This is a genomic window from Bacillus sp. ISL-4, assembly GCF_018613275.1.
Lineage (GTDB): Bacteria > Bacillota > Bacilli > Bacillales > DSM-1321 > Peribacillus > Peribacillus simplex_E.
Window position 1 is genome coordinate 1 of record NZ_JAGGQN010000014.1, and the last position, 115,343, is coordinate 115,343.

The window sequence follows — 115,343 nt, forward strand, 5'->3', positions numbered from 1 at the left end:
CTCAGGGAGCAAGCTCCCGTCGATTCGCTCGACTTGCATGTATTAGGCACGCCGCCAGCGTTCGTCCTGAGCCAGGATCAAACTCTCCGAAGAAATGTTTGACTTGCTCATTTGCTTTTTTGATAGTGTGTGCTCACTTAAAATTTAACGTTGGCGCTTTGTTTTGTTCAGTTTTCAAAGAGCAATTTGTTGTCGTTTCTCTCAGAAGCGACCTCTATAATGTAACACATTCTGTCACGTTTCGTCAACAACTTTTTTTAAAATGTTTTTTCCAACTTGTTAGTTGTTTAAGTTGCTGTCTTAGCGACAAGAAATAATATACCATGTACTAAAAATGTTTGCAATACGTTTTTTAAAACTTTTTCAAAAAAAAACATTTCAACCTATTCTCTTCTATATATTCTTTACATCACCATCACACCCTTTCCCTGTTTCCGGGCCAAGCTCATGTATTATCAATAAACGAAGCATATTTCCACTGAAACACAAATAGACATATATAGATATCTTTTTTCCATGAGGTGAAGCAATGAATCTCGCATTAATCGGATTACTCATTTCTTACTGTATGGCCCTTTACTTATTCAGCACCGCTTTTTATGAAGCCATCAAGTTCAGCAGAGAAAAAGGCAAGGTAAATGGTACGACGTTTTTATTCAGCTTTACTTTTGCTTTGATTTTCACACGGATCACCTATTTGTTTCACCCCTATTAAATAAAAGCAGTAAGTCGGGAGACTTACTGCTTTTATACGGAAACTTGGGCTTCTTTATTTACCTTGCTTTTCTTTTCATCCTTTAAGAACATCATCAAACCACCCAATATGATGGTACCTCCAAGGACCTGCGTCCAGAGTATCGGTTCATCTAATATGAAGTAAGCCAGAATTGTCGCTCCCACCGGTTCAAGTAAAATTCCCATCGAAAGCGTCGAAGTGCTTAACCACTTTAGCGACCAATTGAATAAAGAATGCCCTAATAAAGTCGGGAAAATGGCAAGCAAAACGAAATTGATCCAATCGGAAGCAGGATAAGGCGCCAATGCCTCTCCTTTGAAGATCACATAGAAGAACAATGCGATAGTGCTGATTGCATACACGACAAAAGTATATGTTATAGAGGAGATGCGTTTTCGAACATTTTGACCAAACAGTAAATATCCGGTTACCAGCGCACATGCGATAAGCGAAAGAATATCTCCCCAAAGCGCCATACCGCTGATTCTCAAATCACCCCAGCTAATGACAAGGCTGCCTGCTATCGCAATGACGCCGCTCAATATCGCCTTCATTGAAAACCTTTCTTTAAAAAACAGGTAGGCTCCGGCAAAAGCGAATAAAGGCTGGAGGGTGACAAGCACAGTTGAACTCGCGACCGATGTGTAATTAAGCGATTCAAACCATAAAATAAAATGGAAAGCCAAAAACACTCCTGCCGCAATCGAATACAGCCAATCCTTTTTTTTAATGAATTTAAGTTCATGACGGTATTTCACCAAGAACACCGGCAACATAAGAAGGACAGTAAATAATAAACGGTAAAAGGCGATAACACCCGATGGAGCGGTCGCCAATTTAACAAGGATGGCCGAAAACGATACGGATGCCACTCCAATCGCTAACGCTACATAAGGATTCAATTTTGGCATTTGACTTAAATTCCTCCTTTCAACGGAATTACGTTTCATTGAACTCTATTCTACTATGTTAAAATTATTAGGGTAGTTTTTTTTAGAAAACGGGTATATGGCAACAGACGATCTTATTATTCGATAATAATTCGGAAGTGGTGAAACAAAATGGAATGGACATTCGACCCTCAATCAGAACTGCAAATCCTTATCAAATTGGGGATTTCAGCTCTCCTTGGACTAATTATCGGACTAGAGCGAGAAATGAAACGAAAACCCGTTGGATTAAAAACAAGTCTGGTCATTTCAATCGTCAGCTGTTTATTAACGATCGTTTCCATGGAATCCGCTTATAAGTTCCCGGGGAGCAACGACGTAAATATCACAATGGACCCCTTGCGTCTAGCGGCTCAGATCGTTTCCGGCGTCGGCTTTATCGGTGCAGGCGTCATCCTCCGGAGGGACAACAACAGCATATCCGGATTAACGACAGCCGCCATCATCTGGGGAGCGGCAGGAATCGGAATCGCCGTTGGAGCAGGTTTTTTTCTCGAAGCAATAGCCGGCGTCATCCTATTGATCATAAGTGTCGAATTGGTGCCCGCAATCGTCACCTGGCTCGGACCGATGAAGTTACGGCAAAAAGAAATCTTTCTGCAGCTGGTCGTACAAAATAAAGATGACATTGCCATCGTACTGAAAAAAATCAAAGACGAAAAAATATTCATCAAAAACCTTAGAATCAAAGATGTGGCAAATGACAACCACCTTTTGACACTTAAAGTTCTGGTCGATCAAAAAGTCAGAACATCGGAAGTGTATTACACCGTCTCCAATCTCAAGGAGATTAAAAGGGTAGAGATCGAAAATACATGATAAAAAAACCATTTGACTACCTTCAAACAGTTCACTAGATAAAAGGGGTTCGGAATTAAACATTCCGAACCCCTTTTAATTTCCCACAATATTAAGAGATCGAACCTCTACGAGTCAACTATGTTAGACCACTTTTTAACCTTGGCAAAGTCCAATTGAGCATCCTCTAAGATTATTGGCTAAGTCTTGCCTGCATAAACCAATCGAAACTTCCGCAATCCTCAGGCTTTATCTCTAGCATCAAAATCCAACACCATGCATATATGGACAGGTCAGTGAGAAAGTCTAGTGTTACGTGACTTCACTGTGGCCTGATCCATTATTTATTTTACGGATCCACTACATACATATATTTTTTCGCAAAATATTCAAACCGATATCCTTCTCTATACGTTTATATATAGTGAAAGGACGAACTCCGGCTTGATTAAACATTCCAAAGGAAGGCGGGCAGGACAACCAGCAAGATATTGACAGGAATTAAACAATTATCAAGAAATAATTTTCCGAGGTGAGTAATGTTTAAAAAAATGAAGTTAATAAGTATATGGATTATCCCCTTACTATTTGTGGTTTTTATACCGAATGTAATTGGTGCTTCTTCTACTAAAGGTGAAAGCCCGGTATTAGGGACAGGCTTCGACACCCACATCACCAACAATTCCCTTGCCGTAAGTCCTGATGAGCAAATAGCGATTGTCTCAGATAGCCGTGAACACTCCATCCTGGTCTATGATCTCGCCAAAGGCAAGTTGCGCAAAAAGATTGACGGCTTCGGATCACCGAGAAACATCGTATTTATTGATGGCGGTTCAGAGTTTGTCGTCTCAGATAGTACGCTCGGTACACTTCGATTTTACAGCATTAAAAATTTCACCTTGAAAGATGAAGTTGTCGTTGGTCCAGGTGCATTCGGGACTGCTGTCAGTCCGGATGGAAAGACAATGTATGTGAACAATCAAGCACACAATTCCGTCACGGTCGTCGATTTGGTAAAACGAAAACCCATTGACGTCATTACAGGTTTCGCCCAACCAAGGCAAGGCATTAAAGTCTCTTCAGACGGAAAATATATCTTTGTCACGAACTTTCAAGGAGATAAAGTGTCCATCGTTGATGCCACCACAAAAAAAATCATTCGTGAAATATTAGGGTTTTCCAGTATTCGCGGAATCTCGATTACCGCTGATGGAGGAACATTATATGCCGCAAACAGCGGACGCAACAGCATTTCCGCAGTTGATACGCTAGACGGTAATATAAAGGTTGAAATAAAAGTGGGACGTGAGCCATATGGCGCGGCTCTATCGCCTGATGATAAACTCCTCTTCGCAAGCAACAAAGCTGATAATACGATTGACGTGATCAATGTCGCTGATCACCGCGTAGTTAAAACAATTGGGGGTTTCAAAGAACCAAGGCAAGCAATTGTCTTTAGCCATGACGGAGATCAGGCTTATGTATTGAATCGGGATCTCTCCATTGCACTTGTTGATGCTAAAACATACGCCATCACGGATATAATTCAGGATAAGCCAAAAAAATATAAGCTTAAAACACTAGAATCTGACGAAGTAGGAAAGTATGTGGCAGATCAAAACGGAATGACACTTTATCACTTCACAAAAGATGATTCTAATGTCAGTAATTGCAAAGGCCAATGTCTTGAAATTTGGCCGCCATTCCTTGCCGATAACATCATCTCGAATAAAGGATTCGACAAAAAAGACTTTAAAACAATCATAAGAGATGACGGACAAAAACAAACAACATATAAAGGGCATCCACTTTATTACTATGTGAAAGATAAACAGGCAGGTGATATAAATGGACAAGGCGTCAATAATGTCTGGTATGTATTGAAAAAAAAGATTTTTGAGGAATAAGGGCAAGAACAAGGAGTCAGGAACACATAAACGCCCTTGATATTTTTGAACAGATGAAAAATAAACCCAGGGATGGATTAACAAGATCAAATTCAATTATTATTTAGTATTAATGATTTTTTGCCTTTAATGATAGCTGGCTGCCTCTCTAATGTTGAAAAGGCCAATGAAAAGAACCATCCCTCCTTCTTTCGATTTTATTGGTGTAATGATTACATTTTGTGGCAGGTCTCAATCGTATAAACAAAAAACTGTAGGTCACTCGATTCATCAAGTCTATAGTCTGATCCGTTTGACTGCCCTCAAACGGTTTTTTTATCATTTTTGCAAAAATCTCATATTTAATATTGACTTTTCACCAAAATCCGATAAAATAATTATTGTACCTCAATTCGGGGCATTAGCTCAGCTGGGAGAGCGCTACGCTGGCAGCGTAGAGGTCAGCGGTTCGATCCCGCTATGCTCCATACTTTATACGAAATCAACGTCACGACAACGTTCGTGACGTTTTTCGTTTTCGTTGACTTGTTTGTTTCGTTGACTTGAACGAATAACAGCTATACCACCAACCCGATAACACGTCTTTTCTTTACGATAAATAATCGTAATAGAAGAAATTAATCAATCAAAGGAGAATCGGATAATCAAGGAGTATTTGTCTGACCGACTACTTGTTCAAGAAATCGAAGCACATATTCGACTAATGAATGAAGGGGAAGCCCCCAACCTTGAACCGTTTGGTTTCTACGCGGGTAGGCCGATTGACCGAATTCATTAATACAATGCTTTAATGGTATTGTCGAAGTTAGATTTCCCACTGGAAGAATCGCTTGATCTGAAAAGCCAAGCAACGAAGTATCTGGACGAATTAGCAAAGAATGAATCCAACGTCGAAACCATTATCGAAAAGTTAGTCGTAAGGATAAAGAATCAATTCATGACGGTTTTGCGCGTTTTTTATTTTTTGAATATTCCTTAAAGTATGAATCTATTTATATTACGGTTAAAAAGGGATATTACATAGGGGCGATTTGCATGAAAGGGAAAAAAATTCTCGGTTGGATATTGGGGATTGCAATTGTTGTCGGATTGGGTACTTGGGGAACTTTCGCAGTATTAGAAAACGTCCATGATTATAAAGCGATCGAAAAGAAACATGAAACAGCGGCGGCGGACGAAGGGGACATCCCCCAAGACGTTGACCAAGAAGTCGTGAACACACCGATTGCAATGGACGTTGTAACATTGGCGGACGGCGGGGACGGTCACACGTTCATTGCGAATACTCATTCATTCTTGAACGATACGCTTGGATATGGTGGCGTTAATTCGGCGGATTATAGGTCACAACGAGCGAATGCCGAAGACGTGCTTCAAGCGTTGAAGGGTGCAAAAGTGAAGAACAAAGAAATAACGGCTGACTTCAAGAAAATCGAGGAATATGCGAACGTCGTATTCAAAGAAGATAATCGTGACGCAATGGTTCAACTTCACCGATTGTTTCACGATTTGGATATCTACTTAAACGGATATGATTATGACCAAACTTGGGGTGTAACTGATTTCGAGGGCGAATAATTGGGTCATTGGTCATTTCTTTGCAAATAAATCGGAGATATAAGCACCATACTATTGCGGCTAACAGCCTAACGATATAAATAGACGTGTGACTTGTCGTTGACTTTCGTTGATACTATTGACTTTCAAAAGACTTGACGCTTAATTTCGTAATAGATGATAACTGGCAGCGAAGAGGTCAGCGGTTCGATCCCGCTATGCTCCATATCCGAAAACCCTTGCGTAGCAAGGGTTTTTTCTTTGGCATAAAAGAAAATAAACGAGCGGATAAAGCCACTTCTTCTTGCATGTTTGGAAATACATCGCGAAGGAGTTAATGAATCCTTTTATTAACAAAATGCACCTACCTCCTTTACGGAAGCAGGCGCATTCAAATTCAATAAAAAAAAGCTTCGAAATAGCTTGGAGTGTTAACCATTGCAATGATTAACTATCTTACAATCCTTCAGGGCAATCTATGAAAAAAAGATGCGATAAGCTGTCCTAATCTTCGAATTCCCTCATTTATTTCTTTCTCATTGGCATAGCTGAACGAGAGCCGGAGAAACTCGGTTCCATCGTTTTGATCCAAGAAAAAGTATTTCCCTGGAATATATGAAACACCCTCAGCTAGTGCCTGTGATAATAGATGCGACGTATCAACACCTGGAACTCTCATCCATACAAAGTAACCACCATCTGGTACATACCAGGAAACGGATTCTGGAAGAAATTGTTCCATCGCACGGATTAACGCAGTACATTTTGAACGATACACATCTTTTAGAAAGACGAGCCGCTTGTCAAAATCGGTATTTTCTAAGTATACAGCCATTGTACTTTGAGCAAATGGATGGTCTAAATCTTTTTTAAACCACTCTAAAGCCTTAATGAATTCACTTTCTCCCGCTATCCATCCAATCCGCATTCCTGGAGCAACAACCTTGGATAATGACCCAACTTGGAGGACTCGTCCGCATTTATCCAAAGATTTTATTGGCACCGGATTTTTATCGAAGGATAATTCTCCGTATGCATCATCCTCTATTATGAGGAAATCAAACTCGATGGAAAGCTCCAATAAGTGCTTCCGGCGCTCAATTGTCATAGTCGTCCCAGTTGGATTTTGAAAGGTTGGGATTGTATATAGAAAACGCGGGAGGGTTAGACCTGTACGTTTCCTTTCATCCAGCATTTCTTTTAATCGGTACGTTTGGAGTCCCTGTTCATCTATAGGTATACTAATAATCTGCTTCGTATAGTTTTGGAAAATCTCTAAAGCCTCCATATAGGTGGGAGACTCTACCGCTACGACCGCTTTATCATCAAGAAGGACGCGGGCAATAAGATCAATCCCCTGGCAAGCTCCTGATGTAATCAAAAGCTGATCTTCCAAAATGCAAATTCCACGCTCTCCCAATCTATTCTGGATTTGATGCTTTAGTCTTGCAATTCTTGGACTTCCGATATAATGGAGCGGCAAATCCTGCTCCTCATCAAGAAGTCTGGCTACAGCTGCCTTGAGCTCCTCAGCAGGAACAAGAGCAGGATCAGGATAGCCTGAACTCAAGCGAATGCAACCATCTGGCAGTTCTGGCATCCATGCACCGGGCGGATCATTCTTAAGTGCCGCTTTAATGTTCTCAGAAAAAAAAGATTCAACATTCACTTCAACCATACACCACCTTTCCGTCAATCAAACCTGATTGATACTCGCGATTTTTGAAGATAGCTGCTTATTTCATGATACAAGCAGATAGTCATCAATCTTTTGTAAAAAAACTGAAATTAATTTTAAACTTTCTTCTGATGAGAGACAACAATGCCTCTTTATATTTTGGAAATTCCGGAGTCTCTTTTACACAGACTCTCTTGGCCTGTCCAATAGAATAGGAGCTTTTTTCTTTAAACTTTATGCGTATAGATAAGGACATTTTTGTCTATCAGTACCTGTAAAGCTGATAAAAGAACCTAAAAAATAAAGAAAGGCAGATCGTCCGCCTTTCTTCACTTTTTATGCAACTCATTCCATTTCTTAACCAAACGCTTCGGTGCCGCACGTAAATAGGCTTCTTTAATTAGATAGGTCAATTCATCCCAGTCTTCGCTATCCGGATTTTGAATAGAAACCCAACCGTGATGTCCTATATATGGGGTTTTGAAAAAATTCTCTTTCTGTAGCAATAATTCTTGAGTTTCCCGGTCTGACTTGAACGACAAGCTAAATCCCTTCTCGCTTTCACCTGAAATCACGAAGGATTTTCCATTAATTTTAAAAGTATTATGACCGAAACCGTCAATATGTTCAACAGCTTCGGGTAATGCAAGACAGATATTGCGTACAATTTCAAGCATGGCTTCCGTATCTTGTAATTTCATGTTTTAATTCACCTATAATCAACTCTATTTTGCGTTCACATCGGGTTGATGAATTCCGAATATATTGCCTTCGGTATCAATATAGTATCCTTGCCAAGCCATACCAGGCAGGGCATATTTGGGCATTGCGACCTTGCCGCCATTCTCAATAATTTTAGCTTCAGTTAAATCGTAATTTTCCACTCCCATTGTACAAGCAAATGCATTTAATGCTTGGTTTATATCCGGCGGAGCACTTTGACGCTGCATCAAAGCACCATTGATCCCAAGTTCTTTCTCATCGCCAGTTACCGCTCCAAAGTAAGGCATTCCTGCATACTCACTCCAATCTTGAAATGACCATCCAAATACCTCTCCATAAAACTTCTTTGCCCGTTCCATGTCATTCACATGAATTTCGAAATGAACTAATCTTCCCATGATTCCCTCCTAAGTAACATATGAATTCACCATTTACTTACCTTATCCAGTCTGTTAGCTTACAAATACTATTATAATGGAAATGGAAATAAATTCAAAGAGCTTAGAGCTTCATCATACAATCTGTCATAACTTTTCAAATATGGGTTTGTTCCGACCAACCGTTTGTATACCAAATATTTGCGAAACTATGTGTATATTTTTGTGAAAGTTGGACTAGACTGCTAGTAAATGATTCTAGGAGGTTATCAAAATGTTTAGATTCGGGAAGAGAAAGCTGCGGAGCAAGGTCGGTAAATTAATCGATAAGCACGGATATACTCAAGAGGAATTTGTAAGTGAGTCAGGAATCTCTCGTAATACGATAAGCAGAGTTTGCAGCGATCCTAAGTATGTACCGTCAGCCGGGGTTTTAAAGAAAATCATGAAGGCAGTTCGAAGCATAGATGCTGGCGCAAAGGCAGATGACTACTTTGATTTGTAAACAAAAAGGGCCCTAGCGTAACGGCCGGGGCTAAATGCATTTGTTCAATTCTTGTTCATGCTCTCCTTATCCATGCCCCCATAACCCAAGCGCCCCCCCACTTTGAAGTCACCTAAAAAGAAATCATTGCCTGATACTGCTTGTCCATCTTCCCCCAACTTTTCAAAGTTCACTTATGTCCGTAGAGTTTCCGTGGAAGAAATTATTAGGTAAAAAAGATTTAAATGAGATTCAACAACATCCACCGAATTTAAAAATTAAAAACCCCCACTTCCATTAGGAGCAGACGTTTTCAGTTTTTCAATAAATAGGGTTCGGAATGGTCCAGAATCCTTTGCACGCTTTTGCCAAGGAATCAATACCATGATTTCTTCGGTTATATTTTTTATTTTTTTATACGGCTGAAACCTACTAGATTAAAGAAATTTGCGACACTCCTGCCGAATAACTGGCCAGCCGAGACCCCACAGACGCTTGCTTTGATGAGGCTGGGCAAACAGTCGGCGGAAAGGGAGCGGATTTTCGAAACCAACTGTAATTTTTAAATAAAAAAAGACAAACTCTCTTTTCTTCAGAATTTGTCTACAGTCTGAAATCCCCCACTTCCATTAGGAGCGGGGGTTTTCAGATGATATATATATCTTGCGGTTCCTTTGTCCCTTTTAGACAAACCCTGCAGGGATTTCTTTAAACAACGGCTTGTTATCGATTAGGGACAAAAGGTTATGTATTCCGCTTAAGTTATTTACGACTAACCATTTTCTTTATGAACTGAACCACAGGTGACACAATTGATTCATGTACATTCGTAAGGGCATAACCGATCAGACCCATTATTACCAGGGCCAAGATTAATCCTATTATCAATCCTGATGTTTCTCTAAGTTCTTCAAGTACAGCATGCATCATTCCTTATCCTCCCCGGCTTGCCGATGCGACTTAACTTTATGGTTTTACATCCATTTTACATCTTTCATTTATCGTTTTTTTTTTGGCCTTTGCCCCATTCTGTTAAATAAGGTTCATTATAACGCATTGGATGATTATGGTCGAGTCGCCACTTTTGAACGTATTTATTGATGTCATTCACATCATTGCTTACTAATAAAGGCTTTACCTCTAGCGTTTCTCTTTAAGTTAAAATATAAACCTTCGTTTCATCCGAACATACAAGAAACAATGTAAACCTTTTCATTTGTCCAAAACCGACAAACAAATGACAGAATTATTGTTTTTTTAGAACATTGAGAATATTGTCGAAAAACCGTAAGCTTAATTTATTGAAATACATCTTCTTAGGGGGTGCGCTTTATATGGAAGCCATTACAAGGGACTTTTTCTTATTTTTATCTAAAAATAATCTGCTTAATAATATTGCTAAAAAAAGCGGAGGAAATTTTGCTGCTGGAAAGATCATTGGGGGAACTGATTTCCAAAGTTCCATTAAATTCATTAAACAACTTAACAATAGCGGCCTGTCGGTTACAGTAGACCATCTTGGGGAATTCGTTGATTCTAAGGAAGTGACTCAGGAACGGACGGCAGAATGCATCGAAACCATCGAAATGATCAGCAGGGAAAAACTTGATTCACAGGTTTCTCTGAAGATGACTTCTTTGGGACTTGATATCGATCATAAACTCGTGATTGAGAATATGACGAAAATTCTTGATACAGCCGAAAAACATAAAGTCATGGTCACGATCGATATGGAAGATGAAGTTCGCTGTCAGGCAACTATCGATATCTTTAGACAGTTCAAAGAAAAATACAGCTGCATAAGTACTGTTCTACAAGCATATTTATTCCGCACAGAGAAGGATTTGGAGGACCTTGGCCAATATAAGCCATTCCTGCGTCTCGTAAAGGGTGCCTACAAGGAATCTGCCGAGGTGGCTTTTCCCGAAAAGGATGATGTAGACGAAAACTATAAAAAGTTGATTAAGCAAAGTCTTCTTAACGGAAATTATACGGCCATTGCCTCACATGATGACAATATCATCGAATATACAAAAGAGCTGGCTAAGAAGTTCGACATCCCAAATACACAATTCGAATTTCAAATGCTTTATGGCATGAGAAATAAAACTCAATACGAATTGGTCAAGCAAGGTTACAAAATGCGCGTTTATGTACCATATGGTCTGGATTGGTATGGATACTTCATGAGAAGGCTTGCAGAAAGGCCATCCAATATTGCCTTTGCCTTCAAAGGGATGGTCAGAAGCTAAATATACATTCAACATTACTAATGCTACAAAAATTCTATTAAAAGGTGTGATTATCAATGATTTCATATAAACACGAACCATTTGTTGATTTTACAAACGAGGAAAACAAAAAAGCATATCAGGAAGCACTTCAAACTGTTGAAGGTTACTTAGGGCAAGACTACCCTCTTTATATCGGGGCAGAGAAAGTAACGACTGATGAGAAAATCGTTTCATATAACCCTGCAGATAAGCAAGAGGTCATCGGCCGAGTATCGAAAGCGAACAGGGATCTTGCTGAAAAAGCCATGCAGGAAGCTGTTACCGCTTTTGAAAGCTGGAAAAAAGTGAAGCCGGAAATCCGTGCTGACGTTTTGTTCAAAGCGGCTGCCATCATTCGCAGACGCAAGCATGAGTTCTCTGCGTTATTGACGAAAGAAGCGGGAAAACCTTGGAATGAGGCTGATGCGGATACAGCGGAAGCGATCGATTTCCTTGAATTCTATGCTCGTCAAATGCTGACGCTTAAAGATGGTGTGCCTGTTCAAAGCCGTCCGGGTGAATTCAACCGCTATGATTACATTCCATTAGGGGTAGGCATCATCATTTCTCCTTGGAACTTCCCATTTGCGATCATGGCAGGTACAGCTGTTGCCGCTATCGTTACTGGTAACACAATCCTTTTGAAACCAGCTTCGACTACTCCTATCGTTGCTGCGAAATTCGTTGAAGTGATGCTTGAAGCCGGCCTTCCAGCAGGTGTATTGAATTTCGTTCCAGGAAGCGGAGCCGAGGTGGGCGACTACCTGGTTGATCATCCTAAAACACGTTTCATTTCCTTCACAGGTTCACGTGATGTAGGTCTGCGCATTTACAAACGTGCTTCAGAAGTGAACGAAGGCCAAATTTGGCTGAAGCGTGTCATTGCTGAAATGGGCGGAAAAGATACGATGGTCGTCGACAAAGAGGCAGATCTTGAATTGGCCGCTCAATCGATCGTAAAATCTGCATTTGGCTTCTCAGGACAAAAATGTTCTGCATGCTCCCGTGCTGTCATCGTAGAAGACGTATACGATCAAGTATTAGATCGCGCTGTTGAATTAACAAAACAACTAACAGTTGGTAATCCTGTAGAAAATCATTTCATGGGTCCAGTTATCGATCAAGCTGCTTTTGACAAAATCATGAGCTATATTGAAATCGGGAACCAAGAAGGACGCATTCTGACTGGAGGAGAAGGAGATAGCTCTAAAGGCTACTTCGTTCAGCCGACAATCGTTGCTGATGTTGATCCGCAAGCCCGCTTGATGCAAGAAGAAATCTTCGGACCAGTCGTTGCCTTCACAAAAGCGAAGGACTTTAACGAAGCTCTTGAGATCGCCAATAACACTGAATATGGTTTGACTGGGGCTGTCATTACGACAAATCGCCTTAACATGGAAAAAGCACGCGAAGAATTCCATGTGGGGAACTTGTATTTCAACCGCGGCTGTACTGGTGCAATCGTAGGTTATCAGCCATTCGGCGGGTTCAACATGTCAGGAACCGATTCCAAGGCAGGCGGACCGGACTACTTGCAGCTTCATATGCAAGCCAAAACAACGTCCGAAACATTCTGATAATGTTCGATAAAGCAATTTGAAGATGATTTGAAACACACTATGGTTATGTATCTCCCATTATGGATACGGAAACCAAAATGAGGTTAAATGGAGGAAGTGACAAATAGGTTGCTTCCTCTTTTAAAACAAAAAATTAATTTATTTCAACTTGAAGGGAGTCTTTTATGGATTACGCATTAATAATTTCGATCAGCATATACATGGCTGGCATGCTTTTCATCGGTTACTTCGCTTACAAAAGGACTTCCAATTTAAATGATTATATGCTGGGCGACCGGGGTCTTGGTCCTGCTGTCACTGCATTAAGCGCCGGTGCTGCGGATATGAGCGGCTGGCTTTTAATGGGTATGCCTGGTGCCATGTTCGCAACAGGACTAAGTTCCATCTGGATTGTAATCGGTCTCACGTTAGGAGCCTATGCGAACTGGCTGTATGTTGCACCAAGATTGAGAACTTATACGGAAGTCGCCAATAACTCCATTACGATCCCCGCTTTCCTGGAAAATCGCTTTGGCGAGGGCTCACGGATCTTAAGGCTCATTTCGGCATTGGTTATCCTGATATTCTTCACCTTTTACGTTTCTTCCGGAATGGTATCCGGCGGAGTTTTATTCCAAAGTACTTTTGGCCTTGATTACCATACAGGTTTATGGATTTTGACAGGTGTCGTCGTCGCCTATACTTTATTCGGCGGATTCCTGGCAGTAAGCTGGACAGACTTTGTTCAAGGAATCATCATGGTCGTTGCCCTGGTTCTTGTACCGATCGTCACTCTTTTCCATGTTGGCGGTTTCGGTCCTTCGATCGACACGCCACGTTCCATTGATCCAGCTCTATTGAACATTTTCACAGGGACGAGCTTTTTAGGCATCATCTCATTGTTTGCCTGGGGACTGGGTTACTTCGGACAGCCTCATATCATTGTCCGCTTTATGGCAATCAGTTCTGTTAAGGAAATAAAGAAAGCACGTAATATCGGGATGAGCTGGATGATTTTCTCCAGTGTCGGTGCGATGTTGACTGGATTCATCGGAATCACGTATTATTCCCAGAACAACCTGAAGTTAGCTGATCCTGAAACGATTTTCATAGAGTTAGGGGAAATACTATTCCACCCATTCATTACTGGTTTCTTGATTTCAGCAATACTGGCAGCCGTCATGAGCACGATTTCTTCGCAGCTTTTGGTTACAGCCAGCTCTTTAACCGAGGATATATACAAAACCTTCTTCCGTCGTTCCGCTTCAGATAAAGAACTTGTTTTCCTCGGCAGACTTTCTGTACTGATCATTTCAATCATCGCGCTTATTCTCTCTTGGGAGAAAAATGACACGATCCTTGGACTTGTCGGGTATGCTTGGGCTGGATTCGGTTCTTCATTCGGTCCATTGGTCTTACTAAGCCTCTGCTGGAAACGCATGACAAGATGGGGAGCTTTAGCAGGGATGGTCGTTGGTGCCGCTACTGTAATCTTCTGGTCCATGGCCGGATTATCCGATACGCTTTATGAAATGATTCCTGGTTTTGGCGCAAGCTTGATTGCCATCGTCCTGGTCAGTCTTCTTACAGCGAAACCATCAAAAGAAGTGGAAGATCAATTCGAAGAATTCGAAAGAACATTAAAACAATAATAAATCCCCTTAAAAGGAACGGTATTTTTACATATACCGTTCCTTCTTTGTTCTTGCCCCTATACACATCATAACTTTAAAAGTATTATTATACTAAGTTGTCATACACTTCAAAAAACTACAGGGGGCCATATATGTCATTAGAAAAAATCCTGACTCTCACAAACATCAACGATATAACGGATATGGTCAGCACTTATTTAAAAAAACCAGTCGTCATCGAAAATGATCAATTTTTATTGCTGGCATATAGTTCATATTATATCGAACACTTCGACCAAGCCAATCGGCAAACGATCTTCACAAAGCATTGGCCGATTCCAATTCTGGAAAAATTCATGGATGAGGGCATTGTCGAACAGCTTAAAACCGTTGAGCATCCATTCAGGGTGAAACAAATCGAGGAAATCGGATTAAATCAAAGAGTCGTTGTGAGCGCCGTTCACAAAGGACAGGTCTTCGGTTTCATTTGGGTCCAAGAAACGGAAATGATGACTGATTCCGATTTGGAATTTTTACATGAAGTTTCCCATCATATCGGCAAGCTCCTTTATCAGAAAAAACAGATAAACATGAAAAAAGATGAGGAAAAAAATGAGTTTTATCAAAAGGTCATTGACGAAGTCTATCAAACGGAAAATCAAATAAAATGGGAAGCCGCCAATATGAATCTTCTCATTCCGGAAACTTTCCTTGTCAATGTCTTTACCATCGCTCAATCCGATGCTGAACATTTCGATGAATTAGCGGATACAGTCAGTCTATTCGCCAATGCATTGAATCATTTTACACATGTATTCACAAACCAATTGAAGATCATCGTCTTGATTGGCAGCAACGGAAAAGGGAAAGACCTGCTTACCGATAGCGCCAATGATTTAACGAACACCGTTCTTTCCCAATTCAATGACAAAAAGGTATTCCCAGGAATCGGAAATGAGTACTCTTCCATTCTTCAATTAAGAAAATCCTATCTCGAGGCCCTGGTAGTGATCAACGCAGCCAAGTTCATCGGTGAACCTGAACAGCTTCCCTTCCAATATAGCAAGCTTGGGATTTTCCGTTACCTCGAAATGATCTCCAACCATCATACTAAAACGAATTATATCAATACGGATTTAGAGATACTTCAAAAGAAGGACCAGGAAAGTCAAACCAAACTCCTTCAAACACTGGAAATATATCTGTTTAACAATTGCCGGATCAAACCGACAGCTGAACAGCTATACATTCATACCAACACATTGAAATATAGATTGAATCAAATAACCGATCTCACCTCAATCGATTTTGATGACTTTCATTCAAGAATGCAACTATACATCGATTTACAGCTTATAAAGCAGAGATCTTAAAGAGCGTCCCCGGTTTTTGAGTTCGGGAGATTCAACAAGCTAAGGAGAGAAGAAACGCGGCTAGGTCTGCCGTTTTCCTCTCTCCTTCTACATGTTTCTTCTATTTTTTTATAGGGTAACCGTTTCTTTCCTTTGTTACGATTTTACTGGACTCACTTTATGCGTCCCAGTAAGAACGAAATCTATGATTTCCTCTTTTGATAGTTTGCCACTTTGCGGAGTGCCGCCAGGATGATGAGCGAAAGAAGAAAAGGGCCATGAAAAAAACACCAGCGATTCCGCCGGCGTCATGTTTTTGCATATAGGTCAAGATACTCTAATCGCACCCGATATTTCCCGTTCCAATTGATTGGTCCTCTCCATTTTTGTTGATTCCGTCCATCCAAAATATCTAGCCATATAATCGATCACTCCATGTTTATGCGTTTGGACTAAATCGATATCGAATAATAGCGTCCCCGTCCTGCGGAAGAAGAAATCCACTGGAGTTGCGGCCATTTCATGATTTAGTGCGTATTTTAGCTGTACGAACAATTTCTTTGGAAGGCCACTGCTTGCTCCTCCGTCTCCTTCGCTTTTAGCGATATCGAATATCACAGGTGCGTTGGACCCGTACATGGCCAATATTTCTTCGGAGTCCTTAACTGCAAGCCCTGAGTCAACTCCCATTTGAATATGTTGCTTGATATAATCGGAGAAGTTGCTTGATCCCCCGACATCCCCACCGGAAATCGGCATGCCTTTAGTACTGCTGGCTGAGTAAGTTTTATTGGATTGCTGGGCAAGCTTCCCTGCCAAAAGGTCGACCGTCGTTTTTGCCATTTTGCGATAACCGGTCAATTTCCCTCCCGCAATCGTGATAAGGCCCGAATCGGACTCCCAAATTTCATCTTTCCTTGATATTTCAGAAGGATCTTTCCCTTCTTCAAGAATCAACGGCCTCACTCCAGCCCAGCTTGATTCGATATCATCACCCGTTATGTTCACTTCTGGAAACATATAATGTATCGACTTTAATAAATAGGCACGGTCTTCGGAAGTAACGGTCGGCACTGCAGGATCACCATCATAAAAAGTGTCCGTAGTCCCTACATAAGCTTTACCGGCTCTCGGGATGGCAAAAATCATCCGGCCATCAGGCGTATCAAAATAAAGCGCCTGCTTCAACGGGAATTTCGATTGGTCGATGACCACATGAACACCCTTGGATAACTTCAGCGTTTTCCCTTTTTTCGATTGGTCCTTTTCACGAATGGAATCGACCCATGGACCTGCTGCATTAATAACTTTGTCTGCGTATATTTCATAAGAATCACCTGAAAGTAAATCTGCAACTTGGACGCCGTTCACCTTGCCATTGTCATATAACAATTTTTCCACTTTTGTATAATTTATCGGTGTTGCCCCTTTATCGACAGCCGCCTTCATCACTTCAATCGTCAGACGTGCATCATCTGTCCGGTATTCAACATAGTAGCCTCCGCCCTTCAGTCCCTCTTTCTTAACGAGCGGCTCCCGTTTTAGTGTTTCCTCCGCCGAAAGCATTTTCCTGCGTTCAGCTTTTTTTACCCCCGCAAGGAAATCATATACCCGAAGGCCAATGGAAGTACTGAATTTCCCGAAGGTGCCACCTTTGTGCATCGGTAACAGCATCCATTCCGGCGTGGTAACATGCGGTCCATTTTCATAAACGATTTCCCGCTCTTTACCAACCTCGGCAACCATTTTTATTTCAAATTGCTTCAAATACCGCAATCCGCCATGAACAAGTTTTGTCGAGCGGCTTGAAGTACCTGCTGCAAAGTCCTGCATTTCAACCAAGGCCACTTTCATTCCACGGGTCGTTGCATCCAGGGCGATCCCTGCACCGGTAATTCCCCCGCCAATGACAACCACATCATATTTCTCTTTTTTAAGAAGTTCGATCGTTTCTTCCCGATATATATTTGAAAACCTCATGCCTGACTCCTCCTTTAAGTATTGCATTCTTTTTCTTTTTTTGAATTCTGCACGTTTACTCGTGAATTCACGCGCTTTACTCGTGAATTTGCTCTGTTTACTCGTGAATTCACGCTTTACTCGTGAATTTGCTCGGTTTACTCGTGAATTCTGCACGTTTACTCGTGAATTCACACGCTTTACTCGTGAGTTTGGTCATTATATTCAATTGGTTCATTTGTTCGCATAGTTTATATAGATATTAATATCCCTAATCTGCCATTAAAAACAAAAAAAGAGACCATAAATGACATTATCGAATTAACGATAACGCATTCATGGTCTCTCCTGTTCTCCGGCCGAGTTATTAACTTGATTTAATTATAGCATACTCCAGCTCGTTTGAGAAAGAATACATCTTGTTTTTTATTTAAATGCCATAGCGGCATGTACAGCTTTTTTCCAGCCTTCATATAATTTTTCACTATTTTGTTCTTCCATGGAGTGTTTAAAGGTTTTGTCTACCGCCCATTGCTGGGAGATTTCTTCTTGATCCTTCCAATACCCGACAGCAAGGCCTGCTAAGTATGCAGCACCTAATGCTGTAGTTTCGTTTATGGTCGGCCTCTCGACGGGCACCCGTAATAAGTCGCTTTGGAATTGCATCAGGAAGTCATTCTTGACTGCCCCGCCATCCACTCTTAATGTCTGGAGCTCGATTCCTGAATCCGCCTCCATTGCATCAAGGACATCCTTCGTTTGATATGCCAGTGATTCAAGTGTGGCACGAATGAAATGTTCTTTGGATGTACCGCGCGTCAAACCAAAAACGGCTCCCCGCACTTCGCTGTCCCAATATGGAGTTCCAAGTCCTACAAAAGCCGGTACCACATATACTCCATCGGTACTTTCCACCCGTTTTGCATAGGCTTCGCTGTCCTTGGCATCATGAAGCATCCGCAGGCCATCGCGCAGCCATTGGATTGCGGAGCCCGCTACGAATATACTGCCTTCCAGTGCATATTCGACCTTCCCATTCAGTCCCCAGGCAAGGGTCGTCAATAGTCCGTGTTCGGAACTGACAGCCTTGGCTCCTGTATTCATGAGCATGAAACAGCCTGTTCCATACGTATTTTTAGCCATTCCTTCATTAAAACAGGCTTGGCCGAATAATGCTGCCTGCTGATCACCGGCTGCCCCGGCGATCGGAATCGATTGGCCGAAGAAATGATATTCGATTGTACGTGCATACTCCTCAGAGGAAGGCCTCACTTCCGGCAGCATTGATTTTGGTACAGTCAATATCTCGAGTAGTTCTTCATCCCATTTCAGTTCATGGATATTGTACATCAATGTCCGGGATGCATTGGAATAGTCCGTTACATGAGCCTTGCCTCCTGATAGCTTCCAGATCAGCCAAGTATCAATGGTACCGAATAACAGCTTGCCTTCATCCGCCTTTTGTCGTGCCCCTTCCACATTATCGAGGATCCATTTCACTTTCGTTCCGGAAAAATAAGCATCTATCAACAATCCCGTTTTATCCCGGAATAGATCATTAAGTCCCTTTTCCTTCAAATCATCACAGATTTCACTTGTTTGCCTGGACTGCCATACAATCGCATTATAGACAGGGGTACCTGTTTCCTTATCCCAAACGACTGCCGTTTCACGCTGATTGGTTATTCCGATCCCGGCAATTTGCTCTGGCTTTACACCGGATTCAGATAGTACACCGGCAATGACCGCCAGGATCGATCCCCAAATCTCATTGGCGTTATGCTCGACCCAGCCTGGTTTAGGGAAATGCTGCGTGAATTCCTTTTGGGAGGAATGAACGATTTCCCCCTTTTCGTTAAATAAAATCGCCCGCGAACTCGTTGTTCCTTGATCTAATGATAAAATGTATTTTTCCATTGTGTATGCCCCTCCTTTTAATTAACTGGCAATATTTCTGCTTTCCAATTCATGTGACTGTTTTTTACCAAATGCATAGGCTAATATCAATAGTACCAGGCTTGCACCCAAAACAGACCAAAATCCTGCTGTTATTTCTCCCATAAAGAATGCTTTATAACAAACGGCACCAAGTGAACCCCCAATAATCGGGCCAACAACCGGAATCCATGAATAGCCCCAATTGGAATTGCCTTTACCCGGTATCGGCAGCAAAAAGTGAGCGATGCGCGGCCCCAGATCGCGGGCCGGATTAATCGCGTATCCTGTCGTTCCCCCAAGAGACATCCCAATCACGACAATCAATAACCCGACTGCGAATGGGTTTAGACCCTCTGTAAAATTATTGGCACCTATAAATAATAAACCAAGAATAAGGATGAAAGTTCCAATCATCTCACTTAATAGATTTGAAAATGTATGCGGGATCGCAGGTGAAGTCGCGAACACACCAAGCTTCGTTCCTGGATCATCCGTAGCTTTCCAGTGTGGCAAATAATGCAGGAATACTAGAGTTGCTCCAAGGATTGCGCCAATCATTTGGGCAACGATGTAACCGGGCACATCACTCCAAGGAAATTCCCCAATAATCGCAAACCCTACTGTGACTGCCGGGTTTAAATGCGCGCCGCTTATGGACCCCACTGCAAAAACACCCATGGTAACAGCCAATCCCCATGCAATCGTGATAACGATCCAACCGGCATCTTTTGCATAAGAACCCTTTAAGGATGAACCAGCCCCAATACCTGCTCCGAATAAAACTAAAATCATCGTGCCTACCACTTCTCCCCAAAATGGAGTCATGAATAAAACCCCTCCCCTGATAAATTTTTAAACCATGCCACAAATAAAAGGAGATCCACAGCAGAACTATCTTCATAAAATAAATTATGAATAGATCTGTTGTGAATCTCCTAGTCTCCGTCACATATATTAACTTGTACAGTAAAATATACTAGGTAATGAAAACGCTGTCAATATTTTGTAAAAAATTAATCTATTTTTCTGTGATTTTTTTCAATTTTCCCCTATTAAACGATATCCCATAATTCAGTTTTGGAAGTGGTGATTGACGACGCTCCAGCATCAAGGGCGTTCAGGACTTCATCCGAAGTACGTATGAGGCCGCCTGCAAAAATCGGTGTCTGCAATCGTTCCTTCACTTCTTTTATCATCCATGGCATGGCGCCCGGCAATACTTCGATATAATCCGGCTTGGTTTTCTGCACCAGCTTATAACTTTTCTCAAGCGCATGTGAATCTATTAGAAAGATTCGCTGGATGGCAATGACCCCCTTTTGCTTCGCCTTCAATATAACGTTTGATTTAGTTGAAATCAGCCCATATGGATTATATTCCTGACAAATGAATTCTGTCGCGTACTCATCACTTCTTATGCCATGGATCAAATCGACATGATAAATCATTTTCTTATTATGCTGCTTTGCCATCATACTTACGTTTTTCAATTGTGATATATGCAAATCAAGAAACACACCAATTTCATAGGAACTTTCTAAAAATCTTTCGAAATCCTTCATGCTTGCTGAAGCAGGCAAAATCTTCTGATCCATCATTATCCTCCTCATTCCCAGAAAAACTCAAAACTTCAAGTCATTTAGTATATTTTAAAGAGCTTGATTTATCAAACACATTTTTTTCATGACCAATGTCACCATAACACTATCATACCTGGCACTCCCTTTATAGTTTTCGGCTAAGGATGTATGTAAACTCCATCATAAGGTAAGTTTCATTTTCAATGCACCTTTTACGAGTTCATACGATTTAATTGTGCCAACGGGAATTTTTCTCACGATGTTCCATGCATTAACATTCATTTTGATCGTTCTTTTTTCAAATTCAAAAAACGGCGGTCTGTTAAATATCCTTTGGTTGATAAAATTCCTGTCAATTGGTTCCATTTCCACTAATTCAAATAAAATCGTTCTTTTTTCCACATGAACCGGTTTTAATGTAATCCGAAAAGCTACGTTTTTCTTAAACATCATTTTTTTCACTTCCATCGTTCCGGAAAGCACTATATGCTTTGGCGTAATCTCGACTTTAATATCCTGACCATATGATTTCATTCTTATGATTTTCTCTATCATGGCTTCAGTTACCGTTATCGGTATGCCATTTTTGAATGGACTGAATGTACTCACCCTTGCATTCCCCTCCTGCCGCTCATACGGAACGGTTATAGCATATGCCGGGTTCCCTGATGTAGGTAACATTTCAACCCATATTAATAATCGGTATATTCGAAATCTTCCACCTTCAATACTTGACCTTTATAAAAACTACCTGTATAGTCTTAATTAATTTAATAGACAACTCTTATCCAGAGAGGTGGAGGGACTGGCCCTTTGATGCCTCAGCAACAGACTGATCATGTACTGTGCTAATTCCAGAAGTGTAAAAACTTGAAGATAAGAAGAGTATATAGCTTTGCTGCCAACACCTCTTCTTATTTTTAAGAAGAGGTTTTTTATTTTTAAAAGGAAAGAAGGAATGCAACATGTCAATCACATTAACGAAGGCACCATTCAGGGCCGATCACGTCGGAAGTTTATTAAGACCAGAACGTTTACATCTTGCCAGAAAGCAATTTAAGGAAGGTACCATTTCAGCAGAGCGGCTTCGTGAAGTTGAAACCGAAGAAATCAATCGGATTGTCGAAAAACAAATTGAAGTTGGATTGGAGGCCGTGACGGATGGTGAGTTCAGACGAACATGGTGGCACTTTGACTTCCTCGAACATTTAAATGGCATCGAGGGATATGTGACTGAAAAAGGTCTCACGTTCGATGGTGTGGAAACAGAGAGATATAACGTCCGCAATACCGGGAAGGTTTCATTCAATCCTGAACATCCCTTCATTCGTGATTTCATTGAATTGAACAAAATCGTGAACGGACGCGCCGTTGCCAAGCAAACCATTCCCAGTCCGAATCAACTATTTGCTGTAGGCATTCATAATGAAGACATCTACCCTGATATTGAAGACTATGCTAATGATATCATCAAAGCGTATCAGCATGCTTTGAAGGCCTTTTATGAAGCAGGTGTGCGTTATCTTCAATTGGATGATGTATATATTGCCAGACTTTCAGCTCCGGATTTCCAGTTCAAAGATGGAAAATATACGAGAGAACAGTTAATCGATCTTGCACTTCGCGTAATTAATGGCGCATTGGAAGGCAAACCAGAAGACCTTGTCGTCACTACACACCTATGTCGCGGGAACTACCAATCGACTTGGGCGTTTGAAGGAAGCTATGCCCGTATCGCCCCAACTTTATTGGCAAAAGAAAAAGTGGATGGATTTTTCCTGGAATATGATGATCAACGCTCAGGAGATTTCAAACCATTGGAATACATTCCAAATGGCGGTGCACGGGTCGTACTGGGTGTCGTCACTTCAAAAAATGGAGAAATCGAAGACAAGGAAGCTGTTCAGGTACGCATTGAAGAAGCCTCGCACTTCGTTCCTCTCGAACAAATATGCTTAAGCCCTCAATGCGGCTTCGCCTCCACCCATCACGGCAACAAGCTGACCGAAGAACAGCAATGGGAAAAGCTGAAACTCGTCGTTGATGTAGCAAAAGAAGTATGGAAATGATTTTTTTGCGGAGCCTTTAATCCATTCGAACAACCTAATCGGCATCAATATAAGCGTGTCGATTAGGTTTATAATAAAAGGCGTAAAAGGCATTTCTCCTAAAGCTGAAAGCAAACAAAAAAAGAACGGTCATCAGCACGTCCCCTTTTTACTTGCAGCTATCATCATCATCCATTTTCTTCACAAATATATCATCCGTCACCCTATCTTCCAGCTTGTTCCTCAAGGCCAATTCCGCAGCCTTCCCATCACTAGGCGACCCGTCCGCGAAATACATCGGAAACAAGGAGAAAAACATAATATAGAAAGAAAAATAGATGAATTGATACCAGATCACCGAGCTGTCCAGGATATTCTGATACACTAAGCTATATATGATCAGCATGCTGATTAAATTAAAGATAGCCCCCCCTAAATATATCAGCGTATTCGTCAACCGATTATCATGTTTCAATCCCTTGAACTCGCAAGTCCCATTCCAAAAATAATATTTCCTCACCTCTATGTTCCGGAAAGCAAAAAGTTTATTACCACAACCGATCAAGATTTTCTTTTCTGATCCACCAAAGATCGTAACAAAGAAAATATGCCCGCTCAAATGTATCAGCGTAACGATTGGCATGATCAAAAAAAAGGAAAATAGAAATTTAATGATATCAGAGAGACCAAACATGTTTAAACAACCCTCCTTACCAGGATGCTACTCTGATACCCTGCCCACAATGGTTATAACTAGTAAATTTTCACAGTAGCCATATGTTGCATTCCACAAGTGCTATTATTCTCCTTCTGTTTAATTTGGGCTGTTTCCAGCTTAATATGCCTTCCTCCGCTTATTTCGACCTATCTCCAGCTTAATTCGACCTTCAAAAAGAAGGCTATCCCCTTCCAAAAAAGCTCGGAAAAGTGATAGCCTTTACATCTTTATTTAGCGATTGGGGGTGTGAAGAATTTCTGCGTTGTTTTGTCCTGGCCTCAAGCCTGCATGTTTATATTCAGGGGTGAAAACCGATGTTTTGATCGGGCAGGCGATTTGCTTCTGGGCATTTCCTTTTCCGTCCGGTACCTCGACGATCATTCCCCTGTCCCTCAATTGGGGGTGTTCGGCCGCTTCAGTGAAGGTCAGCACTGGTTCTGCGCAGGCCTCGAAATCAGCGAATATTTCCTGCCATTCATGAAAATCCCTTTCAAGGAAAGCCACTCGGATGGCCGTTTTAAACCTGATTCCGCTTTCTTCATCGCTTTTCATGCTCAGTTCATACAATTCGGGTGCACCGATCGCTTCACATAAGGCTTTTCGAAAAGGGGGCTCAAGGCTTCCTACCGAAAAATATCGTCCATCTTTCGTTTCGTAAAAGTCATAAAAGGATCCTCCGTTCAACATCAGTTTTTCTGGTTCAAGCTCGAGTCCCCCTTGTAAATTCAGGGGTGCGGATATGGCATTCAAGGCAAAACTGCAGTCGGTCATGCTGATGTCGATGGCTTGGCCGAAGCCCGTTCTTTCCCTATGAATGACTGCAGATAATATACCGATAACAGCATGCAGTGATCCTCCGGCAAGATCTGCTATTTGGGTTCCGTTTTTTGCTGGTCCGCCCTTTTTCGTACCGGAATAGCCTGATAAGCCTGCAATCGAAATATAATTGATATCATGTCCCGGTCGGTCTTTATAGGGACCTGTCTGGCCGAAGCCCGTGATGGAACAGTAAATCAGCTTCGGATTGATCCATTTTAATGCCTCATAGCCCAGTCCTAGGCGTTCCATGACACCTGGACGGAACTGTTCAATGACGATATCGTATTCCTTCACTAGATTTTTTACGGATTCGATGGACTCGGATCGTTTTAAATCAAGTGTGATCGACTTTTTCGATCTGTTAAGATACTGGTTCACACCCCATGAATCCGTTGCTCCCGGCCTCTCTACCTTCAAAACGTCCGCACCTAAATCCGCTAGCATCAAAGTGGCAAATGGGCCTGGCAGTAACGTTGAAAAGTCCAATACTTTTAAATGAGTCAATAAGGTCATCAGCCGTGCACCTTCCCTTTCCATTTGAAATAGTAAAAGCTTTCCCCGTCGTTCTGTACATAGAATTTAGCAGAGTTTACGATTATCATATAACACTGCCTGAGACTTTTGTATAAATTTCCATTTAATAAAAATAAAAAGCCAGGAATCAGCTTCCTGGCTTTTTATAATGAGCCTATAGAAAACAAGTAAAAGCCGGACAATTTAAAACTACATTGTCCGGCTGATTTTACATTAAGCTTGTTCATTCATATTTTTTGTCAAAGTCAAATTCTACTTCATCAAGTTTAACGAATTTAGTTTTTCTTACCAGTTTATAGCCAAGCCAAAGGCCAAGGAAAAGCGGGATTCCCAGGTATGCAGCTATAACACTGCCCCAATCGATCTGGTCTGAGAAAAATGCTTGGATATTTTGGGACAGGATGACGATCATGCCAATTAAAATGGCAAAGATCGGTCCAATCGGAAACCATAATGCCTTATATGGCAGCTTCTCCAATGAATGGCCTTGAGCGATGAATGCTTTCCGGAAACGGTAATGACTGATGGAAATGCCGAGCCAAAAGATAAACCCTGTAATTCCAATGGCATTCATTAACCAAATATACACTTTACCATCACCGAATACGGAGGCTAAAAAGGCCAGCATGCCGATGGAACATGTCAAAACCATGCCTGCAACCGGTACTCCGCGTTTATTAAGTTTTGCAAAAATACGCGGTGCTTGTCCTTCTTTTGCCATTGAGTATAACATACGCGTTGATGCATATAGACTTGAGTTACCTGCAGATAATACTGCTGTTAAAATGACGGCATTCATAAGCGAAGCGGCAAAGGCCACTCCAGCTTTTTCAAAAATGAGCGTGAATGGGCTTACCATGACGTTATCACCTTGTAAACTTGAGTTCGTATAAGGGATAAGCAGCCCTATTACAAAGATTGCCAATACGTAAAAGAGCAAGATTCTCCAGAAGACACTTTTAATGGCCTTCGGTATATTCCGTGCAGGATCTTCACTTTCCCCGGCAGCCACACCAACAATTTCGGTACCTTGAAAAGAAAAGCCAGCTGCTATGAACACGATGAAGACACCCATGAACCCACCCGGGAAAGGAGCGTCATCGACGGTGAAGTTTTTAAAACCAACTGCTTCGCCACCCATAATGCCGAAGATCATTAGCAGCCCGACGATTATAAAAATAACGATGGCTGTTACTTTTATGAAGGAAAACCAGTATTCCCCTTCACCATATCCTTTAACGGATAAATAGTTCAATAGGAAAATGAGCACCAAGAATGATGAACTCCATAACAATGATGGACTATTCGGAAACCAGAATTTCATGATCATTGTCGAGGCTGCCAACTCTGCCGCTATCGTCATCGACCAATTGAACCAATACGTCCATCCCAAGGCAAAACCAAATGCCGGATCGACGAATTTCGTTCCATAGGTACTGAATGAGCCGCTTGTCGGCATAAAGGCCGCCAGTTCCCCTAAGCTCGTCATCACAAAGTAAACCATTGCCCCAACTAAGGCATATGCAAGCAATGCGCCGCCTGGCCCAGCTGTATGAATGGCTGCCCCGCTGCTAAGAAACAGCCCGGTGCCAATAGCCCCGCCAATGGAAATCATCGTTAAATGGCGGGATTTTAAACCGCGCTTTAGTTCTTGTCCTTCTTGCTGTGGAGGATGTTGAACGATGTCATGTTCTTGTTTTGGTATCATAATTTTTCATCCCTTTCTATATAAGCGCTTTCATATATGGGAAATCCATTTAATAAATTTTCCTATTTCATAGACTTCAAATAGATCTAATTTACAATTCGAATTCCTTTTCTGAAATATATGCAATTTTCATGCCAAATTTATAAAACGCAATATTTCAACAAATTATCAAAAAAACACCCTTAATAGACAAAATATTTTGCACTTTACGCCACATTTTTTTGCACATTATGCCATGTTTTTTTGCACTTTTATTCATTTGGTTCAATTTAAATACATTCCAAATATTACTAAAAGAATATATTCAGAGAATATTTCTATCAAAATACATTTTTCTCCATTTTATTCCTTTAAATGTCATATTTTTTGCGAGTTTTCTCCATTTGTAAATAATATGAAACGATGTAAAAATGAGGTTATTCTCATGAAGGAGTTGAGTGTTATGAAAGGTAAGGTATTTTTAGGAACTGCACTATCTCTCGGTCTATTATTTTCTGCCATTCCCCATCAAGAAGCTTTAGCGGCAAAAAATGTGTTGAGTGTTGAAAAGTACAATAAGCATAAGGATTCGCTAGAATTCAAGTCTGGGAAACTTACGGACCCATCAAAGCAAACTGCAGAAGATATCATTCTTACCTTTTTTGATGAAAACAAAAAGTCTTACAAGCTAGAAAAACAAAAGGCGAAAGACTCCTTCACGATCCAGAAAGAAAGCAAGGATGAACTAGGCAATACCGTCCTTAAATTGCAACAAACCTATAAAGGCGTACCTGTATGGAATTCCACACAAGCAGTATTGATTGACAATAAAGGTGTATTGACGGTCGTATCCGGTACGGTTGAAGCCAATCTAAACACGAAATTAGGGAAAAAGGCTAAAAAAGGCATCAGTAAATCCGAAGCTATCAAAATAGCTGAAGCGGATCTTGGGTTCACTCCTGCCTACGAACAATCACCTGAATCTGACCTATATGTATACGCAAATGAAGGCAAGGCCGATTATGTATATAAAGTCAATTTGAAATTCTTAAGTCCTGAACCAGGAAATCATAATTATTTCATATCAGTCAAAACAGGTGAAATCCTGAATAAATTTAATACACTAGATGAAGTGACGGGGACCAATTCCGTCGGAACGGGCACCGGGGTCTTAAACAATACCGTGTCATTGAACACTACCTTATCCAGCGGCCGATACTATTTACAGGACAATACACGCGGTAAAGGCATCTACACTTATAATGCCAATAACCGTTCAAAATTGCCTGGTACACTCTTTTCCAACACGACAAATGCTTTCACTACTTCTACCGATAAAGCTGCGGTTGATGCCCATTATTATGCAGGTAAAACCTATGATTATTATAAATCCACATTTGGACGGAACTCTTATGATGGAAATGGAACCATCCTGAAATCAACCGTTCATTATGGCTCAAGATACAATAATGCATTCTGGGATGGCACCCAAATGGTTTACGGTGATGGAGATGGCACGACGTTCATCCCATTGTCCGGCGGTCTGGATGTCGTTGCACATGAACTGACGCATGCCGTGACTTCCTCGGAATCGAACCTTACCTATCAGAATGAATCCGGTGCTTTAAATGAAGCGATTTCTGATATATTTGGCACCGTCGTCGAATTCAAGAACCAAAGTGCCAAAGCCGATTATTTGGTCGGAGAAGATATTTACACACCTAACATTTCCGGTGATGCACTCCGTTCAATGGCTAATCCTACATTGAATGGTGACCCTGACCATTATTCGAACCGCTATACGGGAACGGGTGATAACGGCGGAGTCCACACGAACAGCGGAATCATCAATAAGGCGGCCTATTTGATTTCTGCAGGCGGAACTCACCATGGCGTGAGCGTATCCGGGATTGGCATCGATAAACTGGGAACCATCTTTTACCGGGCAAACACGATTTATTTAACTTCCTCGTCGACATTTTCACAAGCCAGGGCAGCAGTCGTACAAGCAGCCTCTGATTTATACGGTTCTAGCAGTGCAGAAGTCACAGCTGTCAAAAATGCCTTTTCAGCTGTCGGTGTGAATTAAGGGATTTACCTATATGACCGGCACCTCCCTAGCTTCACTTCTAGCGGAGGTGTTTTTTTTATTGTAATGGATAAACGGGGCCATCCCGATTATTTCAGCCGTTCGCTACCTTTTTTCGTCCTTCATGTGAAGAATTCCGTCCTACGGTACCGGTAGAGCCGCAATAAAAAACAATCGTGCCGTTTGCTAAAATTGATTAATTCCGTAAAATAGTTGCTTTTCTTCTTATTAACTGTCAAGCTTAGATGATCTGGACTATATTGAATAGAACAAGTAGGTGACGAACATGATTGAAGTTAAAACTTCCACACTCAGTGATGGTGAGTTCAATAGAGGCGTATTCGCAACACGAGACATTAAAAAAGGTGAGCTTTTGCATGAGGCACCTGTCATTGCTTATCCGAACGAGGAGCATGTTTTCATAGAGAAGACATTGCTGGCTGATTATGCGTTTGAATATGGAATTAACCATACTGCCATGCTTTTAGGCTATGGCATGCTGTTTAATCATTCTTATACACCCAACGCAACGTATGACATAAACTTCAAGAATCATACGTTTGATTTCTTTGCTTACACCGACATAAAAGCAGGAGAAGAAATCCTGATTAATTATAATGGTGAAGTCGATAATGAGGACCCGCTTTGGTTCAATAAAGAAGATGACGGTGAAGATGAAGCTGAATGATCATTGACCATTCATGAAAGCACTTGTACTTTTGAAAAACCCTTCCAAGGTTTTCGAAAGAAACGGGTGCTTTTCCTTTTTCCTTTTACCGGCTTGATGAATTCACTGCTGGGTTTTAATCGTTCACCAAAAGGATGTTAAGCAATTAAAAAAGCCCCATTAAGAACTACTTAATGGGGACAGCTTGACGACAAAAGAAAGTTCGAGACGCTCTCACCCCGAACCATGATTTTCTTATACGAATGAACCCTCTAAGATTGAAGAAATGTGCGACACAGACGCTTGCTTTGATGATGCTTGGCAGACAGTCGGCGGAACGGGAGCGGATTTCTTCAATCAACTGGATCTTTTTTAAGAAAAAAATGACTGTAAACTAGTTCTTCACTAATTTACAGTCAGGCCCCATTAAAACGTTTAATGGGGTTATTCCACCTTAACGTACGGATGGGTTACTTGATTTAGTTTTGGTTATTGATTGGAATTGGCTCTTAACCTTATCAATGGTTTCCGGTGTGGCTAGGGACCTTATTTGACTCATGGTTTTTTCACGGGTTTTCTTATTGCGCATTAAAAATGCGGCTGCTCCTATCAGGACGGTTCCAAGCATTTTGTTTGATGGCATGTTAGTTTCCTCCTTCAAGTTAGTCATATATAGTATTCCCTCTATTAGCTGATTTAAACAAAAGCATCCTTTTGAGAGAGTGGTTTCGCTTTTATTCATCATCGCCCAGGCTTTCGATATACTTTATGCTTTCGGGATTTCTCACCACTTTTTCAGCTTGATCCGGGTCAGCTTTCGTTTGCTTCATATTGAAAAGTTTATATGTCAGCACTCTTTTCACTGACTCGTTAATTCTATCGATTGGAACTTCCCCTGCTTTCACTGCTTGGAGTAATCCGTTATATACTTCAAGCTCATGGGAATATTCATGACAGACAAGTAATAAATCAGCTCCTGCAAGGATTGCCTGCTTCCCCATCTCTTCATAGGAGTAATACTTGTTCACAGCACCCATTTCCAAATCGTCGGTAACGACAAGTCCTTCATATTTGAGTTTCCCACGAAGCAGGTCTTCTATGATGATTTTAGAAAGGCTTGCTGGTTTTTCTTTATCATAGGCTGGATATTTAATATGGGTCACCATCACGAAAAACTTTTGGTTATCCATTTCACTTATGATTTTCTTGAAAGGATAAATATCTGAATTTTCCAGATCAAGTTTGTTTGCCTCCACGGAGGATGTTTCGACATGCGGATCGATTTCGCTGCGTCCGTTTCCAGGAAAGTGCTTCAATGCACTCGTTATCGATACATCGTTCAAGCCTTGAATGGCTTTCTTTCCGTATTGATAGACCTTTTCGGGATCTTTCCCAAATGAACGTTTATCCGTTTGCGATAGATCTAGTACAGGGGCGAAATTAATGTTAATACCCATGGATCCAAGTTCTGTTCCATTCAATTTGGCCACCTTGTATACTTCTTCAATAGAGGCATTTTTCCCAAGATCCTGTTGAGCAGGGAGTGGCGAAACCCTTTCCTTCATCCTGATGATGTCCCCGCCTTCCTGATCGATGGCCACCATCAACGGAAGCGAATGTGTACTTTGATTGGCCGTTTGCTGAAGCGAATTGGATAACCTGGCCACTTGTTTAGGTGATTTCATATTCCGGACAAAATAAATGACGCCTCCTATATGTTTTTGTTCGATAAGCTCCGTAATTTCATTGCCCTTTTCAGTTCCCTTGAAACCGACCATCATAAGCTGCCCGATTTTTTCTTCAAGCGTCATTTTTTTCAGCAATTGTTCTATTTTCTCATGACTATCCGCTTCGGCGTCTTTCCCTTTTTCCGCTCTGGAATTCCCATTGATATTCAACTGAATGAACAATATTGAAAAAGCGAGGATTGCGATGAAAAGCAGGCCTATATAAATTTTTTTATTCTTCATGCTTTAACCTTCATTGACATTTTCTCTGTCCTTCCTTGATTGCCCATTTTGATTTCGTTGCACACTTCTTAATCATGTTCATAAAGTGACAATTCTATATCATCAATGCGTATTTTTTTGCATAAAGCATTTGCCACGCACCATACTACAAACATAGTCTAATCAAAAGGAGATGCCCCCCATGAACGGAATGTTGAAGAATCTTGCCGTCACCTTCAGTCATGCAGTCGATTATGCAAAAGAAAAAATAACAGCCTTTACAGGAACAACCCCTGTTACGATAGCGGAATTGAGTGAGCACATCATCAATCAGCCTGAAACAAAACTAATCAGGAAAAACCTTTTAGGGATACCTTTTTCTTTTTATCATTTACAAAAAGAAGACGTTACGTACTATTTGGAAATGAAAAGCGCACAGGTTCTCCAGTTGGATGTTCAAGCGCATAATCATCCGATTGTGTCTTACAGGTCTTATCGAGATAAATCCAGCTTGCCCACAGCCATCAGATTTCCTAAAACCCTTTTATCCGAATGATTCTGGTACAAAAATAAAAAAGCTGATATCCCCTTCAAGGGGGTTATCAGCTTTTTTTAATCTATAGGGAGAAAAACCGGTCTCTTTCACTTGAAATCCATTTCTCGGTATCTTCTTCATCCTTTTTAACCAAGCGGTTAACGAGGATATCATGCCAAATGTAATTTTCGAGAAAATTGATATGAATGGGATCATCTGTGTAAAACGCCGTTTCTCTCATTTCCGGAGAAGGGCCGTAAATCGTCTCCTTGCCATCGATGGATAAGATGAACCATTTGTTTTCTCCGATATTTTCCACATAGCTTGTTTTGCGATGTATATCTATACCTGATAATGGATTTTCAACCTGAAATGCAATCCCCTTGAGAATGCAATGCGCAGCAATCCCTTTTAGCTCTTGTTCAAGTTTTCCATACATCTCGTCCCATAAGGAAACCACCACCCTTTTCTCGGCTTTTTGAATCAAAGTACGGCAAAAGGAAAGGATGTGCCCTTCACCCTTAAGCGTCATTACACGATTGTCGGACATCGGTTCGATTTTCTCGAATTGTTTCAGTGTATGGCTGATGGATTGATAGGTATCGTTCCATTTTGATTGGACAGATTCCAGAAACACATCGACTGGTAGCGGTGAATATTGTATCGATTCATTGATTTCCTCTTTTAAGACGATTCCTTCTTCTTGCAGTCCATTTAATATTTCATAGATGCGGGCCCTCGGAATTCCTGATTCCTTGCTTACTTGATAGGCACTGGTTGGACCTTGGCGAACCAAAGAAACATAAGCCTTTGCTTCATATTGACTAAACCCGAGAGACTGTAGTTTTTGAATGATATCTTGCATAGTACCTCCTAGTGCTTTTAGTAAGTTATATGCCTATCATACCAAATCTCTTATCGAAATCTATTCGATTTCAAATGGTATGACTCATAATGTTCTTATTTACAGAACGGCTTTTATTAGTTACTATCTAAATAGTGACTAAGTGAAAAACTTGGGTTATGGCTTTGGCAAAACAAGCATTTCAGCCATAATGCCATTGATACGGAGGCTTCTTGGATGGAAGATATACAAATTTCAACACTCTTGCTGCTGCTGTTTTTCGGATTTTTGGCAGCATTCATTGATTCTGTGGTAGGCGGCGGGGGCCTGATTTCCATACCCGCTTTATTATTTTCAGGACTTCCCCCTTCTCAAGCTATCGCAACGAATAAGCTAGCAAGTTCCATGGGGTCTTTAACAAGTACCATTGCCTTCATTCGCTCAGGCAAGGTTGATTTTCGATTGGTTTCCAAACTTTTCCCACTGATTTTCATAGGTTCCCTGCTAGGCGCTTGGGTTGTTAATTTCGTCTCGCCTGAATTATTAAAGCCAATGATCTTGGTTCTATTAATAGCTATTGCCATTTATACCTTTTTTAAAAAGGACTGGGGACAGAAATCAACTTACCATAAACTCACATGGCAAAAGGCTGCACTATTTACGTTCGCTATATTTGCCATTGGTTTTTATGATGGGTTTTTGGGCGCTGGAACGGGATCTTTCATTCTGTTTGCCTTTTTAATGATTGGCTTTGATTTTTTGCACTCTGCAGGAAATGCAAAATTTTTGAACTTCGGAAGCAATCTGGCAGCACTGATCATGTTCATATTCCTTGATACCGTCAACTTTTCCTATGGAATACCGATGGGGATCTCCATGATAGCAGGTGCATTGGCCGGATCTAAATTCGCCATTAAGAAGGGAGTGGCATATGTAAGGGTATTATTTATCATAGTAACCGTCATTCTGATCTTGAAAAATATAATCGATTATTTAATGCGCGGCTAATTTTTTTTAAAAAAATAGAATACAGCACTATGTTCCCGCCACAGAATGTGACATATGGGAATTATTTGGGTATATGATAGGTATAGACTGTGTCGGAAGGTGTGATTGGATGATTGAAAAGTGGAATGGCGAAGAAATGGCAGATGTATCGGGGCAAACCATTGTGATTACTGGTGCAAATAGTGGAATTGGCTTCGAAACGGCTTTTGCACTGGCCGGTAAGGGGGCAGAGATCATCCTTGCAGTCCGGAATGCTTCAAAGGGGGAAAAGGCAGTCGATAGAATCTTATCGGTCCATCCTAAGGCAAATGTACACGTGATGCAGCTGGATTTAAGTGATTTAAGCAGTATTCAGCTTTTTGCTGATTCCTTTCAGGAAAACTATGACTCTCTATCCGTCCTCATCAATAACGCAGGTGTGATGATTCCGCCATACAGTAAGACGAAAGATGGTTTCGAGCTGCAATTCGGCAGCAATCATCTCGGTCATTTTGCTTTGACAGGACTCCTTCTTCCGCGTATCCTTTCCACGCCAAAATCTCGTGTGGTCACATTGAGCAGCTTGGCCGCCATCAATGGATTTATAGACTTCCAAAACCTAAATGGTGAAAACGGTTATAAACCAATGAAATACTATGGGCAAAGCAAGCTGGCCAATCTGCTCTTCGCCCGCGAATTACAGAATAAATTCAACCAGCATGATGCAAACCCGATTAGCATTGCCTGTCATCCGGGCCTTTCCCATACTAATCTCATGTCTCGCGGATCTGGCAAACCCATAAATAGATTCGTGCATTTTCTTTCGAAAACCATCACCCAGCCGGCGAGTATGGGAGCATTGCCTACCCTTTATGCCGCAACGGAACCTACATTAACAGGCGGGGAGTATATCGGACCCGATGGAAAGAAGAGCAGAAAAGGCTTTCCGAGAAAAGACGATATCATCGATTCCTTATATAATGAAGAAATTTCGAAAAGATTATGGGGTATTTCAGAAACCTTGACAGAGGTCAAATATCGTTTCACTGAAAGCATGACGCCAAAATGACTCAATCATTCCCCTGTTTTCGCTCATGAACAGTGCAAAAAGAAAGAGGGAGCATAATGCCCCCTCTTTTCGCTTTCATCATTCAGCGTCAAAAACTTCGACTTTCTCCATTTTGTCGCCATTTTTCATAGCTTTAGCTGTTTCAAGACCAGATGTCACTTTACCGAATACCGTGTGGACACCGTTAAGATGTGGTTGCGGTGCATGAACGATAAAGAATTGGCTTGAGCCAGTATCTTTTCCAGCATGTGCCATCGATAGGCTGCCTGCTTCATGCTTATGAGGATTCCCTACTGTTTCACACTTGATTTGTGTGCCGCTTCCGCCTGCACCTGTACCTGTTGGATCTCCGCCTTGGCTTACGAAACCAGGGATGACACGGTGAAAGACTACACCATTATAAAAACCTGTGTTTGCTAAGTTTTCGAAGTTAGCCACTGTGTTCGGTGCTTCGTTCGGGAAAAGGTCGAATTCGATCTTTTCTCCATTTGCCATAAGTATGTATCCTTTTTTAGCCATGTAAAACATCTCCTTTAATATGAACTGAATCAAATCTAATAGTACCATTTTTAGAAGCAGAAAGAAAAGCAAGCACTACTTATTTCGAATTGTATCATTATACATTCCTATATTTTTTCTTTTATAATGGGATAGATTCATTATTATAAGGGGGAACGAACCATGATACAGCAATTTGATGCATTAGTCGTGAACAAGCAAGATGATCAATTCACCGTTAACATTCAGCAACTATCACTTGATGATCTGCCTCAAGGGGAAGTGCTCATCCGTGTTCATTATTCCGGTGTGAACTATAAAGATAGCCTTGCAGCAATTCCAAATGGAAACATTGTCAGCAGCTATCCGATTGTTCCGGGAATTGACATGGCCGGTGTTGTCGTTTCATCTGAGGATTCCCGCTTTAAAGAAGGAGACGAAGTCATTGCGACCTCCTACGGGATTGGCGTTTCCCAATCAGGGGGCTATAGTCAATTCGCCCGCGTTCCTGCAGAGTGGATCGTCCCGCTTCCTGATGGCCTTACAATGAAAGAGGCGATGATCATCGGAACAGCCGGTTTCACTGCAGCCTTATCGGTTCTGAGACTGGAAGAAAATAACCTCACCCCTGAGCAAGGGAGCGTTCTCGTCACTGGTGCAACTGGCGGGGTCGGCAGTTTCGCAGTCTCGATCCTTTCCAAACTTGGCTATTCCGTTGAGGCGAGTACAGGAAAAGATTCGGAACATGGATACTTGAAGGAAATCGGCGCGGCGACCATTGTATCGCGTGAAGATGTATATGATGGCAAGCTGCGGGCACTGGGCAAACAGAAGTGGAGCGGGGCGGTAGATCCCGTCGGCGGTGAACCGTTAGCTTCAGTCCTTAGCCAAATCAAGTATGGCGGAGCTGTGGCGGTCAGTGGATTGACAGCTGGTACAAGCCTTCCAGCCACCGTCTTTCCATTCATCCTAAGAGGGGTTAATCTACTTGGGATCGATTCGGTCAATTGCCCGATGGATACAAGATTGAAAGTTTGGCATCGCCTTGCCACCGACTTTAAACTCGAGCAATTAGAACAGCTCATTCAACAGGAAATTACACTTGAGGAATTGCCTAACGTCCTTCCTACCCTATTAAAAGGGGAAGCAAGAGGCAGGACGATCGTTAAGCTATAAACAAAAAAAGTGACGAGAGCATGGCTTCTCGTCACTTTCATTGTGAACTTTCATTGATGGGAAGACTGATATCTACAATCGTCCCTTCTCCCACTTCGCTGCTGAAATGAATTTCCCCATTATGCTCATGGATGATCTTAGTACTGACCATGAGCCCAAACCCCGTTCCTTTTTCAGAGGTGCTATAAAAAGGCTGCCCTAGGTGCTCCATGCGCTCATTTGAGATTCCGCAGCCTGAATCAATGAATCGGATCATCGCAGAGTCTCCTCCATGGTGTAACTGTATATGAAGTTTGCCGCCATTCGGCATGGCTTCTATCGCATTATTGACGACATTCGTGAATACTTGTTTTAACTGATTCGGTTCTCCAAAGACAGATGCCGAATCCGTATTATATTCCTTGGTGATTTCAACATCATTCAATATCGCTTGTAACTCGGCTAACGTAATCACACTATCCAATATATCGTTAAGCTGGATGTATTCACAAGCCTTCGCTTCAGGCTCTGCTAAACTTAAAAATTCATTGGCCAGGGTTTCGATTTTTTCCACTTCACTGACCGTCATTTCAAGATAGTCCTTTTGCTCAGGATTTTCCCTTAATAATTGTAAAAATCCTTTGACCGTAGTTAATGGATTTCTTAATTCATGCGCGATACCCGCAGCCATCTGTCCTACCGCTGATAACATATTGGATTTACAGAGCAGCTCATCTGTCTTTTTACGCTCCGTAATATCCCTGCAGAATACCTGTATGGCCGGTTGACCTTTATAAATAATCGGAAGACCGAGTGTTTCTCCATAAAATACTTGTCCGTCAAGTCGAATGAACTTTTGTTCCAGTAAACCAACCGCCTGATGATCATCTCTCATGATATCGATTCTTCTTTGTACACTTTCCCGGGACTCCAGGTGAACGAACTGAAAAACCGATTTACCGATAATATCTTCCACACTATCCATCCCAAGCATTTTTGCCCCCATGGGATTCATATACTCGATGATCCCATTGCGATGTACAAAAATCGCTTCAGGTGAAACCTCCACTAAACTGCGATACCTTTGCTCACTTTCCTTCAAGGCAGCTTCAGCAAGTTTTTGATTCGTGATATCCCGATAAACGAAAACCAGGGCGCACGGCTCATTTTCATCATCCCGAATATTGAAAAGGGAGATGCTTACATCGATTAACTGGCCATCCTTCCTTAACCTGACCGTTTCAAAGCCTTTCTTTTGTACCCCTGCCTTAATCTGGTCATGCAATTCATTGACTGATTCCTTCAAGAAATCAGGAATAATAGGAAACGGCATGCCAATGAGCTCATCATTCGTCCAACCGAAAAACTCTTCAAAAGCTGCATTCACTTGAAGGGTCTTTCCTTCCAGATCAACAATGGAAATGGCGTCCGGGTTATTCTCCATGAAAGATTTAAATTTCTCGGTATTATCCTCCGGCTGTATTCCCATTTGCCCTTGTCCATAATTAATAAGCCTTTTACTCATCAATTTTTTATTCCTTTCTTATCCGGAAATTTACAGTCTCAATTTTACAGTATCAGTAAATCATTTGCCAGTTTTATCATATGATTTTTCCTAGTTAAAGACAGATGCACAAAGAGGCCAAACCTCCATAAGGTTCAGCCTCCTCCTTAAAATGTATTATAAATGTTCGGACATTCTGTACCTGTTGGTTCATAAAAGCAATGAAGCTTGAAACGCCCAACCAGGGGCTGATTATACCAGGTTTCCGGACAATCTCCCGGTGGCCTGAAGTACCATAGGCTAAATTTAGAGGGCCATAGCCTTTCACCACTTACACTCCGGCGCGCAAGCCTTTTTTCCCTATCTCTAGCCCGCTGATAAAAATACCCCTTCTGTACAGCTTCAAAGGCATGCTCCTGATAAATCATATCTGGAATCGTCCTCAACCCTTTGAAATCGGAACAATTCGACCTGATCCGATTGACCCCTACATTACCGATCATCAACATGCCTTGATCACCTTCACCCTCGCCTTCCGCCCTAAGCAATCTTGCCAATAAGGCAATATCGGCATCAGTGTGCTTAACAACGGCCATCCCATCACCTCCACTTTTTTATCCTATGCCTAGGTGATGGAAAAATACTCCGTTTATTAACAAAATCTTCATATATAGTACACGTCCTATCAATAATACAACCCTATACTTAAGTAAGGCTGGATAGCACGCGTGGCTATCATGGTATTTGGCGAAGGCGGGGCCGATACTTTCTTTATACATAAAAAAAGGCGACACACAATGTGCCGTCTTTTATCTTGTCATTCTTTTGCTTCAAATGCCGCTTCAAACGCCAATGATACCTTTTCGAACTCTTCATCCGATTCGATATCGAGCAGTTCACCTTCGCCTTCGACCCTGAAAAAGAAAATATCGATATCTTCATCTGTATCCTCTTCAATATCTTCAAGCAAACCTACTGCTACATATTCCGTTCCTTCTACATCCAATGATCCTAAAACCTCAACTTCATGGCCCTCATCACTGTCATCAGTAAGGGTGAAAACTTCACCTTCACGAATTTTTCCCATACTACCTCTCCTTTCATATCCATTAATAATGGAGTTGTTTCAATAAGTATATCGACTATTCCATTTAGAAACAAATTTTTGCCCTGGAAAATGCTGAATTTCATTCTTTCCAAGAATAGAATCTATCAAGAAAAATTATGGAAGAAAAATTTTATAACATAAACCATTTATCATTTTTTCATTATTTGTTAATATTTCCCCTATATTAACATCATTTAAAAAATTATCTAAAAACGGCTATAAAAGTGTAATTTAATTCCGAATAATCTTATATATACTAATATTAGCATTTTGCATCTGGATATAATGAAGGAGGAAAATTTCTTGGCTATGAAAAGGGTCGATCACATTGGCGTCGTTGTAAAAGATCTTGAAAAATCCATCGCCTTTTATCAAGATGTGCTGGATTTAAAATTAAAAGCACGCATGACTCATACTAATGGGGTAATCGAACTGGCATTCCTAGGTTACGAAGAGTCGGAAGAAACAGAAATAGAATTGATTCAGGGATATAGCGACACACTGCCATCCGAAGCAACGATCCACCATTTTGCCATTACCGTGGATGATATCGAAGAAGAATATGCCCGGATCAAAAGCTTGGATAACACTGAGCTGATTGATGAAGAGATAGTCACCCTTCCAAATGGCTATCGCTATTTCTACGTATATGGCCCGGAAAAAGAGTGGATTGAATTTTTCCAAAGGTAAAAAGCAGAGTCTTAGAGACTTCTGCTTTTTTAACGTTCACTCTACAAGCCGCTTCGTCAATGTTCAACAAAATCTACAGGTAAAAACCCTTTATTTACCAGTAACCTTGTTTAACTTAGGCTCCTTTTCTGATGAATGATTTCCATAAAAAGTGAATGAAAGAAAGACTATTAAATCACCTTTCACCTCCCCGCTTCACCAGCTTGACTTTTTGACACCCGGCAGCTGCCCTTTATGGGCAAGCTCCCTAAAAACGATACGTGACATGTTGAATTTGCGCATATATCCACGGGGCCTCCCCGTTACTCCACAACGATTGTGGACCCTTGTCGGCGAGGAATCACGCGGGAGTTTGGCCAATGCGGCATAATCCTCTTTCTCCTTCAATTCCTTTCTAAGTTGTGCATACTTTTCGACCATTGCAAGCTGTTTTTCCGCTTTTATCACCTTGGATTTTTTCGCCATTTATATTCTCCTTTTTAAAGATCTTTTTTTTATAGATTCTATAAACTATTCACAATTCGTTCCGCTGTCTGTCTTGCTCCCGATATATTCCTCGATATCGGGAGCATGTTCACCAATTGTATGGATGGAGAACGTAAATATGGCATGAAATGAATTCCGTACAATGCAGCCATCGTCATACTTGAATGTCTCCGCCAATAATGATCCATTCCAACATGAACTTCCCGCCTTTTACATCCATCTCTTTAATAAAACATAATCATTACGATTTAAACCTCAAAATTACTTCGTTTCACGGTGTAGCGTGTGTTTCTTTAATCGCGGGCAGTACTTTTTCAATTCGATCCTGTCCGGGTTATTCCGCTTGTTTTTCGTCGTGATATAATTTCGGTCCCCTGTTTCTGTGCATGCTAAAGTAATGTTTACTCTCATTTTTGTTTCCTCCTAAAGTTTTTTAATGAACGATTTCCGTAAATGCAGGCAATCGATCTTCATACAGAGACCAATCCTGCTGCAACTCGATTTCCGTCAATAAGCATTGATCTAATTCAGTTTCGATTTCCTGTTGATTCATTTGAATGCCAATCATCACCAGCTCCGTCATCCTGTCACCGTATACTGCATTCCACCGTTCCAATAATTCAGGCGCTTCCTTTAAAATTCGGCGCTGTTCTTCCTCAGGGTATGCTGCAATCCATTTACCGGCTGCTTGTAAAGTTAATGACGGTCCTGCCTGCGATAGCAAGCCTGCCGTGTCATTTCTCGATGCCAGCCAAAGGAAGCCCTTTGCCCTCACCACTTGTACGGGCCAGTTTTCTAACCACTCCATTAGCCTCTCGGGATGAAAGGGTATTTTCCTTCTATAAACGAAGGAAGAAATCCCGTACTCCAGGGTCTCCGGAATATGCTCTTCATTCAATTCCTTTATCCAGCCAGCTCCTTGGCTCGCCTCTTCAAAATCAAATAAAAGGGTATTCAATACATCCTTTAGCGGCACTTTGGAATGGTTTGTTTCGATGATCCTCGCATCCGCATTCATTTTTTGAAGAACCGCTTTCAATTCCTCAACGGCTTCAGCATCAATTAAATCGATTTTATTCAACAGGATGACATTGGCGAACTCTATCTGATCTATTAATAGATCGACCACTTCCCTGCCATCCGCAGCATCAGTTGCCTGCATCCTGTCAATAAGTGTTTCTCCGGAAGTGAAGTCTTGCCAAAAGTTATACCCATCAACAACGGTGACCATCGTATCAAGCCGGCAATATTCCGCTAAATCAATTCCCATGCTTTCATCAACATAGGAGAAGGTTTGGGCTACAGGTACCGGTTCGCTTATCCCAGTCGATTCAATCACGATGTAATCAATGTCCCCTTGCTTCGCCAATTTCTCCACTTCAATCATTAAATCCTCACGAAGCGTACAGCAAATGCAGCCATTCTGCATTTCCACCAGTTTTTCATCCGTCCGGGTAAACCCTCCCTGTTTAACCAGAGAAGCATCAATATTGATTTCACTCATATCATTAACGATGACGGCAACCTTCAGATCATTCCGATTTTCAAGAATATGATTCAAAAGCGTCGTCTTTCCCGCACCAAGGTATCCACTCAATACCGTAACCGGAATTTTCTTCTTCTCCATCGCTTCCCACTCCTTTACCTGATACCTTCGCATAAATCAAAATCATTACGATTTAAATACCAAAGCTATCACTCATGTAAAAACACCCTTTAATAATAAAACGTAATCATTACTATTTGCAAGTTTTTTTCGAAATTACCCCCGAATACTTTTCCTGACAAATTTAATCACGATTGCTTCAATACTGCCTGCAGGGGAATCACGGATAAATGAAAGGTGCTGACATTCTTCATGAAATTAAAACAAAAATTAAATGGAAGCCCAATCACACATAACATCATGTGTAATGAACCTCCATTGAGTTTTATCAATTAATGTACTTTTGACAAGCTGCTGATCATCAACAGCGTTTCATTTTCCAATACATTTTTCTTTTTCTTTGTTGCAAATCGAGAAAAAAATTATTGGTCACTATGCTTATTCCGCCATTTCCCACCCTGAAGATTTTACTGTCTTTTGTTCAAAAGTTTCAATTTCTCTCTGTTTCGCCAGTTTAGAAGCTTGTGACACGGACCACGTTAAATTCCCAAAAGCAATCACTGTCCCAATCGAGATAACTAACACCTTTTTACAAAGTATTTTCTTCAATAGCTTCCTCCTGAGAATGTATTGGAATACTCTAAATATAAACCAACATTGTTAACCTGGCATGTAGCAGCTGTAAATGTACGGAATTATTTTTGGACATATGTAAACTGAAGTTTGCACATAAAAAAGCTGAGTGCATATGCAGTCAGCTTTTCATAGGTACTTCTTATTTATAAAACACTTTGTCGACATTGTATTTAGCATGAAGCTTATTGATCATGTACGTTTCATAGATTTCACGTTCCATAGCGTCTTCGACTAAAAGAATGTCAATTTTCTTGACTTCATTACGATGCTCTTTAATCGGAGAAACATTATCCTCGAAATGCTTCTTGACCCTTGGTCTTAATTTACGGGCTTTACCGACAAAAATCAGTTCATCGTTCTCATTGTAAAACAAGATGATGCCGCCTTTATCACGGGGAATCAAATGAAAATCGATAAACCCGTAAATTTCAGGAATGACAGCTTCGTCCCCTTCTATAACTTGCTTTCTTTGTTTGATGCTTATATCCGCTGCAGGGATTTCAATTTTAATCATTACAATTCACGTCCTCTATTTGTATAAAGTGAAACTTTCAATTGGAATCGAAACTCCAGTTTCACGCCAAGCTCATCACTTCAATCTTAAAGGTAAATGGTATCATAATTATGAGTGAAAAGCCATGTATGCCTTGATCGGTTTAGATGATTTTGGATTAAATATAAAGAAGAAGACTCGCTGGGAGCCTCCTTCTTTGTCGGAAATATCCTTTACCACCTGTGAGCCTTTGCATTGCTTCTTAGTATAATGTTTGTTTGTGATTCTTGCGTGTGGCCATTAACTTGAGATTTTGAACGCTTAGGTCTTGTCCAATTATGGTGAAACTTTTGAGAATGTGGATCTAATTGATCTTTATAGCTCATTCTGTGTCACCTCATCATTAGGATTTGGATATTCCGTTCAGTGATAGTAATCTCCATCACTTGTTCTAGTATTTTATTTTTCCAAGCCATTTATACATATTCTTTAAAAAGCGAATTCAGCTGACTTGCCTTTTGCAAGGACTTCCCCTTCTTCATCCACCGCATCACTTGTCATGACGGATATGCCCTTTATGTTTCCATCATTTAGAATGAAACCAATGTTTCCGCTTTTTGAACCGTTTCCTTCTATTTCACCAGCAAGTTCTTCTAAGTAGATATCATCTTCCCATGTCAGATGTTCTCCACTGTCCGTTTCAAGGAAAGCAACTGGGGAAAACTTGATTTTTTTATCCGTATTGTTTTTGATTTCCACGTTCATTTTTACAATATCGAAATCTTCATCATGCGTATAGCCGTGGAAGAAATCAATCATGCTGTAATCCGGAGTGGCATGCATCACTTTCATTTCTTTGACCTTAACCTCGATCGGGCCAACATTCACTGTTTCATTCACTTTTTTATAGGCCTTCAAAGTTAATTCGCCTTTTGCATCGGAAACGTTCTGACCGATCTGGTTCAATTTTATATCATCAGGAAGCTGTGGATTCGGAACATAGACATCCTTTTTTACCAGTGGCCGTGCAATTTCCTCTGTTTTTTCTTTAGCTGTCGTTTCTTCTTTGTAAGCTGGTTGGGTATTAAGAGCACCAAATGCCGTTAATAACAGGGCACCAATCATCAGTCTGTTCATTGAATCCCTCCCTGAAGTCTTTTTACTTCTTTAATAGATCAAAGATGATTTTGGCATGATCCGTGTTATCGACCTGTCCTGCAAACCGTTCTTTATATGGTCCATATGCGTAGACCGGAACATCTTCACCTGTATGTCCCCCGGTAGTCCATGCAGTATTGGTCCGATTATCGAATATGGCTTCGATGGCATTATCGACGTTCGTCACATTTTTTGATTTGGCAGCTTCTGTTACCGTTTTGATTTCACCGTCAGTTAGCTTCACTTCATTTTGATTAATATATTGCTTTAACGTCTTTTCAACATCGGCCCCTTTGACGATGGCATCCGCCATGAAGTCAGGGGTGCGTTTGGCTGCCTTGATCGGTTCACCATACCAGTTATATATTCCTTTTGCCCCGATCGAGAATCCTCCTGTAGAGTGATCCGCAGTAGCCACCACTAAGGTATGTTTGTCTTTCTTCGCAAATTCAATGGCCGCTTTGTATGCTTTTTCAAAGTCTTCCATTTCACTCATTGCACCTACGATATCATTATCATGTCCGGCCCAATCGACCTGGCTTCCCTCGACCATAAGGAAGAATCCATCTTTGTCTTTATTCAAGCGCTGGATCGCCGAACTTGTCATGTCTGACAAAGAAGGCGTTTCACTTGGGCGGTCAATCATTTTCGGTAGTCCTTCAGAAGCGAATAAACCAAGGACCTGTTCATTTTTGTCCTTAAGCATTTGATTTTTATCAGTCACATAACTGTAACCGTCTTTTTCAAAGGCTTTCGCCAAATTGACATCAGGCCGGACAAAATTGGACTTCCCACCGCCCAATAGGACGTCAATTTTATGTTTGCCCTTGATTAAGTCATTATAATAATCGTCTGCGATTGAATTCATGTTTTTCCGATTTTCATCATGGGCGCCAAAAGATGCAGGTGTAGCATGAGTGATTTCTGAAGTGGCAACCAATCCCGTCGCTTTTCCTTTTTCCTTTGCTGCTTCCAATACGGTTTTGACTTCAGATTTATCGTTATCCACTGCAATCGCAGCGTTATAAGTCTTCACTCCGGAAGACATTGCCGTTGCGGCTGAAGCTGAATCCGTTATATTTTGTGCAGAGTCTTCTGGGTAGGTCATCTGCTGGCCAACCAAGTATTTATCAAACTCTGTCCGTTCTGCCACCTTCGTACCAGGATTATCTTTTAAATACCGGTAAGCGGAGGTATAGGAAACACCCATGCCATCACCGATCAGGAAAATTACGTTCTTGATTTCCGGTTCTTTTTTTGTCTTATCCTTTGCCGAAACACGATCCGCAGCGGACCATGATAAACCTCCAAATGCTAATGCAGAAGCCAGTGTGATGGGCAATACCTTTTTACTCCATGTGCGATTCAAATGAATAGCCTCCCTTTAATGTTTTCTATTTAATTTAACTATAGGTGAAGAAGATGAACTCAATGTCAAGGCAATGTAAAAATGCAGCAGGATAATTGTTAAGACAAGGTAAAGGAGACCTGTTACGGAATGGCATGCCACTTTTATGAGGGATGTTGGTTGTTGGAGGAAAATCACCAGTAGTGGGGCATGTTACAAGGTTTAGCGGAGTTAACACCAGCGTGGGTAAGTGATCTTTCATTCAACTTCTTCAAATCAGGGCGATTTGTCAGGAATTTGAAATTGTTAAAAAATTAATCGAGAAAAGAAAATAAAGCACCCTATCAGGATGCTTCAGAGTCAGACTGCAGACAAATCTATCCCTACAGTTTTTCCAGAAATCCTCTCCCTTTCCGCCGGCTGTCTGCCAAGCCTCATCAAAGCAAGCGCGTTTGGAGTCTCGGCTAGCTAGCTATTCGCCAGAAGTGTCACAAATTTCTTCAATTTAATAGGAGTTTTATAAAACAATAAAAAACCATGGTATCCTTAAACAGTTCGGGATGAGACCAGCCTACAGTTTTTCTTTAGGGCCGAAAGCGAGTGCCTGGAGTGGAAATCAACGTTTCAGTTGACATTAAAGAAATCCGATCCCTTTCCGCCCCCCTTTGTCGACAAACTGAAGCTCTCCATTCAAAGGGCTTTTTGCACGATCACTTCTCTACAACTAAACATTCCAAAGCACGGGCCGCATTCACTCTCGCCAACTCGATTGAATCGGCAGTCGACAGGGCGACTGCAACCCTTCTACCTGCCTTTGTAACAGGTTTTCCGAAAAGACGCACTTGTGTATTAGGTAAAGCCAAAGCCTGTTCAACACCGACTATAGAATATTCCGATAACTCATCCTGCGCTTTTAATGGACGGCTGGCACCTGGGCTGATCAGTTTGATTTCCGGGATGGGAAATCCTAGAATCGCCCGAATATGCAGGGCAAACTCCGACAAATTCTGAGTCACTAAAGTCACTAGCCCCGTATCATGCGGACGTGGGGAAACTTCACTGAAATAGACTTTATCCCCTGAAAGGAAAAGCTCAACCCCGAATAATCCGTACCCTCCAAGTTCATCCGTAATGGCATGGGCAATTCTTTTCGCTTCCGTGATTTGCGCTTCTGTCATATTATGCGGCTGCCAGGATTCAATATAATCCCCGCCCTGCTGAATGTGACCGATTGGGGCACAAAACATGGTACCATTTATGGCCCGGACAGTAAGCAGCGTGATTTCCGAATCAAAACGGATAAATTCTTCAATGATCACCCGTCCATTTTGAACCCGGCCGCCTTCCATCGCGATCCTCCAGCAATCCTCCAGGTCACCTTCCGTGCGGCACACACTTTGCCCTTTACCTGAGGAACTCATCAACGGTTTTACGACATTGGGAAATCCAACTTCCTTGGCAGCTTGAACAAATTCTTCATATGTATCGGCGAATTTGTAGGCTGCTGTCGGAATCTCCAGGGTTTCAGAAGCCAACCTCCTGATTCCTTCACGATCCATAGTCAATTTAGCCGCTCTTGCCGTCGGAATGACATGAAAGCCTTCCTCTTCCAATTTTATTAATTCAGATGTAGCGATGGCTTCGATTTCTGGTACAATCAAATCGGGTTGTTCTTTTTCCACAATTCCCCTTAGTTGTTCCGCATCCAGCATATCGATCACATAACTGCGATGAGCGACTTGCATGGCAGGGGCATGTTCATAGCGATCTACAGCAACGGTCTCCACACCAAGTCTCTGTGCTTCAATTATGACCTCTTTCCCCAATTCACCCGAGCCCAATAATAAAATCTTTTTCGATTTATACATTCAGTCTCTCCTCCTCCATATCCTCAAAATCATTATATACGAACTATAAATGAATAAACATAAATATTTATTCGTATTTTCATTTGAATTGCACCAAAAACATTAAACAAACGTATTTCATTTAAGCTTTCTAAATACACACTTGACAAGTAGGAATAATAAGATTTATGCTAGATGAAAATATATAAGCTGACCAGTTCACTGGAGGCTCCCTATTCAACATGAGTAGGGAGCCTTTTCGTTTTTATCAATAAGGGAGGAAATACACTATGCAAAAGGAATTCGTAAGGCCCATTTTCCCTATTTTGAATGAGAAGAAAAATGGCCGCCTTGAGGATATGAAGTACATCAATCTGCCTGACAGATTATTCTTCGAATGGTGCCGGCAGCAATTTGCCCTGAATAGAGGGGTTTACAATGCAATCGATAACTGGTTCTATCAATATGGCATTGACCATATACTTTACCGAAGGATCAACCTTTTAGCCTTTTTGGAGTTTGCTGCTCCCCCGGCACAAGAAGCCGGAAAGACAAAGTTCATTAAATTTGGCAGTGGCGGACTAACAAAAAAGCTGCAGGAGTTCATTGCAGATTAACCTGAATCTTATAGTACCCTTATCAGTAATACGCCCATTCTCATCCTACTGGTAAGGGACACTTATGCGAATGTCGAAATTTGCATTACGATTACTTTTGAAAATGTAAGCGCTTTCTATTATAATGAAATTAGGTTGGATGGCATGCGTGGCCGTCACAGTATTTGGCGTAGGTGGGGCCAATACTAGCGTTAAGGAAGTCAAACTTCTTACCGTAAAACTATTAGAATTCCTTTTGGTAAGGGCTGCATATTACTGGGACATGGAGAATGTCCGTTAATTACAGGCTAAAAAGCGTGTCAATCATGCAATCGATAAGTAAAGCATGACTTTACTTATTTTTTGCAGCAGCCCTGAACGTTTCAAGTCTAATAGTTTATAAGACTAAAAAGCTCTTCCCCATGGTAACGGAGTTGAGCTTTTTCATTTGGTCAAAATTCACATATATAACCCTGCCAAGAAAATCCCAAGCGACTTCTGATAAATCTCATCGAACTGTGATATAGGGAGGGGATTCGTTCCTTTGCCCAGCTCCACGGTAAACCCCGGCCTGCGTCAATCCTGAATGAACCAATCCTTATACCCTGCATAACTATTGGCGGATTTGACAGGCTCATATCCACTGACCCTCGCAAACTCATTGACTATCGTTTCCGACTCGGGCGGTTCCAAACCTTCAAACCCCCAATAAATGACCTCTCCTTGGGTATGGAACGCAAGGACTTTGCCAAAATCACGTTTTCTTGTCAACTCTGACATTGCAATGGCCTCTGGCTGTGTAAGCGGCCCTTCCCCGGAATAATTTGCCGGACCTGGCTCCGTTACATTATTGCGTTCTTTTTCCAGTTCCCATTTGGCGGGAAATTGATCATTCAGATCCACCCCGTTAATATTTGCCTTCCAGCCAGAGAAGTCTTCGCTTCCATTATTCCATTCCACGAGCCGTCGTCTCAATGACTCATCTGCAGGCGGGCCTTTAAGTACCAAATCCACTCCGTCCGGATTCACCATTGGGACGATCGACAGCATCGTTTGTTGATAAAAGGGAAACAGAGATAGACCGCGGATGTCAGCTTGATTCGTGATTGCGAGTAAATAATCATTTAAAAAGGTCATGATCACAGGCGTCGTTATCCATTCATTCGCATGAAAGGATCCATTATAGTGAACTCGTTTGTTACCATTTCCAATCAGCACTTCAGGGATATCCCTTTCAAGCACTGAGTCTCCGATCGGGGAGGTTTTAATAAATGGATAGATGGTTTTCAAACGTCTTACATCGGTCATCATCGTCTCATAATCATATTCCCGGTTTCCTTGAATTAGCCTCCACGTAATCCTTAATGGCACAGAAATTGTCTGACCAACTTGCAGGGCATTCGGATTGAGATTGGGATTAACCAAAAATAGGGCATCCAATGAAAGATGACGTGACCTGGCAATTGCCCATAACGAATCACCTTGTTTAATATTATTACCGGTCGTCGTAAAGCCGGGAATTTTGATTTGTTGGCCAATCATAAGTGCAAGTGGATCAATCCCACTATTGGAATCAATGATAAGTTGGTAATTCACCTTGAATAATTGGCTATAATACCACAAGGAATCATTTTGCCGCACAAAAACGTCCATACTGCACCTCCTCTTAACCAAATGTATGCTGATTCGATTTAATTATTGCCAACGCAACGCCCCCTCCCCCATAGGAAAGTCACTCCTCAAAACGGACCAAATTGGGGGCATCATCCAGAATGCTTACATATTGCTCAGTACTTCCATACTTACCCTCAGGGTCTAATTCCTGATATCTTTTGAATTTCGCCATCCGATCTTCTTCTTTGGCCCAGCCCAGATGCTTTAAGCGAATGTCGGATAACTTGTGAGGCAATTCGAAGACATTCTCTGCAAATCTCCCACAATGCTGCGGCCTATCGTTCCATTTGCATTCAACCCCCTCCCGATACCTGACCAGGAACGGCCGGTAATACCTGTGTGCGCACCAGCGTTCATCCTCCCTGTAATGGGTTTCATTCCAAAAGTCATATAACCGGAAGCAATATAGATCCACTTCTTGATCACTTATCAGCTGCCTGACTACCTCTTTGAATTTTTTTTCAAACATTTCATCAGCGTCAAGATTTAAAATCCACTCGGGATTTGACTTCACCGTCTCCGACCATTGCTGTTTACGAAGTTCTATTTCATTGGAGAACTTGGAGACATCATTCCTGATGATACGCACCGGCATCCCCTTCAATACCTCTAAACAAACCTCTGCGGAATCGTCCATGCTGCCATCATCAATAATCACGGCTTCATCAATATAATCACGAATTTCCTCTAAAACCTTCCTTAGATAACGGTCACTTTCATTTTTGATGACCATGCTCAGCGTTAATTTGGGACGGGATGCCCCTGTAGCTTCCCGCTTATCCGTCCGATCAAGGAATTCCATCGCACCGTCCAAGTCGGAATCCCTGTATATATGATAAGCGGGCAAGTGGGTATCAACGTACATGGAAAACCCTAAAGCTGCGGCACGGATGCAAAAATGCCGGTCTTCACCCCAAAATGATAGATTCTCGATCATTTTAAAATTCACACCTGCTTTCAACGCTTTTTGGCTGATGAGTGTACAGGCACCCAGGCCCCCAACTTTATGAACACCAGGTGTTCTCATCTGTCGGATGTACGACTGATAACGTGTGGTGATTTCCGAATCCGCCAACTCCTGACCTCGTGTTATCTCCCATTGGGTGTATTCATCGTATAACCATACTTGAGGCCGTTCTTCGGCATCAGGCTGCCATTTTGTCCAGAAAATATTAGAGATTATATCCTTTTTGGCAGAAATAAGCTGCTTGATGGTCAGAGGGTATAGCAGGAGGTCCGAGTCGATTAGAAATAAATAATCATAGTCTTCCTTAATCGCGTGTTCGATCATCATATTTTTGAAATCAGCGACCTTCCATACCAGATTTTCATTCCAGTAGTGAGTAATGCCATTACACACATATACATCGCTTTGATTGGATGCCAGTATTTTGACATTGTTCCGCTCCTGACTGAAATCCTCGAGCATTTTGCTTGATCGCTCATCTTCATTGTCATCAATGAAGAAAAAGTCAAGCTCCAGTCCCTCCACATCCAACTTTTTAAGTGAGAGCAGAAACTTTTGTAAAATATCCGGTTTCTGGTAAATTGGACTGCCTACTAACACCCGATTCTTTTTACTAGTCATTAATTCCACCCTTTACCGATAATTTAAGTAAATTGCCCCCAATTAATCTGACAAGCATGAATTCCTTACAAACATATATTCTTACCGAACTTGTCGGGTGTCATTTATATAACGGAGTCCCCCATAAACAAACAAAACAGGCACCCATTCATGAATGGATGCCTGTTTTCATTTAATAGATTGGGAGTCCCATATTTTACGCTTCTTGCGGTACGGGCAAACCTAAACCTTCGGCTATGCGCGTTCCGTATTCTGGATCTGCTTTGTAAAAATGACCGATTTGACGAAGCTTGATTTCTTCCAATTCCACAGGTTTCATTGCGCCCACGATCGTGTCAACAAGGCGAATTTTCTCTTCGGCACTCAATAGACGGTATAAGTCACCTGCTTGAGTGTAGTGATCATCACTATTATGACCGACTTGTGCAGCTTGCCCAGTCACCTCGAAAGGAGTGACCTTATCTTCCGTTGATTCGGCAGGGCCGCCAAAACTATTCGGCTCATAATAAACAGATCCCTTGCCATTGTCATCTGCACGCATGAAGCCATCACGCTGATAGTTGTTCGCTTCCACTTTCGGACGGTTCACCGGAAGCTGGTTATGATTCGAGCCCACACGGTAACGGTGTGCATCTCCATACGCGAATAGGCGCCCTTGAAGCATCTTGTCTGGGGAAGCTTCAATTCCCGGTACGAATGTTCCTGGTGAGAACGTGGCTTGCTCTACTTCAGCAAAGTAGTTTTCAGGATTTCTGTTCAATACCATACGACCAAGCTCAATCAGCGGATAATCTTTTTGAGACCATACCTTCGTCACATCGAATGGATCGAAACGGTATGTATCCGCATCTTCCAAAGGCATGATCTGAACATATAATTTCCATGCAGGGAAGTCCCCTTTTTCAATGGCATTGAAAAGATCTTCCGTATGGTAATCAGGGTTTTCACCTGCTAATTTTGCAGCTAGATCGACATCAAGGTTTTTGATGCCCTGTTCTGTTTTGAAGTGGTATTTCACCCAAACGCCTTTTCCTTCAGCATTCACCCATTTAAATGTGTGGCTTCCGAAACCATGTGTATGACGAAGTGTAGCAGGAATGCCCCGATCGGACATCAGGATCGTCACTTGGTGCAGAGATTCCGGTGAATGTGACCAGAAATCCCAAACAGCCGTAGGGTTTTTTAAATGCGTTCTAGGATCTCTTTTTTGTGTATGGATGAAGTCGGGGAATTTAATCGCATCGCGAATAAAGAATACAGGCGTATTATTACCGACGATATCGTAGTTTCCTTCTTCCGTGTAGAATTTAACAGCAAATCCACGCGGGTCACGGACTGTATCAGCAGAACCCAATTCACCTGCAACTGTGGAGAAACGGATAAAAAGATCTGTCTTCTTGCCCACACCATTGAAAAGTTTAGCTTTCGTGTACTGAGAAAGGTCGTTCGTTACTTCGAAAGTTCCGAATGCACCGGCACCCTTCGCATGAACTACACGTTCAGGCACACGTTCACGGTTGAAGTGGGCTAGTTTCTCCAATAAGTGTACATCTTGAATGAGTACCGGGCCGCGTTCGCCGGCAGTAATCGAGTTTTGATTATCTCCTACTGGTGCTCCCCAGCTTGTAGTAAGGTTTTTCTTATTCGACATAATTGAACCACCTTTTCATTAATATTTATGTATATAATGATAAAGCTTCTCAGAAAAAAATCAATACTTATTTATAATAATTTTAATATAATAATCAATTCATTTATTTTTTTTCGTTGATGATATGACTTCACCCCCAACCATAATAATGGAGAATCCAAAATGTATAAACGTTGACGGAACAACTTATAGTCATTATACAATTCCTAATAATGGTATACGACCCTTATAACCAATAATCCTTCATGACAAGTGATTTTATCATTTCCCCTACCAATGGCGTAGTAATCGAGAATGATAACGAATATTCATGGATACTTTGCGCTACTTTACCTATTTCCTTCTATTTATCTTATAACAAACCGAAGTGATCTCCTGTGACTTTGTTCACTTCATCAGGCTTTATTTACATGACGAATAGAAGGAGGCGTGGAAACTGAATTTTTCATTGCTTTTGTGAACCTTATCTTCAGCAGAACTATTCATAAACGGACTGAAACAAAAGGCCTTCACCCTTATTTTGCTGGAGAAATTGTAAACATACTGGTTTGTGTTCGTATAGAAAATAAGATACTATTACGTTAAAATGACCGTCCAATAAGAGTAAGGGTGATATATATGAATGAGCGCAAACAACTGGTAGTTAAATATGCACACCAATTATTTATTGAAAAGGGTTATCAAGCCACTTCCATTCAGGATATTTTAGATTATAGCGGCATTTCAAAAGGAACATTTTATAACTATTTTTCTTCTAAAAGCGAATTGCTTAAGGCAGTTTTCCTGACTTCCCAAGAAAAATTCGAAAAAGAGCGGAATGAATTGCTGATTGGGCAAAACCTTGCAGATATTGAAATATTCATCAAACAATCCGAATTACAAATGCACTCCAACAAAAACAATAAAATCTTTTCCTTATATGAAGAAGTAATGATTTCGAATGATACCGAACTTAAGAACTTCATAACACATGCTAAATTCCAGCATATCCATTGGCTATCAAAACGGTTTCTGGACATTTTCGGTGCTGCTAAAAAACCTTATATTTTGGACTGTGCCATTCTCTACTCGGGGATGATGCATCAAACGATTCATTTTAATGCCTTGGCTAAAGAGCCCGATTTCAACCCTACTGAAATTATCCGTTATTGTGTCGATAGGATTAAATCGATTTTCGAAGATGTCAGCACCTCAAAAGCACAACTTTTGGAACCCGATCTCATCAAGCAATGGCTGCCTGAGTGCTTCCATACACAGCAGGATTTTCATACAGCACTCCTGCACTCTGCAAATGGCCTAAAAAAGATGATCTTGAGGCTATGCCAAGATGATGAAGCGGAACGAGTCAAAAACTTAAAATTGATTCACTTTATCCAAGAAGAATTATTACAAAACGCTGAACCGCGAATCTTTCTCATCGAAAGTGCCTTGCTTTCCTTAAACACCAACCCAAAATTGAAAAACTCATTGGAATTAAGTGAATTCGAAAGAATCATTGCCAACAACTAAATAGAACCTAATGGGTCCGTTTTGTAGACAAATGGGGGTTCTTTCGGCGGAAAGGGAGCGGATTTCTGAAATCAACTGGACCTTTTTAAATGTAAAGACTGTAGCCGAACCGTGTTTTTAAAACAAGACTGGTTCATCCTTCATGGTTTATATCGGAAGAAACCATATTGGATTGAAGAAATTTGCGACACTCCTGCCGAATAACTGGCTAGCCGAGACCCCACAGGCGCTTGCGCCGAGGAGGCTTGGCAGACAGTCGGCGGAAAGGGAGCGGATTTCTGAAATCAACTGGACTTTTTTTAAAGTAAAAAGGTCCTTTCGATTCTAGGGAATACATATCGTATTCCTCTTTTTTTTGTGACAATTCTGCAAACATATAACTGAAATTCATGAAATTTTAGTATAATGACTTGTAGTAAAGTGTCTTCAGGAGGAGTTATTCATGAACATAATAATGCGTTTTCTTATCAACGGGCTGGTATTGCTCGTTATTGACTGGCTTCTCGACTCCATCACGATTAAATCTTACGGAACAGCCTTGCTGGCGGTTTTTATATTATCGATCATGAACTTGCTGGTTAGACCCATTCTCCTACTTATCACATTGCCGATCACCATCCTGACGTTCGGGTTGTTTTCTTTCATTATCAATGCCTTCACATTCCAAATCACTTCCTATGCAGTCAGTGGCTTTGTAATAAATTCTTTTTGGGGAGCTTTAATTGGATCATTGTTATTGAGTTTCATTCAAAGTCTTCTTATAAAACAGAGTAAAAAAAACCGTCAGTAGCATGCTGTTGGTTAAAACTGTAGACAAACTCGATGAAGATCGAGTTTGTCTACAGTTTTTTTTAGGATCTACATACTGAAACAGTAAGTCGAATACTGACGGTTTTTCGTATCATTTTCATTTCCATAACAGCCTTCGATATTTCCCGGGCTATTCCCCTAAATTCCGCTATTTTGTAATAGCTGTAATCGCTCATTTTTGACAATTAACAAGGAAAAAGAGACTTTTATCCATAAGTATAACCGTACATACCGATTTCTATGGAAATGGAATGAATCGATTTATGGAGGAATGACATGTTCACAATACATAAACCAAGATTTATGCTGTCCTTCATGCTCAGATTCCCCCCATCCCTTCGCTCTGAATTTGGGTTTAATCCTTCACTAAAAGAAAAAAAGTCACCATAACCGGAACTCTGTTCGCATACTTCTCCTATTCCGGCTTAAAAGATGCATCAGTCATGGATTCAGTGGGTGATTCTCCAGAACCGAGGGTTGACTCCTACTATGACTCTGTCGGCGGAAAATCAGGGTCTCCGCAAAAGAACACCCTGCACGAAATCATCGATGATCATACAGGAATATCGAAGGGACGGTAAATTTTACATTTACAAATCTATAAAAATAGATATAATGATTTATATGGAACCTACATTAATCTATAAAGCTTTGTCAAACGATACACGTCGTCAAATTTTGCTATGGCTAAAAAATCCAGAGAAGTTCTTTAATGAAAAGCCTTATTTTCAACAAGGTCTAAATTTTCAAGTTGGTGTATGTGTGGGAGATATTCAGGCTAAATCGGGGCTTGCACAATCTGTCATCTCTAGTTATTTGTTAACCATGCAAAAAGCTGGTCTATTGGAATCTGAGCGAATCGGAAAGTGGACTTATTATCGTCGGAATGAAAAAACAATACATGAATTTTCCGAGTACATTCAAAAAGAACTATAAAATAAACGTAAGGAGGTCATTCTTTTTTTGTTTTTACATATCTAGATATACAGATATGTATTTTTATAAATGATTTTAATCTGTATATAAATTAAGAAATATACAATAGGAATGGAGATTTAAATTAATGAAAAAAGTTAACCCTTTGCTTATTATTATGTTGGCTTTAGGCGTATTCGGCATTATTACAACTGAAATGGGTATTGTGGGGGTCCTACCCCAGATAACTCAAAAATTTAATATAACAGCTTCACAAGCAGGTTTACTTGTAAGTATATTTGCTTTAATTGTTGCCATTTCAGGTCCATTCTTGACCTTACTTGCTTCTGGAATTAATCGTAAAGTAATTCTACTAACCTCAGTATTTATGTTCACGATTTCAAATATTATTTATGCATGTACAACGAAATTTGATATCATGCTAGCTTTCCGTATTCTACCCGCTATTTTTCATCCGGTTTTTTTTTCGATAGCCCTTGTGACTGCAGCCAAACTTGTTCCTCCGGAAAAAAGTAAACAAGCAGTTACAAAGGTTTTTGCGGGAATTACTTTCGGGTTTGCATTTGGTGTACCTTTAACTTCTTATTTCGCGGAAAAGTTTTCGTTAGAAACTGCTTTCCTATTTGGGGCTGTTGTAAATGCGATTGCTTTTGTAGGAATATTATTATGGCTTCCTTCCATGCCTAATGAGGAAAAAATGTCTTATGGAAAGCAGCTTGGTATATTACGTAAACCGGGATTATGGTTAAACATCGCAGCCGTTATGTTTATCTTTGCAGCAATGTTCTCTGTATACAGCTACTTTGCCGAATATCTTGGACAATTAACACATATGAATGGTTCTTTGATTAGTGTAATGTTGATGGCCTTTGGTCTAATCATGATTTTTGGGAATTTTTTGTTTGGTGGATTTTTGCAAAAAAGCATAACTAGGACCGTTATAATGTTTCCCCTTCTATATATAGTAATTTATTTATTCGCTTATTATTTGGGCTCTTATTTAATTCCGATGATTCTAATAGTTTTCATTTGGGGAATAGTGCATTCTGGTGGTCTAATTGTCAGTCAAACATGGTTGACAACTGAAGCGAACGAAGCACCTGAATTCGGCAACAGCTTGTTTGTCTCATTTTCAAATCTTGGAATTACTTTAGGGGCGTCTATTGGTGGTTGGTTTATTTCTCACTTGGGAATACATCAACTCATCTGGAGCGGAATTGCGTTTGCATGGCTAGCTTTCATTTTGATCATGATAAAAATGAAAATTTTCAGTTCGAACGTAGAGCGAGTTAACGTAGCGTAGGTTCGTGAATTGAATGAACAGTGAAATTGTCCGAATGCTGTTTTATATGGCCGTTCGTTACGGTGAAAGTGGTGAAATTGATTTAGAACTAATAATCAAGTGAACAGCTGCACCAATCCTTATCATGGAAAGGTAGCGGGCCTGCTGGAATGGAACGAACAGGACCCAGTAGATACTTTTGAACGTAATCGAAATGAAATCATTTATAATAAATATAAGCATAATCGCAACCCTTTCATTGATCATCTGGAATGGGCCCTCAGCCATCTGGAAGTAAGAGGAAAGAGCTGTCCTGTTTTTTAGGGCTGCTCTTTCCTCTTATAAAGTCTAAATTTTTAGAAAAATCACATAATTACATTTTATTTGAATAGCATTCTAATAGTTTTTGAAAGATTATATATACGAGGAAAACAGATTGAATCACTTTGTAGTAAGCGTTTTCATTTTTTACTTTACATTCTTCCTATTAAAATATATTATTTAGTTGTAATATTATGTGAAAAATCAATAAATTATATGTATTCTCCTCTACTAGTGATAAAATGCTAGATAGAGAAAATTAAACTCCAACATAGAAAAGGGGAAAATTATGCAAAACTCCAAAGAATCTCAACTGCATAGAGGTTTGGAAGAAAGACATATCGCATTAATGTCTCTTGGCGCAGCCATTGGAGTCGGTTTATTTCTCGGCTCGGCATCTGCGATTAAATTAGCCGGCCCAGCCATCATCATTTCCTACGCCATTGGCGGGCTTATGATCTATCTTATCATGCGTGCACTAGGGGAAATGGCGATTAAAAATCCTGTCGCAGGCTCTTTCAGTCGCTATGCAAGCGAATTTGTCGGTCCTCTTGCCGGATACATAACTGGATGGAATTACTGGTTCGTTTGGATTGCCACCTGTATGGCTGAAATTACGGCAGTCGGAATCTATATGCAATTTTGGTTCCCTGACACCCCGCAATGGGCTTGGGCGTTAGCCGCACTTGCCATCATGACGACGGTTAACTTTCTTGCCGTAAAAGCATATGGTGAATTGGAGTTTTGGTTCGCCTTAGTGAAAATCATTACGATCATCCTTATGATTGTCCTTGGCTTCGGAATGATCATTTTCGGACTTGGGAACGGCGGAATCGCGGTCGGATTCGGTAACCTTGTTGAACATGGAGGGTTTTTACCTAATGGGATTTCCGGTTTCATCCTCTCTTTCCAAATGGTCATGTTCGCCTATTTGGGAATTGAAATGCTTGGAGTAACCGCAGGTGAAGTTAAAAATCCTGAAAAATCTTTAAAAAGAGCCATCGATACCGTTTTTTATCGGATTTTACTTTTTTACGTTTTAGCTCTGACAGTCATTTTATCGATCACCCCATGGGATGAAATGAATGGAGAAAACAGCCCATTCGTTATGATGTTTGATAAAATCGGTATACCAGGCGCAGCAGGAATCATTCAGTTTGTCGTACTGACAGCAGCCCTTTCATCTTGCAACAGCGGGATCTTCAGTACAGGAAGAATGTTATTCAACCTAGCGCAGCAAGGTGAATCACCAAAAAGTTTCGAACGTACTACAAAGTCAGGCGTTCCTGGCGTTGCCATCATCGTTTCGGCTGTCGTGCTTCTTTTCGGTGTTTACCTTAACTACATGGAAGCCGATAAAGTTTTCACGTACGTCACAAGTGTCGCTACATTCGGTGCCCTCTGGACATGGGGAACCATACTTGTCACACAGATCATGTCTAGACGGAAAATGAGTCAGGGAGAAAAGCAAGGCTTGTCATACAAAATGCCGCTTTTCCCATTCACTTCTTATTTCACTTTAGCCTTTTTAGTATTCGTAATGGTAGTACTCGGTTTTTCAGCAGATACAAGAATCGCTCTAATCGTTGGTCCGATTTGGATCTTACTGTTGGTAGCCCTGTATTATGTGACTGGCTTGCATAAACGGAATAGATAAATGTCAGAGGGTGCCCAATCTAATTGGCACCCTCTATTTCTGCCTTTCACCTTTTACCCCTTCTTTTGATCACCCAATAAGCCACCGCACCAGCCCCGCCTAAAATAATGAGAATAGGCAAGTTTCCTATTATGAAAACAATGATTCCTGAACCCGCTTTAAGTAATAGATTCGCACTCGTTGCAAGTTGTTTCTTCGTTCTCTCCCATGTATTCAATTCCTTATTATCAATGCCCGGCACAACTATCCGGTCCTGTGATAACGTGATGGTAACCGTCGAATATGAGGTTTGGTTTTCAAGATACTTCATTTGCCCGGTCAGCTGTTCTATTTCTTCTTGCACCACGGCAAGATCGGATGATATTTTCAGTAAATCTTCCGTCTTCTCAGCATCCTTCATGAATGCAAGTAATCTTTCCTCTACTGCCCTCTTTGATTTCAATCTTGCTTTTAGATCTACATATTGCTCCGTTACATCCTGTCCTGTCACATTCCTTCCGACCACTTCTGAAGCCTGGCCCTCGCTATCGGCCAGAAAATCCTGAAAATGGGCTTCAGGGACCCGAACAGTGATCATTCCTTCCACCAGTTCTTCATCTTCCCTGTATACATTGGACTCGACCACATATCCGCCATATTCAGCCACCTTATACTCAATCTTCATTTGTGCTTTTTCAAGGTTCTTCACCTTCAACTCAAGCTGTGCTTGATGGATGACCTTTCTTTCATCCGTCATCCCTTCCTTTTCCGCTGCTTCTTCCTGCACCTTATCCCCGGAAATTGAAGCGTCCGTTTTACTGTCCGCCGTTTCATCCTGTGCTTTAGATGCTGAATCATCTTTTTCATTACTGCTACATCCAGCAAGTAAAAGTAACAAACAGAACATAAGCATCATTGTTTTACGGTTCATCGGTATTCCCCCTTTTCTTAATAGTACCGACGTATAATCTGGAGGAAAGTTACACTTGGTCATTAAAGGGCATGTTTTATTTTCATATGAATAGGTAAAGGTATAAGAACATCCAAGTTATGAAGAAAGAAGTGAATTCATTATGAACTACGGAAAATTCGCTAAAAGTTTATTGGTACCTGTGGTCGGAGGTTCACTTGTGGGTATATTCGCCACAAGGAATTCAAAAGAAATTTATGATGAACTCAAGAAGCCTGCATTTGCGCCTCCTTCCTGGACTTTCCCCGTTGCTTGGACAAGCCTTTATACGATTATGGGAATAGCGAAATATCGCATTGCATCCAAAGAAAAAAAATCGAAGTCCGCTGAACGGCTCTATGATACTCAACTAGGGTTGAATTTCTTATGGTCTTTTTTATTCTTCAAATGGGGATTGCGCGGAACAGCCTTTATTGAAATGGCTGCACTGCTGACCCTGATTACTTTAACGGCATTCGAGTTTTATAGAATAGACCGTGCATCCGGTTTAGCGATGATTCCCTATATAGCATGGGTCACCTTCGCATTAGGATTGAACTTTTCCATTTTCAGAAACAATTAATCACATAAAGAAGCGCCCCTTGTATTAAGGGGCGCTCTCTTTAGAGTTTCACGAGTAAATGTTCAATTTACGAGTAAACCCGCTAAACTCACGAGTAAATGCTCAATTCTCACGAGTAAACCCGCTAAACTCACGAGTAAATGCTCAACTTTCACGAGTAAACCCGCTAAATTCACGGGTAACCTCAATTAATTTATTGATATTCGTAATTCTGCCTTCAATTTCTGCCGTGATCTTCCCGCCTTTAAAGGTTTCTTTCACATAGTTAACGAATGCTTCCAGGTCAGCATGTCCAAACACACGCGCTTTTCCTTTCAGGACGGTATAGTTATCACCGCCGCTAGCCATGAAATCATTGACGGCCACCGTGTATGTTTCGGTATCCTTGATCGGTGTTCCGTCCGCTTTCTTCAATGAGGTGACACGTTCCGTGACAGGTTTACTGAAATCAGCTGTATAGCTCAGTCCAGAAATTTGCAAAGTTTTCGGAGATCCTTCGACGCCCCATTGCTGTTGAAGCAGCGTTTTCACTTCAGCTCCAGTCAGTTCCAGCTTAACCAATACGTTTCCGAATGGTTGGATTTTCGCTAAATCGGAAAAAGTGACTTCCCCCTTTGGAATATCTGCACGAATTCCACCTGGGTTCATGAAGGCAAAATCGGAATTCAAATCTGCCTTCATCGAATCGGCAATTAAATTCCCAAGGCCCGTTTCCTGTGTATAGGCATTGGCTCTTAAAATTTTCTCATCCGTTGTCCCAAGCGGGGCCTTCAACTCGGGGAACATGTCTAGGTAGTCGTTAATGAATTTCGTCGTTCCGGCATCAGGCGTGATGCCATCTTGTGTAACCGTAACAATCTCAGCTGACCTTTTGACAATATCCTTTGTGTTTGGGTCGATTTCCAAATCCACATCTTCAAAAGCCGTTCCATAAGAGTAAGCTTGTACAATCAATTTATCATCTACATAGTTGTTGACTTTTGCATGATTATCTCCGGCTAAGATCACATCTACTTCATCATCCACGGCATTAGCAAGATCAGCCACTTCGCCTGTGATGACCCCTTCCTTTTCCGTGCCTGGGTCATGTGAGATGATCACAATCGATTTGACGCCTTTTTCTTTCAACTCTTTAACCGCCTTATTTACGGCAGATGCCTGTTCTATGAATTCCACATTCTTAATGCCATCCGGACTTACTTTTTGAGGTGTGGCATTCGTGACTACGCCTATGAACCCAATATCAACCCCGCCGACCTTTTTAATGACGTAAGGGTCCAAAATCGTTTTTTTCGTGTCTTTATATACGACATTGGCTACTACATATGGAAAGTTCAATTTATCGAATACCACATCGGATGTTGGCGACTTTCCGCCATTGATTTGAGCCATCAGGGTTTCTACCCCCTTGTCAAACTCATGGTTCCCGACAGTTCCGACATCGAATTTCATATTATTCAAAAACTGGAGCGTTGGTTTGTCCTGGATCAATGATGAAACGGGAGCACTTGCCCCAACAGCATCCCCTGCCGAAAGTAAAAGTGTATTTTCAGGGTTTTCAGCTTTACGCTGCTTCAAGTGCGCAGCTAAATAATCAGCACGCCCTTGTTTGATACCGCCAAAATCGGAGGTGGTATCAAGCTGGCCGTGAAGATCATTGATCCCGAGCAGTTGCACCTTGACGTTCTCTTTCCCCAAATTGAATTTGTAAATGCCAAAGCCTTTATCATCCTTTTTGCCTGTATAGGAAATCGCGCTGTTTTCATTTAAATATTCCGCACCTTTTGGTGATGAGGTGAAGGTAACGTTCACCTTGCCTGAAATCGGGGCGATGGACCAGTTATTATCAGCGGTTGGATTGATCTCACCCTCTTGTGTGATGTAATCCATCAAGATTTGGCGATTTTCATCCGCAGAGTCAACTACATATTCGCTGCCCTTGACTCCCGGGAAGTTCCCCCCGCCTGAAGCACGGTAATTATTCGTCACGACGATGAAGTCTTGATTCGGGTCCACTGGTTCACCATTATATTTCAAATCTGCAATCCTGCTGGAATCCGACACTTTTATCCCTTTTTCATCATAGCGCGGAGCCTTGGTGACATCGATTTGGTACGTGACGCCGTCAATCACATCAAAATTATAGACGGCAAACTTTCCATTAAGCAGCTCCTGTTCCTCAGACTTGGCCGGATCGATTGTATTATATTTCCCTGCAGACATCTCAAGCCACTCTTTAACCACGGACCCTTTGATCTTGATGGCCTTCAAGGTATTATCGTATAAATATAAATCACCGGCGCTGCGAATGGTCAGTCCGCCTTCCTTGATTTCGGTGAATTCCTCGACTCCATTGCGACCCGCTTTGAAAGGGGCTCCTACAGAGAGAATGGGCAGGTCTTTGTATTCTGGGCGGTTGCTTTGGATGTATTTCTCTACATACCATTTCTGTGCGCTCGTCACGACCTGTACGGAAGGATCGTCTTGCACAAGTGCGAAATAACTATGAATTGGAGCTGTAGTCGTTCCAATTGGCGTGTTAACATACTTGATCGTTCCTTCGTGATCCTTCTTCACGGCTTTGACGACAGACGCATCTTCAGCTGCTTTTTTTCCTGTTATTTTGTCGTTGATTGCCCGTGTTGATGAATCTGAATTGACGACTTTCCATTTTCCCTTGATATTTTGGATATCAAGATCGATGATCCCGAGATTACTGCCGCCATATCCTGCTTGAACGGCTGGTACACCATTGATGGTACCCTTTTTATTATCCACGCCTTTAAGGATTTTTCCTTGGCCATCTTTGAATAGGCTGTCTAAGGAAGCCTCATCCTGTGCCGGAAAGACCTTATGCGTATGGGAGAACGTGATGGCATCGATGCCGGATACCTTGCTTAATGAGTAGATGACATCTTCGGTATTCTTGGTGTCGCCATTAAACCCGGAATGTGTGAGCGCCACGATGACATCCGCGCCCTTTTTCTTCATTTCAGGTACATATTTATTCGCTGTCGTGACGATTTCCTTTGTAATGACCTTACCGTCAAGATTCGCTTTATCCCAATCCATGATTTGCGGTGGGGCAAATCCAATATAGCCTATTTTCACTGATTTTTCTTTTCCATTGATGTCCTTCACTTTCTTCGTGACGATTTTATATGGAGTGTATTTATTTTTATCATTCTTTGGATTATTGTCTTTATCTTTTTTATAAACATTGGCATTGACATAAGGGAAGTTCGCATCGTTGATGGCTTCATCCAAATAAGATAAACCATAATTGAATTCATGATTGCCGAATGTGGCCACATCATAGTCAAGCAAGTTCATCGCTTTATAGACGGGATGTACTTCACCTTTTTTCAGTGGCGCTATTTTCGCTTTGTACGTACCTAGCGGGGTCCCTTGAATAAGGTCGCCGTTATCCACTAAAACGCTATTTTTCACTTCTTTTCGTGCCTGTTTGATTAAAGAAGCCGTGCGCGAAAAGCCGACCGAATCCGATACGGCATCCTTATAATAATCATAGCTCACCAGATTAGTGTGTATATCCGTCGTTTCCATAATCCTTAGTTCAAATGGTGCATCCGAAACGGAGGCTGCCAGGCTGTTGCCGAAGTTACTAGTATTACCGTTATACTTGGAGACAACCGATACTTTGACCCAATAACCCGATTTGTACGAATTGAAGTACGCGGAGAACTTTTGGGCCGATTTAATATCCGCCTCAATGGCTGACTGTGAAATGACCTTCGTCCCATTCATCAATTGGAAGACAACGGTTTCATTTCCTTTGTTGCCTTTTTTCGGTGTGACCGTTACAGTCGCTTTTGTGCCTTTTGTGTAATTAACAGTAGGAGCTGTAATGATAAATGGTTCAGTCGTGACAGGTTTCTTATTAGACTCTTTGGCAGATGTCTCCCCCGGTACGGTAAATGGGGCTGCAACCAAACTCACAGCAAGAATTGGGGCGAGCATCTTATTAACATGCATCTTGAACGACATACTTCACAACCCTTCTTTTTTTGTAAAATGCTAGAATAATATATCATGATTTTGTCGAATAAGCGCCAAAATTTACCGTAATATTACGAATTTTGAATAAATGGTACTTTTTAATCATTTCCATTCAGAGCCCTTAGCTCGTTATACCTTCAATTATGTATATAATCATCACCGAACCCCATTGAATCCTTAGGGAGAAAGTTCCCTATTAATAAAAATCTGGCCTGGATAGATATCAAAGATAAGTTCCTTAGACTCTATACTTCAATGAAACATTTTGAAAAAACCTGTGAATTCCTTCAAAATAAAAAACTGGTAATGCAAGTTGCATTACCAGTTTTAACGCATAAAGCCTATAAAGCCCGATCTATTAAACTGGCGGATACCGGTTCAATGCCCATTCCCCTCGACCAGATGGACAGCTGGCCTATATGGTGAATTTCGTGTGCTATCAGATGGCGCAGTATCATGCCTTTTTCGTATGTCCCCTCCATCCATGATGGCTGTATCATTCCTTGCTCATCTTCACTGGAATGGGAATTCAAATAGTCCATGACCTCAGAATGATAACGGATGGATAGATCTTCCACTTTTTCGATCGTATCATAAGCGTCCAAATCGATCGCGACATCAGGCTTCCCTTGCATGGCCTTGATCCAGCTGCATTCGACATCGATAATATGGGCAAGTGTCTTCAGTATATTGCCCATCCCTCCTGTGCGCTGCCGTTTCAGTTCCTCACTCGGTAATGCCCTGCACCATTTGAACCACTCACTTCGCACCTGCCAGTTATAAATGAATAATGTCAACATCATCACAGCCCCTAACTCTTTTTCGTCCCTTTGTATTGATAATAATCCTGTCTTTGAATGGTTTTGAATCCACAAGATTCATAGAGTCTTAAAGCATGCTCATTAGTCGCCTCGACCTCGAGAAAAATATCATATCCCAGCTGGCATTGTTCGGCTACTACCTTCTTCAATGCTTTTCTGCCAAGTCCTTTTCCCTGGTATTCTGGCAAAATGGAAAATCCATAAATCCATGCTTCCCGATCCGAGTGATCAACACGGATCTTACCGACCGCGCGGCCATCCTTTTCAATCATCATGGTTTTCAGAGTATCCTCATATAGGATGCGCTGATAATAATCCTTCGCCTCTTGTTTCGTAAATTGGAAACATTGAATATCCAGCTGAATTTCCGTTTTCTCATCATCTCTCCTTGAAGGGCGAACGACTGCATCACCATAATCGTCAAGCTCCGTTTCGGACCACTTCATTTGAAACTCAGAAAAAGCAAACTCACATGGGAGCTGTTTCAAAAATCCTGTCCCTGAATGGGATTGGGCAGGTGAGTTCAAGAGAATCAACTTATAGTTGCGCTCCACGGCACTCCTTATAGCCTCTTCCAGCAGCTTTGTAAAAATGCCTTGCCTCCGGTAATCAGGATGCACCATCCCGCACATCTCCACTTTGTTTCCAAAATCGTAAAGACCAATAAAACCAACAAGCTTTAATCCATCGTAGTGAAAAAAGTCATTCTTATGCACACCATTTCGACTGCGAAGCGTTTCCCAGTTCAGCTTTAAAGTAAAACCTTCACGTTCACATTCTTGCTGTAGGATTCGAATATCTTCTAGCTGTTTATCCTTCAAATTATCCACCCCTTTTCCATATTATCAGTTTATTACCAAAAAATAAGAAAAGCAGCACCCTTTTACTTGGATGCCGCATACTATTCATAAGTTTATTGATGAATGTTGTTTTTTTAAAAGTATTTTCACTTTAATCCATAAAACTAAAATCGTACGAGGGGAGGATTTCCTATCTAATTCCATTGTCGGATGAATTATAGTAGTAAAATGATTCCAAATGACGATTATTTTTTACCTATTTTGTGCTATATTCCAAATAATGGTTTACCATTATTTTACTTGAGTTTAAGGGAGGGATTTAACTAAATCTTGATTTTCAGAGTACCCATTTCTTTATACCCGAATTCCGGACCCTTTTTAGAATAGAATCCGAAATTCGGTGTTTATCACCTGGCACATTACGTCCTGAGGTTATCGTCTTTTCGTTTTATGAGCGGACTTTTTTAAGTTCTCTACGTCCGTTGTCAGTTCTTTTAATTGTTTACCGAAGCGGAAGAGCAAAAACATAGAAACGACGAATGGATAGCCAAATTCGCTAACTAATGAAACCCACACACTAGCATCCTCAATCATCATCCTCTTCACCCCTTTTCTTGTATCTGATATCTAAAGTGAAACTTGTTTAAAAAAATCAATCTAGCACTATTGATTCATGGAAAAAAGAACGAATGTTCCTATATAATTGATTTATTCCCCTTGTCTATCACTTTATTAATAAAAGGAGGGATAACAATGAACCAATTAACTTCTCATTTTTTTTCTCATTCATTGGAGTTTCTGCAGCAACAGTACTCATCTTTCTTTGCACAACCGATCATTCAAGTATTTTTACAAAACCCAGAGCATTTAAAGATTTTCACTGAAACTCTTGATTCCCCTTCTTCCCACAACATTGATCATCTCAACGAGACTTTCAAAATTTTCTATTACCGGGCTAAAGTATACAAATACATGTGCTCCTTAATTTACTTTTTCTCTGTTGATTTTGATAAAAGGGCACGGAAGCAGCGGGAACGCTATCGAATGGTACTTGATGCGACACCAAGGGATACTGGCGGATTGATCGATCTAATCGGCACCTTGGACGTTCAGCTTGAAAAGATGGGGGAAACGAATGAACTTGCTTCACACATAAGTGATGAAGAGATGATAAAAGCCTTGAAGAAGTTAACAGCCAAACAAAGCTTGGTATTGACCATGATTTTTTCCTACGGCCTATCCAACAAGGAAATTGCTGCCTATTTCCATGAGTCGCCACAGAATATCTCAAGCATCCGTAAACAAGCTCTAAAAAAACTTCGAAAGCACTATATGGATGAGGTATATGTTAGAAAGGAGAAAAGCCATTGTGGATAAAAAACTGTCAAAAGAAGAATTGTTGGATCTTATAGACTCTTTGAATCCTAAAATAAAAAAATCGTTAAAAAACACGAACTATCAAGACCGAAATGATCTGGAGCAAGAAATTAAACTCAAGATCATTGAATCATATGAAAAAATCGCAGCAATCGAGGCCCCTAATTTTGAGGAGTTCCTTGCAGAATTCTTTACTAAGCAAAAACAATGAAAAAGTACCAAGTCCAGAGCAAGGATGCTGGACTTGGTATTTTTTTCTGAATATCAGTATGATGGTTTCAATGTCAGCTTATCACCTTTTGGATCATCCATTGTGGTCTTGTGATAAGTACCTTCTGCCCAATCATCAAGCTGATCATGGTACCACTTACTTTTAACGTTACCTGATTGACCCGGGCCAACGAGGTGATATCCTTGATTCATGTCGGCTAGGTCGATGACGAATCTCCAGGAGCCACCGTGATTAACGGTTCCATCATCTAAAAATGCCGCCGCCTGTACGGTGACACTGCTGCCGCCTACCGGTATTCCGCCCCCGCTGTTAAATAAATAATTTAACGGGGTGACATTCGATAGCGGGTGGTTAAACCTGACCTGATGATAGTCCCCCCATTCCCAATCAGCTATATCGTCACCTTGTGATTCTTCAAGATCCGTTAACGTCATCTGTAACGACTTGGCAAGCACCTGCTCAAGTCCGCCTGCCTCTTCAATCCAAGGGCCCGGTTTACCGTCCAGCGCCCGCCTTAGTAGTTCATCAACGGCCGAACGCCTTCCATTAAAGAGGTTGAGGGTTTCCTCCGGTATTTCTTCCGTAAGCAGAACATCCCCTATTTTTTTCATCCAGACATTGAAAATCATCGGGGCCGCTTCATCAACGGAATCAATATGATTCCATTTCTTCAGAAGCGTTAGTGCCTGGTCTTCCTGTTTCCCCGATGGACCTTTCAATACATCCACGAATTGAGGAACAAACTCCTTGGCTTGCAAATTCACCTTATCCATCTGCAGGCTTTGCATATCCTCGGCCGTAAGCTTTTTATTGGCTTTTAAAAACTCCTGTATCCTCATCTGACGGTACGGCTGTGCCCAGTTATTGCTGATGTGGTAAGGGTAATCATCCGAGATGACTTTATTATTCGCTGTCGAAATGAATCCCTCTTCCGGATTCACCGTTTTTGGAAGTTCATCAAAGGGAATAAAGCCTTTCCACTCAAATTCATCCGTCCAGCCAGGTACAGGCAGCATACTATCGCCCTTTTTCCGGATTGGGATTTTCCCATTCGCCTTATAGGCAATGGTCCCATCAGCTGAGGCAAAGACGAAATTCTGTGCCGGCGTTTCGAATTTCAAGAGGGCCTTTTCGAATTCTTTCCAGCTTCCCGCTTTATTCATATTCAGTACCGCTTCAAGCTCGGCGGATGGATCAAGTGCCGTCCACCTTAATGCAAGCACGGTATCTTTTCCGCTTTTCCCGGCAAACTCGGAGACCACAGGTCCATGGCGGGTAACCGTCACTTGATAGTCAAGTGTCTTACCATCCTTCACCTTGATGGGTTCGTCCAAGATATCGGCTTTTTCCCATTTACCTTTGTAGGAGAATTCTCTCTCGTTTTCCGGGTTTCTCCTCTCGATATACAGATCCTGAACATCCGGACCGGTATTGGTCACACCCCAAGCGACCTTTTCGTTATGACCTAGTATGATTCCCGGAATCCCGGCAAAAATAACACCGCTCACATTGACTGAGGGGGCCTCCAAATGCATTTGATACCAAACGGATGGTGTAGCTAATCCCAGATGGGGATCATCCGCCAATAACGGCTGACCGGAATTCGTTTTCTTGCCTGAAACGACCCAATTATTGCTGCCATTGAATTCGTAAGGAATAACGGCCCCGGCAAAACTTTTTTCAATATCCAGTTCTTCCTTGCTGATGATATATGGAGCGTTCTTTGGATAATCAGGAAATAAATCATATGCTTTTTCCTTTGGGAACGTTTGCAGCAAATAGTGCCTAAACGCCTGATCCTCCCAGTTCCCTCCTAAATCAAAGGCCATATATTTACCGATGGTCAGCGAGTCGACGGGTGTCCAAGGCTCTGGTTCGTATCCAAGCAGAGTGAACTCCGCCGGCCACTTCCCATTCTCCTTCAACTCATCGATATAAAGATTTACCCCATCGGCAAACACATCCAAGGCTTCTTTCCCGTCACTTGAATATGCTGCATAAGAGGCTTCAGCCGCACGCCTCAAGCCAAGTGTGCGGAAATACTTATCATTTTTGACGGTTTTCTCACCAGTCACTTCGCTCAATCTTCCTGACGCCTGACGCCTGCTTAAATCCATTTGAAATAAGCGGTCCTGTGCTTGGATATACCCTTGGGCTAAATACAAATCATGTTCATTCGCTGCGTTGATATGCGGGACCCCACTTGAATCCCTCACGACCGTAACCGGTTCCAAAAGACCTGGAAGCGATATTTCCCCCTTTGTTTCCGGCAAGGACCTTGAAAGAAATACATTTGCAGCTATCAAAACGGACAGCAAAAGAATAATCAGGATACCAAAACTCCATAGCGCACGCTTTCTCCACTTCCGTTTTGGCTTTTGCTGAGGTATGGCAACTTCCATCGCTTCATCTTCCTCTCCCCTTAAAACTCTCTTTCTTTCTATTTTAGATATTCCGCGTTTATCCCCATCTTTCCTACCAACTTCCTTCCATTCTCTCTTTTTATTTCCGAAAGGTTGGAAAGGCGCAAGGTCGGACTTTACTAGCACAAGGACGGATTATTCCGAGCAAGGTGGAATTACTGCCGCTTAAAGTCGAATCATCCCGCTTATAGCCGAATTACTGCCGCAAAATTGCATGATAAACTTTGAATCAAATGCAAAAACACCGATACAATGTATCGATGTGACAGGGGATGCTAGCTATTTGCAAGAATGTATTCAATCACTTTATCTGCATCGTCTGTATAAAAGAGAGCTTTATCAAAGTCATGGGCCGCCTTCGTCTCGGCTTCCATGTATTCAATCGGGGAGAGGAGACCAAAGAGCCTCTTCCATTTATGAGTTTTCTCCAGAAGTTTTCTTTCCCTTTTTATATCCTCTGGTATGAATTCATTAATGATAAAACACGGGTCAGAAAATGAAGGGTCCTGAAAACGTTCGTTCAAGGCTCGCAATTTATCCCGATCCCATTCCACCCTCACCAAGTCCGATATGACCGAGACATTTTGGACCGAGTCGAGGATGCGTTTGGACAAAACATCATATTCTTCATCCTCCAACCCTTTATCCGTCATGATTCCTACACAATACCATTTTTCGTTATGATCAGGTTCTTCACTTTTCTTGAAAAACACTCTTCATCCACCTTCCTTACACGCTTTACATGTCCTATTTAATACAAATGTAAATCAACATGTCTGCCCACGTCATTTCACTATAACATGGAGAAATAGCGATGGACAAAATATGAGAGCTGCAGGAATGTTAGCCTGACATAGAAAAAAAAGATACCCTGAAAAAGGATACCTCCATCATACTGGCTGAAGAGCCAGTCCTCTTTGTTTAAACAGATATTCCAGAGCCTGCCTGAACGATAGAAAGGCTTTTACCCGGTTTGCAAAATCAAGTTTGACGATCTCTTTCACGACATCAGGGGTAAAGCCGACGAAGATCGTTTCCGTACCCATCAACGCCAGTGCCCCCACTAATTGATCCAGCAGGGAGAGCATATTGCTTTCCTTCTTAAAGGTAATTCCAGAGAAGTCCATGATCAATACTTCCGCATGCAAATCTGCACATTTTTGCAGTACAGTCGATTGCATCGACTCCATTCTCCAATCGTCAATCCTTCCGATCAATGGCAAGAGCAGCACATCCTTTAATACGGTCTGAACGATCGGGGTGGACAGTTCTTCCATGACTTCTTGGTTTTCTTTTATCTTCTGCAAAGAATCGTTTGCCATTTGCGCCATTTCTTTGTAATGATTCACGTAACTGATACTCACACAGTGTATGAATTGGTCCAGGATTGCATCTATTATCGAGCTTGCCTTTAGCAGAATTTCAATGGAGTAATAGCGATTGCTTACCTCTTCTTCAATGAAACTCCAGAAAAGATTGCGTATCGCTTGAGCTTCCTCAATATTCTTATCTAAAGGAATGCCCATATCCACGATGCGCTTACCTATTTCCATACCCGTTATTTTCATACTTTCCATCGCTTGTGCCTTTCCATGAATCAAGGCATCTGCATGTATTTGAATAAGCTTTGACCGTACCTCTTTACTCGTTTCAAAATCATAGAGCGGTTCCTCTTCTTCAAACAACTCGATATGTTCCACTAAGATATATTTAAATTTTTCAATTTTTTCACCGATCATTCTTAATTCTTCCATATGGACCTCCCATACAGGGCTTTTATACATTTTATCAAATAATGAATGGTTAAGGATATAAAATCCTTCTATTACCAATATGATAATAGACGTTTACCCTTTTCTACATTAGGGTATTATGATATATGACTTGGAGGGAATATCATGAAAAAAGATCAACAAGACTTTGAATCTGAAAACATGAGCGATTTAGTCGAACTCATAAACAGTAAAAATAACAGCCGCCGAATCTTGGATGTACTTCGGCGTAATAAAAAGGATAAAAGTAAAACCAAAGATAAAAAATGAAAAAGCCCAGTCCAATACGGTCTGGGTTTTTGAGTGGATAAAAATAAAGAGCTGAGTTGCTTTATGATGCAAACCCAGCTCTTCCGTCATTAAATATTGATTGCCTCTACCTTTTTCTCTGGATTTCCTTCACATGGTTCCCTTCAGTAGTAATATAGACTGTTTCACCAATTTTGTATGTTAAATAACGATCACAATCAATTTCCAACGTTTTCCCATTGTTGAATTTCATTGCGCAATTGGATCCCTCTTCGGTTTCCGTCACATCAATGACTTCGTTCGTCTTAAAACCGACTGCCTTGCCATCAGAGAAATGAGGATAGTATTTTTCAACGATCTCCACCTTTTCCAATCTGCCCGGACTTGTTAAGTATACAACGAATAATATAATTAAAACGGCTATTAACCCAATGAGAATTACTGCTTTTCGTTTCACTCTATCTATTACCCTCTTCTCTTATCAATCTATTATTCAATATCCATTTTCACTAGATTATATTCAGGATTCCGGAAAAACATGATAGAAAAGATCATTTTATTTAAACGGTTTTCACTTTTCCAGCCATCATTGCACAAACGGCAGCCAGGATGATCAGAATGGATACAGCCGAGATGACCCCTCCCCAGCCGAACTTCATCAGGAATAAACCGCCTGATGCCCCCACTACACTTGATCCCGCATAGTAAAACAGGAGATATAAAGCGGACGCTTGTGCCTTTTCACTCTTATCGGCCAACCTTCCGACCCAGCTGCTCGCAATTGAATGAGCTCCAAAAAAACCAAATGTAAACAATGCAAGCCCCATTATTTTAAGCAAAAGCGGATTTAATAAGGTTAAAAGGGCACCCATCAGCATGATAGCTATTCCGATAAGAAGTATATGCCTCCGACCATATTGATCGGCAAGCTTCCCCATCCATGTGGAACTGAATGTCCCCACAAGATAAATAATGAATATGAAGCCTATCAATGTTTGTGATAAATGGTATGGCGGTCCCATTAAAGGTATGCCCACAAAGTTATAGACGGTAACGAACGAGCCCATTAATAGGAAGGCCATGCAGAATAAGAGTACTAGTCTGCCATTCCTTAAGTTATTAATAATGGAGTTTTTGATTCTCGAAAATGAGGCCCCTACGCGGATGGCATGCTGCGAAGGCGGAAGCATCCACCAAAAGGCCAGACTGATGATCAAACTTAAAGCCCCAAGGCTTCCAATCGCTATGTTCCATGAGAAATGGTCGGTCAGCACCCCGACAATCAGCCTGCCTGCCAATCCGCCGATACTCGAACCACTCACATAGATCCCCATCACATAGCCCAGGCTTTTCGGATGAAATTCTTCATTGATATAGGCCATCGCAATTGCCGGGAAACCTGCAAGCACCGCTCCTTGAATTGCCCGTATTGCGATAAGGATGTATAGGTCATCCTGGATGAAGCTGACGCATATGGATAGCAATGCAGACAGAGTGAGCGCCGTCCCCATTATTTTTTTCCTATCGATATTTTCTGAGAAAAAGGAAACAAGCAATAAGCAGATGGCAAGCGTTCCTGTTGCGAAAGATAATGTAAGACTTGCCATTGCAGGAGAGACTCCGAATTGCTTTGCGAAAACCGGAATGACCGGTTGGGTACTATACAGATCCGCAAACGTTACAAAGCTACCAAGAAATAAAGCCAAGATTGTTTTCCTGAATGATTTACCAGCAGGCTCGATATAATTCACTTTTGTTCAGACCCTTCACTATTTAACTTTCCCCCTATGTTAATACGAACTTCCCGAGTTGTCTATTTCGCCACTTTTGTCCAAAGGGAAAGTTTCGTTCCAGCAATTTTAAAAAAACCCTTCACTGCATGCAGTGAAGGGTTTTTCATTAATATGAACGTTTATCATCCCGCTCACTTTTTTTAAGGAGCCAGTACACTGGCATTCCTATAATGAGGATGATCACTGAGTACAGGGCATTTAAAGGTGTTTGGATTAATGTGCTTAAAACAATATATATTGCACCAGCAATCGCCACGATGGGGATGAATGGGTAAAATGGTACTTTATAAGTTTTTGCATCCGGATCTTTTCTGCGTAAGATGAAGACCGCAAAGAAGGCTAATCCATAAAAGCAGAAGACAGAGAATACGGCCATATTGGTAAGTTTGTCAGGGTCTGTTGCAACCATCATGATGATTGCAATGATCACTTGTAATATCGTCGCATTTATAGGCGTTTTGAACTTGGGCGATATTTTTCCGATTTGTTTATGGCCTGGCATCATTTTATCAGTCGCCATCGCCAAGGTAATGCGCGGAAAGGTCAAAAGCTTTCCGTTCAAGCAACCGAAGATTGAAATCGCAATTCCGATTGATATCAATTTCCCGCCCAATTCACCGAATAAAAGCGTTGCCGCAACATTCGCTGCATTCGTACCATGAGCTATGACTCCCTCCGCCCCCAATACATGAAGCATGGCAAGGTTCACAGTCAAGTAAGCGACCATGACCACGACTAATCCCGTTATGATTGCCCGCGGCAGCGTTTTCTGCGGGTTTTTCATTTCTCCAGCCATGAAGCCGACATTCATCCAGCCATCATACGCCCAGAGCGTAGCCAAAATCGCACCGGCCATACTGATTTTCATTGAACTTTCACTATCGATATTGAATACAGGCATATCACCTTGTGCGATACCGAACACCGCTATGAAGATGATGGGGATTAATTTGGCAACGGTCGATAATGTTTGGATGATACCGCCGTATTTTGTCCCCAGAAGATTCATGCCTGCTATGAATACGATCGTAAAAATCCCTATCACCAAAGTGTAGCCAGCAATATTAAATATTCCTGCGACTAATAACCCGAAGTATAAACTGAGTGCGCCCATGACTGCAGGTCCATATACCAATGTTTGAACCCAGCCGCATAAGAAACCCCATGCTTTTCCGTACACTTCTTCCATATAGACATATAAGCCTCCCGTTTTAGGGATACGTGTACTCACCTCCGCAATCGTCAACCCGCTTGCAAGGGTAATCAGGCCGCCTATCAGCCAAGCTAATAAGGCCATGGTTGAATTACCGCTTAACTCAAGCACGTCACCAGGTCTCATGAAAATACCAGAACCGATAACTGTACCAACTACAATTGATGTTCCAACCCAAAAGCCAACCGTTTTCTTCAATTGGTCATTTCCCATGTTGTCCTCCCCAGGTGTACACATGTACTTTATTTATACTAAAATTATATCATATAAATTATATGAGAATAGTTTATGAAATCATTTGAATATTACAAAAAATACCCAAGCACGTTGGTATCACTACGCTCAGGGAGCTTTATTACATTTATATTTTTTTTACTAATTATGTCTGAAATTGCATCAAAAACCGAATATTTTTTAATCAAAAAAGGATTTATTGATAATTAACTCGGTAATAACGAATTAAAAACCATAAAACTCAATTATCATTCGTAATGAATTTTCTGGGATTCCAGCTTTTTTTCGGCCAAAAAAAAAGCCACCCCGAATCAACGGGGTGGCTCCTCTCCTATTTCACGCTTCATTTCGTATTACCAAATAATGAATAGAAGCACAACCGCCAAGACGATCCGGTAAATGGCAAAAGGAGTCAATTTAACTTTATTGATTAAAATCAAGAAAAAGCGGATACAGAATAACGCAAAGATAAATGCACTGATGAAACCTGCAATAAAGAATGGCAGAACTTCAGGCGTGAAGAACTCCCAGTATTTCACGATTTTCAAAAGACTGGCACCAGCCATGATCGGCACTGCCATGATGAACGTGAAATCGGAAGCAGCGCGATAGCTCATTCCTAAAAGCACTCCTCCGGAAATGGTTGAACCTGAACGCGAGAATCCCGGCCACAATGACAAACATTGAATTAACCCTACACCGAAAGCTTGTTTATAAGTGATTTGGTCAACCGTTTCTGCAGTCAGTTTTGGACGGAATTTATCCGCAGCAATCATCAATAACGCGCCAAGGAACAATCCGACGATAACCGTCTTCATCGTAAATAAATGTTCATCAATGTAATCTTCGAATAATAGACCTAAAACGCCAGCCGGCAGCAATCCGATGAATATCTTCAATAGGTTAAGCTTTGGTCCCTTCACAGCACCTGTATCTTTCAACTTCCTTAACCCAAGCAAGTCCATGAACCGTCCCCAGAAGAGCACGACGACGGCGAGTATCGAACCAAGCTGGATGACCACCTTAAAGGCATTGGCCACTTCACTCCCGAAGATCTCGGTCGATTTCAACCATAAATCATCAACGATGATCATATGCCCTGTAGACGATACAGGAGCAAACTCAGTTAATCCTTCTACAAGACCAAGGATAACTGCAACAAAAATTTCCCACATATTCATTTTATTCACCTCATATTTCGAACACCTATTTATGGAAATACCATATGTATTTTACTCGTTGTTTAAAATATTGTCTATTAAACATTGCTGAAACAATTCATTGATACATGTATGATAGGGTTCAAGATCAAGTTTAAAGGGGATGTGATGATTTTGCAAAACATACTTATTTTTGCCCATAGGGGGTCCAAGGGGACGCATCCTGAAAATACCATGGCTGCCTTTCAAAAGGCGGCTGAAATAGGTGCCGAAGGGATCGAGTTCGATGTCCATCTCAGTTCTGATGGGGAATTGGTCATCATCCATGACGAAACACTTGATCGAACGACCACCCTTACTGGTTATGTTAAAGAGCATTCGGCACCAAGGCTAAAAATGGCTGATGCTGGGAGCAAGTTTTCCAAGGAATTCCTTGGGGAGCGGATTCCTTTTTTAATGGACGTTTTCGACTGGGCTAAGGGAAATGCTTTATTGATGAATATCGAAATCAAAACGGATAAACTCGCTTACGAAGGAATCGAACAGAAGATCATTGATTTAATTCGTCAATATCAACTGGAAAACCGGGTGATCCTCTCTTCCTTCAACCATGAATCCATTGAAAAAGTGAAGAGGCTTGCCCCAGACATTGAACGTGCATTATTGTTCGAGGGACTTCCTGAAAACTACGAAGAGATCTTACGCGATAAAAAAGAAGCGGGTTTTCATCCAGATAAAAACAGCCTGACCCCGGAAGTTAATGAAAAAGCGAAAAAACTCGGATATACAATCCGGCCTTGGGTCGCCAATGATGAAGCCGACATCGTCAAGCTGGCAGAGTTGGGTGTCGACGTCATCATGACCGATTTCCCTGAAAAGGCAATCAAGATTTTAAAGGCTTGGCAGGCAAATAGCTGAACAATGCGAAAGAGAAGGAGCGATGCCCCTTCTCTTTCAATCCATATTTATTCAATTAATTAACGAGAAAAGTTTGAACCGCCTAATTGTTGTTCAGCCATTTGAACCAAACGTTTTGTGATTTCCCCACCAACAGATCCGTTAGCGCGAGAAGTAGTGTCAGCACCTAGGTTTACACCAAATTCACTAGCGATTTCATTCTTCATTTGTTGAAGGGCTTGTTCTGCACCAGCTACTACTAGTTGATTGCTGTTATTGTTGTTTGCCATGTGTTTTCACCTCCTACTAATATTAATTAGCATTTTAAGCTTAAATTATTATTGCCAATTTATTGAATTTTTTTGATTACGGTCTCTCAATCCTAAGCTCTTTATCATGAATTTCTTTTTATGCTCATAAACTGTTAGGAAACTTTCAGTAGGAGGGAAAAGAATTGCAAATACATGTGGTTAGGCCAGGCCAGACGTTATATGGCATCGCCCAGACATACAGCGTAACCGTTGACAGGCTCGTCGAATCAAATAAGATCCCTAACCCAAATAATCTTGTTTCGGGGCAGGCCCTTGTCATTCCAATCGTCGGCAGTTATTATTTCGTTCAAACGGGTGATAGTTTATATTCGATATCTCAAAAAGTTGATGTCCCTGTTCAAGAATTGGCAAAGATAAATGGCATTTCCGAAAATCAAAACCTATCCGTTGGATACCGGCTCTATATTCCGGCACGAAAGAAAAGGACCGCCGAATTCAACGGTTATGTCGAGCCGCGGGGTACATCGGTTGCACCGGCCCTTGAAACGGCCGCCAGGGAAGCTGGGCCCTATTTAACCTATTTAGCCCCTTTCAGCTTCCAGGCGCTTCGTGACGGCTCCTTAAAGGAGCCTTTGCTCAATGAGTTCCCTGCCATCGCCAGAGAAAATAAAAATGTCCTGATGATGGTGATCACGAATCAGGAAAATGACCAATTCAGCGATGAGCTTGGGCAAATCATTTTAACGAATACTTCCGTTCAGAATAAGTTCCTGAACAATATCGTTACAACGGCAAAGAAATATGGATTCCGCGATATCCACTTTGACTTTGAGTTTTTAAGGCCGGCCGATAAAGAAGCGTATAATCAATTTCTCCGAAAAGCCAAGGAACGATTCAAGAAAGAAGGATGGTTCATTTCCACGGCACTTGCCCCTAAAACAAGTGCTGAGCAAAAAGGCCGTTGGTATGAGGCACATGACTATAAAGCACATGGTGAAATCGTCGACTTCGTTATCATCATGACTTATGAATGGGGATATAGCGGAGGACCGGCAATGGCTGTGTCACCTATTGGACCTGTTCGGGAAGTTCTCGAATATGCCGTCACCGATATTCCCTCAAACAAGATCCTGATGGGGCAGAATCTATATGGCTATGATTGGACCCTGCCTTTTGTACAGGGATCCACTGCCAAGGCTGTGAGTCCGCAGCAGGCCATCCAGATTGCGGCGGCCAATAATGTTGCCATCGAGTATGATGAAACCGCACAGGCCCCGCACTTCAACTATACCGATATAGAGGATAGGCGGCATGAGGTGTGGTTTGAAGATGCCAGATCCATTCAGGCAAAATTCGATTTAATCAAAGAACTGAACCTAAGGGGAATGAGTTATTGGAAGCTCGGCTTAGCCTTCCCTCAAAACTGGTTGCTCATCAGTGATAACTTTAACGTCCGGAGAAGGGTCTAAAAAAAGATGAAGGAATACCGAAACGCAAACCGGCATATAATCAATCATCGAGCATGAAGTCCAGTTCAGGATACGTGACTCAACCATAAAAGCCTTCCGACATCACCGGAGGGCTTTTATCATTTACCCGAAATCGAATGGCAACTTTCCAATATTCATCATTCAAAGTTTGTCTGTTCGCAACCTTATGAGCCAAGCCTTTTTTGACCATACTAAAAGGAACAGCTTAAGGGGTGTGAAAAACATGATTCGAATCGGTCCATTCATCAGCACCGTTCCCAGATTTCCGCGTTTCATCAGATTGCTATCCACCATCGCATTATTTTTACTTTCATTCGGGGTCTTGATACACTTTGTGGAGCCGAAGAGATTCCCTACTTTACTTGATGGCATCTGGTGGGCAATCGTGACTATGTCAACGGTTGGTTACGGAGATTTCACTCCCGTTACAAATCTTGGAAAAGTCATTGGAATGGTCCTCATTTTGTCAGGCGCCGGCCTGATTACCTCTTATTTTGCGTACATTGCAAAGATTTCCATTTCCAATGAGCAGCAATTTCTAACAGGAAAGAAAGTATTCGGCGGCGGCGGTCATATTATCATTGTGGGCTGGAATGGCCGTTCCCAGAGAATCATCCAAAACATTCATGATCGTAAACATCATCAATCCATTGTCCTTATAGATGATACGCTGCAAAAGCACCCGCTTCCAAGAACGAATATCCACTTTATCCAAGGAAAAGCTACATTGGATTCCGTTTTGCAGAAAGCAAATGTAAAACAAGCCATACGCGTCCTGATCACGGCTGACCTTAAGCAAGACGAGCTGCAAACGGATATGTTCTCGATATTAACATTGCTGGCCGTCAAAGGGCTGAATCCTCATGTATATTGTCTTGTGGAAATATTAACGCATGAACAAAAGGAAAATGCTTTACGGGCAGGGGCAGACGGTATCGTGGAAACGAATAAATTTGCGAGTGAATATATGCAGGATTGCTTATCGAAGGGGATCATTGCGGAAGCCGAAGAGCAAAAAGAGCGGGATGGTTTGAACATCAAGCAGCTGCCCGTCCAGGAGGACTGGCATGAATTGACGTTTAAACAGTTGAACGTTAAGCTATTCGATCAAGACATTTTATTGGTCGGCATCATTTCAGGAGGCAAGACATTGATCAAGCCCCCTGGAGATGTAATCATACATCGTGATGACACCTTGCTCATCATTGAAGATTAATGTAATAAAAGCTTTTCCAAATCACGGACAAGCGCTTTTCCTAATGAAATATAGTTTTCCGGAAATTCGGCATCCGGATCTTCAGGCTCAGCAAACTGATTGAAGGAAGCGGAGAGGTTTCCGATATTTCCTTCATCATCCATCCCGTCCTCGTACTTATGAGATAACAAAAACGGTTGTAATAGTTCGACCATTACCCCATCCTTATCGAGTGAACCATCAACAGCCTTGAAAGGGACTCGCAAGAATTGGTAGCCATCACTGCCATCAATCTTATAATCAAAAGACCCATGGTCATAATCCCATCCCCCGCCTATTACATATCCTTCTGGTTTTAACTTCGTCTCCAGATCGAACAAACCGAATGTTTTCCCTTCCAACTGAGAAGAAATTTTAATCATTGTATAAAACCTCTTTCGCTAATTTTCTATTAGCTTAACCAAAGTGCCTTAAAAAAACCGAGAATGCCTCGATTGTTCCCTCGATTGGCGAAAGGAATTTGGCTTCCAAACCACCCTTATGAGTTCCTCTCTCTTCGTCGCTTCCTTGATGACACTGCTTTAACTTTCAACAAAAAAAGGCATCAAGCAGGATGTTATTCCTGCTTGATGCCTTTTATATTATAAGCGCTGTTCGAGCTCCGCTTTTTTCTTTTCATAGCCCGGCTTTCCTAAAAGAGCAAACATGTTCACCTTATAGGCTTCCACTCCAGGCTGATCAAATGGATTTACACCAAGTAAGTATCCGCTCATTGCACAAGCTTTCTCGAAGAAATATACAAGGTAGCCAAAAGTATAAGCATCAAGCTGCGGAACCGTTACGATCAGGTTGGGAACGCCACCGTCCGTATGGGCTAACAGCGTACCCTCAAATGCTTTATCATTCACGAATTGCACCGTTTTACCTGATAGGTAATTCAGGCCATCCAAGTCATTGGCCGCTTCTTCAATCAAGATTTCATGACGGGCCTTTTCCACTTTGATGACTGTTTCAAAAAGATCACGCCGTCCTTCCTGAACATACTGCCCTAATGAATGCAGGTCAGTCGAGAAGTTAGCCGATGAAGGGAATATCCCTTTTTGATCCTTTCCTTCACTTTCCCCAAATAATTGTTTCCACCACTCAGAGAAGTATTGAAGTCCAGGCTCATAGTTTATCAGCATTTCAATCGTTTTTCCTTTATTGTAAAGGATATTTCGAACCGCCGCATATTGGTATGCCTGATTTTCGCCTAACTCGGAAGAACTGAAGTCCACCCTAGCGCGCTCGGCTCCCTCCATGATTTGATCGATATCCGCCCCGCTGACCGCAATCGGAAGCAGCCCTACAGCCGTTAAGACCGAGTAACGTCCGCCAACATCATCAGGAATGACGAAAGTTTGGAAACCTTCCTCCGTCGCTACCGTTTTTAATGCACCCTTCTCTTTATCAGTGGTAGCATAAATGCGGCCCTTAGCTTCTTCAACGCCGTATTTTTGTTCCAGCAGTTTTCTGAAAATCCTGAAGGCCAGTGCAGGCTCCGTGGTCGTACCGGATTTAGAGATGACATTGATCGAGAAATCCCTATTTTCCAATAGGTCCATTACGTCCTGCATATATGTAGAGCTTATATTATTACCCACAAATAAAATTTGCGGTGCATTTCTTTTATCCGATGGTAAAATGTTATAAAAACTATGTTGAAGCATCTCAACTGCTGCCCGCGCTCCCAGATATGATCCACCGATTCCGATAACCAGCAGCACTTCTGAATCTTCTTTTATTTTCGCGGCCGCTTTTTTGATTCTTGAGAACTCTTCTTTATCATAATTGGCGGGTAAATCAAGCCAGCCAAGATATTCATTGCCTGCCCCTGTTTGCTCATGCAGGGAATGGTGTGCCACTTTTACAGCATCCTGTAAATAGGTAATTTCATGCTCCCCGAAAAACGGCAGGGCTTTTGAATAATCGAAACGAATATGGGCCATTCAAATTCCTCCTTGAATTCTTTAGTTTCCCTTTCACTTTATCTGATGTAATTCTCATAATCAAGAAATCGATCAAGTAAATAAGGAATTATGCATATAAAGTAATCTCCCACCTGACAAGGCGGAAGAAAGGATCATATCACTCGTTTATAATGAAGCCCGTAAAATGGCAAGGACATCTTCACGTTTCAGGACTTTGAATCTTCCAAATTCCCCTCTGCTCATCGCTTTATCAGCCATGACTTCCAATTGTGAGTCATCGATGCCATAATCCGAAAGATTGGTCGGCGCCCCTAAGCTGCTCCAAAATGACCTAAGTCTTTCAATGCCTTCAAGGGCCGCTTCCTCATCTGTCTTACCTTCAGGATCTACATGGAATACACGGACTGCCACTTGTTTAAAGCGTGCGACATTTTCATGTAGCACATGCTTCATCCAATTTGGGAATAAGATGGCCAATCCTCCTGCATGCGGGATGTCATAAACAGCCGAAACGGCATGTTCAATGTTATGCGTTGCCCAATCACCGCTGTAACCGACCCCAAGCGACCCATTCAAGGCCAGGTTTCCGGCATACAGGATAGTAGCCCGGTGCTCATAATTCTCCAGGTCTTCCAATAGTTTAGGTGCCGTTTCAATCACCGTCGATAACAGCGATTCACAAAAACGGTCTTGAAGCGGCGCATGCGTTTCCGGATGGTAGTACGTTTCGAACACATGTGACATCATATCGACCATTCCGTATACCGTTTGATCTTTTGGTACTGAAAAAGTATTTTCAGGATCCAAAATGGAGAACTGCGGAAATACCAATGGACTTCCCCATCCATATTTCTCTTTCGTTTCCCAGTTTGTTATGACAGATCCGGAATTCGCCTCAGAGCCGGTTGCAGCTAAAGTCAGCACCGTTCCGAATGGAAGCGCCTCTTCGACTGGTGCCTTCTTAATGACAAGATCCCATGGATCCCCCTCATATTTAGCACCCGCAACGATGGCCTTTGTAGCGTCGATGACACTTCCTCCCCCAACAGCAAGGACAAAGTCGATACCATGTTCTTTACAAAGATCAACACCTTTTCGGACTGTCGAGATGCGTGGATTCGGTTCAACTCCGGAAAGCTCGTGCACCTCTGCATCGATCACTTTCAAGGTATTGACCACTTTTTCATATAAGCCATTTTTCTTTATGCTTCCTCCACCGTATACAAGTAAAACTTTATCGCCATACGCAGGAATTTCAGTTTTTAAACTTTCAAGCTGACCTTTCCCGAAAATGACTTTAGTAGGATTTTTATAAGTGTAATTCTCCAATGGAAATCTCTCCTTTAATGCCACATTGACTCCGTTTTTGAATTGTCCAAAGTGCAAGTGCTAGCTTTTCTTTTATTCATTATGACCAATGTTCCATTTAAATACAAAATATCCGCCCGGAACTTTTGTTGTGATGTATATTTACATGATGAAAAAGCATGATAAATAAAGAACTGATTTTTTCAAAAAAGGAGGCAGTACAATGAGTGGAATACAAAGAACTGCACTTGTGCTTACAATAATAGGGGCAATCAACTGGGGATTAATAGGTTTTTTCCAATTTGACTTGGTCGCTTCGATTTTCGGAGGGCAAGATGCTGGATTAGCCCGTATCGTTTATGGATTGGTTGGAATTGCCGGTCTCATTAATCTTGGTCTTCTCTTTAAACCAAGCCCTGAAATTTCCAGAGAGCCTGAAACTAAACCGACCCGTTGATGTCATCGACATTGTTTATGTTTTATAAAATAAAGCCGGACCATGGATAAACACATGACCCGGCTTTATTTCATTCATGTGCCCACTACCGGCCATGAAATGGACAAAAAAAACCGGCTGATCGAAGGATCTGCCGGTTCCCAAAATTATTTTTTGATTAAGTCTTCGCGTTGAGATTGTTCAATCCACTCTTGAAGTTTGTCTTTCAATGTGTTGAAACCTTCAGTAGATTCGATGTGAGATGTCGCTTTAACAGAAGCTTGGCGTTTTTTCGGAGCTTTTTTCGGAGCTTCAGTACGCTCAGGAGCTTCTTCTGTAGCGCGGATCGATAAGCCTATTTTTCCAGCAGCTGAATCGATGGAAAGAACTTTAACTTTCACTTCATCGCCCACTTTTAAATGTTCGTTGATATCTTTAACGAAGCCGTGAGTAATTTCAGAAATATGAACTAAACCTTGAGTTGAATCATCTAGAGCAACAAATGCACCGTATGGTTGAATACCAGTTACTTTACCAGCAACTACCGCACCAATTTCGAATTTTTCAGACATGGTAACACTCCTATTTTATATATATTTTTTCGTCTTTTCACGCAATAAAAAATTATATCACATAATTGGAAAATAATCAAAGTTAAGTATACCATACTTTTTGGGATTTTACTCATTAAAAATGTTTGTTTTTTGGAAATAATAAATATTATAAGTTCTTTATGTATAACTTATCCTAAAAATTTGCAAATAACCACTATTCCCCTTAAAACATTTGCTCATTTTTCTAAAGATTGCAATAGTGGAACACTATCCAATTCCCCATAATCATAGTAAGATGAGAAAATGTTTAAAAAAAGTAATATACAGCTAGATATTCTTTACATCTAAAGGAGTTTTTCCATCATGTCAAAACAAGATCAATGGACTTCAAAACTTGGGTTCATCCTGGCAGCCGCGGGATCCGCTATTGGATTGGGCGCCATCTGGAAGCTCCCATATATGACTGGGGCAAATGGTGGAGGGGTCTTTTTCCTGCTCTTCATTTTATTCACCATACTTATCGGTGCACCGATATTAATAGCGGAATTCACGATTGGCCGCAATGCACAGAAAGATGCCATTAGCGCATATAAACATATCGCCCCTGGAAAGCCTTGGGCGTTGATTGGATATGGCGGTGTCGTCGCTTCAATCATACTGCTTTCCTTCTTCAGTGTTGTTGGAGGCTGGATCATCTCATATTTGGCAAGAAGCTTTACAGGTTCTCTCTCCAACTTGACGCAAGAAGAATATGGGAACTTCTTCAATACGATAATCAGTAATCCATATGAAACGGTTATCGCTCAGTTATTATTCATGGTCTTTACCATTTGGGTCGTGCAAGGCGGCGTTTCCAAAGGAATTGAAAAGGCTAATAAATATATGATGCCTTCCTTGTTCATACTTTTCATCATTCTTCTTATCCGTTCCTTGACTCTGGATGGAGCGATGGAAGGTGTTAAATTCTTCTTGAAGCCGGACTTTTCCGCATTAACAGGGGAAACGATCCTATTGGCACTTGGCCAATCCTTCTTTGCACTAAGTGTCGGTGTTTCCGTGATGGTAACCTACGCATCCTATTTAAGTAAAAAAGAAGATATTACAAAATCGGCCTTTTCGGTAGTTGGACTGAATATCTTCATTTCCTTGCTGGCAGGTTTGGTCATCTTCCCGGCTGTTTTCGCACTGGGTTTCAGCCCTTCAAGCGGGCCTGGACTGGTTTTTGTCGTGTTGCCGGCCGTATTCAACGAAATGGCGCTTGGCGGGATCTTCATGTTCATTTTCTTCATACTATTATTATTTGCCACCCTTACGACGGCATTCTCCATTCTCGAAATCGTCGTTGCAGCCATGATCAAGGGTGATGCTGCAAAGCGGAAGAAGGCTTCCTGGATAGCTGGTATCACCGTTTTCCTGATTGGGATTCCTAGCGCATTATCATTTGGCGTGCTTTCGGATTTGAAAATTTTCAATTTATCCATATTCGATTTCGCCGATTATCTGACAAGCAATATCGCGCTGCCAGTCGGTGCCTTGTTCATATCCCTTTTCATCGGCTATCAAATGAAAAGGATCGAGGTACAAAAGGAGTTCGAGTCTGGCGCTGATTCCGGCCGATCACTCTTTAAACTTTGGTATTTCCTGATTCGCTACATCGTGCCGATCATGATCATACTCGTATTCCTTAAGTCCACTAATTTCATTTAACATCCACATGCCGTTTCGATATTTCTCGAAGCGGCATTTTTTTTCACAAAACCTACATATTCATTTTCTTTCCTTAAGTAATAATATGGTAAAATAATTACATAAAAAAATATATTTCCTAAGGAGTGTCTGTCTATGTCAAATATCGCGAAGAACATTCGGCAATACCGAGAAGAACACAACCTCACTCAACAGGAACTGGCTTTGAAATTAAGAATCGGCACGAAGAAGATTGAAAAGTATGAATCGGGTGAATCGGTTCCTGATACACAAACCATTCTACGGCTTTCCACCGTTCTTGACATTCCAGCTTCAGAATTCCTGAAGGATGCCCAAACTGGGAATGATGATGGTATCGACGACGAGGACATAAAAAAGCTGATTGAAGAAATCGGAACAAAAAAAGCAGAGCTCATTCTAAGAACAGCCAAGGACTTTAGCGAAGAACAAATTCTGAATGTTATGCATACTTTATATAAGACACAAGCCTAATTCAAAAAAAAGGTCGTAGTATGTGTATTTTTTTTCAGGGTACTGGATATACTATGATTAACACTTTCTATGTTAATCCATTAGATTAACTCTTTTTTCTAATTCCCCCTATGGAAAGGGATCCGGCTGCTTGGAACGGCCGGATCCCTATTTTTTTGCTTTTATTTGCAATGATTCTTCATGAAACGTTCCATCCTTCTAAGCGCTTCTTGAAGCTGTTCCATGGAGGATGCATAGGAACAGCGGATATGACCTTCACCGCTTTCCCCAAACACATCACCCGGCACAACGGCTACAAGTTCTTCCGTCAGGAGCTTTTCAGCAAATTCCATCGAAGTCATCCCCGTTTTCTCGATTGAAGGAAAAGCATAAAAAGCTCCGCCAGGATTATGGCAATCCAGGCCTATCTCGTTAAATGATTTCACGATGTAATTTCGTCTCCGCCGATAACTGCGACGCATTTCCTCCACATCCTGCATTCCGTGCTTTAAAGCTTCCAATGCAGCATGCTGCGCAACGGTCGGCGCACACATCATCGCATATTGATGAAGTTTAAGCATCGCCTCGGAAATTTCCTTAGGTGCACAAACGAACCCAAGACGCCATCCAGTCATCGCAAACCCTTTCGAAAACCCATTGATGACAATTGTCCGCTCAAGCATGCCGTCAATGGCAGCAAAAGAAGTGAATGTCTCATCATAAGCAAGTTCTGCATAGATTTCATCGGAAATCACCAGCAAGTCATGCTTTTTTACGATGTCAGCAAGCATCACTAATTCTTCCTGCCCAAGTTGGGTTCCCGTCGGGTTATTCGGTGAACAGATTAAAACGGCCTTCGTTTTAGGCGTGATCGCCGCCTCGAGTTGTTGGGGAGTCAACTTAAAGTCATCTTCCCTGGATGTTTGGACCGTGACCGGTATTCCCCCTGCCATGGTCACAAGCGGTGCATAGGCGACGAAACAAGGTTCGACGACAATGACTTCTTCACCCGGATTCAAAATAGTCCTCAGAGCAATATCTAGGGCTTGGCTTGCTCCGACCGTGACGATGATTTGATCCTCCGGTCTATACGAAACATGGAACTGCTTCTCCATGTACCCGCTGATTTCCGACCTTAATTCATATAATCCGGCATTGGCCGTATAAGAGGTATACCCTTCCTCCAAGGAGTTGATCGCCGCTTCCCTTACTGCCCAAGATGTAACGAAATCCGGTTCACCCACACCAAGGGAGACGACCCCTTCCAAATTGGCAGCCAAGTCGAAAAAGCGGCGGATGCCTGATGGTTTAAGCTCTGCAACCGTTTTTGAAACATAACTCGTTTTAATCATGGTGACACCACTATCCGCTTATCTTCTTCAGTTTGCTCGAAAATAGTGCCATCATGCTTGTATTTTTTCATAATGAAGTGAGTCGTCGTAGAAATGACGGAATCCAGTGTCGAAAGCTTTTCCGAAACAAAGCTTGCCACTTCGTTCATCGAACGTCCTTCGACAATGACCGAAAGATCATAAGCCCCAGACATTAAATAAACGGACTGGACTTCTTTGAATTTGTATATCCTTTTTGCAACCTCATCGAAACCGACGCCGCGTTTAGGAGTGACTTTTACATCGATCATCGCTGTGACACCATGATATTCATCCACTTTAGCCCAGTTAATGACTGTTAAATAACGGACAATGACCCGCATATCTTCTAATTTCTTCAATGTAATTTCAATGTCCGATTCTGATTGAACGGTCATTTTAGCCAAATCCTTCATATCAATCCGGCTGTTATTTTCAATGATTCTCAAGACTTCCAATTCCTCTTCATTCAAGTGCATTGGAAAACCCCCCTTTTGGAATTCACTAATTTAGATGTGATGGTTTGGCTGGCAGATAGTCTCACGAATTACCTTATTAGACTTTTTTAAAAACCTATATGACAATATAATTTAATAAGTCCTATTCTGTCAGGATAAACTTACACTATTATATCAAAATTGGTTGGTGACCTGTTATAGTAATTGTCTTTTTTCATCGTTATTATTACAATTACTGTTATGCAACAGTATTAAAGGACCTTTTTTGGAATATTGAGGGAAACGCAGATTTTTATCATTGACCAATAATAGAGGAGGAGCTTTTATGCAAAGTCATACAATCAAAGGCGTCGAACGGGTGGGTAATATGGAAATCTATTTTGAATATGACCGAATCGACGATTCCCTCCCCACCCTTGTCCTGCTTCATGGATTTTTGTCGTCGAGCTTCAGTTTCCGTAAATTAGTGCCCTATTTAATCAAGGAATACAATGTGATTTCCATAGACCTCCCGCCATTCGGGCAAAGCGGAAAAGATTATCGATATACATATTCATTCCTGAACATCGCTAAATCCGTCGTTATGTTCTTAGAGGGAAAAGACATCAGGAAATTCAGCACCATCGGCCATTCCATGGGCGGGCAGATTTCCCTGCAGCTCATCAAATCGTATCCCGATCTTGTAGACCATGCCATACTTCTTGCCGGTTCAGGCTATCAGCCCGGCTATTCGGAAAAAATGAAGATGGTCAGTTACCTGCCTTTCTTTTCATTCGGGATAAAACGGTATCTACAAAAATCAGGTATCGAAAAGAATTTGAAAAATGTCGTCCATGACCCGGCCATGATTGACGATGAAATGCGGCAGGGATATCTAGGGCCATTCATAAAGAAGCATGATATTTTCCGGGCATTGGGGAGGATGCTTCGAGATAAGGAAGTCGATTTGTTGAAGGAGGACCTTAGTGACATTCATACACCATGCCTGCTTATTTGGGGAAGGCATGATCGAGTGGTGCCATTGAATATTGGCCAAAGGCTCCATGAAGACCTGCCTAATTCCCAGCTTGTTGTCCTTGAGGATTCCGGGCACCTTCTTCCAGAGGAGAAACCGGAAGAAGTATATCAATTAATTAAAGGGTTTATTGGAGTGGCCACCCCAACGTAAACTCACGAGTAAACTGCACAAACTCACGAGTAAATCGCCAAAATTCACGAGTAAATTGCGCAAACTTACGAGTAAAGGCCCATTTCACGAATAAATAGCTGAAACTCACGAGTAAACTGCACAAACTCACGAGTAAATCGCTGAAACTCATGAGTAAATTGCGCAAACTTACGAGTAAAGGCCCATTTCACGAATAAATAGCTGAAACTCACGAGTAAACTGCGCAAACTCACGAGTAAATGGGCGAAACTTACGAGTTAACTGCACAAACTTACGAGTAAATAGCCAAAACACGAGTTAATCACTGAAGCTCACGAATAAATCACGCAAATTCTCGAGTATACTGCACAAACTGCGAGTTAACTGCACAAACTACGAGTATAGAGCAAAAAAACAACGTAAAAAAGGTGCCCCTGATTTCTGGGTACACCCTTTTTCACCTTTAGATCGAACAGCTGGCATCATTTTTTATGATGAGGAGCTTTTGTGCAACTTCCAGGCACTTTTCCATCTGAACGGATTCATCGAACGAGAACTCGTAAATGGATTTTATTTTTTCCGCCAGTTCCTTTGGGTCATCTATATACCGGATGGCTACGACTGTATCTGCAATTTCCGGCTCATAAAGATCCCATCCTATCTTGAATGGGTCCCATTCTTGCAATACGGCAACCAACGCTAAATTCATTTGCTGTGTATCCATGTAATCATCACCTGCTCAATATTTTCAAAGAACATGATTTCATAGTATCATAACAACAGGCTTTTCGCGAAATGACAAATTTTATTCGGTGGTGGATATTTTGAACAAGTCAATATTCGAAGAACAAATAAACAGGGAAAATTCAGGGTCTGCAAAATGGGATAAAAACTCGCTCACATCATTGTATGGGCGTGAAGATGTTCTCCCGATGTGGGTTGCCGATATGGATTTCCCATCTCCTGAGGGCATTCAAAAGGCATTGATGGAACGTTTGAACCATCCAATTTTCGGATATACGGTCCCTTCTGAAACGGTTTTCACCGAAATTCAAAGCTGGCTTAGAGACCGGCACTCCTGGCAAATCGATAAAGAGTGGATCTCATTTAGCTCTGGCGTCGTTTCTGCAATCGGTACAACGATCCAAGCATTCACAAACCCGGGCGATAAAATATTGTTACAATCTCCAGTCTATACCCCATTTTTTGATATGATCAAAAACAATGACCGGGTAGTGGTCAATAGTCACCTTATCATGGAAGAGGACCGCTTCGAGATTGATTTCACCGATTTTGAGGACAAGCTGAAAAGCGGAGTGAAACTATTCCTTTTTTGCAGTCCGCATAACCCTGGCGGACGCGTTTGGACAAAGGACGAACTGTTACGAATCGGGGAGTTATGTGAAAAATATAATGTAGTCATCGTCAGTGATGAGATACATGCCGACTTATTCCATAAAACATCAAGGCATTATCCGATCGGCTCGCTTTCAGAAAAATTAGCGGACATAACTGTTACATTGATGGCGCCAAGCAAAACATTCAATATTGCCGGCCTTCAAGCTTCATTCCTAATCGCCAGTAATGAAAAATTGCAGAAGCAATTGCAAAAGGCGCAAACGAAACTGGCCTTCCATGGTCTTAACATCTTTGCCTTAACAGCAATGGAAGCCGCGTATCGAGAGGGCTTGGAATGGCTTGAGGACATGCTTGGCTACATTGAGGAAAATATAAAAGTGGCAGAGGAATTCATTGCTGCTGAAATTCCTTCACTGCATGTCATGCATCCGGAAGCCTCTTACCTTTTATGGATTGACTGCCGTGATCTTAGATTGACCGACAAGGAAATTAAGGATCGACTGATCCATCAAGGGAAGCTCGCATTGGAACCTGGTTCAAAATATGGACCTGGCGGAGAAGGTTTCGTCCGAATGAATCTCGGTTGTTCACGCAGCGTTCTGATGGAAGGGCTAAAACGTTTGAAATTGGCGTTTTCATAAATAAAAAGAAGAACCAGGCTTAGAATCCTGGTTCTTCTTTTTCAATCTTTCTCTTCATCGACATAAGGATCATGCTCATATCGTGGCAAATCCCCAAACGGGGTTTGAATATTTTCTTCAAAAAGCTCTTCTTTCAATTCTTCATATTGGGAGTTCGGATAAACCGTTATCTCTTTACCGTATAGATCCACACCAACGAAATTTTCATAATTTTCGACATATCCGATATTTTCTTCAGACTCGACATACATATCTTCGTAATCGTTAGGCGGATTTACAAAATCGGAAGGCGATTCAGATGTTCCATAACTGGCAACATCCTGCCAAGAATCCTCCGCATCGTATGCAACCGATTCGTGACGTTCATCATAATCGAACTTTCCAAAAGGGGGTCCGAGCACTTCCTCTTCCACCGGCCGATTATCCGAAGTTTCCTGTGATGGGGTATGCTCGACACAATAAGTAGTGGTAGGGATGGCATTCAAACGTTCAAGAGGTATTTCCTTTGAACAAACCACACACTTTCCATACTCACCTGCCTCGATGGCGGAAAGCGCTCGTTCAATATCCCTTATTTCATCCCGATCATGTTCGGAAAGGGCCAGATCCTTTTCCCGTTCATATAACTCGGTTCCTTCATCGCCGGGATGATTATCGTAACTCGATAACTCACCTGTCGAATCCTCCAAGCTCCTTCTTAAATCGTAGTTGCCTGAATCATTTAATCGCTCTTCCAACTCTTGCTTCGTTTGCTGCAATTGCTGTTGAAATTCTTTAAGCTGCTGATTGGATAGCATGTGCAACATCCTTTCAAAATCGTTCTTCCCTCTAGTATTTCTCTCTTCCCGCCATTCCATAAAGGTACATTTTACCTTAGGAATAATATAATTCAGATAACAGAAGCTAACTTAGAAATATCAAAATTTCAGGGAGGGCTTCCATTTGTATTTCTATAAAGAAGACTTAATCAATATGATCGTTCCCGATAAGCCTGATCCGAATGCAGCAAAAGTACTTCAGGAAACGCTTGGAGGACAATTCGGTGAAATGCGGACGATGATGCAGTATTCTTTCCAAAGCGCCAACTTCCGCGGCAAGGCTAAACAATATCGTGATTTAATCCGTGGAGTTTTCTTGGAGGAACTAAGCCACATTGAACTTGTCCAATCAACCATCAACCAGCTGCTGAATGGTGCTGGCGGGAATATGCCTGGAGATTCCGCTATTGATGGCGCCCCATTGGATGAAGTCATCAATAGCGGCGCAAACCCCCATCACTTCATCATCGGTGCGAAAGCATCCTTGCCCGTCGATGCTGGCGGCAATCCATGGAATGGATCATGGGTTTATGATCACGGTAATCTTGTGGCTAACCTTCTGAACAATGTCATGCTTGAATCCACGGGGGTCCTGCAAAAGTCCAGGATTTATGAAATGAGTTCCAATAAATCGATGCGCGAAACACTGGCATTTTTAATGGTTCGCGACAATGCCCACCAAAATGCATTTGCCAAGGCATTAGAAACTCTTGGGGTTGACTGGGGGAAAATCTTCCCTGTACCTAATTATGATTTGAACAAATATCCTGAATGCCGCAAATATGTGGATTTAGGCTACCATAATGCCCAATTCAATTTCCGGTTGGACCAAACTCAAATCGGCGAGATTTTCAAAGGGGAGACACCGAGCCGAAATGGCGGAAACCTTGCTGTTACCGATCCGCCAAAAGGATTTCCTGTCCCTGAAATGCCGGATATGCCAAATGAACATAGCCCTGGCTTAAGTGATTTGAACAATTAAAAAAGAAGGCGGACACATCATTCCGTGTTCGCCTCCTTTTTTAATTATTGATATATTTCTCGAAAACAAATCCAAAATCTTTAACATGGTACTTTTTCCGGCTGTCCATCAACCATTCGAAAGCTGCAGAATTAATTTCCTTGAAACTTGCAGCCATTTGGCTTCCATCAGTGCGCACCTGGTTCAAAGTGGAAGAAGCAAGGTTTACGCTTTGCTGGGCATATTGAAGGGCATACTCATTCTCATGGCAAATTTCCGATATTTTCACGAGTGATTTGAATAAGTCTTTTAATTCTTCAATGAATTTCTTATGAACATCAATCGAGAAAGTCTTTGCCCCGATCGAAAATTTAATTTCCGCATCCAAATCCACGGTCCCTGCGGTTTCAAGCGTAGCGTTGGAAATATTATGCTGGCTGTAGCTATATCTTGTAAGTGTACGCTTTTTGCTTATGGCACTTGTGCCGTCCAAATGTACGAACGCTTGATTCGTAAAACAATACTCATCGGTTTTCGATTTGATCAGGAAATAAATTTTTTCCCCATCTTCATGCATGATATAGTCATCTGCATCCACCTTGTCATAATCGGCAGGTTTAATCACACTTCCAATATCACTTAGACCAAGGGCATCCGCCGCCATTTTCTTAAACATCCCTATTCCCCCTATCAAAATCAGGTGAATTTCACCTTATTATAAGTATCTCTCCAGTATTATCTCGTCTCTGATCGGAATTCCATCAAAACTGTAAAATGGTATTTCGGGCTTGATTTTCCGTGATTCTTCAACGGCATTTTTAACGATTTCCGAAATGACATAACCACGCTTTTGAAAAAACTTCAATGCCTGTAGATTATCGTTCGTTGTAATCGCTTTAATAGTATGGCAATTTTTTTCCTTAGCGATATTTTCCATCACATAAAGCAACGATGAGCCCACACCTTGATTCTCATGCTCACTATTCAAAGAGATGATCTGACAAACATGGTCGGATAATTTGTATGTTCCCAACCCCGTGATTTTTTCATTATCGTCCATCACCCCAAAACCCTCAAGTTCCGCATAATGAAACAAGCCTCTTGAAAAAACGACTTGAGTCGTCTCCCAATGCTGAATGAAAAAATCCTTAACCGTATCTGCCGCAATCATTCTTTTCGCTATGATTTGCATAACCAATTACGCCCCCAAAATTTCTATCTCTATGTTTATAGTATAAAATGCTTATGCTGATAAGGGAACATTTAATTCTTCACGACCTTCTAACAAAACATAATACCATTCATATTCAGATAATCAATATTAAAAAACGGGGCTAGCGATTGCTGGCATCTTCCGGGATCAAGAAATGGTATCATCCTTGATTCGCTGGTTCCTTCTGGTGACCTCATCTTCGAATTGCTTGGTTTTCATTTCTTCCTTCTTTGAATATCTTATAATTGCCCTCATCGTAAAAACGGCTGCCACTAAAAAAATGAAGCAAGTTATACCAGCCGAGATATATTCAGTCTTGTCTTCTGGAAAGTAAAGAAACAAACCCAGTAAAGCATGATTGAGAAAGTCCATCCGATACATCCTTCCTGATAGGGAATTAAACTGCATTATCCCATTATATCAATTACCAGAACAATCCACTAGTGGGCCTAATCCACTAAAATCTAAAAAAACGAGAGGCAGTAAGCCCCCCGCTTTTCTTTTATTTATAAAATGGTGATCCCTTTAATGACTACGTCCACTGCTGGCTTGTCTCCCGCAACTGTCTCCACGTTAGCAATCGTATCAACAACGTCCATGCCTTCGACCACTTGTCCAAAAACAGAGTGTTTATGATCCAGCCATGGTGTGCCTCCTTGTTCCATATAAGCACTGATGATTTCCTCCGGATAACCGGCTTGCTTCATTTGCTCACCCATCCTGCTGTCCACATGCTGGGCTTGTACGACGAAGAATTGGCTGCCGTTTGTTCCCGGGCCTGCATTAGCCATGGAAAGAGCTCCGCGCAAATTGAATAATTGCATGGAGAACTCGTCCTCAAATGGAGATCCCCAGATACTTTCTCCACCCATTCCAGTCCCTGTCGGATCTCCGCCTTGAAGCATGAAATCCTTGATGACACGGTGGAAGGTGATTCCTTCGTAATAACCGTTTTCAGCATGTGTCAAGAAATTCTCCACTGTCTTTGGAGCCAGTTCAGGGAATAGTTTAATTTTAATATCGCCCATCGTCGTTTGCATGATGACCGCTTTTTCATTTTCCAAAACTTCACTTGTTAATTGTGGAAAGTTTGTCATTGTATATAACCTCTTTCTTTTTAAAATAAAATGGCATGAAACACCATTTTCCATCTTCATTTGTACACTTTACACGATTTTCATAAAAAAAGCATCTTTACGAAATTGAACAAATTCGCTGTGAAAAATCGTTGTTCTTATGTATCATGAAGGAAGTTAAAAGAAAGGTGGTAGGGAAATGTCAGAACAGGATTTTAAGATCGGCGATAAGGTTACCGCCATATATAAAACTGGAAAATACATCGGGGAAGTCACCGATATCAGACCTGCTGCATATCTTGTTAAAGTGTTGGCTGTCTTGAAGCATCCCATGCAGGGAGATCTTCATAACCCGAAGCAAACGGAAGTGTCCATGTTCCATCAGCGGCGTGCTCTTGCATTCCGGGAGCAAACCAATGTACCAAAGAATATGGTAAGGAACTTTGATGAGGAGATTCCTGAGTATAAGGAATCCTTAAGAGAAGCTGTTGAGAAAATGAAAAGCACTTTAAGCGAAGTCCAAACAGAGTGGAATGATAAAAGCTTACAGTTGCTTGAAGATCTAGCGGCTGATTATTTCAAATAAAGCATGATAAAAGCCAAATCAGTAGTATATGATTTGGCTTTTATAACGCTAAATGATTCAATACCTTTGATAAATCAATGCGATCGCCAATTGTCGTCGGTTCATGATTTTTCATATAGCTTTTATCTTTCTCTACTAACTTAAAGATGTTATATGTCGTAATGGCATCATCCAGCGCCCTGTGATGCTTGCCTGTCCCTTCTTTGCCATAGGCCTGTACAGCTTTCCAAAGTCCGGTTTGGTTTTGATCCCCGAAAAAACGTTTATACTCCAGGCAAAGATCAATTTGTTTCCCTGAAAAAGGGAAATCCAACCCTGCCTTCTGACAGTTCTGGCGAAGCACCTTCATGTCCATATTTCCCCAGGTAACAATCGTCGTCGGGTGCTGCTCATCAATTTTCTTCAATAAAGAGACCAGCTCTTCAAATGAAATCCCCCGGTCCACCTGATCCTGTGCAATGTTCAAGAACTTCTTGCATCTTCCCGTCAATACTGGAAATTTCATTGGGTTAACAAAAGATGAGAATTGTTCCTGAATGGTCTCATTAATGACGGTGACTAAACCAACCTCAATGATTTCCGGATAAAACCCTACTGGATTGGCTTTTCCTTCCGGCATCGTAAATTCAAAATCAATGAATACATATTGCTGTTGTTCCTCCATTTTTATGACCCCCTTCATATTCCTGACATCAACATATAAACAAAAAATGGTTTTTTCTCATTATAACAGAAGATTTAGAAAGTTTACTCCTTAGGATCGTAACACACCATGCGGATACGAATCTGACGTCATACCTAATTTACCCAAAACCTTTTATTGCCTACCTTATTTGGATGATGATGGATGATTGAACCAAAAGTACCATTTTTTCATCCCATCAATCCAAGGACATACTAAAAATATATTTGTTAGGAAGTTGAACTATGCGCACGTATCTTGGTTATATCACGTTTTTCCTCTTAGTTCCCATATTGATCCTTTTCATTTTCTTTTCTAATCAGGAGTGGTCCTTAGCACAATCTCCCTATCATGTACTCGACGAGCGAATTCCCATTGAGTCGATAAAACTGGCTCAGAATAGTTACATGAAGGCCGCAAATGGAAAGGTCATCAGTGAAATTTCCACTAGTGAGAAACGGACTTACCTAAAACTTGAAGACATCCCCCTTTTCCTGGAAAATCTGTTCATCGTTACAGAGGATCAGAAACTTTATGATCATGCAGGCGTTGACATATCCGGCATAAGCAGGGCGCTTCTTATCAATTCACAAATAAAACAATCGAACAAGGCGGCAGTACCATTACCCAGCAACTGGCCAGGAATGTTTATCTCTCACATGATAGGACGTATAACCGAAAACTCAGTGAACTCATTTATGCCCATCAGATAGAGAGAAAAAAATCAAAGCCGGAAATCATGGAGCTGTATTTGAATGCCATATATTTCAGTAATGGAGCTTATGGAATCGAAGCTGCTTCCAATATTATTTCAGTAAACCTACTGGAGAGTTATCCAAGGCTGAACTTGCTTTCCTGGCAGCAATCCCTAATAATCCGGAAAACTATAATCCTCTTAAACATTTCGATGCGACGAAAAAGTGTCAGGAGAGATTACTGAAACAAATGGTGGCCGAAGGTGATTTAGAAAAGGACGAGTACGAAAAGCTTATCAAAAGTACGATCAAATTAGACTTGTCCACCCCGGTCGACTTATACCCCGATTACGTGACGTTTGTTCATCAGGAATTGAAAAACCTGGTGGCATCCCCCGAGGGTCTCGACAAATCTCTGCAAAGTCCCTATGTCGCTATACGTAAGCAGGCGGAAGCCGAGCTGGATAAAAAGGTAAAAAAGCTTTTGAATTCCGGTGTAACCATCCATACCGACCTCAATACTAAACTGCAAACACAGTCAAAGACTGCTGTTCAATCAAAACTCGGTGTCAATGATTTCGAGGGAGCTTTAGTGGTTATACAGCATCATACGCACGAGCTTGTCTCTTTGATTGGGGGAAAGGATTATAAAAAAAAATCTTTCAATCGGGCATACCAAAGCTATAGGCAGCCAGGGTCCGCCATTAAGCCACTTCTCGATTATGCTCCCTATTTAGAAGAAACGGATGCTGACATCAATCAGCTCGTTAGCGGAGCAAGCTATTGCAGCAATAGCTATTGCCCAAAGAATTATAGCGGCGACAGCTACGGGATGGTCACTTTAAGAACTGCCTTCGCTCAATCCTATAACACACCCGCCATAAGGCTTTTTGAAAAGACGGGGGTGGAAACGAGTTTCAAGTACCTGGATGCCTTCGACTTTAAAAAGGTGAGCAAAAAAGACCACCATACAAGTTCGGCCATAGGCGGATTCGAATATGGCATGAGTCCCCTTGAACTGACGAATGCCTATACTTCCTTCAATGACGGAAACTATCAGCCAGCGCGCGCCATTACTAAAGTCACCGATCAAGAAGGTAAAGTCCTTTATAAATGGAAAGACCGTTCCAAGGAGATATGGAATAAAAGCACCGTAGCCAAGATGCGGCAGTTGCTCCACGAAACAACCCTTTCCGGGTCAGCCCGCAAAGCCTTCTTTCCTACAGATTATATCGGCGGTAAAACCGGTACGACCAATGATGTGAAAGACATGTGGTTTGTCGTTCTGACAGCAAACTATACAACCGGGGGTTTGGGTTGGAAGGGACAAGCCATCCAATCTACAATCCATTTATTCACAATCACCCCATGTAATGATTTGGAAAGATATCAGCCAGACTGCCGAGTGAAAAAAGAAGGTACCAAAATGGCACCTTCTTAGTTTGTCGATATCCCTGAATGATTTTATCAAGGGAATTATTACTATGATTTTAAAACAAGGCATGGTTTTACTCCATGTTTTTTTACTTTTTTATATGGATGAAACCCTTACTAGTTTGAAGAAATTTGCGACACTCTGCCGAATAACTGGCTAGCCGAGACCCCATAAACGGCAAAGGAATGGCTGAATAATAAGATTGAAATGATTGGTAAATAGCTAAGTAAATATGTGTTTTTCATGACTTCTCCATCCATGCGTCTTTTATCCTATATTATGCTAGATAATCCACTATTTCACAATGGATACTCTACTAATTCACCCTTGAAAAAATTTTTTTAATACATTTTTCAGGTCGGTTCCCCCTCCTTTTCTACCTATATATAAAACTTCATTCAAGTTGGCCTTCACCGTTTTCAAAGCCATGCAAACCCACATAAATTGCGTTATACTTTTAAGCGAGGCAAGTATTCGATAAAAAAATACATATTCAGCGAAGATTTCCTAACGTCTAGGATTGCTCGAAAAAAGCATAATAAGACGACTGACTTCGTTTTAAAAAAGGGGGGAGTTTATGTCTTTACTTCATTGGGCGGTATTATCACCGTTTCTATTAGCAATTATTGTACCAATATTATACAAACTATTTCGACAAATACATACAGGATGGTTTGTATTGATTTTACCGATTCTCCTTTTCACCTATTTTTCAAGGTTCATTTCCTTGACCAAACAAGGGGATATCATTATGGAAAGCGCTACATGGATTCCTTCTCTCGGAATTCATGTTGATTTCTATATAGATGGACTAGGGCTTTTGTTCGCCTTGCTCATTACAGGTATAGGTTCACTCGTCGTTTTGTATTCAATTTTCTATTTATCCAAAGAGAAAGAAAAGCTGAACCAATTTTACGTCTTCCTTTTGCTTTTCATGGGAGCGATGCTTGGTGTCGTCCTTTCCGATAATCTAATTGTCCTTTATTCATTTTGGGAATTCACGAGTTTATCATCTTTTCTATTGATAGGATATTGGAATGAAAGGGAGCGTTCACGTTATGGGGCGCAGAAATCCCTGCTGATCACTGTGCTTGGCGGCTTAAGCTTGCTTGGCGGCATCATTCTCCTTTCCATTATGGGGAACACATTCAGCATTCGTGAATTGATTGCCCAAAGCGGGGAACTTATGGACCACTCGCTCTTCATTCCTGCACTTTTGCTTGTGCTGCTTGGCGCGTTCACCAAATCCGCACAGTTCCCGTTCCATATCTGGCTTCCTGATGCGATGGAAGCCCCGACACCGGTCAGTGCTTACCTTCATTCCGCCACAATGGTTAAGGCCGGCATTTATTTGGTAGCCCGATTAAGCCCTGTTTTTGCAGAATCAGGATTATGGTTCTGGCTCGTTTCGATCATCGGATTGATCACCCTGTTCTGGGGCTCATTCTCTGCAATCAGGCAGACTGATTTAAAGGGGATTCTCGCTTTTTCCACTATCAGTCAGCTAGGATTGATCATGTCGCTTTTGGGACTTGGTGCGGCGGCCCTCCACTATGAATCTTTGGGGGAAAATATATACTTGGCAGCCACGGTTGCTGCAGTATTCCACTTGATTAATCATGCGACCTTTAAAGGCAGCCTTTTCATGGTTGCAGGCATCATTGACCATGAAACCGGTACACGTGATATCAGAAAGCTTGGCGGATTGATGCAGCTGATGCCGATCACTTTCACCGTCGCTGTCATAGGAGCTTTTTCAATGGCTGGACTTCCGCCCTTCAATGGTTTTTTGAGCAAGGAAATGTTCTTGGCCAGCATGGTGAATGTATTGGAATTGAATATCTTCAATATGGAGACATGGGGGGTCCTTTTCCCTGTGGTGGCATGGGTAGCCAGTGTATTCACTTTTATATATAGCATGATCGTCGTACTTAAACCCTTTACAGGCAAACTTCAGTTGCAACTTTTGGACAAGAAGCCCCACGAGGCACCGGTCGGGATGCTGATATCCCCGATTATCCTTGCTTCGTTGGTCATCGTTTTCGGTATCTTTCCAAACTTGCTATCTTCACGAATCATTGAACCTGCGGTAGCAAGCATACAGCCAAGCTTGACGGGTCCCGATTTCCAAGTCCATATCGCCTTCTGGCATGGATTAAATACTGAAGTATGGATGACCGTCGGCATCATAGCATTTGGAATCCTTTTATATAAAACGCTTCCGAAATGGCAGAAGATCACTCAGTGGATTCCTGAACGCATCTCCCTGAATGCTTTGTATGATAACGGGGTAAGAGGGCTCGAACGCTCAGCATCTTCCATCATGAAATTTTTAATGACAGGTTATATTCGGACATACCTGCTTTCAATCTTCCTTTTCTTCATTCTTTCATTGGGGTTTACGCTCTATTGGAAGGATGCATTTAAATTGGATACAGGGAATTTTGCCCCGATCGGCCTATATGAATTGGTATTAGCAGCGATCATCGTGATTGGCTCGATCGCCATTCTGTTTGCAAGATCCCGTTTAACTTCCATTATCATCTTAGGAGCGGTCGGTTATGCGATTTCCTTATTTTTCGTTTTGCTGCGGGCACCGGATTTAGCCCTGACTCAACTAGTCATCGAAACGATTTCGGTATCCCTGTTTTTGCTCTGTTTCTTCCACCTTCCGTTAATGGCAAGCAGAAAGGAAGAACGGATGACATTCAAGTTGAATAACGCCTTGATATCCATTGGTGTAGGAGTCATCGTGACATTGATTGCCTTATCTGCACATAGCAATAAACTATTTGATTCCATATCAAATTACTATCTTGAAAATGCTTATAAGGAAGCAGGCGGAAAAAACGTCGTAAATGTCATTCTCGTAGACTTCCGCGGACTTGATACGATGTTTGAAATCAGTGTCCTTTCCATCGCTGCGCTCGGAATATTCGCGATGATCAAATTGCGTTTGACGGGGGGAAAAGATAAATCATGAAGCAAAATGACCTGATTCTACAAACGGTTACGAAAGTCGCCGCCTTCGTTATCCTGCTGTTCGCAGTTTCCATCTTTTTAGGAGGGCATTATTCGCCAGGAGGCGGGTTTGTCGGCGGTTTAATGACTTCAGCCGCCATAGTCCTGCTATTGCTCGCTTTCGACATTAAGACCGTAACCGGCATCTTGCCGATTGACTATAAGTTAATGATCGGTTCAGGCTTGTTGATATCTAGCCTGACCGTAGCCGGGGGGCTGGTGTTCGGGGTGCCCCTCATGACACACGTTTATCATTATGTTGATTTACCGCTTCTTGGGCACATCTCGCTTCATACCGCGGTACTTTTTGATCTAGGTGTTTATCTTGTGGTTGTTGGTGTAACGATGACCATTATTCAAACGATAGGGGAGAGTGAATAATGGAACTTTTAATGGCCATTGTCATTGGAATACTATTTATGTGTGCGACATATTTAATGCTTTCCAAAAGCATTTTAAGAATCATAATCGGTACTGGGCTGCTCAGTCACGGCGCCCACCTTTTGATTTTGACGATGGGTGGTTTGAAAGGCGGTTCCGTCCCATTGCTGAGTGATGAAGCAGCATCCTATGTCGATCCGCTTCCGCAAGCGCTTATCTTGACGGCGATCGTCATCAGTTTCGGGGTCACATCATTTCTGCTGGTACTTGCCTATCGGACCTACCAGGAACTCGGTACGGATGACATGGAAGAAATGAGAGGTACCGAAGCGAATGAATAATCTTACTTTCATGCCTGTTTTATGGCCGCTTTTCACAGGCATCTTTCTCATTTTCTTTGCAAAAAAAATCAAGCTGCAAAGAGGGATATCCCTTTTTTCCTCTCTTATGGGAATTGCGATTTCCCTTTATCTGGTGTTTACCGTCCATACTCAAGGGATCTTGACTTTAGGTGTCGGCAGCTGGGATGCGCCATTCGGGATCGTGATCGTCGCAGACATGCTTTCTTCACTGCTCGTACTGACCACGAATATCATAGGATTGGCCATACTGCTTTACTCATTTCACTCCATAGGGGAGGAACGTGAAAGACATTATTATTATCCTGTTTTTCAATTTTTGCTGATTGGTGTAAACGGTGCCTTCCTTACGGGTGATCTTTTCAATCTATTCGTTTTCTTCGAAGTCATGCTGATGGCTTCCTACGTGCTGCTTGTACTAGGAGGGACAAAAATTCAGCTGAGGGAATCATTGAAGTATATCATCGTCAATGTGCTTTCCTCTTCCTTTTTCGTCATCATGGTGGCATACCTTTATTCAGTTCTAGGAACATTGAACATGGCGGACATCAGCCAGAGGATAGCGGAAGTCAACCAGCCTGGAATCGTCTCGGTGATAGCAATTGGCTTTTTGATCGTATTCGGTTTGAAGGGAGCCATTTTCCCGCTCTTCCAATGGCTGCCTGGGTCTTATTATGCTCCACCCATTCCCGTGATGGCCCTATTCGGTGCATTGCTGACAAAGGTCGGGATCTACTCCATTTTCAGGACCTATACACTCATGTTTTATCATGACCAGGATTTCACCCATACTTTCCTTGCGATACTTGCCATCTTGACCATCATCATCGGTGTCATTGGTGCGATAGCCTATTGGGATGTAAAAAAAATCATCATTTACAATATCATCATCGCCGTCGGGGTTATCCTTTTCGGCATCTCCGTCATGAATGAACAGGCCTTATCAGGCTCCATTCTGTATATCATTCATGACATGCTGATCAAGGCTGCACTCTTCCTGCTTGTTGGCATCATGATCAAAATCAGCGGATCGGATGATTTACGGGACATGGGCGGCTTGATCAAGCAATACCCGGCCGTTGCATGGACCTTCTTCATAGCTGCCATATCATTGGCGGGTATCCCGCCGTTCAGCGGTTTTGCCGGCAAGCTCCTGATTCTTCAGGGAGCTGCCGAAAAAGGGGCATACTTTGGAATGGCCATTGTCTTACTTTCAAGTCTGATGGTCCTATATTCCGTCATGAAAATATTCATGAATGGCTTTTGGGGAACTCCGAAAGCTGATTATGCCTTAACTAATGAAACGGTTAATAGAATGCTGGTCCCTGCCGTGCTACTTGTGATCATTTCCGTTTTATTCGGAGTGGGAACTGAATCAATTTACCCATTCATTACACAAGCTGTAGATTCATTAATGAATCCCGAAATCTATAACAAAGCGGTTTTAAAGGAGTAGTGCCTGATGTCATTCCAAATTTTACTGAATGTGTTCCTTGCGGTTATCTGGATGTTTTTGAAAAATGAGTTTAACGGGAGCACTTTTATCATCGGATATATGTTGGGGCTCGGCATCATGTTCGTCTTCCGTCATTTCTTCAATGAACGTTTTTACTTGAAAAGGGTGAATGCCGTCGTTCTATTGCTGCTCATATTCGCAAGGGAACTCATACTTTCCAACATTAGCGTCCTTAAGGCCGTGCTTAAACCGAGCCTGGATATAAGACCTGGCATATTCGCATTTGAAACCGTACTGACCAAGGATTGGGAAATTACGATACTATCGAATTTAATTACGTTGACACCAGGAACACTTGTCGTCGAAGTATCGGAAGATAATCGGATTCTTTATATCCATGCGATGGATATTGCCGACAAAGATGAGGCTGTGGACAGCATTAAAAATACATTTGAAAAAGCGATTATGGAGGTGAGCAAATAATGTTCGATTTAATGCTTAAAATTGCGCTGCTTGGTGTTTCGTTTTCCATGGTTGGATTCTTATACCGTTTAATCAAAGGGCCTTCCGTACCGGATCGGGTCGTCGCACTCGATGCGATGGGAATCAATCTTATCGCAATCGTTGCACTTGCCTCCATTGTCATGGATACAAGCGCATATCTGGAAGCCATTCTTCTGCTCGGAATCCTATCATTCATCGGAACGGTAGCTTTCGCCAAATTCCTTGAGAGAGGGGAGATCATTGAAGATGACCGCAATCGTTGAAACGCTATCGGCCCTATTCATTTTAATGGGAGTCTTTCTCTTTTTAGTCTCGGCATTCGGTATCATCCGGCTGCCCGACGTCTATACAAGAAATCACGCTGCCTCAAAATGCTCGACACTTGGGATCATGTTCATCCTGATCGGCACCTTGTTATATTTTTACTATAAACATAGCCATTTCGATTTCCGGGTCGTGCTCGCGATCATCTTTATCTTCTTGACCGGCCCTGTAGCCGGGCATTTAATCAATCGCTCGGCCTATCATTCTGGTGTCAAGATGTGGGATCGGAGTGTCCAGGATGATTTAAAGAAAACCCGGTGATTCCTGCCATTGCAAAAGAGCTGCCCTGATTACAGGAGCAGCTCTTTTCTGTCTCAATCCATTAAAAATACCTGGTCGCCCACTCTGATTTCACCTGTTTTGATGACCGAGGCATATACGCCAAAATGATTATTTCTTTCCTTGACGACAGTTTTCAGGAGAGTTGGATCTCTCTGGGAATCGCTTGGATCGACCGTTATGATCATACAACGCTCACAATACCTTTTGATTTCCAATTCCACTTCATTTCCGATTAGAATCCTTTTTCCGAACCATTGCTCTTCTAAAAAAGGTGTTTTGTTCACTAAAGATAGCACCAAATTTTGCCTGAATCTCCTGCCATCGAGTTCTTTTCCCCAAAGCTTTGTCAATTCGCCAATCGAGGCATCACTGACAAGCAGGATGTTTTCTTCTTCAATCGCCCCCAATGGGATATGTCCAGGCGGATAAACAATGGTCGTAGCCTCCTCGTTTAACAACCGCCCCATTTCCTCATGAAGGGCTTCCCCTCCCCATGTCAGCGCCTGTCCAGTTGGGGTCTTCACCTTGATTTCCGGATATTGATCAAGGGTTTCATCACCAGAAAAAGCAGCTTGATATCGGACCATTTCCGGGACTTGGGTTATCGTAAGGAATTTCCCATTTTTATCTTTAAAAGCATGACTGCGATCTCCATATAGTCCATAATCCATCACCCTCGTTTTCTGTACCTGTTCACCAGTGAATGATTTTACAGGATGACGGGTGATTTCTTGTATATGACCAACCAGCATAAAAATACCTCTTTTCATACAATATTCTTTTGCCATATTATACTTAAACCGGACATTGTAGAATCAATGCACCACTTTATTGCGATTGTTCTTTTGATTCACTTTTGCTTTGGTAAGTCGATAACGGCCAATGTACAGCGTGAAACGCAGATAAGATGATCCTCTTCATCATGGATTTTCACATCCCATACCATCGTCGTCCTCCCGCGATGGATGATGTTCCCTTCTGCGGTAACAAAACCGGAACGGACGCCCCTTACATGATTGGCATTGATTTCAAGGCCGACGACAGCTTGTTTTGTACTATCCACCAGCTGCATGCCGCCAAAACTTGCAACAGATTCCGCAAGGGCAACGGACGCTCCCCCATGCAATAAACCATACGGCTGCCTAGTTCGTTCATCCACAGGCATCGTCGCAATGACTTTCCCATCACCGACTTCTTTCATTTCTATCCCAAGCGCCCCTATCAATGACTTTTCAATATTTCTCTCCATCCCATTACCCCCAACTCTCATGTTTTTTTCTTGCCATGTACATCAAAAAAATGAATCACTATTCATATCAGTATACAAAAAAAGGATGACCCAAGTCTATCAAGTCATCCGTCAATAATATGAATTGTATTATTTGGAGAGGATTTCTTTTAATTCAAACCAGCTTGTCAGCCTTGGAATATCCAATTCCCTGTTATACGAGTTATCTATTGCATACACTTTCGTTGGAATATCCAATAAAGTTTCCAGCACTGCCGGTTTATCATCAAAATAATAATCCAATTCCAATTTGCGGATCGTATCAATTTTTTCATGATCCTTCATACCGCAGTAAAAATGGTCATCCTTAACCGGAAAGCCGTTTTCAATCAGCCATTTTTTCGTCCGTTCACCATGCTCCGCTTTTCTCGCGGTGATGTAATAGATTTCATGACCATCGCGTTCAAGCTCCTGCAGCGTTTCCACTGCGCCCTCGAAGGCTGGACAGGATGAATAATACACTTCCTCGGCAAGGCTGTTCCACATCTTGCCCCCAGCCTCTTTATCAAGCCCGAAAGCCTCATGGATCTCCAACGTCTTTAAAGCTCTGAATTTCGTTATCTCTATGTTCGTATTAAGCTTTTCATTATAAAGATGGAACGCGAACTCCCTTAAGTTAATAAGGGTATCGTCAATATCAAAACCGAATTTCATATCCTTCACTCCCATTTAAACATAAGCGGCGGCAAACTGTGATGCGAAGGAAACTTCCTTGTCCACCTGAATGGCCTGTAATCTTTCAATCTCGGCTTTTCTTTTTGGCTCAGCCATTTTTAGCCCAAGGAAACCAGTATCCCCCTGGAGGATGCATCCAGAAATAAGCTCGGCTAATATATCGGCATCCTTCATGGCACAATTGAGTCCGAACGCACCTGTAGGTGTCATCGTATGGGCTGCATCACCTAATAAAGCAACGCCATCCTTTGTCCATGTTTCACAATAGCTGCTGTAAACATCCAATAAAATGAAGTCATGCCAAGAGCGGATATTTTCACTCACAACCTTTTTTAATTCAGGAAAGGCAAAAAGCAAATCTTCAATAAACGGATCAAAATGCTGTTTTCGCAAATGGGAAAACGAACCATGTTCTATATTCCAGCCAATTTGGATGAAACCTCCAGCCTGAGTGAAGAGGGCAACCTGTGAGCCATTGACCAACGCCATCTTGATCGAAGGCTTCCATCCCTCTGGAGCTGGAATTTTTGCCCACAGTAAATCATAACCATGATTTTTAATCACCACTGGAATTCCCGCTTTTTTTCGAACGATGGAAAATCTGCCGTCCGCTCCGATTATCAATGAACTTTGCACTTCCAGGTCATCTCCGCCATTTCGAGCCTTGACACCCGTAAAACGGCCCATTTCATTTTGTATCAAGTCCGTAACCCTCGTATTCATCATCAATTGAAAAGAGTCAAGCTTTTCAGCTTCATTCAATATAGCTGTAAGCAGATGATTTTGAGGGACATGTATCCCAACATGATCGACAGGCCAATCAGGGAAAATCCTTTTGAATAATTGGCCGTCATTCCAATATTCAATTTGTTCCATCCTAAGCAAGCCTAGTCTTTCCACACTCTCGAATAAACCGTGCTTTTTAAGAATGCCCTCTCCTTCATCGTTCAAGAACTCGCCCCTGAACTCCCTTGAAACTTCAGAATGCCTCTCAAGCAATACGACTGAAATGTCCTGCTTGGCCAATAGGTAGGCCAGCAGGGCTCCTCCAGGTCCTGAACCTACTATGCATACATCTGATTTAACCAACATGCCTCTTCACCTGTTGTCTATTTTTATTTAGGATAAGCCGTGATGCGTATGTCCTCACCAAACGTTTCCACGCCAGAGAAGGAAACATCCATCGCTTCATCCATCGTATCCACATTCATTCCAGTATACGGTGTTAGTGAGTTTCTTCCGCCCAATAGTTTAGGGGCTATATAAATCAAGTATTTATCGATGAGCCCTTCCCTAAGGAAAGAGGCATTCACTTCGCTTCCGCCTTCCAGCAAGACATCTGTAATCCCTTTTTTATACAGTTCTTCCATCAAAACTCTCAGATTCAGTCCCGTCTCGTTTTTAGGGACGAAAATGAATTCGATCCCTTTTTCACGCAAAAGGTCCATTTTATCCGCGGATGCATTTTCATGCGTTACGATCAAGGTTTTCGCATCCGATACTTGTACAACATTGGCATCCAAGGGAACACGTAACTCACTGTCTAAAATGATCCGGATTGGATTTTTCCCTCCGCCCTCCGGAAGTCTGGTCGTCAGTGATGGATCATCGGCCAATACAGTCCCGATACCAACAAGAATGGCATCCACCTCATCACGCAGCAAATGAACGGAATGACGTGATTCTTCCCCTGTTATCCATTTTGAATGGCCTGTGTGGGTTGCAAGTTTTCCATCGAGCGTCATCGCATACTTCGATATGACAAAGGGCCGATTCGTCAGCATATTGTGAATGAAACGCTCATTCAGCCTTTGAGCTTCCTTTTCCAGGATGCCAACTTCCACTTCAATGCCCGCATCCTTGATGATCGATATCCCTCTGCCGGCTACTTCCGGATTCGGATCTTGAGTAGCCACCACAACTCGCCGCACACCTGATTCTTTCACCAAATTTGCACAAGGAGGTGTCTTTCCATAATGCGAACAAGGCTCAAGAGTCACATATAGCGTTGCACCTTCTGCATACTCACCCGCCATTTTGAATGCATGTACTTCCGCATGCGGTTCACCCGCTTTACGGTGGATACCTGTCCCGGCTATCACACCGTCTTTGACTATGACTGCACCGACCACTGGGTTCGGATTCGTCTTTCCTTTTGCACTGGCCGCCAAATCCAGCGCCAGCTTCATGTAATATTGATCATCATTCATACTATAGCTCTCCTTATACAATCAAAGTTGGCTTCTTTTGGGGAATATGTCCAGACTTCTTAACTTTTGTATCCAGATAGAAACTATTATCTTCCGTCAAACCGCCCCAAAGCGGAATATGGTCCTTTGCAGCAAGTCCATGCTTCATGAGGGCGTCCAGCTTTTTCGGGTTGTTCGTGATTAAAGTCACCGGTTCCTCGCGCAGTTCGCTCAACACTCGAATGGCTCCCTCGTAAGATCGCGTATCATCTTCGAATCCTAAAGCCTCATTCGCCTCTACCGTGTCATAACCCTCCTGCTGAAGCAAATAGGCAAGAGATTTGGAAAACAGGCCTATCCCTCTTCCTTCATGGTCCGCAAGGTAAAAGATGGCCCCGCACCCATGCTCGGCTATCATCTTCATCGATTGGTGGAGCTGGTAGCCGCAATCACAGCGTTTACTGCCGAAGATATCACCCGTGTGACAGATGCTATGCATCCGGACAAGAGCATCCCCGGAATTTTTAAAATCTCCATACACCAATACGGAGGATTGCTGTCCAAAAGCGAGATTGGCTTCCGAAAGCGAATCAAGCACCGCTTCCTTGTCATTATCCGCGCCGTCAAGCTGAAGCCATGTATACCATTGGAAAACCGTTGAGAAATCTCCTTGTTCAACAGGCAGGTTCACAGGCCCCACAAGGCATATATCAGCTTTTCCCGGAGTTTTGATGATATTCATTTTATCTATTAAAAGGTTTTTTGTTTCCTCGGTTATTTTCATGTTAACATCACCTATTTTATAATTTATAGTGTGCCTTCTCCTTACTTTAGGTAAGTAAGTATATTACTATACACTATACCTGTCAATGAAGCAGTTTACAAATAATAGTGTGTCTTTGGTCATAAATTTCAAGAAGTTTTTTTTGCAGAAGAAAGGTCATTCACAAACCGCTATCATATCGGCTGGCCTTTATACATATTTTAACGTATAACGAAAACGTGTCTATAGACAGACTTAAGGAAAGGACGGAAACCTTTTGGAGGATTTCCCTTATTTTTTTTATGACCCTATTCTATTTCCGCCTCACGCCGGGGCTATGAATATGAATCGGGAGCGGGAAGGAACATTGCGTCCCTACTCGGCACCCAACCCAGATCTGCTGGTTAAATCGGCAAAGACCTCGCAATCTTTAATGCTTGATGTAAAAAAAGTCATGGATACTTTAGCCACATCGAAGCCTTTCTCGAACCGGTTGATGACTGCTGCCCAAGCATCGGAAAAGAGTGTCGTGATCGATATGATCCGTAAGATAGGAATTAAAAACGAACCTGATATCACGTATAACCCCGATGGGATCCGTTTTGATTTCTATCCTAAAGCGGGAGAAGAAAATTGTCATATCATCGTCAGCTTGAAATGGAGTGTTGTATAACGTCCATCACACTCTTTTGGTAAAAAAACCGAAGCCTATTTTCGGCTTCGGATATTTGGGTTCATCTTGTTTTCGTTTCAAAGGTTTCAACCAATAGTGCAAGCGTTCGTGCCATGACACCGGTAGCCCCCGCCGTGCACAATTCGGAGCTGCTCGAGGTTGTGGAAGTTCCGGCGATATCCAGATGAACCCACGGAGTGTCTTCAGCAAATTCGCCGATGAAGGCCCCGCCCATGATCGCATGTCCTGCCCCTCCAGGTGAATTATTCAAATCCGCCATTTTACTATTGCGTACACGTTCTTTATCCTTTTCTGTAATCGGCAATCTCCAAATGGGCTCCCCGGCCTCCTCTGAAGCTTTGACCACTTGCTCATAGAATTCCGTGTCATTTGTCATTGCACCCGTCATATCCATGCCCAGCGCCGTTATTACACCGCCCGTTAAAGTGGCAACGTCAATAAGATAGTCAGCACCATGATGTTTGGCGTAAGTCATGGCATCCGCCAAAACCAGCCGGCCTTCCGCATCCGTATTCAATACCTCTATCGTCTTGCCGCTCATGGCAGTGATCACATCATCCGGCTTGAATGCATCACCGCTGATCATGTTATCAGTGGATGGAATGACAGCCACGACATTTTGATCCGGTCCTAATTCACCGATAATTTCCATTGCACCTAAAACTGCCGCCGCACCGCCCATATCCGTCTTCATCCCAACGATTCCAGCCTTCGTTTTCAATGAGTATCCACCCGTATCGAATGTGATGCCCTTACCGACCAGCCCGATAACATCTTTCCATTCATCCTTACCTTGATACTTCAGGACGATCATTTTCGGAGGCTCGACCGAACCTTTATTGACAGCAAGGAGTGCGCCCATTCCCAACTTGAGCATATCTCCCTTCTCGAGTATCTCCACTTCAAAACCATAACGTTCGCCTAAGGCGGATGAATAATCCGCCAAATCCGTGGAAGTCAACAAATTGCCTGGTGTGTTGACCAATGTTCTGGCTGAGTTCGTCGCCCTTCCGAAGATTCTCCCTACATGAAGCGCCGCACCAACCTCTTCTTGATCATATTCACTGTAAACCGTAATCGATTCGAGGCTTTTTTCGACCTGGTTCGATTTTTGCTTGTATCCGTCAAATTTATAGGAAGCAAGTTCGAAAGCCTCGGAACAAGCATGCGCTGCGTCCAATGCATCCAGATTTTCAGTCGTGAATGTATCCAAAGCGATCGAAAGAGTCGTAATCTTGGATTCTTTAATCGTCTTACGCGCTTTTCCCAACGCTTCGCGGAGGGTTTCAAAGGATAGCTCCTTTTCCTTGCCCAACCCTACAAAAATCAATCTCTTTACGCTTAATTTACCTAATGTATGTATTTTGACCACTGATTTTTTCTTGGAAGAGATTTCTCCGGCTTTCACTAACTCTGTTAGCTGGCCGTCCAATCGTTCATCCGCTTCTTTTCCTATGCCTGTAAATTTTACGGGTCTGTTAAATACGCCTAGAATCAGGCATTCGTCAATTAAATCTATATTCAGGGAACTTTTTACTGTGAACATTCTGATACCTCCTCCATTCAATTACATTCATTATAACGAAATCTTCAAAAATTTTCGAATAAGGCCCGCGTAAATAATAATAAAAAAGGATATTGTTTAGAATGGGTGACTTTAGAGTAATAGTATAAGAAAGATCATATTTTGCTATTACCAGCAGGGAATCGACAGGACTGAATGGAACTAATAATAAGGGCCTTATTCCGAGCAGGATGTATTTACCCAGATATGGATTTCATCTTTACTTATAACTAGAAAGAAGGCTGATACTCTTGGAATTATTACTCAACTTCCCTTTAATCGCAGCATTGATTGCCATTTTCTTTGCTCAATTCATTAAAGTGCCCATCCACTTCATAGCATTTCGTAAAGTGAACTGGTCACTCATTAACTCCACAGGCGGTATGCCAAGCTCCCACTCTGCGGCCGTGTCAGCCCTAACCGTAGCGGTAGGGATCGAAACCGGAATGGATTCCCCTGTATTTGCGGTTGCCACGATCTTTGCAGTCATCACGATGTTCGATGCGACAGGAGTGAGACGGCAGGCAGGAGAACAGGCAGCCGTCTTGAACCAGCTCGTTACCGACTTCAATACATTTGTCGAGCAAGCAAAGAACTGGCAGAAAAAAGAAGATAAACAGAAACAGCAACAATTAAAGGAACTGTTGGGCCATAAGCCAATCGAGGTATTTTTCGGAGCCTTGACCGGAGTATTCATTGCACTGGCACTTCACTTTTTCATCTTTCAAGGGTAGGTGTTCAATTTGAAAATAATCTCTCTTTGCCCCAGCAATACGGAACTATGCACATATCTAGGGATTGAAGATCAGCTGATCGCCATCGATGACTACTCTGATTGGCCTGAAACCATACAGCACCTTCCTAAGGTGGGGCCCGACTTATCAATCGACATCGATCATGTTGAATCACTAAAACCCGATTTGGTGCTGGCTTCACTGAGTGTACCGGGCATGGAAAAAAATATTGAGGGGTTAAAAGAACGGAACATCCCCCATATCATCTTCAACCCGCAATCACTTGAAGATATCGCACAAGATTTACTGACCTTGGGCGAAGCCATGGATCTTAAGGAAAAAGCAGAGGAACAGGCTGCCAAATTCCGTGATGCCATCCTTCAATATAAAAACGTCGCCGACAAAATCGAAACAAAGCCGTCCCTGTATTGGGAATGGTGGCCTAATCCCTTATTCAGCCCAGGGGGAGTTAATTGGTTATCCGAGATCAGCACGCTTGCGGGAGGATATAACCTTTTCGAAGATGTCGACATGGCAAGCATTCAAGTCACTTCCGAAGATGTCCAAAAAAGGGATCCCGACCATATTTGCTTAGCTTGGGTCGGTGTCCCTTTACGAAAAGTAAACCCAGAGCTGGTCAAGAAACGGAAAGGGTGGTCTGTTATGAAGGCCGTCCGGGAAAACAATATTCACATCATGGAAGAACCATTATTCTGCCGGCCCTCTCCGCGTTTGCTGGATGGGCTTTCCAAATTGGCA

The 115,343-nt window shown here is 41.8% G+C and carries 121 protein-coding genes, 1 tRNA gene, 1 rRNA gene, 3 pseudogenes and 1 riboswitch (1 of these 127 running past the window's edge); of the genes and pseudogenes, 56 read left to right on the plus strand and 70 right to left on the minus strand.

Annotated elements, in window-relative coordinates; translation table 11 throughout:
- Positions 1-93 (minus strand): 16S ribosomal RNA (locus tag J7J00_RS12555); the annotation flags it as partial.
- Positions 94-529: 436 nt separating this feature from the next.
- Here J7J00_RS12555 and J7J00_RS12560 point away from each other — a divergent pair.
- Positions 530-715: a hypothetical protein gene (locus J7J00_RS12560; RefSeq protein WP_098372326.1), complete on the plus strand. Its 186-nt coding sequence runs from the start codon at positions 530-532 to the stop codon at positions 713-715.
- Positions 716-747: 32 nt separating this feature from the next.
- Here the strand turns inward: J7J00_RS12560 and J7J00_RS12565 are convergent, their stop codons facing one another.
- Positions 748-1,647: a DMT family transporter gene (locus tag J7J00_RS12565; RefSeq protein WP_214791062.1), complete on the minus strand. Its 900-nt coding sequence runs from the start codon at positions 1,645-1,647 to the stop codon at positions 748-750.
- A gap of 150 nt (positions 1,648-1,797) precedes the next feature.
- Here J7J00_RS12565 and J7J00_RS12570 point away from each other — a divergent pair, with 150 nt between their 5' ends.
- From J7J00_RS12570 to J7J00_RS12590, 5 genes are all read left to right on the plus strand, one after another.
- A complete protein-coding gene (locus J7J00_RS12570; protein WP_214791063.1) occupies positions 1,798-2,505 on the plus strand; it encodes an MgtC/SapB family protein in 708 nt (235 codons plus the stop codon).
- Between the two features lie 518 nt (positions 2,506-3,023).
- Entirely contained in the window at positions 3,024-4,391 is a 1,368-nt protein-coding gene (locus J7J00_RS12575) for a beta-propeller fold lactonase family protein (RefSeq protein WP_214791064.1), read from the plus strand.
- Between the two features lie 394 nt (positions 4,392-4,785).
- Positions 4,786-4,858 (plus strand) — tRNA-Ala (locus J7J00_RS12580).
- Positions 4,859-5,181: 323 nt separating this feature from the next.
- Positions 5,182-5,370, plus strand: a complete 189-nt coding sequence (locus J7J00_RS12585; protein WP_214791065.1) for a hypothetical protein — start codon at positions 5,182-5,184, stop codon at positions 5,368-5,370.
- Positions 5,371-5,426: 56 nt separating this feature from the next.
- A complete protein-coding gene (locus tag J7J00_RS12590) occupies positions 5,427-5,969 on the plus strand; it encodes a hypothetical protein (RefSeq protein WP_214791066.1) in 543 nt (180 codons plus the stop codon).
- A 445-nt stretch (positions 5,970-6,414) separates the two neighbouring features.
- On the opposite strand, the gene J7J00_RS12595 is transcribed toward J7J00_RS12590, so the two are convergent.
- The 3 genes from J7J00_RS12595 to J7J00_RS12605 form a co-directional block, all read right to left on the minus strand.
- Positions 6,415-7,617 (minus strand): aminotransferase-like domain-containing protein, encoded by a 1,203-nt coding sequence (locus J7J00_RS12595; protein ID WP_214791440.1) that lies wholly within the window; start codon positions 7,615-7,617, stop codon positions 6,415-6,417.
- A 338-nt stretch (positions 7,618-7,955) separates the two neighbouring features.
- Entirely contained in the window at positions 7,956-8,327 is a 372-nt protein-coding gene (locus J7J00_RS12600) for an MmcQ/YjbR family DNA-binding protein (protein WP_214791068.1), read from the minus strand.
- A gap of 24 nt (positions 8,328-8,351) precedes the next feature.
- Positions 8,352-8,747 carry a VOC family protein gene (locus J7J00_RS12605; protein WP_214791070.1) on the minus strand — a complete coding sequence of 132 codons (396 nt, stop codon included), beginning with the start codon at positions 8,745-8,747 and terminating at the stop codon, positions 8,352-8,354.
- Positions 8,748-9,000: 253 nt separating this feature from the next.
- On the opposite strand from J7J00_RS12605, the gene J7J00_RS12610 reads away from it, so the two are divergent.
- Positions 9,001-9,231 (plus strand): helix-turn-helix transcriptional regulator, encoded by a 231-nt coding sequence (locus J7J00_RS12610; protein WP_214791071.1) that lies wholly within the window; start codon positions 9,001-9,003, stop codon positions 9,229-9,231.
- A 44-nt stretch (positions 9,232-9,275) separates the two neighbouring features.
- On the opposite strand, the gene J7J00_RS28005 is transcribed toward J7J00_RS12610, so the two are convergent.
- A complete protein-coding gene (locus tag J7J00_RS28005) occupies positions 9,276-9,404 on the minus strand; it encodes a hypothetical protein (protein WP_286201320.1) in 129 nt (42 codons plus the stop codon).
- Between the two features lie 568 nt (positions 9,405-9,972).
- On the minus strand, positions 9,973-10,140 hold the full coding sequence (locus J7J00_RS12615; protein ID WP_214791073.1) for a hypothetical protein: 168 nt from the start codon (positions 10,138-10,140) through the stop codon (positions 9,973-9,975).
- A 404-nt stretch (positions 10,141-10,544) separates the two neighbouring features.
- On the opposite strand from J7J00_RS12615, the gene J7J00_RS12620 reads away from it, so the two are divergent.
- From J7J00_RS12620 to J7J00_RS12635, 4 genes are all read left to right on the plus strand, one after another.
- Positions 10,545-11,462 carry a proline dehydrogenase family protein gene (locus tag J7J00_RS12620; protein ID WP_214791074.1) on the plus strand — a complete coding sequence of 306 codons (918 nt, stop codon included), beginning with the start codon at positions 10,545-10,547 and terminating at the stop codon, positions 11,460-11,462.
- Between the two features lie 56 nt (positions 11,463-11,518).
- On the plus strand, positions 11,519-13,060 hold the full coding sequence (gene pruA, locus J7J00_RS12625) for an L-glutamate gamma-semialdehyde dehydrogenase (protein ID WP_214791075.1): 1,542 nt from the start codon (positions 11,519-11,521) through the stop codon (positions 13,058-13,060).
- A gap of 167 nt (positions 13,061-13,227) precedes the next feature.
- Complete coding sequence (gene putP / locus J7J00_RS12630; protein WP_214791076.1) at positions 13,228-14,694, plus strand: sodium/proline symporter PutP; 1,467 nt, start codon at positions 13,228-13,230, stop codon at positions 14,692-14,694.
- Positions 14,695-14,828: 134 nt separating this feature from the next.
- Positions 14,829-16,049, plus strand: a complete 1,221-nt coding sequence (locus J7J00_RS12635; protein WP_214791077.1) for a PucR family transcriptional regulator — start codon at positions 14,829-14,831, stop codon at positions 16,047-16,049.
- Between the two features lie 306 nt (positions 16,050-16,355).
- Here J7J00_RS12635 and J7J00_RS12640 read toward each other — a convergent pair whose 3' ends face one another.
- Positions 16,356-18,008, minus strand: a complete 1,653-nt coding sequence (locus J7J00_RS12640; RefSeq protein WP_214791078.1) for a glycerol-3-phosphate dehydrogenase/oxidase — start codon at positions 18,006-18,008, stop codon at positions 16,356-16,358.
- Between the two features lie 40 nt (positions 18,009-18,048).
- Between J7J00_RS12640 and J7J00_RS12645 the strand changes: the two genes are divergently transcribed.
- Positions 18,049-18,237, plus strand: coding sequence for a hypothetical protein (locus J7J00_RS12645; RefSeq protein ID WP_214791079.1), 189 nt, complete (start codon positions 18,049-18,051; stop codon positions 18,235-18,237).
- Between the two features lie 176 nt (positions 18,238-18,413).
- Here J7J00_RS12645 and glpK read toward each other — a convergent pair whose 3' ends face one another.
- From glpK to J7J00_RS12665, 4 genes are all read right to left on the minus strand, one after another.
- Complete coding sequence (gene glpK, locus J7J00_RS12650) at positions 18,414-19,904, minus strand: glycerol kinase GlpK (protein WP_214791080.1); 1,491 nt, start codon at positions 19,902-19,904, stop codon at positions 18,414-18,416.
- A gap of 21 nt (positions 19,905-19,925) precedes the next feature.
- Positions 19,926-20,750 carry an MIP/aquaporin family protein gene (locus J7J00_RS12655; protein WP_214791082.1) on the minus strand — a complete coding sequence of 275 codons (825 nt, stop codon included), beginning with the start codon at positions 20,748-20,750 and terminating at the stop codon, positions 19,926-19,928.
- Positions 20,751-20,977: 227 nt separating this feature from the next.
- On the minus strand, positions 20,978-21,520 hold the full coding sequence (locus tag J7J00_RS12660) for a glycerol-3-phosphate responsive antiterminator (protein WP_061465361.1): 543 nt from the start codon (positions 21,518-21,520) through the stop codon (positions 20,978-20,980).
- A gap of 165 nt (positions 21,521-21,685) precedes the next feature.
- The gene (locus J7J00_RS12665; protein ID WP_214791084.1) at positions 21,686-22,186 is read right to left on the minus strand and encodes a hypothetical protein; all 501 of its coding nucleotides are present in this window, start codon (positions 22,184-22,186) and stop codon (positions 21,686-21,688) included.
- Positions 22,187-22,286: 100 nt separating this feature from the next.
- Positions 22,287-22,388: riboswitch (SAM riboswitch) on the plus strand.
- A gap of 82 nt (positions 22,389-22,470) precedes the next feature.
- On the opposite strand from J7J00_RS12665, the gene J7J00_RS12670 reads away from it, so the two are divergent.
- Entirely contained in the window at positions 22,471-23,574 is a 1,104-nt protein-coding gene (locus J7J00_RS12670) for a 5-methyltetrahydropteroyltriglutamate--homocysteine S-methyltransferase (protein ID WP_214791085.1), read from the plus strand.
- Positions 23,575-23,722: 148 nt separating this feature from the next.
- On the opposite strand, the gene J7J00_RS12675 is transcribed toward J7J00_RS12670, so the two are convergent.
- From J7J00_RS12675 to J7J00_RS12685, 3 genes are all read right to left on the minus strand, one after another.
- On the minus strand, positions 23,723-24,247 hold the full coding sequence (locus J7J00_RS12675) for a hypothetical protein (RefSeq protein WP_214791087.1): 525 nt from the start codon (positions 24,245-24,247) through the stop codon (positions 23,723-23,725).
- A 255-nt stretch (positions 24,248-24,502) separates the two neighbouring features.
- Positions 24,503-25,627 carry a CaiB/BaiF CoA transferase family protein gene (locus tag J7J00_RS12680; protein ID WP_286201321.1) on the minus strand — a complete coding sequence of 375 codons (1,125 nt, stop codon included), beginning with the start codon at positions 25,625-25,627 and terminating at the stop codon, positions 24,503-24,505.
- A 220-nt stretch (positions 25,628-25,847) separates the two neighbouring features.
- Positions 25,848-27,332, minus strand: coding sequence for an amino acid permease (locus tag J7J00_RS12685; protein ID WP_214791089.1), 1,485 nt, complete (start codon positions 27,330-27,332; stop codon positions 25,848-25,850).
- Positions 27,333-27,774: 442 nt separating this feature from the next.
- Here J7J00_RS12685 and J7J00_RS12690 point away from each other — a divergent pair, with 442 nt between their 5' ends.
- Positions 27,775-29,400: a M4 family metallopeptidase gene (locus tag J7J00_RS12690; protein WP_214791091.1), complete on the plus strand. Its 1,626-nt coding sequence runs from the start codon at positions 27,775-27,777 to the stop codon at positions 29,398-29,400.
- A 286-nt stretch (positions 29,401-29,686) separates the two neighbouring features.
- Positions 29,687-30,088: an SET domain-containing protein gene (locus tag J7J00_RS12695; RefSeq protein ID WP_192206858.1), complete on the plus strand. Its 402-nt coding sequence runs from the start codon at positions 29,687-29,689 to the stop codon at positions 30,086-30,088.
- A gap of 433 nt (positions 30,089-30,521) precedes the next feature.
- Here the strand turns inward: J7J00_RS12695 and J7J00_RS12700 are convergent, their stop codons facing one another.
- Positions 30,522-30,710 carry a hypothetical protein gene (locus J7J00_RS12700; protein WP_034310424.1) on the minus strand — a complete coding sequence of 63 codons (189 nt, stop codon included), beginning with the start codon at positions 30,708-30,710 and terminating at the stop codon, positions 30,522-30,524.
- 91 nt (positions 30,711-30,801) lie between these two features.
- Positions 30,802-32,037, minus strand: coding sequence for a beta-N-acetylhexosaminidase (gene nagZ, locus J7J00_RS12705; RefSeq protein WP_214791092.1), 1,236 nt, complete (start codon positions 32,035-32,037; stop codon positions 30,802-30,804).
- A 181-nt stretch (positions 32,038-32,218) separates the two neighbouring features.
- Between nagZ and J7J00_RS12710 the strand changes: the two genes are divergently transcribed.
- Positions 32,219-32,572, plus strand: coding sequence for a hypothetical protein (locus tag J7J00_RS12710; RefSeq protein WP_214791093.1), 354 nt, complete (start codon positions 32,219-32,221; stop codon positions 32,570-32,572).
- Between the two features lie 61 nt (positions 32,573-32,633).
- Here J7J00_RS12710 and J7J00_RS12715 read toward each other — a convergent pair whose 3' ends face one another.
- Positions 32,634-33,416: a TrmB family transcriptional regulator gene (locus tag J7J00_RS12715; RefSeq protein WP_214791094.1), complete on the minus strand. Its 783-nt coding sequence runs from the start codon at positions 33,414-33,416 to the stop codon at positions 32,634-32,636.
- A gap of 216 nt (positions 33,417-33,632) precedes the next feature.
- Between J7J00_RS12715 and J7J00_RS12720 the strand changes: the two genes are divergently transcribed.
- Both J7J00_RS12720 and J7J00_RS12725 read left to right on the plus strand, forming a co-directional pair.
- Complete coding sequence (locus J7J00_RS12720; protein WP_214791095.1) at positions 33,633-34,403, plus strand: sulfite exporter TauE/SafE family protein; 771 nt, start codon at positions 33,633-33,635, stop codon at positions 34,401-34,403.
- A 109-nt stretch (positions 34,404-34,512) separates the two neighbouring features.
- Positions 34,513-35,451: an oxidoreductase gene (locus J7J00_RS12725; protein WP_214791096.1), complete on the plus strand. Its 939-nt coding sequence runs from the start codon at positions 34,513-34,515 to the stop codon at positions 35,449-35,451.
- Between the two features lie 78 nt (positions 35,452-35,529).
- On the opposite strand, the gene J7J00_RS12730 is transcribed toward J7J00_RS12725, so the two are convergent.
- Positions 35,530-35,970 (minus strand): peptidylprolyl isomerase, encoded by a 441-nt coding sequence (locus J7J00_RS12730; protein ID WP_057219229.1) that lies wholly within the window; start codon positions 35,968-35,970, stop codon positions 35,530-35,532.
- A gap of 162 nt (positions 35,971-36,132) precedes the next feature.
- Between J7J00_RS12730 and J7J00_RS12735 the strand changes: the two genes are divergently transcribed.
- Positions 36,133-37,125 (plus strand): NADPH:quinone oxidoreductase family protein, encoded by a 993-nt coding sequence (locus tag J7J00_RS12735; RefSeq protein ID WP_214791097.1) that lies wholly within the window; start codon positions 36,133-36,135, stop codon positions 37,123-37,125.
- A 37-nt stretch (positions 37,126-37,162) separates the two neighbouring features.
- Here the strand turns inward: J7J00_RS12735 and J7J00_RS12740 are convergent, their stop codons facing one another.
- The 3 genes from J7J00_RS12740 to J7J00_RS12750 form a co-directional block, all read right to left on the minus strand.
- The gene (locus tag J7J00_RS12740; RefSeq protein WP_214791098.1) at positions 37,163-38,629 is read right to left on the minus strand and encodes a PAS domain-containing sensor histidine kinase; all 1,467 of its coding nucleotides are present in this window, start codon (positions 38,627-38,629) and stop codon (positions 37,163-37,165) included.
- Between the two features lie 146 nt (positions 38,630-38,775).
- Positions 38,776-39,204 (minus strand): cell wall hydrolase, encoded by a 429-nt coding sequence (locus J7J00_RS12745; RefSeq protein WP_214791099.1) that lies wholly within the window; start codon positions 39,202-39,204, stop codon positions 38,776-38,778.
- Between the two features lie 221 nt (positions 39,205-39,425).
- Complete coding sequence (locus tag J7J00_RS12750) at positions 39,426-39,695, minus strand: DUF1292 domain-containing protein (protein ID WP_034310405.1); 270 nt, start codon at positions 39,693-39,695, stop codon at positions 39,426-39,428.
- Between the two features lie 330 nt (positions 39,696-40,025).
- Here J7J00_RS12750 and J7J00_RS12755 point away from each other — a divergent pair, with 330 nt between their 5' ends.
- Entirely contained in the window at positions 40,026-40,406 is a 381-nt protein-coding gene (locus J7J00_RS12755) for a VOC family protein (protein ID WP_214791443.1), read from the plus strand.
- A gap of 195 nt (positions 40,407-40,601) precedes the next feature.
- Here the strand turns inward: J7J00_RS12755 and rpsN are convergent, their stop codons facing one another.
- From rpsN to purT, 10 genes are all read right to left on the minus strand, one after another.
- Entirely contained in the window at positions 40,602-40,871 is a 270-nt protein-coding gene (gene rpsN / locus J7J00_RS12760) for a 30S ribosomal protein S14 (RefSeq protein ID WP_214791100.1), read from the minus strand.
- 45 nt (positions 40,872-40,916) lie between these two features.
- Positions 40,917-41,069, minus strand: coding sequence for a hypothetical protein (locus J7J00_RS12765; protein WP_214791102.1), 153 nt, complete (start codon positions 41,067-41,069; stop codon positions 40,917-40,919).
- Between the two features lie 84 nt (positions 41,070-41,153).
- Positions 41,154-41,303, minus strand: a complete 150-nt coding sequence (gene rpmG, locus J7J00_RS12770; protein WP_053348792.1) for a 50S ribosomal protein L33 — start codon at positions 41,301-41,303, stop codon at positions 41,154-41,156.
- A 22-nt stretch (positions 41,304-41,325) separates the two neighbouring features.
- Complete coding sequence (locus tag J7J00_RS12775) at positions 41,326-42,519, minus strand: GTP-binding protein (protein ID WP_214791104.1); 1,194 nt, start codon at positions 42,517-42,519, stop codon at positions 41,326-41,328.
- Between the two features lie 417 nt (positions 42,520-42,936).
- Positions 42,937-43,107, minus strand: a complete 171-nt coding sequence (locus J7J00_RS12780; protein WP_181762212.1) for a hypothetical protein — start codon at positions 43,105-43,107, stop codon at positions 42,937-42,939.
- Positions 43,108-43,273: 166 nt separating this feature from the next.
- Positions 43,274-43,654, minus strand: coding sequence for a nucleotide excision repair endonuclease (locus tag J7J00_RS12785; protein ID WP_170946990.1), 381 nt, complete (start codon positions 43,652-43,654; stop codon positions 43,274-43,276).
- A 206-nt stretch (positions 43,655-43,860) separates the two neighbouring features.
- A complete protein-coding gene (locus J7J00_RS12790; protein ID WP_072272311.1) occupies positions 43,861-44,013 on the minus strand; it encodes a YpzG family protein in 153 nt (50 codons plus the stop codon).
- A 103-nt stretch (positions 44,014-44,116) separates the two neighbouring features.
- Positions 44,117-44,764: a DUF4352 domain-containing protein gene (locus J7J00_RS12795; protein WP_214791106.1), complete on the minus strand. Its 648-nt coding sequence runs from the start codon at positions 44,762-44,764 to the stop codon at positions 44,117-44,119.
- 22 nt (positions 44,765-44,786) lie between these two features.
- The gene (locus tag J7J00_RS12800; RefSeq protein ID WP_214791108.1) at positions 44,787-46,154 is read right to left on the minus strand and encodes an alkaline phosphatase; all 1,368 of its coding nucleotides are present in this window, start codon (positions 46,152-46,154) and stop codon (positions 44,787-44,789) included.
- A gap of 689 nt (positions 46,155-46,843) precedes the next feature.
- A complete protein-coding gene (purT, locus tag J7J00_RS12805; RefSeq protein WP_214791110.1) occupies positions 46,844-48,001 on the minus strand; it encodes a phosphoribosylglycinamide formyltransferase 2 in 1,158 nt (385 codons plus the stop codon).
- Between the two features lie 269 nt (positions 48,002-48,270).
- On the opposite strand from purT, the gene J7J00_RS12810 reads away from it, so the two are divergent.
- Positions 48,271-48,597 carry a hypothetical protein gene (locus J7J00_RS12810; RefSeq protein ID WP_286201322.1) on the plus strand — a complete coding sequence of 109 codons (327 nt, stop codon included), beginning with the start codon at positions 48,271-48,273 and terminating at the stop codon, positions 48,595-48,597.
- A 124-nt stretch (positions 48,598-48,721) separates the two neighbouring features.
- Positions 48,722-48,877, plus strand: coding sequence for a hypothetical protein (locus tag J7J00_RS12815; protein WP_214791489.1), 156 nt, complete (start codon positions 48,722-48,724; stop codon positions 48,875-48,877).
- A 158-nt stretch (positions 48,878-49,035) separates the two neighbouring features.
- On the opposite strand, the pseudogene J7J00_RS12820 reads toward J7J00_RS12815, so the two are convergent.
- From J7J00_RS12820 to katA, 3 genes and pseudogenes are all read right to left on the minus strand, one after another.
- Positions 49,036-50,229, minus strand: a pseudogene (locus tag J7J00_RS12820) (M14 family metallopeptidase).
- A 79-nt stretch (positions 50,230-50,308) separates the two neighbouring features.
- Positions 50,309-51,838: a glycosyltransferase gene (locus tag J7J00_RS12825; RefSeq protein WP_214791112.1), complete on the minus strand. Its 1,530-nt coding sequence runs from the start codon at positions 51,836-51,838 to the stop codon at positions 50,309-50,311.
- Positions 51,839-52,034: 196 nt separating this feature from the next.
- The gene (gene katA, locus J7J00_RS12830; RefSeq protein ID WP_214791114.1) at positions 52,035-53,489 is read right to left on the minus strand and encodes a catalase KatA; all 1,455 of its coding nucleotides are present in this window, start codon (positions 53,487-53,489) and stop codon (positions 52,035-52,037) included.
- A 618-nt stretch (positions 53,490-54,107) separates the two neighbouring features.
- On the opposite strand from katA, the gene J7J00_RS12835 reads away from it, so the two are divergent.
- From J7J00_RS12835 to J7J00_RS12870, 8 genes and pseudogenes are all read left to right on the plus strand, one after another.
- A complete protein-coding gene (locus J7J00_RS12835; RefSeq protein ID WP_214791115.1) occupies positions 54,108-54,998 on the plus strand; it encodes a TetR/AcrR family transcriptional regulator in 891 nt (296 codons plus the stop codon).
- A 142-nt stretch (positions 54,999-55,140) separates the two neighbouring features.
- Positions 55,141-55,326 carry a hypothetical protein gene (locus J7J00_RS12840; protein WP_214791117.1) on the plus strand — a complete coding sequence of 62 codons (186 nt, stop codon included), beginning with the start codon at positions 55,141-55,143 and terminating at the stop codon, positions 55,324-55,326.
- Between the two features lie 114 nt (positions 55,327-55,440).
- Entirely contained in the window at positions 55,441-55,788 is a 348-nt protein-coding gene (locus J7J00_RS12845; protein ID WP_214791120.1) for a phage holin family protein, read from the plus strand.
- Positions 55,789-56,251: 463 nt separating this feature from the next.
- Positions 56,252-56,389, plus strand: a complete 138-nt coding sequence (locus J7J00_RS12850; protein WP_214791122.1) for a hypothetical protein — start codon at positions 56,252-56,254, stop codon at positions 56,387-56,389.
- A gap of 43 nt (positions 56,390-56,432) precedes the next feature.
- Entirely contained in the window at positions 56,433-56,744 is a 312-nt protein-coding gene (locus J7J00_RS12855) for an ArsR/SmtB family transcription factor (RefSeq protein ID WP_214791124.1), read from the plus strand.
- A gap of 127 nt (positions 56,745-56,871) precedes the next feature.
- Complete coding sequence (locus J7J00_RS12860; RefSeq protein WP_214791127.1) at positions 56,872-58,047, plus strand: MFS transporter; 1,176 nt, start codon at positions 56,872-56,874, stop codon at positions 58,045-58,047.
- 25 nt (positions 58,048-58,072) lie between these two features.
- Positions 58,073-58,350: pseudogene (locus tag J7J00_RS12865) on the plus strand (endonuclease); the annotation flags it as partial.
- A gap of 286 nt (positions 58,351-58,636) precedes the next feature.
- Positions 58,637-60,004, plus strand: a complete 1,368-nt coding sequence (locus J7J00_RS12870; protein WP_214791128.1) for an amino acid permease — start codon at positions 58,637-58,639, stop codon at positions 60,002-60,004.
- A 46-nt stretch (positions 60,005-60,050) separates the two neighbouring features.
- Here the strand turns inward: J7J00_RS12870 and J7J00_RS12875 are convergent, their stop codons facing one another.
- Positions 60,051-60,914, minus strand: a complete 864-nt coding sequence (locus tag J7J00_RS12875; protein ID WP_214791129.1) for a DUF4349 domain-containing protein — start codon at positions 60,912-60,914, stop codon at positions 60,051-60,053.
- A 142-nt stretch (positions 60,915-61,056) separates the two neighbouring features.
- On the opposite strand from J7J00_RS12875, the gene J7J00_RS12880 reads away from it, so the two are divergent.
- Positions 61,057-61,515, plus strand: coding sequence for a TspO/MBR family protein (locus J7J00_RS12880; RefSeq protein WP_098371413.1), 459 nt, complete (start codon positions 61,057-61,059; stop codon positions 61,513-61,515).
- A 144-nt stretch (positions 61,516-61,659) separates the two neighbouring features.
- On the opposite strand, the gene J7J00_RS12885 is transcribed toward J7J00_RS12880, so the two are convergent.
- From J7J00_RS12885 to J7J00_RS12900, 4 genes are all read right to left on the minus strand, one after another.
- Positions 61,660-65,523 (minus strand): bifunctional 2',3'-cyclic-nucleotide 2'-phosphodiesterase/3'-nucleotidase, encoded by a 3,864-nt coding sequence (locus J7J00_RS12885; protein ID WP_286201323.1) that lies wholly within the window; start codon positions 65,521-65,523, stop codon positions 61,660-61,662.
- A 353-nt stretch (positions 65,524-65,876) separates the two neighbouring features.
- On the minus strand, positions 65,877-66,335 hold the full coding sequence (locus tag J7J00_RS12890; protein ID WP_214791130.1) for a DinB family protein: 459 nt from the start codon (positions 66,333-66,335) through the stop codon (positions 65,877-65,879).
- Between the two features lie 11 nt (positions 66,336-66,346).
- On the minus strand, positions 66,347-67,177 hold the full coding sequence (locus tag J7J00_RS12895) for a GNAT family N-acetyltransferase (protein WP_214791131.1): 831 nt from the start codon (positions 67,175-67,177) through the stop codon (positions 66,347-66,349).
- 411 nt (positions 67,178-67,588) lie between these two features.
- A complete protein-coding gene (locus J7J00_RS12900; protein ID WP_230300468.1) occupies positions 67,589-67,753 on the minus strand; it encodes a YvrJ family protein in 165 nt (54 codons plus the stop codon).
- Between the two features lie 156 nt (positions 67,754-67,909).
- Between J7J00_RS12900 and J7J00_RS12905 the strand changes: the two genes are divergently transcribed.
- Both J7J00_RS12905 and J7J00_RS12910 read left to right on the plus strand, forming a co-directional pair.
- Entirely contained in the window at positions 67,910-68,533 is a 624-nt protein-coding gene (locus J7J00_RS12905; protein ID WP_214791132.1) for a sigma-70 family RNA polymerase sigma factor, read from the plus strand.
- Positions 68,526-68,744: a hypothetical protein gene (locus tag J7J00_RS12910; protein WP_081395591.1), complete on the plus strand. Its 219-nt coding sequence runs from the start codon at positions 68,526-68,528 to the stop codon at positions 68,742-68,744. The genes J7J00_RS12905 and J7J00_RS12910 overlap by 8 nt, the downstream gene beginning before the upstream one ends.
- Positions 68,745-68,797: 53 nt before the next feature.
- On the opposite strand, the gene J7J00_RS12915 is transcribed toward J7J00_RS12910, so the two are convergent.
- The 3 genes from J7J00_RS12915 to J7J00_RS12925 all read right to left on the minus strand — a co-directional run bounded on the left by J7J00_RS12915 (position 68,798) and on the right by J7J00_RS12925 (position 72,942).
- Positions 68,798-71,167: a penicillin acylase family protein gene (locus J7J00_RS12915; protein WP_214791451.1), complete on the minus strand. Its 2,370-nt coding sequence runs from the start codon at positions 71,165-71,167 to the stop codon at positions 68,798-68,800.
- 296 nt (positions 71,168-71,463) lie between these two features.
- Positions 71,464-71,901, minus strand: a complete 438-nt coding sequence (locus J7J00_RS12920; protein WP_214791133.1) for a hypothetical protein — start codon at positions 71,899-71,901, stop codon at positions 71,464-71,466.
- A 177-nt stretch (positions 71,902-72,078) separates the two neighbouring features.
- Positions 72,079-72,942 (minus strand): STAS domain-containing protein, encoded by an 864-nt coding sequence (locus J7J00_RS12925; RefSeq protein ID WP_214791135.1) that lies wholly within the window; start codon positions 72,940-72,942, stop codon positions 72,079-72,081.
- A gap of 144 nt (positions 72,943-73,086) precedes the next feature.
- On the opposite strand from J7J00_RS12925, the gene J7J00_RS12930 reads away from it, so the two are divergent.
- Positions 73,087-73,230, plus strand: coding sequence for a hypothetical protein (locus J7J00_RS12930; protein ID WP_179086062.1), 144 nt, complete (start codon positions 73,087-73,089; stop codon positions 73,228-73,230).
- A gap of 106 nt (positions 73,231-73,336) precedes the next feature.
- On the opposite strand, the gene J7J00_RS12935 is transcribed toward J7J00_RS12930, so the two are convergent.
- From J7J00_RS12935 to J7J00_RS12950, 4 genes are all read right to left on the minus strand, one after another.
- Complete coding sequence (locus J7J00_RS12935) at positions 73,337-73,666, minus strand: hypothetical protein (RefSeq protein ID WP_214791136.1); 330 nt, start codon at positions 73,664-73,666, stop codon at positions 73,337-73,339.
- 103 nt (positions 73,667-73,769) lie between these two features.
- A complete protein-coding gene (locus J7J00_RS12940) occupies positions 73,770-74,960 on the minus strand; it encodes an MFS transporter (RefSeq protein ID WP_214791138.1) in 1,191 nt (396 codons plus the stop codon).
- 148 nt (positions 74,961-75,108) lie between these two features.
- Complete coding sequence (locus tag J7J00_RS12945; protein WP_214791140.1) at positions 75,109-76,428, minus strand: APC family permease; 1,320 nt, start codon at positions 76,426-76,428, stop codon at positions 75,109-75,111.
- A 374-nt stretch (positions 76,429-76,802) separates the two neighbouring features.
- On the minus strand, positions 76,803-77,630 hold the full coding sequence (locus tag J7J00_RS12950; RefSeq protein ID WP_286201324.1) for an undecaprenyl-diphosphate phosphatase: 828 nt from the start codon (positions 77,628-77,630) through the stop codon (positions 76,803-76,805).
- A 153-nt stretch (positions 77,631-77,783) separates the two neighbouring features.
- Between J7J00_RS12950 and J7J00_RS12955 the strand changes: the two genes are divergently transcribed.
- The gene (locus J7J00_RS12955; protein WP_214791142.1) at positions 77,784-78,527 is read left to right on the plus strand and encodes a glycerophosphodiester phosphodiesterase; all 744 of its coding nucleotides are present in this window, start codon (positions 77,784-77,786) and stop codon (positions 78,525-78,527) included.
- A 59-nt stretch (positions 78,528-78,586) separates the two neighbouring features.
- Here J7J00_RS12955 and J7J00_RS12960 read toward each other — a convergent pair whose 3' ends face one another.
- Positions 78,587-78,796, minus strand: coding sequence for an alpha/beta-type small acid-soluble spore protein (locus tag J7J00_RS12960; RefSeq protein ID WP_076368100.1), 210 nt, complete (start codon positions 78,794-78,796; stop codon positions 78,587-78,589).
- Positions 78,797-78,960: 164 nt separating this feature from the next.
- Here J7J00_RS12960 and J7J00_RS12965 point away from each other — a divergent pair, with 164 nt between their 5' ends.
- On the plus strand, positions 78,961-80,247 hold the full coding sequence (locus J7J00_RS12965) for a glycoside hydrolase family 18 protein (RefSeq protein ID WP_214791144.1): 1,287 nt from the start codon (positions 78,961-78,963) through the stop codon (positions 80,245-80,247).
- Positions 80,248-80,491: 244 nt separating this feature from the next.
- The gene (locus J7J00_RS12970; protein ID WP_214791146.1) at positions 80,492-81,484 is read left to right on the plus strand and encodes a potassium channel family protein; all 993 of its coding nucleotides are present in this window, start codon (positions 80,492-80,494) and stop codon (positions 81,482-81,484) included.
- On the opposite strand, the gene J7J00_RS12975 is transcribed toward J7J00_RS12970, so the two are convergent.
- From J7J00_RS12975 to J7J00_RS12985, 3 genes are all read right to left on the minus strand, one after another.
- Positions 81,481-81,885 carry a YugN-like family protein gene (locus J7J00_RS12975; protein WP_098371426.1) on the minus strand — a complete coding sequence of 135 codons (405 nt, stop codon included), beginning with the start codon at positions 81,883-81,885 and terminating at the stop codon, positions 81,481-81,483. The two genes, J7J00_RS12970 and J7J00_RS12975, sit on opposite strands and share 4 nt — an antisense overlap.
- Positions 81,886-82,104: 219 nt before the next feature.
- Complete coding sequence (locus J7J00_RS12980) at positions 82,105-83,451, minus strand: glucose-6-phosphate isomerase (protein WP_192206897.1); 1,347 nt, start codon at positions 83,449-83,451, stop codon at positions 82,105-82,107.
- Positions 83,452-83,598: 147 nt separating this feature from the next.
- On the minus strand, positions 83,599-84,762 hold the full coding sequence (locus J7J00_RS12985) for an iron-containing alcohol dehydrogenase (protein ID WP_214791148.1): 1,164 nt from the start codon (positions 84,760-84,762) through the stop codon (positions 83,599-83,601).
- Between the two features lie 202 nt (positions 84,763-84,964).
- Between J7J00_RS12985 and J7J00_RS12990 the strand changes: the two genes are divergently transcribed.
- Positions 84,965-85,198 carry a DUF378 domain-containing protein gene (locus J7J00_RS12990; RefSeq protein WP_063234087.1) on the plus strand — a complete coding sequence of 78 codons (234 nt, stop codon included), beginning with the start codon at positions 84,965-84,967 and terminating at the stop codon, positions 85,196-85,198.
- A 146-nt stretch (positions 85,199-85,344) separates the two neighbouring features.
- Here the strand turns inward: J7J00_RS12990 and yugI are convergent, their stop codons facing one another.
- Positions 85,345-85,749 (minus strand): S1 domain-containing post-transcriptional regulator GSP13, encoded by a 405-nt coding sequence (gene yugI, locus J7J00_RS12995; protein WP_063234086.1) that lies wholly within the window; start codon positions 85,747-85,749, stop codon positions 85,345-85,347.
- A 345-nt stretch (positions 85,750-86,094) separates the two neighbouring features.
- Here yugI and J7J00_RS13000 point away from each other — a divergent pair, with 345 nt between their 5' ends.
- Together J7J00_RS13000 and J7J00_RS13005 are read left to right on the plus strand one after the other, a co-directional pair.
- A complete protein-coding gene (locus J7J00_RS13000) occupies positions 86,095-87,438 on the plus strand; it encodes a sodium-dependent transporter (protein WP_214791150.1) in 1,344 nt (447 codons plus the stop codon).
- Positions 87,439-87,573: 135 nt separating this feature from the next.
- A complete protein-coding gene (locus J7J00_RS13005; protein WP_214791152.1) occupies positions 87,574-87,930 on the plus strand; it encodes a helix-turn-helix domain-containing protein in 357 nt (118 codons plus the stop codon).
- A gap of 161 nt (positions 87,931-88,091) precedes the next feature.
- Here J7J00_RS13005 and J7J00_RS13010 read toward each other — a convergent pair whose 3' ends face one another.
- Both J7J00_RS13010 and J7J00_RS13015 read right to left on the minus strand, forming a co-directional pair.
- Positions 88,092-89,261, minus strand: a complete 1,170-nt coding sequence (locus tag J7J00_RS13010; protein WP_214791154.1) for an aminotransferase — start codon at positions 89,259-89,261, stop codon at positions 88,092-88,094.
- A complete protein-coding gene (locus J7J00_RS13015; protein WP_214791156.1) occupies positions 89,258-89,758 on the minus strand; it encodes an Lrp/AsnC family transcriptional regulator in 501 nt (166 codons plus the stop codon). The genes J7J00_RS13010 and J7J00_RS13015 overlap by 4 nt, the downstream gene beginning before the upstream one ends.
- Before the next feature lie 304 nt (positions 89,759-90,062).
- Here J7J00_RS13015 and J7J00_RS13020 point away from each other — a divergent pair, with 304 nt between their 5' ends.
- Positions 90,063-90,905, plus strand: a complete 843-nt coding sequence (locus J7J00_RS13020; RefSeq protein ID WP_214791158.1) for an alpha/beta fold hydrolase — start codon at positions 90,063-90,065, stop codon at positions 90,903-90,905.
- Here J7J00_RS13020 and J7J00_RS13025 read toward each other — a convergent pair.
- On the minus strand, positions 90,880-91,056 hold the full coding sequence (locus J7J00_RS13025) for a hypothetical protein (protein ID WP_214791160.1): 177 nt from the start codon (positions 91,054-91,056) through the stop codon (positions 90,880-90,882). The genes J7J00_RS13020 and J7J00_RS13025 overlap by 26 nt on opposite strands.
- Positions 91,057-91,347: 291 nt before the next feature.
- Complete coding sequence (locus tag J7J00_RS13030; protein WP_214791162.1) at positions 91,348-91,608, minus strand: DUF1871 family protein; 261 nt, start codon at positions 91,606-91,608, stop codon at positions 91,348-91,350.
- A 91-nt stretch (positions 91,609-91,699) separates the two neighbouring features.
- On the opposite strand from J7J00_RS13030, the gene J7J00_RS13035 reads away from it, so the two are divergent.
- Entirely contained in the window at positions 91,700-92,884 is a 1,185-nt protein-coding gene (locus tag J7J00_RS13035; protein ID WP_309487164.1) for a MalY/PatB family protein, read from the plus strand.
- A 41-nt stretch (positions 92,885-92,925) separates the two neighbouring features.
- Here J7J00_RS13035 and J7J00_RS13040 read toward each other — a convergent pair whose 3' ends face one another.
- A complete protein-coding gene (locus J7J00_RS13040) occupies positions 92,926-93,681 on the minus strand; it encodes a TraR/DksA C4-type zinc finger protein (protein WP_214791456.1) in 756 nt (251 codons plus the stop codon).
- Positions 93,682-93,826: 145 nt separating this feature from the next.
- Between J7J00_RS13040 and J7J00_RS13045 the strand changes: the two genes are divergently transcribed.
- Complete coding sequence (locus tag J7J00_RS13045; protein WP_214791167.1) at positions 93,827-94,684, plus strand: manganese catalase family protein; 858 nt, start codon at positions 93,827-93,829, stop codon at positions 94,682-94,684.
- Between the two features lie 40 nt (positions 94,685-94,724).
- Here J7J00_RS13045 and J7J00_RS13050 read toward each other — a convergent pair whose 3' ends face one another.
- The 4 genes from J7J00_RS13050 to J7J00_RS13065 form a co-directional block, all read right to left on the minus strand.
- On the minus strand, positions 94,725-95,339 hold the full coding sequence (locus J7J00_RS13050) for a PH domain-containing protein (RefSeq protein ID WP_214791169.1): 615 nt from the start codon (positions 95,337-95,339) through the stop codon (positions 94,725-94,727).
- Positions 95,340-95,378: 39 nt separating this feature from the next.
- Complete coding sequence (locus J7J00_RS13055; RefSeq protein ID WP_214791458.1) at positions 95,379-95,855, minus strand: GNAT family N-acetyltransferase; 477 nt, start codon at positions 95,853-95,855, stop codon at positions 95,379-95,381.
- 168 nt (positions 95,856-96,023) lie between these two features.
- Entirely contained in the window at positions 96,024-96,248 is a 225-nt protein-coding gene (locus tag J7J00_RS13060) for a hypothetical protein (RefSeq protein WP_137016354.1), read from the minus strand.
- A gap of 134 nt (positions 96,249-96,382) precedes the next feature.
- Positions 96,383-96,973, minus strand: a complete 591-nt coding sequence (locus J7J00_RS13065; protein WP_214791171.1) for a peptidylprolyl isomerase — start codon at positions 96,971-96,973, stop codon at positions 96,383-96,385.
- A gap of 178 nt (positions 96,974-97,151) precedes the next feature.
- Here J7J00_RS13065 and kapB point away from each other — a divergent pair, with 178 nt between their 5' ends.
- A complete protein-coding gene (gene kapB, locus J7J00_RS13070; RefSeq protein WP_214791173.1) occupies positions 97,152-97,538 on the plus strand; it encodes a kinase-associated lipoprotein KapB in 387 nt (128 codons plus the stop codon).
- A 40-nt stretch (positions 97,539-97,578) separates the two neighbouring features.
- Here kapB and kapD read toward each other — a convergent pair whose 3' ends face one another.
- Positions 97,579-98,202, minus strand: a complete 624-nt coding sequence (gene kapD, locus J7J00_RS13075; protein WP_214791175.1) for a 3'-5' exonuclease KapD — start codon at positions 98,200-98,202, stop codon at positions 97,579-97,581.
- 425 nt (positions 98,203-98,627) lie between these two features.
- On the opposite strand from kapD, the pseudogene J7J00_RS28010 reads away from it, so the two are divergent.
- Positions 98,628-99,108, plus strand: a pseudogene (locus J7J00_RS28010) (transglycosylase domain-containing protein); the annotation flags it as partial.
- A 57-nt stretch (positions 99,109-99,165) separates the two neighbouring features.
- Complete coding sequence (locus J7J00_RS28015; protein ID WP_286201347.1) at positions 99,166-100,356, plus strand: transglycosylase domain-containing protein; 1,191 nt, start codon at positions 99,166-99,168, stop codon at positions 100,354-100,356.
- A 110-nt stretch (positions 100,357-100,466) separates the two neighbouring features.
- Here J7J00_RS28015 and J7J00_RS28020 read toward each other — a convergent pair whose 3' ends face one another.
- Positions 100,467-100,595, minus strand: a complete 129-nt coding sequence (locus J7J00_RS28020; RefSeq protein ID WP_286201325.1) for a hypothetical protein — start codon at positions 100,593-100,595, stop codon at positions 100,467-100,469.
- 332 nt (positions 100,596-100,927) lie between these two features.
- Between J7J00_RS28020 and J7J00_RS13085 the strand changes: the two genes are divergently transcribed.
- The 7 genes from J7J00_RS13085 to mnhG are packed head-to-tail and all read left to right on the plus strand — an operon-like array spanning position 100,928 to position 106,656.
- On the plus strand, positions 100,928-103,333 hold the full coding sequence (locus J7J00_RS13085) for a Na+/H+ antiporter subunit A (RefSeq protein ID WP_214791177.1): 2,406 nt from the start codon (positions 100,928-100,930) through the stop codon (positions 103,331-103,333).
- The gene (locus tag J7J00_RS13090; protein ID WP_214791179.1) at positions 103,330-103,752 is read left to right on the plus strand and encodes a Na(+)/H(+) antiporter subunit B; all 423 of its coding nucleotides are present in this window, start codon (positions 103,330-103,332) and stop codon (positions 103,750-103,752) included. The genes J7J00_RS13085 and J7J00_RS13090 overlap by 4 nt, the downstream gene beginning before the upstream one ends.
- A complete protein-coding gene (locus J7J00_RS13095) occupies positions 103,752-104,093 on the plus strand; it encodes a Na(+)/H(+) antiporter subunit C (protein WP_076368129.1) in 342 nt (113 codons plus the stop codon). The genes J7J00_RS13090 and J7J00_RS13095 overlap by 1 nt, the downstream gene beginning before the upstream one ends.
- Entirely contained in the window at positions 104,086-105,567 is a 1,482-nt protein-coding gene (locus J7J00_RS13100; protein WP_214791181.1) for a Na+/H+ antiporter subunit D, read from the plus strand. The genes J7J00_RS13095 and J7J00_RS13100 overlap by 8 nt, the downstream gene beginning before the upstream one ends.
- A 6-nt stretch (positions 105,568-105,573) precedes the next feature.
- Positions 105,574-106,050, plus strand: a complete 477-nt coding sequence (locus J7J00_RS13105; RefSeq protein ID WP_098371447.1) for a Na+/H+ antiporter subunit E — start codon at positions 105,574-105,576, stop codon at positions 106,048-106,050.
- An 11-nt stretch (positions 106,051-106,061) separates the two neighbouring features.
- Positions 106,062-106,334, plus strand: coding sequence for a Na(+)/H(+) antiporter subunit F1 (locus tag J7J00_RS13110; protein ID WP_396020550.1), 273 nt, complete (start codon positions 106,062-106,064; stop codon positions 106,332-106,334).
- A complete protein-coding gene (mnhG, locus tag J7J00_RS13115) occupies positions 106,318-106,656 on the plus strand; it encodes a monovalent cation/H(+) antiporter subunit G (RefSeq protein ID WP_214791185.1) in 339 nt (112 codons plus the stop codon). Before J7J00_RS13110 ends, mnhG begins: the two co-directional genes overlap by 17 nt.
- A 53-nt stretch (positions 106,657-106,709) precedes the next feature.
- On the opposite strand, the gene J7J00_RS13120 is transcribed toward mnhG, so the two are convergent.
- The 6 genes from J7J00_RS13120 to J7J00_RS13145 all read right to left on the minus strand — a co-directional run bounded on the left by J7J00_RS13120 (position 106,710) and on the right by J7J00_RS13145 (position 111,613).
- Complete coding sequence (locus tag J7J00_RS13120; protein WP_214791187.1) at positions 106,710-107,429, minus strand: MOSC domain-containing protein; 720 nt, start codon at positions 107,427-107,429, stop codon at positions 106,710-106,712.
- 98 nt (positions 107,430-107,527) lie between these two features.
- The gene (locus tag J7J00_RS13125; RefSeq protein WP_214791189.1) at positions 107,528-107,926 is read right to left on the minus strand and encodes a hotdog fold thioesterase; all 399 of its coding nucleotides are present in this window, start codon (positions 107,924-107,926) and stop codon (positions 107,528-107,530) included.
- A gap of 129 nt (positions 107,927-108,055) precedes the next feature.
- Entirely contained in the window at positions 108,056-108,619 is a 564-nt protein-coding gene (locus J7J00_RS13130; protein ID WP_214791191.1) for a 5' nucleotidase, NT5C type, read from the minus strand.
- A 15-nt stretch (positions 108,620-108,634) separates the two neighbouring features.
- Positions 108,635-109,732: an FAD-dependent monooxygenase gene (locus J7J00_RS13135; protein ID WP_214791193.1), complete on the minus strand. Its 1,098-nt coding sequence runs from the start codon at positions 109,730-109,732 to the stop codon at positions 108,635-108,637.
- Positions 109,733-109,755: 23 nt separating this feature from the next.
- Positions 109,756-110,850, minus strand: a complete 1,095-nt coding sequence (ribD, locus tag J7J00_RS13140) for a bifunctional diaminohydroxyphosphoribosylaminopyrimidine deaminase/5-amino-6-(5-phosphoribosylamino)uracil reductase RibD (protein WP_214791195.1) — start codon at positions 110,848-110,850, stop codon at positions 109,756-109,758.
- Positions 110,851-110,863: 13 nt separating this feature from the next.
- Positions 110,864-111,613 carry a GTP cyclohydrolase II gene (locus J7J00_RS13145; RefSeq protein WP_214791197.1) on the minus strand — a complete coding sequence of 250 codons (750 nt, stop codon included), beginning with the start codon at positions 111,611-111,613 and terminating at the stop codon, positions 110,864-110,866.
- A gap of 322 nt (positions 111,614-111,935) precedes the next feature.
- On the opposite strand from J7J00_RS13145, the gene J7J00_RS13150 reads away from it, so the two are divergent.
- The gene (locus J7J00_RS13150; protein ID WP_214791199.1) at positions 111,936-112,265 is read left to right on the plus strand and encodes a YuzC family spore coat inner layer protein; all 330 of its coding nucleotides are present in this window, start codon (positions 111,936-111,938) and stop codon (positions 112,263-112,265) included.
- Between the two features lie 61 nt (positions 112,266-112,326).
- Here J7J00_RS13150 and J7J00_RS13155 read toward each other — a convergent pair whose 3' ends face one another.
- Entirely contained in the window at positions 112,327-113,832 is a 1,506-nt protein-coding gene (locus J7J00_RS13155) for a leucyl aminopeptidase (protein WP_214791201.1), read from the minus strand.
- A gap of 269 nt (positions 113,833-114,101) precedes the next feature.
- On the opposite strand from J7J00_RS13155, the gene J7J00_RS13160 reads away from it, so the two are divergent.
- Together J7J00_RS13160 and J7J00_RS13165 are read left to right on the plus strand one after the other, a co-directional pair.
- Entirely contained in the window at positions 114,102-114,584 is a 483-nt protein-coding gene (locus J7J00_RS13160) for a divergent PAP2 family protein (RefSeq protein WP_098371458.1), read from the plus strand.
- A 9-nt stretch (positions 114,585-114,593) separates the two neighbouring features.
- A protein-coding gene (locus J7J00_RS13165) for a cobalamin-binding protein (RefSeq protein WP_214791203.1) crosses the window boundary here: on the plus strand, positions 114,594-115,343 show its 5' portion. It continues 39 nt past the right edge of the window; 750 of the gene's 789 nt are visible here — the first part of the coding sequence; the start codon lies at positions 114,594-114,596; its stop codon lies off the right edge, out of view.

Excerpts from the sequence above, each read along its gene's own strand:
- J7J00_RS12980 (WP_192206897.1), bottom strand. The coding sequence starts at position 83,451 with ATGGCCCATATTCGTTTCGATTATTCAAAAGCCCTGCCGTTTTTCGGG.
- J7J00_RS12675 (WP_214791087.1), bottom strand. The coding sequence starts at position 24,247 with ATGTTTGGTCTCTCTGATATCATTAAATTTCTATTTTCCTTTTTTTTG.
- J7J00_RS12875 (WP_214791129.1), bottom strand. The coding sequence starts at position 60,914 with ATGAACCGTAAAACAATGATGCTTATGTTCTGTTTGTTACTTTTACTT.
- J7J00_RS12635 (WP_214791077.1), top strand. The coding sequence starts at position 14,829 with ATGTCATTAGAAAAAATCCTGACTCTCACAAACATCAACGATATAACG.
- J7J00_RS13060 (WP_137016354.1), bottom strand. The coding sequence starts at position 96,248 with ATGGACTTTCTCAATCATGCTTTACTGGGTTTGTTTCTTTACTTTCCA.
- J7J00_RS12620 (WP_214791074.1), top strand. The coding sequence starts at position 10,545 with ATGGAAGCCATTACAAGGGACTTTTTCTTATTTTTATCTAAAAATAAT.
- J7J00_RS13065 (WP_214791171.1), bottom strand. The coding sequence starts at position 96,973 with ATGACAAACTTTCCACAATTAACAAGTGAAGTTTTGGAAAATGAAAAA.
- J7J00_RS13135 (WP_214791193.1), bottom strand. The coding sequence starts at position 109,732 with ATGTTGGTTAAATCAGATGTATGCATAGTAGGTTCAGGACCTGGAGGA.
- J7J00_RS12640 (WP_214791078.1), bottom strand. The coding sequence starts at position 18,008 with ATGAGGTTTTCAAATATATATCGGGAAGAAACGATCGAACTTCTTAAA.
- rpsN (WP_214791100.1), bottom strand. The coding sequence starts at position 40,871 with ATGGCGAAAAAATCCAAGGTGATAAAAGCGGAAAAACAGCTTGCAATG.
- J7J00_RS12990 (WP_063234087.1), top strand. The coding sequence starts at position 84,965 with ATGAGTGGAATACAAAGAACTGCACTTGTGCTTACAATAATAGGGGCA.
- J7J00_RS12665 (WP_214791084.1), bottom strand. The coding sequence starts at position 22,186 with ATGTTACCTACATCAGGGAACCCGGCATATGCTATAACCGTTCCGTAT.
- J7J00_RS12975 (WP_098371426.1), bottom strand. The coding sequence starts at position 81,885 with ATGATTAAAATTTCTTCTCAGTTGGAAGGGAAAACATTCGGTTTGTTC.
- rpmG (WP_053348792.1), bottom strand. The coding sequence starts at position 41,303 with ATGAGAGTAAACATTACTTTAGCATGCACAGAAACAGGGGACCGAAAT.
- J7J00_RS13110 (WP_396020550.1), top strand. The coding sequence starts at position 106,062 with ATGCTTAAAATTGCGCTGCTTGGTGTTTCGTTTTCCATGGTTGGATTC.
- J7J00_RS12670 (WP_214791085.1), top strand. The coding sequence starts at position 22,471 with ATGTCAATCACATTAACGAAGGCACCATTCAGGGCCGATCACGTCGGA.
- J7J00_RS13005 (WP_214791152.1), top strand. The coding sequence starts at position 87,574 with ATGTCAAATATCGCGAAGAACATTCGGCAATACCGAGAAGAACACAAC.
- J7J00_RS12945 (WP_214791140.1), bottom strand. The coding sequence starts at position 76,428 with ATGGGAAATGACCAATTGAAGAAAACGGTTGGCTTTTGGGTTGGAACA.
- J7J00_RS13130 (WP_214791191.1), bottom strand. The coding sequence starts at position 108,619 with ATGAAATTCGGTTTTGATATTGACGATACCCTTATTAACTTAAGGGAG.
- J7J00_RS12790 (WP_072272311.1), bottom strand. The coding sequence starts at position 44,013 with ATGAGCTATAAAGATCAATTAGATCCACATTCTCAAAAGTTTCACCAT.
- J7J00_RS12735 (WP_214791097.1), top strand. The coding sequence starts at position 36,133 with ATGATACAGCAATTTGATGCATTAGTCGTGAACAAGCAAGATGATCAA.
- J7J00_RS12890 (WP_214791130.1), bottom strand. The coding sequence starts at position 66,335 with ATGTTGACATTATTCATTTATAACTGGCAGGTGCGAAGTGAGTGGTTC.
- J7J00_RS12715 (WP_214791094.1), bottom strand. The coding sequence starts at position 33,416 with ATGCAAGATATCATTCAAAAACTACAGTCTCTCGGGTTTAGTCAATAT.
- J7J00_RS12755 (WP_214791443.1), top strand. The coding sequence starts at position 40,026 with ATGAAAAGGGTCGATCACATTGGCGTCGTTGTAAAAGATCTTGAAAAA.
- J7J00_RS12655 (WP_214791082.1), bottom strand. The coding sequence starts at position 20,750 with ATGACTCCATTTTGGGGAGAAGTGGTAGGCACGATGATTTTAGTTTTA.
- J7J00_RS12575 (WP_214791064.1), top strand. The coding sequence starts at position 3,024 with ATGTTTAAAAAAATGAAGTTAATAAGTATATGGATTATCCCCTTACTA.
- J7J00_RS13030 (WP_214791162.1), bottom strand. The coding sequence starts at position 91,608 with ATGGATACACAGCAAATGAATTTAGCGTTGGTTGCCGTATTGCAAGAA.
- J7J00_RS12590 (WP_214791066.1), top strand. The coding sequence starts at position 5,427 with ATGAAAGGGAAAAAAATTCTCGGTTGGATATTGGGGATTGCAATTGTT.
- J7J00_RS13155 (WP_214791201.1), bottom strand. The coding sequence starts at position 113,832 with ATGTTCACAGTAAAAAGTTCCCTGAATATAGATTTAATTGACGAATGC.
- J7J00_RS12960 (WP_076368100.1), bottom strand. The coding sequence starts at position 78,796 with ATGGCAAACAACAATAACAGCAATCAACTAGTAGTAGCTGGTGCAGAA.
- J7J00_RS12700 (WP_034310424.1), bottom strand. The coding sequence starts at position 30,710 with ATGCCATCAAACAAAATGCTTGGAACCGTCCTGATAGGAGCAGCCGCA.
- J7J00_RS13105 (WP_098371447.1), top strand. The coding sequence starts at position 105,574 with ATGTCATTCCAAATTTTACTGAATGTGTTCCTTGCGGTTATCTGGATG.
- glpK (WP_214791080.1), bottom strand. The coding sequence starts at position 19,904 with ATGGAAAAATACATTTTATCATTAGATCAAGGAACAACGAGTTCGCGG.
- J7J00_RS12860 (WP_214791127.1), top strand. The coding sequence starts at position 56,872 with ATGAAAAAAGTTAACCCTTTGCTTATTATTATGTTGGCTTTAGGCGTA.
- J7J00_RS13145 (WP_214791197.1), bottom strand. The coding sequence starts at position 111,613 with ATGAAAATAACCGAGGAAACAAAAAACCTTTTAATAGATAAAATGAAT.
- J7J00_RS12840 (WP_214791117.1), top strand. The coding sequence starts at position 55,141 with ATGGTTTATATCGGAAGAAACCATATTGGATTGAAGAAATTTGCGACA.
- J7J00_RS28020 (WP_286201325.1), bottom strand. The coding sequence starts at position 100,595 with ATGAAAAACACATATTTACTTAGCTATTTACCAATCATTTCAATCTTA.
- J7J00_RS12905 (WP_214791132.1), top strand. The coding sequence starts at position 67,910 with ATGAACCAATTAACTTCTCATTTTTTTTCTCATTCATTGGAGTTTCTG.
- J7J00_RS13120 (WP_214791187.1), bottom strand. The coding sequence starts at position 107,429 with ATGCTGGTTGGTCATATACAAGAAATCACCCGTCATCCTGTAAAATCA.
- purT (WP_214791110.1), bottom strand. The coding sequence starts at position 48,001 with ATGTATAAATCGAAAAAGATTTTATTATTGGGCTCGGGTGAATTGGGG.
- nagZ (WP_214791092.1), bottom strand. The coding sequence starts at position 32,037 with ATGAAGAATAAAAAAATTTATATAGGCCTGCTTTTCATCGCAATCCTC.
- J7J00_RS13040 (WP_214791456.1), bottom strand. The coding sequence starts at position 93,681 with ATGCTATCCAATCAGCAGCTTAAAGAATTTCAACAGCAATTGCAGCAA.
- yugI (WP_063234086.1), bottom strand. The coding sequence starts at position 85,749 with ATGTCTGAAAAATTCGAAATTGGTGCGGTAGTTGCTGGTAAAGTAACT.
- J7J00_RS13020 (WP_214791158.1), top strand. The coding sequence starts at position 90,063 with ATGCAAAGTCATACAATCAAAGGCGTCGAACGGGTGGGTAATATGGAA.
- J7J00_RS13150 (WP_214791199.1), top strand. The coding sequence starts at position 111,936 with ATGAATCGGGAGCGGGAAGGAACATTGCGTCCCTACTCGGCACCCAAC.
- J7J00_RS12660 (WP_061465361.1), bottom strand. The coding sequence starts at position 21,520 with ATGGATCAGAAGATTTTGCCTGCTTCAGCAAGCATGAAGGATTTCGAA.
- J7J00_RS12730 (WP_057219229.1), bottom strand. The coding sequence starts at position 35,970 with ATGGCTAAAAAAGGATACATACTTATGGCAAATGGAGAAAAGATCGAA.
- J7J00_RS13025 (WP_214791160.1), bottom strand. The coding sequence starts at position 91,056 with ATGAGTTTCAGCGATTTACTCGTGAGTTTGTGCAGTTTACTCGTGAGT.
- J7J00_RS12750 (WP_034310405.1), bottom strand. The coding sequence starts at position 39,695 with ATGGGAAAAATTCGTGAAGGTGAAGTTTTCACCCTTACTGATGACAGT.
- J7J00_RS12880 (WP_098371413.1), top strand. The coding sequence starts at position 61,057 with ATGAACTACGGAAAATTCGCTAAAAGTTTATTGGTACCTGTGGTCGGA.
- J7J00_RS12930 (WP_179086062.1), top strand. The coding sequence starts at position 73,087 with ATGAAAAAAGATCAACAAGACTTTGAATCTGAAAACATGAGCGATTTA.
- pruA (WP_214791075.1), top strand. The coding sequence starts at position 11,519 with ATGATTTCATATAAACACGAACCATTTGTTGATTTTACAAACGAGGAA.
- J7J00_RS12585 (WP_214791065.1), top strand. The coding sequence starts at position 5,182 with ATGGTATTGTCGAAGTTAGATTTCCCACTGGAAGAATCGCTTGATCTG.
- J7J00_RS12810 (WP_286201322.1), top strand. The coding sequence starts at position 48,271 with ATGCAAAAGGAATTCGTAAGGCCCATTTTCCCTATTTTGAATGAGAAG.
- J7J00_RS12900 (WP_230300468.1), bottom strand. The coding sequence starts at position 67,753 with ATGATGATTGAGGATGCTAGTGTGTGGGTTTCATTAGTTAGCGAATTT.
- J7J00_RS12795 (WP_214791106.1), bottom strand. The coding sequence starts at position 44,764 with ATGAACAGACTGATGATTGGTGCCCTGTTATTAACGGCATTTGGTGCT.
- J7J00_RS12605 (WP_214791070.1), bottom strand. The coding sequence starts at position 8,747 with ATGGGAAGATTAGTTCATTTCGAAATTCATGTGAATGACATGGAACGG.
- J7J00_RS12925 (WP_214791135.1), bottom strand. The coding sequence starts at position 72,942 with ATGGAAGAATTAAGAATGATCGGTGAAAAAATTGAAAAATTTAAATAT.
- katA (WP_214791114.1), bottom strand. The coding sequence starts at position 53,489 with ATGTCGAATAAGAAAAACCTTACTACAAGCTGGGGAGCACCAGTAGGA.
- J7J00_RS12610 (WP_214791071.1), top strand. The coding sequence starts at position 9,001 with ATGTTTAGATTCGGGAAGAGAAAGCTGCGGAGCAAGGTCGGTAAATTA.
- J7J00_RS12815 (WP_214791489.1), top strand. The coding sequence starts at position 48,722 with ATGAAATTAGGTTGGATGGCATGCGTGGCCGTCACAGTATTTGGCGTA.
- J7J00_RS12720 (WP_214791095.1), top strand. The coding sequence starts at position 33,633 with ATGGAAGATATACAAATTTCAACACTCTTGCTGCTGCTGTTTTTCGGA.
- J7J00_RS12740 (WP_214791098.1), bottom strand. The coding sequence starts at position 38,629 with ATGAGTAAAAGGCTTATTAATTATGGACAAGGGCAAATGGGAATACAG.
- J7J00_RS12695 (WP_192206858.1), top strand. The coding sequence starts at position 29,687 with ATGATTGAAGTTAAAACTTCCACACTCAGTGATGGTGAGTTCAATAGA.
- putP (WP_214791076.1), top strand. The coding sequence starts at position 13,228 with ATGGATTACGCATTAATAATTTCGATCAGCATATACATGGCTGGCATG.
- J7J00_RS28015 (WP_286201347.1), top strand. The coding sequence starts at position 99,166 with ATGGTGGCCGAAGGTGATTTAGAAAAGGACGAGTACGAAAAGCTTATC.
- J7J00_RS13000 (WP_214791150.1), top strand. The coding sequence starts at position 86,095 with ATGTCAAAACAAGATCAATGGACTTCAAAACTTGGGTTCATCCTGGCA.
- J7J00_RS12885 (WP_286201323.1), bottom strand. The coding sequence starts at position 65,523 with ATGTCGTTCAAGATGCATGTTAATAAGATGCTCGCCCCAATTCTTGCT.
- J7J00_RS12725 (WP_214791096.1), top strand. The coding sequence starts at position 34,513 with ATGATTGAAAAGTGGAATGGCGAAGAAATGGCAGATGTATCGGGGCAA.
- J7J00_RS12685 (WP_214791089.1), bottom strand. The coding sequence starts at position 27,332 with ATGATACCAAAACAAGAACATGACATCGTTCAACATCCTCCACAGCAA.
- J7J00_RS13015 (WP_214791156.1), bottom strand. The coding sequence starts at position 89,758 with ATGCACTTGAATGAAGAGGAATTGGAAGTCTTGAGAATCATTGAAAAT.
- J7J00_RS12855 (WP_214791124.1), top strand. The coding sequence starts at position 56,433 with ATGGAACCTACATTAATCTATAAAGCTTTGTCAAACGATACACGTCGT.
- J7J00_RS12615 (WP_214791073.1), bottom strand. The coding sequence starts at position 10,140 with ATGATGCATGCTGTACTTGAAGAACTTAGAGAAACATCAGGATTGATA.
- ribD (WP_214791195.1), bottom strand. The coding sequence starts at position 110,850 with ATGAATGATGATCAATATTACATGAAGCTGGCGCTGGATTTGGCGGCC.
- J7J00_RS13085 (WP_214791177.1), top strand. The coding sequence starts at position 100,928 with ATGTCTTTACTTCATTGGGCGGTATTATCACCGTTTCTATTAGCAATT.
- J7J00_RS12560 (WP_098372326.1), top strand. The coding sequence starts at position 530 with ATGAATCTCGCATTAATCGGATTACTCATTTCTTACTGTATGGCCCTT.
- J7J00_RS12775 (WP_214791104.1), bottom strand. The coding sequence starts at position 42,519 with ATGGAGAAGAAGAAAATTCCGGTTACGGTATTGAGTGGATACCTTGGT.
- J7J00_RS13010 (WP_214791154.1), bottom strand. The coding sequence starts at position 89,261 with ATGATTAAAACGAGTTATGTTTCAAAAACGGTTGCAGAGCTTAAACCA.
- J7J00_RS12565 (WP_214791062.1), bottom strand. The coding sequence starts at position 1,647 with ATGCCAAAATTGAATCCTTATGTAGCGTTAGCGATTGGAGTGGCATCC.
- J7J00_RS12845 (WP_214791120.1), top strand. The coding sequence starts at position 55,441 with ATGAACATAATAATGCGTTTTCTTATCAACGGGCTGGTATTGCTCGTT.
- J7J00_RS12710 (WP_214791093.1), top strand. The coding sequence starts at position 32,219 with ATGAACGGAATGTTGAAGAATCTTGCCGTCACCTTCAGTCATGCAGTC.
- J7J00_RS13050 (WP_214791169.1), bottom strand. The coding sequence starts at position 95,339 with ATGTTTAAGAAAATGGCGGCGGATGCCCTTGGTCTAAGTGATATTGGA.
- J7J00_RS12680 (WP_286201321.1), bottom strand. The coding sequence starts at position 25,627 with ATGGAAAGGGAAGGTGCACGGCTGATGACCTTATTGACTCATTTAAAA.
- J7J00_RS13125 (WP_214791189.1), bottom strand. The coding sequence starts at position 107,926 with ATGGAGAGAAATATTGAAAAGTCATTGATAGGGGCGCTTGGGATAGAA.
- J7J00_RS12835 (WP_214791115.1), top strand. The coding sequence starts at position 54,108 with ATGAATGAGCGCAAACAACTGGTAGTTAAATATGCACACCAATTATTT.
- kapB (WP_214791173.1), top strand. The coding sequence starts at position 97,152 with ATGTCAGAACAGGATTTTAAGATCGGCGATAAGGTTACCGCCATATAT.
- J7J00_RS12570 (WP_214791063.1), top strand. The coding sequence starts at position 1,798 with ATGGAATGGACATTCGACCCTCAATCAGAACTGCAAATCCTTATCAAA.
- J7J00_RS12745 (WP_214791099.1), bottom strand. The coding sequence starts at position 39,204 with ATGGCCGTTGTTAAGCACACTGATGCCGATATTGCCTTATTGGCAAGA.
- J7J00_RS13055 (WP_214791458.1), bottom strand. The coding sequence starts at position 95,855 with ATGCAAATCATAGCGAAAAGAATGATTGCGGCAGATACGGTTAAGGAT.
- mnhG (WP_214791185.1), top strand. The coding sequence starts at position 106,318 with ATGACCGCAATCGTTGAAACGCTATCGGCCCTATTCATTTTAATGGGA.
- J7J00_RS12915 (WP_214791451.1), bottom strand. The coding sequence starts at position 71,167 with ATGGAAGTTGCCATACCTCAGCAAAAGCCAAAACGGAAGTGGAGAAAG.
- J7J00_RS12825 (WP_214791112.1), bottom strand. The coding sequence starts at position 51,838 with ATGACTAGTAAAAAGAATCGGGTGTTAGTAGGCAGTCCAATTTACCAG.
- J7J00_RS12850 (WP_214791122.1), top strand. The coding sequence starts at position 56,252 with ATGGATTCAGTGGGTGATTCTCCAGAACCGAGGGTTGACTCCTACTAT.
- J7J00_RS12970 (WP_214791146.1), top strand. The coding sequence starts at position 80,492 with ATGATTCGAATCGGTCCATTCATCAGCACCGTTCCCAGATTTCCGCGT.
- J7J00_RS13090 (WP_214791179.1), top strand. The coding sequence starts at position 103,330 with ATGAAGCAAAATGACCTGATTCTACAAACGGTTACGAAAGTCGCCGCC.
- J7J00_RS13095 (WP_076368129.1), top strand. The coding sequence starts at position 103,752 with ATGGAACTTTTAATGGCCATTGTCATTGGAATACTATTTATGTGTGCG.
- J7J00_RS12870 (WP_214791128.1), top strand. The coding sequence starts at position 58,637 with ATGCAAAACTCCAAAGAATCTCAACTGCATAGAGGTTTGGAAGAAAGA.
- J7J00_RS12690 (WP_214791091.1), top strand. The coding sequence starts at position 27,775 with ATGAAAGGTAAGGTATTTTTAGGAACTGCACTATCTCTCGGTCTATTA.
- J7J00_RS13100 (WP_214791181.1), top strand. The coding sequence starts at position 104,086 with ATGAATAATCTTACTTTCATGCCTGTTTTATGGCCGCTTTTCACAGGC.
- kapD (WP_214791175.1), bottom strand. The coding sequence starts at position 98,202 with ATGGAGGAACAACAGCAATATGTATTCATTGATTTTGAATTTACGATG.
- J7J00_RS12600 (WP_214791068.1), bottom strand. The coding sequence starts at position 8,327 with ATGAAATTACAAGATACGGAAGCCATGCTTGAAATTGTACGCAATATC.
- J7J00_RS12950 (WP_286201324.1), bottom strand. The coding sequence starts at position 77,630 with ATGAATATGTGGGAAATTTTTGTTGCAGTTATCCTTGGTCTTGTAGAA.